The 115,343-nt window shown below is 46.1% G+C and carries 110 protein-coding genes and 2 pseudogenes (1 of these 112 running past the window's edge); 100 read left to right on the top strand and 12 right to left on the bottom strand.

The genetic code is table 11. The features are described from left to right. A protein-coding gene (locus tag J2S25_RS10430; RefSeq protein ID WP_307191830.1) for a transglycosylase domain-containing protein crosses the window boundary here: on the bottom strand, nucleotides 1-458 show its beginning. 1,603 nt of this gene lie to the left of the window's left edge; 458 of the gene's 2,061 nt are visible here — the first part of the coding sequence; its start codon is at nucleotides 456-458; its stop codon lies beyond the left edge, outside the window. A 221-nt stretch (nucleotides 459-679) separates the two neighbouring features. On the opposite strand from J2S25_RS10430, the gene speE reads away from it, so the two are divergent. The 7 genes and pseudogenes from speE to argS all read left to right on the top strand — a co-directional run bounded on the left by speE (nucleotide 680) and on the right by argS (nucleotide 7,522). Next, nucleotides 680-1,507, top strand: coding sequence for a spermidine synthase (gene speE / locus J2S25_RS10425; RefSeq protein ID WP_307191829.1), 828 nt, complete (start codon nucleotides 680-682; stop codon nucleotides 1,505-1,507). Nucleotides 1,508-1,586: 79 nt separating this feature from the next. Further along, nucleotides 1,587-2,468, top strand: a complete 882-nt coding sequence (speB, locus tag J2S25_RS10420; RefSeq protein ID WP_044392778.1) for an agmatinase — start codon at nucleotides 1,587-1,589, stop codon at nucleotides 2,466-2,468. 180 nt (nucleotides 2,469-2,648) lie between these two features. Continuing rightward, nucleotides 2,649-2,888, top strand: a complete 240-nt coding sequence (locus J2S25_RS10415) for a hypothetical protein (RefSeq protein ID WP_044392776.1) — start codon at nucleotides 2,649-2,651, stop codon at nucleotides 2,886-2,888. Between the two features lie 349 nt (nucleotides 2,889-3,237). After that, the gene (locus J2S25_RS10410; RefSeq protein ID WP_044392774.1) at nucleotides 3,238-3,516 is read left to right on the top strand and encodes a hypothetical protein; all 279 of its coding nucleotides are present in this window, start codon (nucleotides 3,238-3,240) and stop codon (nucleotides 3,514-3,516) included. Between the two features lie 718 nt (nucleotides 3,517-4,234). Continuing rightward, nucleotides 4,235-5,077: pseudogene (locus tag J2S25_RS10405) on the top strand (TIGR00366 family protein); the annotation flags it as partial. A gap of 340 nt (nucleotides 5,078-5,417) precedes the next feature. Then, on the top strand, nucleotides 5,418-5,855 hold the full coding sequence (locus J2S25_RS10400) for a YwiB family protein (protein ID WP_307191839.1): 438 nt from the start codon (nucleotides 5,418-5,420) through the stop codon (nucleotides 5,853-5,855). Continuing rightward, a complete protein-coding gene (gene argS / locus J2S25_RS10395) occupies nucleotides 5,852-7,522 on the top strand; it encodes an arginine--tRNA ligase (protein WP_307191828.1) in 1,671 nt (556 codons plus the stop codon). Before J2S25_RS10400 ends, argS begins: the two co-directional genes overlap by 4 nt. 56 nt (nucleotides 7,523-7,578) lie before the next feature. On the opposite strand, the gene cls is transcribed toward argS, so the two are convergent. Further along, nucleotides 7,579-8,766: a cardiolipin synthase gene (cls, locus tag J2S25_RS10390; protein WP_307191827.1), complete on the bottom strand. Its 1,188-nt coding sequence runs from the start codon at nucleotides 8,764-8,766 to the stop codon at nucleotides 7,579-7,581. Between the two features lie 169 nt (nucleotides 8,767-8,935). On the opposite strand from cls, the gene J2S25_RS10385 reads away from it, so the two are divergent. The 10 genes from J2S25_RS10385 to pyrG all read left to right on the top strand — a co-directional run bounded on the left by J2S25_RS10385 (nucleotide 8,936) and on the right by pyrG (nucleotide 22,719). Beyond that, entirely contained in the window at nucleotides 8,936-11,047 is a 2,112-nt protein-coding gene (locus J2S25_RS10385; protein WP_307191826.1) for a heterodisulfide reductase-related iron-sulfur binding cluster, read from the top strand. Between the two features lie 256 nt (nucleotides 11,048-11,303). Next, on the top strand, nucleotides 11,304-12,500 hold the full coding sequence (locus J2S25_RS10380; RefSeq protein ID WP_307191825.1) for an acetyl-CoA C-acetyltransferase: 1,197 nt from the start codon (nucleotides 11,304-11,306) through the stop codon (nucleotides 12,498-12,500). An 11-nt stretch (nucleotides 12,501-12,511) separates the two neighbouring features. Continuing rightward, nucleotides 12,512-13,363: a 3-hydroxybutyryl-CoA dehydrogenase gene (locus tag J2S25_RS10375; RefSeq protein ID WP_307191838.1), complete on the top strand. Its 852-nt coding sequence runs from the start codon at nucleotides 12,512-12,514 to the stop codon at nucleotides 13,361-13,363. Between the two features lie 62 nt (nucleotides 13,364-13,425). Continuing rightward, nucleotides 13,426-14,556 carry an acyl-CoA dehydrogenase gene (locus tag J2S25_RS10370; RefSeq protein WP_307191824.1) on the top strand — a complete coding sequence of 377 codons (1,131 nt, stop codon included), beginning with the start codon at nucleotides 13,426-13,428 and terminating at the stop codon, nucleotides 14,554-14,556. Nucleotides 14,557-14,698: 142 nt separating this feature from the next. Beyond that, entirely contained in the window at nucleotides 14,699-15,838 is a 1,140-nt protein-coding gene (locus tag J2S25_RS10365) for an acyl-CoA dehydrogenase (protein WP_044392762.1), read from the top strand. A gap of 16 nt (nucleotides 15,839-15,854) precedes the next feature. Further along, nucleotides 15,855-16,508: a TetR/AcrR family transcriptional regulator gene (locus tag J2S25_RS10360; protein WP_307191823.1), complete on the top strand. Its 654-nt coding sequence runs from the start codon at nucleotides 15,855-15,857 to the stop codon at nucleotides 16,506-16,508. Continuing rightward, entirely contained in the window at nucleotides 16,505-19,759 is a 3,255-nt protein-coding gene (gene icmF / locus J2S25_RS10355; RefSeq protein WP_307191822.1) for a fused isobutyryl-CoA mutase/GTPase IcmF, read from the top strand. The genes J2S25_RS10360 and icmF overlap by 4 nt, the downstream gene beginning before the upstream one ends. Nucleotides 19,760-19,947: 188 nt before the next feature. Next, entirely contained in the window at nucleotides 19,948-20,154 is a 207-nt protein-coding gene (locus J2S25_RS10350) for a hypothetical protein (RefSeq protein ID WP_044392756.1), read from the top strand. Nucleotides 20,155-20,272: 118 nt separating this feature from the next. Beyond that, nucleotides 20,273-20,842: a DNA-directed RNA polymerase subunit delta gene (gene rpoE, locus J2S25_RS10345; protein WP_044392754.1), complete on the top strand. Its 570-nt coding sequence runs from the start codon at nucleotides 20,273-20,275 to the stop codon at nucleotides 20,840-20,842. A gap of 275 nt (nucleotides 20,843-21,117) precedes the next feature. Continuing rightward, nucleotides 21,118-22,719 carry a CTP synthase gene (pyrG, locus tag J2S25_RS10340; protein WP_044392752.1) on the top strand — a complete coding sequence of 534 codons (1,602 nt, stop codon included), beginning with the start codon at nucleotides 21,118-21,120 and terminating at the stop codon, nucleotides 22,717-22,719. A gap of 426 nt (nucleotides 22,720-23,145) precedes the next feature. Here the strand turns inward: pyrG and J2S25_RS10335 are convergent, their stop codons facing one another. After that, nucleotides 23,146-23,661 carry a DUF2529 domain-containing protein gene (locus J2S25_RS10335; RefSeq protein WP_044392750.1) on the bottom strand — a complete coding sequence of 172 codons (516 nt, stop codon included), beginning with the start codon at nucleotides 23,659-23,661 and terminating at the stop codon, nucleotides 23,146-23,148. Nucleotides 23,662-23,861: 200 nt separating this feature from the next. Here J2S25_RS10335 and J2S25_RS10330 point away from each other — a divergent pair, with 200 nt between their 5' ends. The 12 genes from J2S25_RS10330 (at nucleotide 23,862) to spoIIR (ending at nucleotide 35,046) form a co-directional block, all read left to right on the top strand. Continuing rightward, nucleotides 23,862-24,236 (top strand): response regulator, encoded by a 375-nt coding sequence (locus J2S25_RS10330; protein ID WP_044392748.1) that lies wholly within the window; start codon nucleotides 23,862-23,864, stop codon nucleotides 24,234-24,236. Nucleotides 24,237-24,464: 228 nt separating this feature from the next. After that, nucleotides 24,465-25,322 carry a class II fructose-bisphosphate aldolase gene (locus tag J2S25_RS10325; RefSeq protein ID WP_044392746.1) on the top strand — a complete coding sequence of 286 codons (858 nt, stop codon included), beginning with the start codon at nucleotides 24,465-24,467 and terminating at the stop codon, nucleotides 25,320-25,322. Nucleotides 25,323-25,464: 142 nt separating this feature from the next. Continuing rightward, entirely contained in the window at nucleotides 25,465-26,112 is a 648-nt protein-coding gene (gene fsa / locus J2S25_RS10320) for a fructose-6-phosphate aldolase (RefSeq protein WP_307191821.1), read from the top strand. Between the two features lie 165 nt (nucleotides 26,113-26,277). Next, complete coding sequence (murA, locus tag J2S25_RS10315) at nucleotides 26,278-27,564, top strand: UDP-N-acetylglucosamine 1-carboxyvinyltransferase (RefSeq protein WP_044392743.1); 1,287 nt, start codon at nucleotides 26,278-26,280, stop codon at nucleotides 27,562-27,564. 182 nt (nucleotides 27,565-27,746) lie between these two features. After that, a complete protein-coding gene (gene glpX / locus J2S25_RS10310) occupies nucleotides 27,747-28,712 on the top strand; it encodes a class II fructose-bisphosphatase (RefSeq protein WP_044392742.1) in 966 nt (321 codons plus the stop codon). 297 nt (nucleotides 28,713-29,009) lie between these two features. Next, the gene (rho, locus tag J2S25_RS10305) at nucleotides 29,010-30,281 is read left to right on the top strand and encodes a transcription termination factor Rho (protein ID WP_044392791.1); all 1,272 of its coding nucleotides are present in this window, start codon (nucleotides 29,010-29,012) and stop codon (nucleotides 30,279-30,281) included. Nucleotides 30,282-30,411: 130 nt separating this feature from the next. After that, on the top strand, nucleotides 30,412-30,624 hold the full coding sequence (gene rpmE, locus J2S25_RS10300; RefSeq protein ID WP_044392741.1) for a 50S ribosomal protein L31: 213 nt from the start codon (nucleotides 30,412-30,414) through the stop codon (nucleotides 30,622-30,624). Nucleotides 30,625-30,903: 279 nt separating this feature from the next. After that, nucleotides 30,904-31,524 (top strand): thymidine kinase, encoded by a 621-nt coding sequence (locus J2S25_RS10295; protein WP_044392843.1) that lies wholly within the window; start codon nucleotides 30,904-30,906, stop codon nucleotides 31,522-31,524. A gap of 251 nt (nucleotides 31,525-31,775) precedes the next feature. Then, the gene (locus tag J2S25_RS10290) at nucleotides 31,776-32,210 is read left to right on the top strand and encodes a hypothetical protein (protein ID WP_044392841.1); all 435 of its coding nucleotides are present in this window, start codon (nucleotides 31,776-31,778) and stop codon (nucleotides 32,208-32,210) included. A gap of 130 nt (nucleotides 32,211-32,340) precedes the next feature. Continuing rightward, the gene (prfA, locus tag J2S25_RS10285; protein WP_307191820.1) at nucleotides 32,341-33,414 is read left to right on the top strand and encodes a peptide chain release factor 1; all 1,074 of its coding nucleotides are present in this window, start codon (nucleotides 32,341-32,343) and stop codon (nucleotides 33,412-33,414) included. Then, on the top strand, nucleotides 33,407-34,273 hold the full coding sequence (prmC, locus tag J2S25_RS10280) for a peptide chain release factor N(5)-glutamine methyltransferase (protein WP_307191819.1): 867 nt from the start codon (nucleotides 33,407-33,409) through the stop codon (nucleotides 34,271-34,273). Before prfA ends, prmC begins: the two co-directional genes overlap by 8 nt. Before the next feature lie 92 nt (nucleotides 34,274-34,365). Further along, nucleotides 34,366-35,046 carry a stage II sporulation protein R gene (gene spoIIR, locus J2S25_RS10275; protein WP_307191837.1) on the top strand — a complete coding sequence of 227 codons (681 nt, stop codon included), beginning with the start codon at nucleotides 34,366-34,368 and terminating at the stop codon, nucleotides 35,044-35,046. A gap of 45 nt (nucleotides 35,047-35,091) precedes the next feature. Here the strand turns inward: spoIIR and J2S25_RS10270 are convergent, their stop codons facing one another. Together J2S25_RS10270 and J2S25_RS10265 are read right to left on the bottom strand one after the other, a co-directional pair. Next, on the bottom strand, nucleotides 35,092-35,433 hold the full coding sequence (locus J2S25_RS10270; RefSeq protein ID WP_044392835.1) for a cupin domain-containing protein: 342 nt from the start codon (nucleotides 35,431-35,433) through the stop codon (nucleotides 35,092-35,094). Nucleotides 35,434-35,445: 12 nt separating this feature from the next. Further along, nucleotides 35,446-35,829 carry a globin domain-containing protein gene (locus tag J2S25_RS10265; protein ID WP_044392833.1) on the bottom strand — a complete coding sequence of 128 codons (384 nt, stop codon included), beginning with the start codon at nucleotides 35,827-35,829 and terminating at the stop codon, nucleotides 35,446-35,448. A 285-nt stretch (nucleotides 35,830-36,114) separates the two neighbouring features. Here J2S25_RS10265 and J2S25_RS10260 point away from each other — a divergent pair, with 285 nt between their 5' ends. The 37 genes from J2S25_RS10260 to spoIID all read left to right on the top strand — a co-directional run bounded on the left by J2S25_RS10260 (nucleotide 36,115) and on the right by spoIID (nucleotide 71,088). Beyond that, a complete protein-coding gene (locus J2S25_RS10260; protein WP_044392831.1) occupies nucleotides 36,115-36,507 on the top strand; it encodes a KGG domain-containing protein in 393 nt (130 codons plus the stop codon). 203 nt (nucleotides 36,508-36,710) lie between these two features. Then, on the top strand, nucleotides 36,711-37,148 hold the full coding sequence (locus J2S25_RS10255; protein ID WP_052806991.1) for a GNAT family N-acetyltransferase: 438 nt from the start codon (nucleotides 36,711-36,713) through the stop codon (nucleotides 37,146-37,148). Between the two features lie 142 nt (nucleotides 37,149-37,290). Then, complete coding sequence (locus J2S25_RS10250) at nucleotides 37,291-38,340, top strand: L-threonylcarbamoyladenylate synthase (protein WP_044392830.1); 1,050 nt, start codon at nucleotides 37,291-37,293, stop codon at nucleotides 38,338-38,340. 93 nt (nucleotides 38,341-38,433) lie between these two features. Further along, the gene (locus J2S25_RS10245) at nucleotides 38,434-38,976 is read left to right on the top strand and encodes a manganese efflux pump MntP (RefSeq protein ID WP_044392829.1); all 543 of its coding nucleotides are present in this window, start codon (nucleotides 38,434-38,436) and stop codon (nucleotides 38,974-38,976) included. A gap of 97 nt (nucleotides 38,977-39,073) precedes the next feature. After that, complete coding sequence (locus J2S25_RS10240; protein ID WP_044392828.1) at nucleotides 39,074-39,511, top strand: low molecular weight protein arginine phosphatase; 438 nt, start codon at nucleotides 39,074-39,076, stop codon at nucleotides 39,509-39,511. 56 nt (nucleotides 39,512-39,567) lie between these two features. After that, nucleotides 39,568-40,863, top strand: a complete 1,296-nt coding sequence (locus J2S25_RS10235; protein WP_307191818.1) for a methyl-accepting chemotaxis protein — start codon at nucleotides 39,568-39,570, stop codon at nucleotides 40,861-40,863. Nucleotides 40,864-40,997: 134 nt separating this feature from the next. Continuing rightward, the gene (rpiB, locus tag J2S25_RS10230; protein WP_044392827.1) at nucleotides 40,998-41,441 is read left to right on the top strand and encodes a ribose 5-phosphate isomerase B; all 444 of its coding nucleotides are present in this window, start codon (nucleotides 40,998-41,000) and stop codon (nucleotides 41,439-41,441) included. 10 nt (nucleotides 41,442-41,451) lie between these two features. Further along, complete coding sequence (locus J2S25_RS10225; RefSeq protein WP_307191817.1) at nucleotides 41,452-42,024, top strand: TIGR01440 family protein; 573 nt, start codon at nucleotides 41,452-41,454, stop codon at nucleotides 42,022-42,024. A gap of 129 nt (nucleotides 42,025-42,153) precedes the next feature. Then, nucleotides 42,154-43,395 carry a serine hydroxymethyltransferase gene (glyA, locus tag J2S25_RS10220; protein WP_044392825.1) on the top strand — a complete coding sequence of 414 codons (1,242 nt, stop codon included), beginning with the start codon at nucleotides 42,154-42,156 and terminating at the stop codon, nucleotides 43,393-43,395. A 151-nt stretch (nucleotides 43,396-43,546) separates the two neighbouring features. Further along, a complete protein-coding gene (gene upp, locus J2S25_RS10215) occupies nucleotides 43,547-44,176 on the top strand; it encodes a uracil phosphoribosyltransferase (protein ID WP_044392824.1) in 630 nt (209 codons plus the stop codon). A 33-nt stretch (nucleotides 44,177-44,209) separates the two neighbouring features. Further along, nucleotides 44,210-45,331, top strand: coding sequence for a non-hydrolyzing UDP-N-acetylglucosamine 2-epimerase (gene wecB, locus J2S25_RS10210; RefSeq protein ID WP_198528179.1), 1,122 nt, complete (start codon nucleotides 44,210-44,212; stop codon nucleotides 45,329-45,331). 411 nt (nucleotides 45,332-45,742) lie between these two features. After that, nucleotides 45,743-48,031: a S8 family serine peptidase gene (locus J2S25_RS10205; RefSeq protein WP_307191816.1), complete on the top strand. Its 2,289-nt coding sequence runs from the start codon at nucleotides 45,743-45,745 to the stop codon at nucleotides 48,029-48,031. 250 nt (nucleotides 48,032-48,281) lie between these two features. Then, entirely contained in the window at nucleotides 48,282-48,491 is a 210-nt protein-coding gene (locus J2S25_RS10200) for an AtpZ/AtpI family protein (RefSeq protein ID WP_044392821.1), read from the top strand. Nucleotides 48,492-48,497: 6 nt separating this feature from the next. Beyond that, nucleotides 48,498-48,869: an ATP synthase subunit I gene (locus tag J2S25_RS10195; RefSeq protein WP_044392819.1), complete on the top strand. Its 372-nt coding sequence runs from the start codon at nucleotides 48,498-48,500 to the stop codon at nucleotides 48,867-48,869. Nucleotides 48,870-48,892: 23 nt separating this feature from the next. After that, nucleotides 48,893-49,603, top strand: a complete 711-nt coding sequence (gene atpB, locus J2S25_RS10190) for a F0F1 ATP synthase subunit A (protein WP_044392817.1) — start codon at nucleotides 48,893-48,895, stop codon at nucleotides 49,601-49,603. A 69-nt stretch (nucleotides 49,604-49,672) separates the two neighbouring features. Further along, the gene (atpE, locus tag J2S25_RS10185) at nucleotides 49,673-49,885 is read left to right on the top strand and encodes a F0F1 ATP synthase subunit C (RefSeq protein ID WP_019153961.1); all 213 of its coding nucleotides are present in this window, start codon (nucleotides 49,673-49,675) and stop codon (nucleotides 49,883-49,885) included. A 239-nt stretch (nucleotides 49,886-50,124) separates the two neighbouring features. Next, nucleotides 50,125-50,634, top strand: coding sequence for a F0F1 ATP synthase subunit B (locus J2S25_RS10180; protein ID WP_198528177.1), 510 nt, complete (start codon nucleotides 50,125-50,127; stop codon nucleotides 50,632-50,634). Beyond that, on the top strand, nucleotides 50,631-51,167 hold the full coding sequence (locus J2S25_RS10175; RefSeq protein ID WP_044392811.1) for a F0F1 ATP synthase subunit delta: 537 nt from the start codon (nucleotides 50,631-50,633) through the stop codon (nucleotides 51,165-51,167). Before J2S25_RS10180 ends, J2S25_RS10175 begins: the two co-directional genes overlap by 4 nt. Nucleotides 51,168-51,191: 24 nt before the next feature. Continuing rightward, nucleotides 51,192-52,700: a F0F1 ATP synthase subunit alpha gene (gene atpA, locus J2S25_RS10170; protein WP_044392810.1), complete on the top strand. Its 1,509-nt coding sequence runs from the start codon at nucleotides 51,192-51,194 to the stop codon at nucleotides 52,698-52,700. Between the two features lie 162 nt (nucleotides 52,701-52,862). After that, complete coding sequence (locus tag J2S25_RS10165) at nucleotides 52,863-53,723, top strand: F0F1 ATP synthase subunit gamma (protein ID WP_307191815.1); 861 nt, start codon at nucleotides 52,863-52,865, stop codon at nucleotides 53,721-53,723. An 87-nt stretch (nucleotides 53,724-53,810) separates the two neighbouring features. Continuing rightward, on the top strand, nucleotides 53,811-55,223 hold the full coding sequence (gene atpD / locus J2S25_RS10160) for a F0F1 ATP synthase subunit beta (RefSeq protein WP_044392807.1): 1,413 nt from the start codon (nucleotides 53,811-53,813) through the stop codon (nucleotides 55,221-55,223). Between the two features lie 22 nt (nucleotides 55,224-55,245). Continuing rightward, nucleotides 55,246-55,653 carry a F0F1 ATP synthase subunit epsilon gene (locus J2S25_RS10155; protein ID WP_044392805.1) on the top strand — a complete coding sequence of 136 codons (408 nt, stop codon included), beginning with the start codon at nucleotides 55,246-55,248 and terminating at the stop codon, nucleotides 55,651-55,653. An 832-nt stretch (nucleotides 55,654-56,485) separates the two neighbouring features. Further along, nucleotides 56,486-56,863 carry an NADH-quinone oxidoreductase subunit A gene (locus J2S25_RS10150; RefSeq protein WP_044392802.1) on the top strand — a complete coding sequence of 126 codons (378 nt, stop codon included), beginning with the start codon at nucleotides 56,486-56,488 and terminating at the stop codon, nucleotides 56,861-56,863. Beyond that, complete coding sequence (locus J2S25_RS10145; protein ID WP_044392800.1) at nucleotides 56,854-57,366, top strand: NuoB/complex I 20 kDa subunit family protein; 513 nt, start codon at nucleotides 56,854-56,856, stop codon at nucleotides 57,364-57,366. Before J2S25_RS10150 ends, J2S25_RS10145 begins: the two co-directional genes overlap by 10 nt. 3 nt (nucleotides 57,367-57,369) lie before the next feature. After that, nucleotides 57,370-58,659 (top strand): NADH-quinone oxidoreductase subunit C, encoded by a 1,290-nt coding sequence (locus tag J2S25_RS10140; RefSeq protein ID WP_307191814.1) that lies wholly within the window; start codon nucleotides 57,370-57,372, stop codon nucleotides 58,657-58,659. Between the two features lie 3 nt (nucleotides 58,660-58,662). Continuing rightward, complete coding sequence (locus J2S25_RS10135) at nucleotides 58,663-59,763, top strand: NADH-quinone oxidoreductase subunit D (RefSeq protein ID WP_307191813.1); 1,101 nt, start codon at nucleotides 58,663-58,665, stop codon at nucleotides 59,761-59,763. Beyond that, entirely contained in the window at nucleotides 59,763-60,770 is a 1,008-nt protein-coding gene (nuoH, locus tag J2S25_RS10130; protein WP_044396252.1) for an NADH-quinone oxidoreductase subunit NuoH, read from the top strand. Before J2S25_RS10135 ends, nuoH begins: the two co-directional genes overlap by 1 nt. Nucleotides 60,771-60,813: 43 nt before the next feature. After that, nucleotides 60,814-61,233 (top strand): NADH-quinone oxidoreductase subunit NuoI, encoded by a 420-nt coding sequence (gene nuoI / locus J2S25_RS10125; RefSeq protein WP_044396254.1) that lies wholly within the window; start codon nucleotides 60,814-60,816, stop codon nucleotides 61,231-61,233. Next, on the top strand, nucleotides 61,230-61,754 hold the full coding sequence (locus J2S25_RS10120; RefSeq protein ID WP_044396256.1) for an NADH-quinone oxidoreductase subunit J: 525 nt from the start codon (nucleotides 61,230-61,232) through the stop codon (nucleotides 61,752-61,754). Before nuoI ends, J2S25_RS10120 begins: the two co-directional genes overlap by 4 nt. Continuing rightward, nucleotides 61,751-62,065: an NADH-quinone oxidoreductase subunit NuoK gene (gene nuoK / locus J2S25_RS10115; RefSeq protein WP_044396258.1), complete on the top strand. Its 315-nt coding sequence runs from the start codon at nucleotides 61,751-61,753 to the stop codon at nucleotides 62,063-62,065. Before J2S25_RS10120 ends, nuoK begins: the two co-directional genes overlap by 4 nt. 139 nt (nucleotides 62,066-62,204) lie before the next feature. Next, on the top strand, nucleotides 62,205-64,067 hold the full coding sequence (gene nuoL, locus J2S25_RS10110; protein ID WP_044396260.1) for an NADH-quinone oxidoreductase subunit L: 1,863 nt from the start codon (nucleotides 62,205-62,207) through the stop codon (nucleotides 64,065-64,067). Beyond that, nucleotides 64,067-65,587 carry an NADH-quinone oxidoreductase subunit M gene (locus tag J2S25_RS10105; RefSeq protein WP_307191812.1) on the top strand — a complete coding sequence of 507 codons (1,521 nt, stop codon included), beginning with the start codon at nucleotides 64,067-64,069 and terminating at the stop codon, nucleotides 65,585-65,587. The genes nuoL and J2S25_RS10105 overlap by 1 nt, the downstream gene beginning before the upstream one ends. A gap of 6 nt (nucleotides 65,588-65,593) precedes the next feature. Further along, nucleotides 65,594-67,114 carry an NADH-quinone oxidoreductase subunit NuoN gene (nuoN, locus tag J2S25_RS10100; protein ID WP_307191811.1) on the top strand — a complete coding sequence of 507 codons (1,521 nt, stop codon included), beginning with the start codon at nucleotides 65,594-65,596 and terminating at the stop codon, nucleotides 67,112-67,114. A 199-nt stretch (nucleotides 67,115-67,313) separates the two neighbouring features. Beyond that, nucleotides 67,314-67,550, top strand: coding sequence for a DUF1146 family protein (locus J2S25_RS10095; protein ID WP_044396266.1), 237 nt, complete (start codon nucleotides 67,314-67,316; stop codon nucleotides 67,548-67,550). A gap of 239 nt (nucleotides 67,551-67,789) precedes the next feature. Beyond that, nucleotides 67,790-68,509: a YwmB family TATA-box binding protein gene (locus J2S25_RS10090; protein WP_307191810.1), complete on the top strand. Its 720-nt coding sequence runs from the start codon at nucleotides 67,790-67,792 to the stop codon at nucleotides 68,507-68,509. A 32-nt stretch (nucleotides 68,510-68,541) separates the two neighbouring features. Then, entirely contained in the window at nucleotides 68,542-69,849 is a 1,308-nt protein-coding gene (gene murA, locus J2S25_RS10085) for a UDP-N-acetylglucosamine 1-carboxyvinyltransferase (protein WP_044396271.1), read from the top strand. Between the two features lie 213 nt (nucleotides 69,850-70,062). Next, complete coding sequence (spoIID, locus tag J2S25_RS10080) at nucleotides 70,063-71,088, top strand: stage II sporulation protein D (RefSeq protein WP_044396273.1); 1,026 nt, start codon at nucleotides 70,063-70,065, stop codon at nucleotides 71,086-71,088. 51 nt (nucleotides 71,089-71,139) lie between these two features. Here the strand turns inward: spoIID and J2S25_RS10075 are convergent, their stop codons facing one another. Together J2S25_RS10075 and J2S25_RS10070 are read right to left on the bottom strand one after the other, a co-directional pair. Next, the gene (locus J2S25_RS10075; protein WP_052807101.1) at nucleotides 71,140-72,189 is read right to left on the bottom strand and encodes a nuclease-related domain-containing protein; all 1,050 of its coding nucleotides are present in this window, start codon (nucleotides 72,187-72,189) and stop codon (nucleotides 71,140-71,142) included. Nucleotides 72,190-72,377: 188 nt separating this feature from the next. After that, nucleotides 72,378-72,869, bottom strand: a complete 492-nt coding sequence (locus J2S25_RS10070) for a VanZ family protein (RefSeq protein ID WP_307191809.1) — start codon at nucleotides 72,867-72,869, stop codon at nucleotides 72,378-72,380. A gap of 99 nt (nucleotides 72,870-72,968) precedes the next feature. Here J2S25_RS10070 and spoIIQ point away from each other — a divergent pair, with 99 nt between their 5' ends. The 12 genes and pseudogenes from spoIIQ (at nucleotide 72,969) to J2S25_RS10010 (ending at nucleotide 87,566) form a co-directional block, all read left to right on the top strand. Next, on the top strand, nucleotides 72,969-73,859 hold the full coding sequence (gene spoIIQ, locus J2S25_RS10065) for a stage II sporulation protein SpoIIQ (RefSeq protein WP_044396275.1): 891 nt from the start codon (nucleotides 72,969-72,971) through the stop codon (nucleotides 73,857-73,859). 109 nt (nucleotides 73,860-73,968) lie between these two features. After that, a complete protein-coding gene (locus tag J2S25_RS10060; RefSeq protein WP_307191808.1) occupies nucleotides 73,969-75,969 on the top strand; it encodes a penicillin-binding transpeptidase domain-containing protein in 2,001 nt (666 codons plus the stop codon). A 361-nt stretch (nucleotides 75,970-76,330) separates the two neighbouring features. After that, nucleotides 76,331-77,935 (top strand): annotated as a pseudogene (locus tag J2S25_RS10055) (gamma-glutamyltransferase family protein). Between the two features lie 384 nt (nucleotides 77,936-78,319). Continuing rightward, nucleotides 78,320-78,592, top strand: a complete 273-nt coding sequence (gene spoIIID, locus J2S25_RS10050; RefSeq protein WP_044396282.1) for a sporulation transcriptional regulator SpoIIID — start codon at nucleotides 78,320-78,322, stop codon at nucleotides 78,590-78,592. Nucleotides 78,593-78,998: 406 nt separating this feature from the next. Then, on the top strand, nucleotides 78,999-80,003 hold the full coding sequence (locus J2S25_RS10045; protein WP_044396286.1) for a rod shape-determining protein: 1,005 nt from the start codon (nucleotides 78,999-79,001) through the stop codon (nucleotides 80,001-80,003). Nucleotides 80,004-80,178: 175 nt separating this feature from the next. Beyond that, nucleotides 80,179-80,997, top strand: a complete 819-nt coding sequence (locus J2S25_RS10040; RefSeq protein WP_044396289.1) for a flagellar hook-basal body protein — start codon at nucleotides 80,179-80,181, stop codon at nucleotides 80,995-80,997. A 61-nt stretch (nucleotides 80,998-81,058) separates the two neighbouring features. Next, nucleotides 81,059-81,907, top strand: a complete 849-nt coding sequence (locus J2S25_RS10035; protein ID WP_044396291.1) for a flagellar hook-basal body protein — start codon at nucleotides 81,059-81,061, stop codon at nucleotides 81,905-81,907. Nucleotides 81,908-81,926: 19 nt separating this feature from the next. Next, on the top strand, nucleotides 81,927-82,184 hold the full coding sequence (locus J2S25_RS10030) for a DNA-directed RNA polymerase subunit beta (RefSeq protein ID WP_044396292.1): 258 nt from the start codon (nucleotides 81,927-81,929) through the stop codon (nucleotides 82,182-82,184). Nucleotides 82,185-82,750: 566 nt separating this feature from the next. Next, nucleotides 82,751-84,289: a UDP-glucose--hexose-1-phosphate uridylyltransferase gene (gene galT / locus J2S25_RS10025; protein WP_307191807.1), complete on the top strand. Its 1,539-nt coding sequence runs from the start codon at nucleotides 82,751-82,753 to the stop codon at nucleotides 84,287-84,289. Continuing rightward, nucleotides 84,273-85,445: a galactokinase gene (locus tag J2S25_RS10020; protein WP_307191806.1), complete on the top strand. Its 1,173-nt coding sequence runs from the start codon at nucleotides 84,273-84,275 to the stop codon at nucleotides 85,443-85,445. The genes galT and J2S25_RS10020 overlap by 17 nt, the downstream gene beginning before the upstream one ends. A 15-nt stretch (nucleotides 85,446-85,460) precedes the next feature. Beyond that, nucleotides 85,461-86,453, top strand: coding sequence for a UDP-glucose 4-epimerase GalE (gene galE, locus J2S25_RS10015; RefSeq protein WP_307191805.1), 993 nt, complete (start codon nucleotides 85,461-85,463; stop codon nucleotides 86,451-86,453). A 12-nt stretch (nucleotides 86,454-86,465) separates the two neighbouring features. Next, entirely contained in the window at nucleotides 86,466-87,566 is a 1,101-nt protein-coding gene (locus J2S25_RS10010) for a M24 family metallopeptidase (RefSeq protein ID WP_307191804.1), read from the top strand. Nucleotides 87,567-87,614: 48 nt separating this feature from the next. Here J2S25_RS10010 and J2S25_RS10005 read toward each other — a convergent pair whose 3' ends face one another. Continuing rightward, nucleotides 87,615-88,826, bottom strand: coding sequence for an ROK family transcriptional regulator (locus J2S25_RS10005; RefSeq protein WP_307191803.1), 1,212 nt, complete (start codon nucleotides 88,824-88,826; stop codon nucleotides 87,615-87,617). 130 nt (nucleotides 88,827-88,956) lie between these two features. Here J2S25_RS10005 and fabZ point away from each other — a divergent pair, with 130 nt between their 5' ends. From fabZ to J2S25_RS09990, 3 genes are all read left to right on the top strand, one after another. Then, the gene (gene fabZ / locus J2S25_RS10000) at nucleotides 88,957-89,379 is read left to right on the top strand and encodes a 3-hydroxyacyl-ACP dehydratase FabZ (protein ID WP_307191802.1); all 423 of its coding nucleotides are present in this window, start codon (nucleotides 88,957-88,959) and stop codon (nucleotides 89,377-89,379) included. Nucleotides 89,380-89,539: 160 nt separating this feature from the next. Further along, a complete protein-coding gene (locus J2S25_RS09995) occupies nucleotides 89,540-89,962 on the top strand; it encodes a RelB antitoxin-like protein (protein WP_307191836.1) in 423 nt (140 codons plus the stop codon). 374 nt (nucleotides 89,963-90,336) lie between these two features. Continuing rightward, on the top strand, nucleotides 90,337-90,645 hold the full coding sequence (locus tag J2S25_RS09990; RefSeq protein ID WP_307191801.1) for a hypothetical protein: 309 nt from the start codon (nucleotides 90,337-90,339) through the stop codon (nucleotides 90,643-90,645). 502 nt (nucleotides 90,646-91,147) lie between these two features. On the opposite strand, the gene J2S25_RS09985 is transcribed toward J2S25_RS09990, so the two are convergent. Then, entirely contained in the window at nucleotides 91,148-91,579 is a 432-nt protein-coding gene (locus tag J2S25_RS09985; RefSeq protein WP_307191800.1) for a YwpF-like family protein, read from the bottom strand. A 250-nt stretch (nucleotides 91,580-91,829) separates the two neighbouring features. Here J2S25_RS09985 and ssb point away from each other — a divergent pair, with 250 nt between their 5' ends. Continuing rightward, on the top strand, nucleotides 91,830-92,201 hold the full coding sequence (gene ssb, locus J2S25_RS09980; RefSeq protein WP_307191799.1) for a single-stranded DNA-binding protein: 372 nt from the start codon (nucleotides 91,830-91,832) through the stop codon (nucleotides 92,199-92,201). Then, nucleotides 92,194-92,400, top strand: coding sequence for a hypothetical protein (locus J2S25_RS09975; RefSeq protein ID WP_307191798.1), 207 nt, complete (start codon nucleotides 92,194-92,196; stop codon nucleotides 92,398-92,400). Before ssb ends, J2S25_RS09975 begins: the two co-directional genes overlap by 8 nt. A gap of 400 nt (nucleotides 92,401-92,800) precedes the next feature. On the opposite strand, the gene J2S25_RS09970 is transcribed toward J2S25_RS09975, so the two are convergent. Together J2S25_RS09970 and J2S25_RS09965 are read right to left on the bottom strand one after the other, a co-directional pair. Then, entirely contained in the window at nucleotides 92,801-95,623 is a 2,823-nt protein-coding gene (locus J2S25_RS09970) for a DEAD/DEAH box helicase (protein ID WP_307191797.1), read from the bottom strand. A 55-nt stretch (nucleotides 95,624-95,678) separates the two neighbouring features. Further along, nucleotides 95,679-97,304 (bottom strand): SWIM zinc finger family protein, encoded by a 1,626-nt coding sequence (locus tag J2S25_RS09965; protein ID WP_307191796.1) that lies wholly within the window; start codon nucleotides 97,302-97,304, stop codon nucleotides 95,679-95,681. A 267-nt stretch (nucleotides 97,305-97,571) separates the two neighbouring features. Between J2S25_RS09965 and J2S25_RS09960 the strand changes: the two genes are divergently transcribed. The 3 genes from J2S25_RS09960 (at nucleotide 97,572) to J2S25_RS09950 (ending at nucleotide 99,889) form a co-directional block, all read left to right on the top strand. After that, nucleotides 97,572-98,234 (top strand): hypothetical protein, encoded by a 663-nt coding sequence (locus tag J2S25_RS09960; protein ID WP_307191795.1) that lies wholly within the window; start codon nucleotides 97,572-97,574, stop codon nucleotides 98,232-98,234. A gap of 12 nt (nucleotides 98,235-98,246) precedes the next feature. Beyond that, complete coding sequence (locus J2S25_RS09955) at nucleotides 98,247-99,464, top strand: efflux RND transporter periplasmic adaptor subunit (protein WP_307191794.1); 1,218 nt, start codon at nucleotides 98,247-98,249, stop codon at nucleotides 99,462-99,464. A gap of 272 nt (nucleotides 99,465-99,736) precedes the next feature. Beyond that, complete coding sequence (locus J2S25_RS09950; RefSeq protein ID WP_307191793.1) at nucleotides 99,737-99,889, top strand: YwzD family small protein; 153 nt, start codon at nucleotides 99,737-99,739, stop codon at nucleotides 99,887-99,889. A gap of 52 nt (nucleotides 99,890-99,941) precedes the next feature. Here the strand turns inward: J2S25_RS09950 and J2S25_RS09945 are convergent, their stop codons facing one another. Next, nucleotides 99,942-100,883 carry an SGNH/GDSL hydrolase family protein gene (locus J2S25_RS09945; RefSeq protein ID WP_307191792.1) on the bottom strand — a complete coding sequence of 314 codons (942 nt, stop codon included), beginning with the start codon at nucleotides 100,881-100,883 and terminating at the stop codon, nucleotides 99,942-99,944. A gap of 60 nt (nucleotides 100,884-100,943) precedes the next feature. On the opposite strand from J2S25_RS09945, the gene J2S25_RS09940 reads away from it, so the two are divergent. The 14 genes from J2S25_RS09940 to J2S25_RS09875 all read left to right on the top strand — a co-directional run bounded on the left by J2S25_RS09940 (nucleotide 100,944) and on the right by J2S25_RS09875 (nucleotide 115,067). Further along, nucleotides 100,944-101,693 (top strand): YveK family protein, encoded by a 750-nt coding sequence (locus J2S25_RS09940; RefSeq protein ID WP_307191791.1) that lies wholly within the window; start codon nucleotides 100,944-100,946, stop codon nucleotides 101,691-101,693. After that, complete coding sequence (locus J2S25_RS09935) at nucleotides 101,683-102,387, top strand: CpsD/CapB family tyrosine-protein kinase (RefSeq protein WP_439117495.1); 705 nt, start codon at nucleotides 101,683-101,685, stop codon at nucleotides 102,385-102,387. Before J2S25_RS09940 ends, J2S25_RS09935 begins: the two co-directional genes overlap by 11 nt. Nucleotides 102,388-102,498: 111 nt before the next feature. Further along, nucleotides 102,499-103,263, top strand: a complete 765-nt coding sequence (locus J2S25_RS09930; protein ID WP_307191790.1) for a tyrosine-protein phosphatase — start codon at nucleotides 102,499-102,501, stop codon at nucleotides 103,261-103,263. 311 nt (nucleotides 103,264-103,574) lie between these two features. Next, nucleotides 103,575-105,395, top strand: coding sequence for a nucleoside-diphosphate sugar epimerase/dehydratase (locus tag J2S25_RS09925; protein WP_307191789.1), 1,821 nt, complete (start codon nucleotides 103,575-103,577; stop codon nucleotides 105,393-105,395). Nucleotides 105,396-105,795: 400 nt separating this feature from the next. Then, entirely contained in the window at nucleotides 105,796-106,683 is an 888-nt protein-coding gene (gene galU, locus J2S25_RS09920) for a UTP--glucose-1-phosphate uridylyltransferase GalU (RefSeq protein ID WP_307191788.1), read from the top strand. 277 nt (nucleotides 106,684-106,960) lie between these two features. Continuing rightward, nucleotides 106,961-107,311, top strand: a complete 351-nt coding sequence (locus J2S25_RS20120) for a pilus assembly FimT family protein (RefSeq protein ID WP_439117494.1) — start codon at nucleotides 106,961-106,963, stop codon at nucleotides 107,309-107,311. Nucleotides 107,312-107,737: 426 nt separating this feature from the next. Then, entirely contained in the window at nucleotides 107,738-108,955 is a 1,218-nt protein-coding gene (locus J2S25_RS09910) for a DegT/DnrJ/EryC1/StrS family aminotransferase (RefSeq protein ID WP_307191787.1), read from the top strand. Between the two features lie 13 nt (nucleotides 108,956-108,968). Then, the gene (locus J2S25_RS09905; RefSeq protein ID WP_307191786.1) at nucleotides 108,969-109,598 is read left to right on the top strand and encodes a sugar transferase; all 630 of its coding nucleotides are present in this window, start codon (nucleotides 108,969-108,971) and stop codon (nucleotides 109,596-109,598) included. Between the two features lie 14 nt (nucleotides 109,599-109,612). Further along, nucleotides 109,613-110,338, top strand: coding sequence for a GNAT family N-acetyltransferase (locus tag J2S25_RS09900; RefSeq protein WP_307191785.1), 726 nt, complete (start codon nucleotides 109,613-109,615; stop codon nucleotides 110,336-110,338). A 38-nt stretch (nucleotides 110,339-110,376) separates the two neighbouring features. Then, entirely contained in the window at nucleotides 110,377-111,609 is a 1,233-nt protein-coding gene (locus J2S25_RS09895) for a glycosyltransferase family 4 protein (RefSeq protein ID WP_307191784.1), read from the top strand. 152 nt (nucleotides 111,610-111,761) lie between these two features. Next, nucleotides 111,762-111,968 carry a hypothetical protein gene (locus tag J2S25_RS09890; RefSeq protein WP_307191783.1) on the top strand — a complete coding sequence of 69 codons (207 nt, stop codon included), beginning with the start codon at nucleotides 111,762-111,764 and terminating at the stop codon, nucleotides 111,966-111,968. A 369-nt stretch (nucleotides 111,969-112,337) separates the two neighbouring features. Further along, entirely contained in the window at nucleotides 112,338-112,886 is a 549-nt protein-coding gene (locus J2S25_RS09885) for a glycosyltransferase (protein ID WP_307191782.1), read from the top strand. 26 nt (nucleotides 112,887-112,912) lie between these two features. After that, complete coding sequence (locus J2S25_RS09880; RefSeq protein ID WP_307191834.1) at nucleotides 112,913-114,097, top strand: O-antigen ligase family protein; 1,185 nt, start codon at nucleotides 112,913-112,915, stop codon at nucleotides 114,095-114,097. 22 nt (nucleotides 114,098-114,119) lie between these two features. Beyond that, nucleotides 114,120-115,067 carry a glycosyltransferase family 2 protein gene (locus J2S25_RS09875; RefSeq protein WP_307191781.1) on the top strand — a complete coding sequence of 316 codons (948 nt, stop codon included), beginning with the start codon at nucleotides 114,120-114,122 and terminating at the stop codon, nucleotides 115,065-115,067. Nucleotides 115,068-115,343 lie beyond the last annotated feature (276 nt).

Raw genomic sequence — 115,343 nt, 5'->3', positions numbered from 1 at the left:
AGCGCCTCGGTCGCTTTCCGGGACCAAGTCTTATCGTGCTCAAGGAACAGGTTCCGGGCATATTGCTGGGTGATCGTGCTCGCCCCCTGCACTTTTGCCATTGCTTTCATATCCGCAAGCGCGGCACCGGCGATTCGTTTATAATCAAACCCATTATGCTGAAAAAAAGTCTTATCCTCAATGGAAACGGTCGCATTGATCAAATGGGGCGAAATATCCTTGAGCGCCACCCAATAGCGTTTCTGACCCGAATGACTTTCCCCGATTATCGTTCCGTCATTTGAAAATAACAAGGTCGATTGCGGCACGGCAAGCGGAGGCGGTCCCTGGATTTTCGCATAGGCAATCAGCGAGAAATAGACGATTGTTGCCAAAGCTAGGCCAAAAAGTCCGAAAAAGATCATAGCGCGCATATATTTGATTGTTTTGCGAACCCGCTCGTCTAACTTCAGCTCCATACTGCTTCCCCCTAAAAAAGATCGTTACAACCAGTATGAAAAAAAACGGTCGATTTTAAACATAGAATCAAATTTTACTTGCAATTTTGCTAGATTCAACTATACTTTTTCTGATGTTTGTATTCGTGATGTTGGGGAAGTATAAAAAAGAAATGCAGTGGACAAAACACATTTGGAAGTCACATGACGGGAAATTTTTTTTGCCGAAAGGAAGGATAAGAATGAGTCTTTGGTTTACAGAAAAGCAGACAAAAAACTTTGGAATCACGATGAAAGTGAACAAGACGTTACATACAGAACAGACAGAATTCCAAAAGCTTGATATGGTGGAAACAGAAGAGTGGGGCAATATGCTGTTGCTTGACGATATGGTCATGACCTCGATAAGAGATGAATTTGTATACCATGAAATGGTTGCTCATATTCCGCTGTTCACTCACCCGAATCCGGAACAGGTGCTCGTGGTAGGCGGCGGTGACGGCGGCGTCATCCGCGAAGTGCTAAAGCACCCAAGCGTGAAAAAAGCGACCCTGGTTGATATCGATGGAAAAGTGATCGAGTATTCCAAGAAATACCTGCCTGAAATCGCTGGCAAACTCGACGATCCGCGTGTCGATGTTCAGGTTGGCGACGGCTTCATGCACATCGCGGAAAGTGAAAATCAGTATGATGTCATCATGGTGGACTCGACGGAACCGGTTGGCCCTGCGGTGAATCTGTTTACGAAGGGCTTTTACGCGGGAATTTCCAAAGCGTTGAAAGAAGACGGTATCTTTGTTGCTCAATCTGACAACCCATGGTTCAAAGCGGACCTAATCCGCAATGTCCAAAGGGATGTTAAGGAAATTTTCCCGATCACTCGCCTTTATGTAGCTAACATCCCGACGTACCCAAGCGGATTGTGGGCGTTTACTCTTGGATCGAAGAAATATGATCCACTTGAAGTCAGCGAGGATCGTTTCCACGACATCGAAACGAAGTACTACACGAAAGAGCTACACAAAGCCGCTTTCGTGCTGCCGAAGTTCGTTGGCGATCTAGTAAAATAATTGGTATAACCATTCGGTTTCCCGGTCTCTCCGGGAGCCGTTTTCCTGTCCATACACTTTTAAAAAAGAGGGGTAAAACATGCGTTTTGATGAAGCCTATTCAGGCAATGTGTTTATCGGCAGCCAGCCCAACTATCAGGAAAGCAAGGCGGTCCTTTACGGGATGCCAATGGACTGGACTGTCAGCTACCGTCCCGGTTCCCGTTTCGGCCCGACCCGCATCCGCGAGGTTTCGATCGGCCTAGAAGAATATAGTCCATATCTTGACCGTGAAATGGCGGATCTTACCTATTTCGATGCTGGAGACATCCCACTTCCGTTTGGCAATGCGCAGAAGAGTCTTGATTTGATTGAGGAATTCGTTGACAAACTTTTAGCGGAAGAAAAATTCCCGCTTGGAATGGGCGGCGAGCATCTTGTGTCGTGGCCGGTCATGAAGGCGTTCGCGAAAAAGTATGAAAACCTTGCGATCATTCATTTTGATGCGCATACGGACTTGCGCGAACACTATGAGGGAGAGCCACTGTCCCATTCTACACCCATTCGCAAAATTGCCGAGCATATTGGTCCGAAAAATGTTTTCTCCTTCGGCATCCGTTCCGGCATGAAGGAAGAATTCGAGTGGGCAAAAAACGCGGGCATGCATATTTCCAAATTTGAAGTGCTCGAACCTTTGAAGGAAGTATTGCCTAAGCTTGCCGGCCGTCCGGTGTATGTGACAATCGATATTGATGTTCTTGACCCGGCGCACGCACCAGGAACAGGAACAGTCGATGCTGGCGGAATCACCTCTAAGGAACTGCTGGCATCCATCCATGCAATCGCGAACGCAGATGTCGATGTCGTAGGGGCCGATCTGGTAGAAGTAGCACCAATCTACGATACATCTGAAATGACCGCAAACACAGCAAGCAAAATCATCCGGGAAATGCTGCTTGGGTTTGTGAAGGAACCAAAATAAAAAATGCTCCCTTCCTTGAGGGAGCATTTTTTTATGATATCTAATAATAAGAAGGAATATTCTGAAACATATGGAAAGTATATTAGTTAGGAGAGAAATGTTAAACACTATTGAAAGAAAAGAAAAAATAGGAAAAGCCGAAAGGCAGTTACAAGGGTATGAAAAGCAATTCTCCAAGTAATGTTAACGAAAAGGTTCATGTTTACAGATTATCAAGTGAATTGCATTGAAGAAGAGACAGACGAGGACAACAAAAACATTATCATTATGTACATTGATTGCAAGTTCCAGAATGAAGAATACGAACTAAAGGTTTCAGAGGTTGAAAGGGGATATTGGTCCACGTTCACAGTCGAAAAGAAAAACCCAGGCACTTCAGATTTTTATTATCTGTCTGAATGGGAGCATTGCTTCAGGTAAGCCGGGCCATCGGTTCCAGGACAACCCCCTGGAACCGATGGCAACAGGATTAATCCCGACCGTGGCCAGTCGGAATTATATGATCAAGAATCATAAAACCCATAAAAGAAGGAGCGAACTTAAATGATTCAAATAATAAATGCCGAAAAGGTCCATTTTTGGTGCGATTAAAATTATGTTGGTACAGTAATATTCTAGAAGCGGGTAATTAGTAAAGTAAATTGACAGTATAGAATGATTAACCCTATTCTTACAAGTTGGGAACAACTTGGAATAAATAGGAAAGGGAGTTTTTGTATATTTCATGCTAAGATATCTAAGTGGAAATTAATAACCATGGAGGTATATTATGAAGAAATATTTAATATTTTTTGTATTAATCTTTACTGTGATTTTGATTGGATTCAATATTAGTAACTACACCGAGGCCGATTCATTAACTTTCCACTTCAATGGAAAAGTTAATGAATTCGCAATGGAAAAATTACCTGAAGTGATAAAGGATTCAACAAAAGAAAAATTTAATAATAATTATGATGTAATAAAAGATGGTTCAAAATCACAAGTTCAAATGAGATCAAAAAAAACTATAATTTACAAATTTATGCAAAAGCAGCGTATACTCTAACAGATGGTTACTATTTTACATTTCCTGTTCAATCAAATACTGCTGTTGTAAACCATGTGGTAAATACACAATAAGAGGTAATTAAATGAAAAAACTGACTTATATAATTATATTTACATTTTTGATTCCAGTAATCTCTTATTTTTTTGTAGCAAAAGAATATTTAATGTATTTACTTGTAATGGTTGGAATAATCGTTGCATTAATTTATTCAATTAGTAGAATTAAGAAGAATTAGTCCATCTACTAATATTTTAATTTTGTTTCCATTTAAACCATGATTTTCTCTATAAATTCAGAGGATTCATGTTTTTTTTACCTTAGCCAATAATCGCTGAGTTTTGTTGGGTGGTCCCTTTCATTATTATGAAATTTACTTAACTTATTTTTGCGTTTTGTTGAAGGTAACCCAAAAGGAAGAAAATAAATTTGTTCAATAAGTACCAGTTAGTTTACAGAAATAGATATGATAAGCCAAATTCCTTAAAGTAAAAGTATTTGGCTCTATTTATATCGAAAATTGCTTAGCGTACAAGGAGGCCATCGAAGCCCTGGATCGAGGAGAAAAAGTAAATGGGCTTGAATATGCAAGAGAGCTGATTGAACAAGTAATGGAGCCTGAAGTCTTATGCAAAGTAGAACATGTTACGATTTATTTCACCTACGAGGCTGGTAACTATAACGATAGGTTGGCGTTTTGGTATACGGCAGTGAAGGTACCATCGCCACAGAAGGCCATTTTACTGAAAAGATGATCGGGGTCATCCCGACTGACCAGACTATTTTCTCCAGCTTTAACTTATTTATCGTAATTGCGATGCTGGTCATTTTGCCAATCGTCACGAGAATGATGATGCCCTCCAAGGAAGAAACGGTCGTAGTCGACCCATTCATTTTAGAAAATGATATACAGGCAGCGGCGGTTGAGCAGGGAGCAATGACTCCGGCAGAAAAGCTTGAAAACAGCAAGATTGCTTCATTATTGATTGGGCTATTTGGACTTGTATTCTTATATTCTTATTTTGCGAATAATGGGTTCAAACTGAATCTCGATATTGTGAATTTCCTGTTTTTATTCCTAGGTATCCTCTTCCATCGTACTCCTAAACAATTTCTAGATGCTGTGATGAATGCGGTAAAAGGTGCAAGCGGGATTATCATCCAATTTCCGTTTTACGCAGGAATCATGGGAATGATGACAGCATCGGGACTTGCAGCGGTTATTTCCGAAGGCTTCGTTTCCATATCAAATGAATTTACATTCCCGTTATTCACCTTTTGGAGTGCTGGATTAATTAACATTTTTGTCCCTTCTGGCGGGGGACAGTGGGCCGTACAAGCGCCGATCATGCTTGAGGCAGCTCAAACGATGGGTGTCTCGATTCCGAAAACCGCAATGGCCGTTGCGTGGGGTGATGCATGGACGAACATGATTCAGCCATTTTGGGCTTTGCCTGCGCTGGCAATTGCCGGGTTGAAGGCGAAAGATATCATGGGTTATTGCGTAATCACGCTTATTGTCAGTGGAGTCATTATTTCAACAGGAATGCTATTTTTTTAATTACTGGATAAAATCTTCTGTTTTTTCCAGTTCGCGGAATTATGTTAGAAATTCGCGGAATTAATATGGTTTTTCGCGGAATTCTATTCTGTTTTCGCGGAATAGACTGGAAGTTTCGCGGAATTCCCTGTCCATGAAAAATCGGCTGGCATATCACCAGCCGGTTTTTCGCGTTTCTATTACAAATTATAGGACAATGATCCGCTTCCTTGCGAACCTTGCACTTTTACAGGAGAATATTTATACTTATAAAGTTATAATAGAGGAAAAATAGCGAAGTTCAGCCTTTGCAGTCCCATTTTAAGCGCTAGTGAAGATAAAGGATGTGTTATCGGTGTCAATGAGACCCGCTGAACAAACTCCTGTAAGGGTGACAGTGAAAACGGCAATCTACAGTGGCAGTGATCGGGATACTTTTGAATGGACCACTTTTGGCCGATATTATAAAAAGGCGAACAGTTCGTACCTCCAATATGATGAAGTGACGGAGGAAGGGGACGTTCATACGACGGTGAAAATGACAGGGAATGAAGTGCTGATCCTGCGCAGCGGTGCGATTAAGATGAGGCTTCCTTTTCTGCTGAATAAAAAAACCCCGGGCAATTACAAGACGGCATATGGGCTGATCGAGACATCTGCGCTAACGAAGCGTCTTTCGCTTGATTTTAGCGAGGACAAGCAGGAAGGCCAAGTGGATTTGCTGTATGAAATGGCGATCCAGGGCGCGAGTGCAGGTACCTATCATCTGACAATTAATTATAGGGAGGAAAGCAAATGAATAAAGTGGAGCAGGTTCAATCGAAGCTGAAGGAAGAAATCAAGCAGGCGATCATCAAGGCAAATCTGGCAGAAGAAGCGCAAATTCCGGCTGTCATTCTTGAAACGCCGAAGGAAAAAGCACATGGGGATTACTCTACTAATATGGCGATGCAACTGACTCGCATAGCGAAAAAGGCTCCGCGCCAAATTGCGGAACAGCTGATCGAAAACATGGATAAAAGCAAGGCATCCATCGAGAAAATTGAAATTGCCGGACCGGGCTTCATCAATTTTTACATGGACAATAGCTATTTAATCGATTTAATTCCGGAAATTCTCGAAGCAGGCGACCATTATGGGGAATCAAAGGTTGGCAATGGTCAGAAGGTTCAAGTGGAGTTCGTATCGGCAAACCCAACTGGCGACCTGCACCTTGGACATGCCCGCGGCGCGGCTGTCGGCGATTCTTTAAGCAATGTGCTGGCAAAAGCAGGCTACGATGTTTCCCGTGAGTACTATATCAATGATGCCGGAAACCAGATCAATAACCTGGCGCTTTCGGTCGAGGCCCGCTATTTCCAGGCGCTGGGCATTGATAAGCCGATGCCCGAAGATGGCTACCAAGGCGCTGATATCATCGGCATTGGACAGACATTGGCGGAAGAATTCGGTGATAAATATGTAAATAGTTCTGACCAGGAGCGTTTTCAAGCTTTCCGTGCATATGGCCTGAAATACGAAATGGGAAAACTGAAGCAGGACCTGGAGAACTTCCGTGTTCGATTCGATGTTTGGTACTCTGAAACATCTCTGTATCAAAACGGCAAAATTGAAGCCGCACTTGAGACATTGCGCGATAATGGCCATGTTTATGAGGAGGAAGGGGCAACCTGGTTCCGTTCATCGGAGCTTGGCGACGATAAGGACCGTGTGCTGATCAAGCAGGATGGCTCCTTCACGTACTTGCTGCCGGATATTGCCTACCATAAAGACAAGCTGGAGCGGGGCTTTGAAAAGCTGATCAACATCTGGGGCGCAGACCATCACGGTTACATCCCGCGCATGAAGGCGGCAATTGAGGCCCTCGGCTATGATCGCGAGGCACTTGAAGTCGAAATTATTCAACTCGTCCATTTGTATAAAAACGGCGAAAAGATGAAGATGAGCAAGCGGACTGGAAAAGCAGTGACGATGCGTGACTTGATTGATGAAGTGGGCCTGGATGCAGTCCGTTATTTCTTCGCGATGAGAAGTGCAGATACGCACATGGACTTCGACCTTGATCTGGCGGTATCTCAGTCCAATGAAAACCCGGTCTTCTACGCACAATATGCCCACGCTCGGATTAATAGCATCCTCCGTTCAGCTGCAGAGCAAGGGTTGATTTTTGACAGGGAGGCAGATTTCAAGCTAATTCAGTCCGAGAAGGAAATCGAGCTGCTGAAAAAGCTGGGCGAATTTCCGCTTGTCGTCGCCGAAGCAGCCCAAAAGCGGATGCCGCATCGAATTTCTAATTACATTTTCGAATTGGCTTCCGTATTCCACAGCTTCTACAATGCTGAAAAAGTACTGGATCTGGCAAATAAAGAAAAAACAGTGGCGCGTCTTTCCCTGATTAAAACAGCGCAAATTACCTTGAAAAATGCACTTGAGCTGATTGGAGTATCTGCACCGGAAAAAATGTAAACTGCTTTACGAAGAGACCCGCGAAAGGGGGTCTCTTCTGTAATGATAATATTGTATTATAAAAAGTATGATATCATGCTTGCAGTTTTTTCCTTAAGCGCCCCCCGGCTAAAGTCAGCGAGCGTTGCCTTCCTTGAGTTCATGAGGTCTTCTGCCAGGATGTTTTTAACTTTTTTTATAAATGCATCATCATAAATCAGGCAGTTCAATTCATAATTCAAGAACATGCTTCTTTTATCAAAATTGGCAGTGCCCATATCACAAACCTCCTCATCTACAAGCAAAACTTTCGCATGGTAAAAGCCTTTTACATATTGGTATACGTCGGCGCCGTCGCGGATAAGCGTTCGTAAATAAGGATAGGACGCTTCTTTCACAAGCATATGGTCGGGCACAAATGGGACGAGAACTGTGACGGAAACCCCTCTGTTGATCGCTTCACGCACTAGCTGGAACACCTTTTTGCTTGGAATGAAGTATGGGGTTCCGATAAAAATGGACGTTTTTGCTTGGCTGATTAGTTTTGCCATCATTTCCTCTAGTAAGATTCCCTCGGTTGGAACAAATCGCTGCTGGATCTCTCCCTTTGCAAGCGAGGGAAAATACGCTTTATTTTGCAATAAATGAACCTTCGCTGCTGCTCGCCAATCCTCAAGAAATTCCGTTTGCAGATCAAAGACGCCCTCCCCGGTGACTTTCAAGTGGTAATCGCGCCATGGCGACAGCTTTGGATCCTGATTGATGTATTCCTTGCCGATATTAAAGCCGCCGAGATAGGCAGTTTTTCCATCAATAACGGTAATCTTTCTGTGGTTCCGCACCTGTGAAGAATAAAACAGGAAAGGAAGCTTAGGCATTTGGGAATAGGCAAATTCAACTCCGACATCCTTCAGAGATTGAATGGTCTTGCGCTTCAAACCGTTGCCGACCCAGTCGACCATAAGCCGCACCTCGACCCCGGCCTTCCTCCTTTCTGTTAAAATCGCGAGAAATTCCTGGCTGATTTTATCATCCCTTACGATGTAAAACAAAATATGAATGTGCTGTTTCGCATTTTTTAATTCATAAAAAAGGTCATCAAATAATTTAGGACCTTCTGCAAAAATGGTGAGACGGCTTTCCCGTACTGGCAACTGATTCGTTTGGGCGGTTTTCAGATGCTTTTTTCTGCCAAGCTGGAAATCTGCGTAGAGCCACAGGGCTAGACCTGCTAGTATTGCAATCAAAACCCATCCAAAATCCATCGCCATCTGCCCCCTAAAAGTATTTCCTATATTTTTGCCGAAAAGGCTTTACTATATGTTCCCTTCCTGTGGAAACAATTTTCTGAAATAAATGAAAATAAGTTGACTGAATGCTCATTCATTATATAATAGAGTAAAAGAGGATTTCAGTGAAAGGGGTAAATTTTTTATGAACGGTTTGCTGTGGATTAATTTCATTGCGTTCTTGATTGTAACCGCTTACGCGATCAGCTTGTTCGTATATGTGGTAAAGACGAGAATCGAATACATCAAACTCGGCAAAAAAGCAGAGTTCGATGGTCAGATCAAAGACCGCTGGAAAAGGATCCTTATTCATGTATTCGGTCAGAAAAGGCTGCTGAAGGACAAGAAGAGCGGGGCTATCCACGTGATGTTTTTCTATGGTTTCCTCCTTGTTCAGTTTGGGGCAATCGATTTTATTTGGAAGGGCATCAAACCTGGTTCGCATTTGCCGTTAGGACCGCTATATCCTGGGTTTACCTTCTTTCAGGAGCTCGTTACCCTAACCATTCTTGTAGCGGTTGTCTGGGCTTTTTACCGCCGTTATATTGAAAAGCTAGTTCGGCTGAAGCGCGGCTTCAAGAATGGGCTTGTCTTGCTGTTTATCGGCGGATTGATGCTGTCTGTTTTGCTCGGCAACGGGATGAGCATGATTTGGCATAGCGAGGGAGGAACATGGACAGAGCCGGTTGCATCCCTTGTTGCGGCAGCGTTCAGCGGCATTCCGCAGACAGCTGCGATTGCGGTTTTCTACCTCGCCTGGTGGATCCATTTGCTATTCCTGCTTGCTTTCCTAGTGTATGTGCCGCAATCAAAGCATGCCCACTTGATCGCTGGTCCGGCCAATGTATATTTATCAAAGGTTGATTCTCCTGGAAAAATCACGAAGATCGATTTTGAAGATGAAACACAGGAAACATTTGGAGCAGGTAAAATTACCGACTTTAATTATGAGCAGATGATCGATTTTTATGCCTGCGTGGAATGCGGACGCTGTACGAATATGTGCCCGGCAACAGGCACTGGAAAAATGCTGTCGCCGATGGACCTGATCGTGAAGCTTCGGGATCATTTGACACTTACTGGGGCCGCTGTCACTTCCAAACAGCCTTGGGTGCCAACTTTCGCTTTTTCCCATACGAAGGGCAATCAGATCGCATTGGCTGCTGCCGGCCATGCTGCGAATGAAGCAGCTGCCGGGCTTGCTTACAGTCCGAGCTTGATCGGCGATGTCATCACGGAAGAGGAAATCTGGGCATGCACAACTTGCCGTAACTGCGAGGACCAATGTCCGGTCATGAACGAACATGTGGATAAAATCATTGATCTGCGCCGCTATCTCGTGTTAACAGAAGGAAAAATGGACGCGGATGCACAGCGGGCAATGACGAATATTGAGCGCCAGGGCAATCCTTGGGGCTTGAACCGGAAGGAAAAAGAAAACTGGCGCGAGCTGCGCAGCGATGTGATCGTGCCTACCGTGAAAGAGCTTAACAAAGCAGAGGAAGAATTCGAGTATTTATTCTGGGTCGGCTCAATGGGTGCATTTGACAACCGCAGCCAAAAGATCGCGCTCTCCTTTGCCAAGCTGATGAATGAAGCAGGTGTCAAGTTCGCCATTCTTGGCAACAAGGAAAAAAACTCTGGGGATACCCCGCGCCGGCTTGGAAATGAGTTCCTGTTCCAGGAGCTGGCAACAAAGAATATCGAAGAATTTGAGAAAAATGACGTGAAGAAGATCGTGACAATCGATCCTCATGCATACAATATTTTTAAGAATGAATATCCAGACTTCGGCCTAAAAGCAGAGGTATACCATCATACGGAGCTTCTTGCTGAATTGGTCAAGGAAGGTAGGCTTACTCCCAAGCATGTTGTAAATGAAACGATTACCTTCCACGATTCCTGCTACCTCGGACGCTATAATGAGGTGTATGACGCGCCACGTGATATTCTCAAAGCAATTCCCGGTGTGGAGCTTAAGGAAATGGAACGAAACCGCGATACGGCAATGTGCTGTGGAGCTGGCGGCGGCTTGATGTGGATGGAGGAAGAAACAGGGCATCGAATCAATGTTTCCCGTACGGAACAGGCACTTGCGGTAAAACCATCTGTGATCAGTTCCGGATGCCCATACTGCCTGACCATGCTTTCTGATGGCACGAAGGCGAAGGAAGTGGAAGACAAGGTGGAAACGCTTGACGTTGCAGAATTGCTGGAAAAATCCGTGTTTGGCGACAGCAAGGCGTTGGTTTCGTAAGCAATTGGGAAAACCAGAATAGTAGAAATTGGCACCGAGTAAAAATTCATGTAAATGCCAGAATTTTTAGCAAAGTGTTTCAATTTCTGCTATTTTTGCAGTAAAATAAAAGAGATAATAAAGCGCTTACACGATACAGCAAGAAGTCGCTTTTTACTTGCTTCATGAATTGGCAATTTGGACCGAGCGAGCGTTCAGTCACTCACTGCAGCTGGAGGTTTTCAGTAATAACAATGATGAAAAGGGAGAGATGGAGATGGGAAGAACAGTTATTTTGGCCGGGGCAAGAACACCGTTTGGCAAGCTTGGCGGGGCTTTAAGCAGTTTTACAGCCAGTCAGTTAGGGGGAATTGTTGTTAAGGAGGCGTTGGCACGTGCTGAGTTGAAACCAGAGGAAGTCGGGGAAGTCATTCTAGGGACTGTGCTACAAGGAGGCCAGGGGCAGCTTCCGTCCCGTCAGGCAGCAAGAGAAGCAGGCATTCCATGGGAAGTGAAGACGGAAACCGTTAATAAAGTATGTGCATCTGGAATGCGAAGCCTGACACTTGGCGATCAGATCATCCGCGCCGGAGACGAGGAAGTGATCGTGGCCGGAGGGATGGAGTCAATGAGCAACGCACCGTATATCTTGCCGAAAGCTCGGTGGGGTTTGCGGATGGGAGACGGCCAAGTGAAAGACTTGATGATCCATGATGGCCTAACATGCAGCTTCCAAGGAGTCCATATGGGGACATATGGAAATGAGGTCGCGAAGGAATACGAAATCAGCCGCGAAGAGCAGGATCATTGGTCTTACCGCAGCCATCAAAGGGCAATTGCAGCAATAGAATCAGGCAAGCTTGCCGCGGAAATTGTCCCGGTTCAGGTACCCCAGCGGAAGGGGGACCCGATTGTTTTGGAGCATGATGAAGCACCGCGAAAGGACACTTCAGTTGAAAAGCTGGCAAAATTGGCGCCGGTATTCAATTCGGACGGCACGATAACCGCTGGAAACGCCCCAGGTGTCAATGACGGTGCGGCGGCCCTCGTGCTGATGAGTGAAGAACGCGCGCAGCGGGAAGGCAGGACTCCTCAGGCAGTGGTTTTGGCTCATGCTGCCGTTGCGATGGAAGCAAAGGATTTTCCGAAAACGCCAGGATTTGTCATTAACGATTTATTGAAAAAGACCGGAAAATCCCTTGAAGAGATTGATCTTTTTGAAATCAACGAAGCCTTTGCAGCGGTTGCATTAACAAGCAGCCGAATTGCGAACCTCGATCCGGAAAAAGTCAATGTCAACGGCGGTGCGGTTGCTTTTGGACATCCGATCGGAGCAAGCGGGGCGCGCATCATCCTAACCTTGATGCACGAACTGATGCGCCGCGGCGGCGGGGTCGGCATTGCGGCGATCTGTTCAGGCGGCGGCCAGGGGGATGCCGTAATGATCGAGGTTCCTAAACAATCAGCCAAGTAGGAGGAGAAATGATGGGAGTTAAAACAATTATGGTCATCGGGGCAGGCCAAATGGGCGCAGGGATTGCCCAGGTGTGCGCGCAGGCCGGATATGAAGTTTTTTTAAATGACCTGAAGCCGGAGTTTGTGGAACGCGGACTTTCCGGCATCAAGAAGAACTTAAACCGCAACGTTGAAAAAGGCAGGATGACAGCTGCGCAGATGGAGGCAGCTGTTAGCAGGATTGCAGCCTCAACCGATCTTCAAGATGCCGGTAAGGCGGATCTGGTCATCGAAGCTGCTGTCGAAAACATGGACATCAAGGCGAAGATTTTTGCTCAACTTGATGAAATTGCACCGGAACATGCCATCCTTGCTTCCAATACATCTTCCCTGCCGATTACGGAGATTGCCGCAGCAACAAAGCGTCCGGAAAAAGTGATCGGGATGCACTTCATGAACCCGGTGCCTGTTATGAAGCTAGTCGAAATTATTCGCGGCCTGGCGACAGCAGAGGAAGTGTATCAGACAATCGAGGAAATCACGAAAACATTGGATAAGGTTCCGGTGGAAGTGAACGATTTCCCTGGATTTGTTTCCAACCGTATCCTGATGCCGATGATCAACGAAGCTATTTACACTTTATATGAAGGCGTTGCAGAAAAGGAAGCGATCGACGAGGTTATGAAGCTCGGCATGAACCATCCAATGGGGCCGCTAACGCTTGCAGACTTCATCGGCCTTGACACCTGTCTCTACATCATGGAAACACTGCATGAAGGCTTTGGGGATGACAAATACCGTCCATGCCCATTGTTAAGGAAATATGTAAAGGCTGGCTGGCTCGGCAAAAAATCTGGCCGCGGGTTCTACACATACGAGTAACGAATTCAGCGACATATGCGTCCATACATACTTCCCTGTCTGGACGTTTGGAGGTTAATACGATGAACCTGAGATATACAGAAGAACAGGTGATGATGCGCAAAATGGTCCGTGATTTTGCCGAGACAGAGATTGCACCGTTCGTTGAAAAAATGGAGGAGGGCGAGTTTCCAAGCGAAATTGTAAAAAAAATGGGCAGGCTCGGCCTAATGGGAATTCCGGTGCCTGAAAAATATGGCGGTTCAGAGATGGACTTTATCTCCTATATCATTGCCATCCATGAAATTTCCAAGGTCAGCGCCACGGTTGGCGTCATCCTTTCCGTTCATACATCGGTCGGAACCAATCCAATCCTGTACTTCGGGTCGGAAGAGCAAAAGAAACAGTATGTACCTAAACTTGCTTCAGGGGAATTCCTCGGTGCATTCTGCCTGACAGAACCAAATGCCGGATCAGACGCGGGCAACTTGAAAACCCGCGCGGTCAAGAAGGATGGCCATTATGTATTGAACGGATCGAAGGTATTCATTACCAATGGCGGCGTAGCAGATATTTATATTGTTTTCGCATCGACGAATCCTGAAGCAGGGCCGAGTGGCATCTCAGCATTTATCGTGGAAAAAGACACACCCGGATTCATCGTTGGCAAGGAAGAACACAAAATGGGCCTGTACGGCTCCCGAACAGTCCAGCTGACCTTCGAGGACATGAAGGTGCCGCAGGAAAATCTGCTCGGTCTCGAGGGCGAAGGATTTACAATCGCGATGAGCAATCTGGACGCCGGCAGGATTGGCATCGCCGCACAGGCTCTAGGGATTGCCGAAGCAGCATTCGAAGCAGCGACGAATTATGCGAAGGAAAGAAACCAGTTCGGCAGGCCAATTGCCGCCCAGCAAGGCATCGGCTTCAAGCTGGCAGACATGGCCACATCTGTCGAAGCTGCAAAACTATTAGTCTATCGTGCGGCCCAATTGCGCTCCGAAGGGAAAAAATGCCGCCTGGAAGCGTCCATGGCCAAGCTCTTCACCTCAAGAACAGCCGTCGAAGTCACAACCGAAGCCATCCAAGTACTCGGCGGCTACGGCTACACAAAAGATTATCCAGTCGAACGCTATTTCCGCGACGCCAAAGTCACCGAAATATACGAGGGCACGAGTGAAATTCAGAAAATGGTAATTAGTAAGCTTATCTAACAGGTATTTTGACAGGTTTGGCGTGGGGAGCAGGGAAGTTGTCAAGAAAAGCCTGTAATTTAGACAGGTTTGGCGTGAGAAGCAGGGAAGTTGTCAAGAAATCCTCATTAAAATAGAAAAACCAGTAACGGAGGAAACAATAATGAATTTTCGATTATCGGAAGAACATGAAATGATCAGGAAAATGGTCCGGGATTTTGCGAGAAATGAAGTGGCTCCGACGGCTGCTGAGCGCGATGAGGAGGAACGTTTTGACCGCGAGATCTTTGATAAAATGGCGGAACTGGGACTAACTGGTATTCCTTGGCCGGAAGAATACGGCGGCATCGGCAGTGATTACCTGGCATACTGCATTGCGGTGGAAGAACTATCCCGTGTTTGTGCATCGACTGGGGTCATGCTGTCAGCGCATACTTCCCTTGCCGGCTGGCCGATCTTCAAGTATGGAAACGAAGAGCAGAAACAAAAATATTTGCGTCCGCTTGCTGAAGGGAAAAGCATCGGCGCATACTGCCTGACTGAGCCAGGCAGCGGATCTGATGCAGGTGCAATGAGAACAACAGCGAAGGAAGATGGAGATCATTATCTACTGAATGGCTCGAAAATTTTCACTACAAACGGCGGCGAAGCGGAAATTTACGTGGTGTTTGCGCTGACTGATCCGTCCAGCAAGCATAAAGGAACAACTGCGTTCATCGTCGAAAGCAGCTTTCCCGGATTTTCGGTCGGCAAGAAGGAAAAGAAGATGGGCATCCGGTCCTCTCCAACTACAGAAATCATTTTTGAAGACTGCCGGGTTCCAAAGGAAAACATTCTAGGTGAAGTAGGTGAAGGCTTCAAAATCGCGATGAAGACGCTTGATGGCGGCCGGAACGGGATCGCCGCCCAGGCAGTTGGTATTGCCCAAGGGGCGCTTGATGCGGCAGTTGATTATGCGAGGGAACGCCAACAATTCGGCAAGCCGATCGCTGCAAACCAGGGAATTAGTTTCAAGCTTGCGGATATGGCGACATCGATTGAGGCGGCAAGACTATTAACCTACCAGGCTGCTTGGCTTGAGTCTGAAGGTCTTCCATACGGCAAGGAATCGGCAATGTCCAAACTATTTGCCGGCGACACTGCGATGAAAGTGACAACCGAAGCCGTTCAGGTTTTCGGCGGCTACGGCTATACAAAGGACTATCCAGTGGAACGCTTCATGCGCGATGCGAAAATCACGCAAATATATGAAGGAACACAGGAAATCCAGCGTCTTGTTATTTCAAGAATGCTGACAAAATAACAGGGCGGGACAGAAGATGAAAAAGCGAGAAGTGCAGGCGTCGGTAAAAGATGAGCGACTTGTGAAAAAAAGGCGCGACCAAATGATCAAAGGGGCCGTAACCCTTTTTAAGCAGAAGGGCTTCCACCGCACGACGACTAGAGAGATTGCCCGGGCTTCAGGCTTTAGCATCGGAACCCTTTACGAATACATCCGTACGAAGGAAGATGTGCTATACCTAGTCTGCGACAGCATCTATGACGAAGTTTCTGACCGTCTTCAGGAAAATCTCGACACGAAAAAGGGAACACTCGAGAGCCTGAAGGTCGGCATCGCTAATTACTTCAAAGTCATGGATGATTTGCAGGACGAAGTGCTCGTCATGTACCAGGAGGTAAAATCGCTGACAAAGGATGCCCTTCCCTATGTGTTGGAAAAAGAAATCGAGATGGTGGAGATGTTTGAGAATGTGATCGAGCGCTGCGTCGAAAATGGTGAGCTTGATCTCGAAGAAAAACAGATCAAACTCATCGCTCATACTATTTTTGTCCAAGGGCAGATGTGGGGATTCCGCCGCTGGGCACTGCAAAAATTGTATACGCTCGACGAGTATACCCAACTGCAGACAGATTTGCTTTTTAAGGGGATCAAGGGATCGGAAATGAAACTAGGAACAGGGGGAAGAAAATGAGTTACACGCCAACGAATCATATTCGCTTTGTGACAGCTTCAAGTTTGTTTGACGGTCATGATGCCTCGATCAACATTATGCGTAGAATCATCCAGTCAATGGGGGGCGAGGTTATTCACCTTGGTCATAATCGCTCTGTCGAGGAGGTTGTCAATGCGGCGATCCAGGAGGATGTTCAAGGAATTGCGATTTCTTCCTATCAGGGCGGGCATGTTGAATATTTTACCTATATGTATGATCTCCTGAAGGAAAAGGGTGCTTCGCACATTCGAATTTACGGCGGTGGCGGCGGTGTTATCATTCCTCGGGAAATAAAAGCGCTCCAAGAATACGGGATTGCCCGTATCTTCTCGCCGGAGGATGGCAGGAAATATGGCCTTAACGGCATGATTGAGCAAATGATCAAGGAGTGTGATTTCCCGACAGTGACAACCGAAGGGGTAGAGGAAATCGAAAAACTGACAAACGGAGATCCGAATGCTGTTGCCAAGCTAATCACGCTTGCCGAGCAGCACGTTGGTTCGGAAAAAGAAACGGCCGCTGCCGTGGAAAGCTTGATGAAAAAAGTGAAGATGCTGACAAAACCCGTTCCGGTTGTCGGAATCACGGGTACAGGCGGTTCGGGGAAAAGCTCCTTGACGGACGAGTTGATCAGACGCTTTCTCAATGAGATTCCCGAAAAGCGGGTAGCAATTTTATCCGTCGATCCTACGAAGCTAAAAACAGGCGGAGCCCTTTTAGGTGACCGGATTCGCATGAACGCGATTTTTTCTCCGCGCGTTTATATGCGCAGCCTGGCGACGAGACACTCAAAGTCAGAATTATCGCTTGCGATCAAGGATGCCATTGAGGTCGTAAAAGCAGCAGGCTTTGACCTCGTGATCGTCGAAACGAGCGGTATTGGTCAGGGTGATGCAGGGATTACCGAAGTATGTGATGTTTCGATGTATGTGATGACAAGCGAATTCGGTGCACCGTCACAGCTGGAGAAGATTGACATGATTGACTATGCCGACTTGATTGTCATCAATAAGTTTGAACGAAAAGGCTCAGAGGACGCAAAGCGCCAAGTGCAAAAACAATTTCAGCGCAGCCATCTGTTATGGGACAAAGAGTTAGAGGAAATGCCGGTGTACGGCACGATTGCCAGCCAGTTCAATGATCCAGGCACGAACGCATTGTTTGCTGCTCTGGTTGATAAAATCAATGAAAAAGCGGGTACAGACTGGTCCACCTCACTCTCTACCAATGCAGTCGTCGAAAAACAAAATATCATCATTCCGAATGACCGCCGGTACTACCTCCGTGAAATCTCGGAAACGGTTCGCGGCTACCATAAACAAGCAGCTGAGCAGGCAAGCCTTGCCCGCAGACTGTTCCAAATCGACGGGGCAATCGAAGCGGCAAAAGAAAAAGATGCAAACGGGGAAGTTCTTTCTTTTCTGCAAAAGATGAAACAAGAAATAGAAAGCAAATTGACAACGGAAACGAGAAACATTCTAGAAAACTGGAAGTCTCTAAAGGAAAAGTACAGCGGAGAGAAGTTCGTGACGAAAATCCGCGACAAAGAAATCGTCACGGAGCTCAGGACAAAGAGCTTGTCAGGCTTAAGCATCCCGAAAATAGCATTGCCAAAATACAAGGATTACGGCGAAATTCTTCGCTGGGTATACCTTGAGAACGTACCTGGCAGCTTCCCATACACTGCAGGCGTTTTTCCATTTAAGCGTGAAGGGGAGGATCCGAAACGCCAGTTTGCAGGTGAGGGAACACCGGAACGGACGAACCGTCGTTTCCATTATCTGTCTAAGGACGACAATGCGAAGCGATTGAGCACAGCTTTTGACTCGGTCACTCTTTACGGTGAAGACCCTGATTACCGTCCAGATATTTACGGCAAGGTCGGCGAGAGTGGTGTTAGCGTCTGTACCCTTGATGACATGAAAAAATTGTATGCAGGATTTGACCTTTGCCATCCATCCACATCCGTATCGATGACCATCAATGGACCGGCACCGATCATTCTGGCAATGTTTATGAACACAGCGATTGATCAACAGGTTGCAAGGAAAGAACAGGAGCTTGGCTGCAAGCTGAATGAGGAAGAGTTTGCCAATGTCAGGAAAATAACACTGCAAACTGTCCGCGGTACCGTCCAGGCAGATATATTAAAAGAAGATCAAGGACAGAATACTTGTATCTTCTCCACCGAATTCGCACTGCGAATGATGGGCGATATCCAGCAATATTTTATTGACGAAAAGGTTCGAAATTATTATTCTGTATCCATTTCCGGCTACCATATTGCTGAAGCCGGTGCCAATCCGATTTCCCAGCTGGCGTTCACACTCTCAAACGGCTTCACGTATGTGGAGTACTATTTAAGCAGAGGGATGAAGATCGATGATTTTGCACCAAACTTGAGCTTCTTCTTTTCAAACGGTCTTGACCCGGAATATTCAGTAATTGGCAGAGTTGCCCGCCGCATTTGGGCGATAGTCATGAAGAACAAGTACGGGGCAAATGAGCGAAGCCAGAAGCTGAAGTATCATATCCAGACATCGGGACGTTCGCTTCACGCACAAGAAATTGACTTCAATGATATTCGCACGACGCTCCAGGCTTTGATGGCATTGCATGATAACTGCAACTCGCTTCACACAAATGCGTATGACGAAGCAATCACCACGCCCACAGAAGAATCTGTGCGCCGCGCAATGGCCATTCAGATGATCATCACGAAGGAGCACGGTTTAACAAAGAACGAAAACCCGCTGCAGGGCGCATTCATCATTGAAGAGCTGACTGATTTAGTAGAAGAAGCCGTTCTTCAGGAATTTGAACGAATCAATGACCGGGGCGGCGTGCTTGGTGCGATGGAAACCCAGTATCAGCGCGGCAAAATCCAGGATGAATCTATGTACTATGAAATGAAAAAGCATTCAGGGGAGCTGCCGATTATCGGGGTGAACACGTACTTAAATCCAAATCCCCCATCAGAGGAAGAGATCGACAAAATGGAGCTTGCCCGTGCGACAAAAGAAGAAAAAGAAACACAAATCCGCAATCTCCAAGCATTCAAAAACAAGAGTCAAGACCAGTCCGAAGCAGCGCTCGAGCGGCTGAAGGAAACAGCGGTAAGCGGCGGCAATATTTTTGCAGAACTGATGGAAACCGTCCAATTCGCAAGTCTTGGACAGATCACAAGGGCGCTGTACGAAGTAGGCGGCCAGTTCCGCAGAAATATGTAAATTTTCCCTCAAAAAAAATCGCAAATGAAGGAATGGGATGGCTTAGGGCAACTAGGAGCCATCCTGTATTTCATGCTCTAGGAAACATTCCTGGCGTTTTCATAAAATTTCCCGTCCTTTTTGGCAGAAAATCTTATATAATCTAGTTAGCTGCTTATACATATGACGTAGTTCAGGATGTGAATATTGTGAAATCGGTTTTGTTTACGGCAGGGGCAGTGGTGGCTGCTGCTACCATATATTATCTTTACCAGCGTGAGCTTGGCGCCATTCCATTTTACATTTTAGCCATCGTCTTTTTTTTACTGGCATTGAGCCAATGGAACAGTAGAAGGAAGGCTGGCAAAGGGGAAGAAGAAATCGAAAGCGAAAAAAGCCGGGGGAATGGCAGATAAAACTGGCATAAAGGTGTAATATTTGTTTATAATGTAGAATATGCATTCTGGGATATTTTCCTTATTTTCGGACGGATGGCCGGGTAAAGGCCTGGAATAGAGAAAGGAAGTGCGAAAATTGAGTTTAAGCCAATACTCAAAAGAAGAGCTTCAAGAAATGTCAATGATTGAAGTTGGATTTGAAATTTTAAAAGAAAAGAAGCAAGCAATCACATTTCAGGAGCTGATGGCTGAAGTTAAGAAGCTCCTTAAATTGGACAAGGCCGATGTTGCTGAAAAAACGGTTCAATTTTATACAGATATAAATATAGATGGACGTTTCATGTCCCAAAGCGAAGGGCGTTGGGGTCTTCGCGTCTGGTACCCAGTCGACCAGATGGAAGAAGACAATGTTACCACAGTCAAGCCGAAAAAGAAGAAGGCAAAGAAGGTTGTCGCTGAAGAGGATCTAGATCTTGAGGAATTCGATGAAATCGATGAGGAAGACCTCGACTATGATGCGATCGACGAATTCGATGACGAGGACGACGATGATGATGATGTGCTCGAGGATGACGAGGAAGACTTTGATGATGATCTAGAGGATTCCGACGATTTCGAAGACGATGAAAAGCTGCTTGAAGATGAAGACGCAGACCTCCCGCTCGAAGAAGAAGATCTCGAGGATGAAGACGAAGAAGAACGATAATTAACAGCTTGACTTTTCTATTTACCGAATGTAGAATACTTTTTGGGCTCCTTAAAAGGAGAGTAAGTAAAACAGCCACAAAACGCTCCCATCCTGTATGCGGGGCGTTTTTTTATTTTTTTTAGAGAGTAGGGAGGTCAGCGAGGCGTTCGTCGAGGCTGACCGATACTGGCTTTATCCTTGCTATCCGCTTGCCGAAACAGAAAGCTGGCGATCTAAAAATAAATCAATGAAACAGGTGCAGATTGCACAAACTGTTGATGGGGGGATTACCAATGTCAAAGTATATTTTTGTGACGGGCGGAGTAGTTTCGTCCTTAGGGAAAGGAATCACGGCAGCATCCCTTGGAAGATTGCTGAAAAACAGGGGTTTGAACGTAACAATCCAGAAGTTTGATCCATATATTAACGTGGACCCCGGAACAATGAGTCCGTACCAGCACGGAGAAGTATTCGTAACCGACGATGGCGCAGAGACTGACCTCGACCTCGGCCATTATGAGCGCTTCATCGATATCAACCTGAACAAATACTCTAACGTGACAACCGGGAAAATTTACTCAACGGTGTTGAAAAAAGAGCGCCGCGGTGATTACCTCGGAGGAACGGTACAGGTGATTCCGCATATTACCAATGAAATCAAGGAAAAGGTGTTCCGTGCTGGCAAAGAGACAGGCGCAGATGTTGTCATTACGGAAATCGGCGGTACAGTTGGGGACATCGAGTCGCTGCCGTTTCTGGAAGCAATCCGCCAGATTAAGAATGATGCCGGTCGTGACAATGTGATGTACATCCACTGTACGCTCGTTCCTTACATTAAGGCTGCCGGTGAAATGAAAACGAAGCCGACCCAGCACAGCGTAAAAGAATTGCGCAGCCTGGGAATCCAGCCAAATATTATCGTTCTTCGCACCGAAATGCCGATCTCCCAGGAGATGAAGGACAAGATCGCTCTGTTCGGAGATATCGCTAAGGAAGCGGTTATTGAGGCGGCAGATGCGGAAACACTTTATTCCATCCCTTTGGCCCTGCAGGAGCAGAAGATGGATCAGCTTGTATGCGATCACTTCAAACTGGAATGCAATGATGCAGACATGACCGAGTGGCGTGCATTGGTCGAAAAAGTAACGCATCTTACTGGCAAGACAAGAATTGCCCTTGTCGGCAAATATGTGGAACTGCAGGATGCCTATATTTCTGTCGTGGAATCTTTGAAGCACGCAGGCTATGCATTTGACAGTGATATTGAAATCAAGTGGATAAACGCAGAGGAAGTAACAACTGAAAATGTCGTTGAATTGCTGGATGACGTCAATGGCATTCTTGTTCCAGGCGGATTCGGCGATCGCGGAATCGAAGGAAAAATTCTTGCGACTCAGTATGCGCGTGAGAACAAAGTGCCTTTCTTCGGAATTTGCCTTGGCATGCAGCTGGCATCTGTTGAGTTTGCACGTCATGTTCTTGGACTGAAGGATGCTCACTCAGCGGAAATCATGCCAAACACACCTTATCCAATCATCGACCTTCTTCCAGAGCAGAAGGATATTGAAGATCTTGGCGGAACACTTCGCCTCGGGCTATATCCTTGTAAACTTGTCGAAGACTCAAAAGCCTTCGCTGCTTACGGTGATGACCTAATATATGAACGCCATCGCCATCGTTACGAGTTCAACAACGAATACCGTCAGGCAATGGAAAAGCAAGGCTTTATCTTCTCTGGGACAAGCCCAGATGGCCGTTTGGTTGAAATCATCGAACTGAAGGACCACCCTTGGTTCTTGGCATCGCAGTTCCATCCTGAATTCACATCAAGACCAACTCGACCACAGCCATTATTCAGAGACTTTATTGAAGCATCTATTAAAACGAAAAAATAACCGTAAAAAAAAGCCGGAGCATATCGAGGCCACTGAAAAAGTCCTTAAAGGTTGGCCTTGTTAAAATGGACCGGTTGATCTCCACTCCAGGTCGCGGGGCGTGCGGTGAGCCTCCTAAGCGCCTGGATCCCGCAGGAGTCTACGCACACCTTCCGTTCCAATCAACCTAGTGCTACTAGACCTATGTGGTAGACAAACTATAAGCCGTTCAAATCCTTTACTTTTTTAAGGATTCGGGCGGCTTTTATTTTATAATAGAATCAATCTAGTCGAATTGGGTGGTTTCAATGATGTCTATGCAACAAACAATCAAACTAAGTCCTTACAGAAAAAGAACCGGTTCTTTTCGTTTGGATTTTCTAGAAAATCTTAAATATCGGCAGATTTTCAGTGGCCTCAGCATATCTCTGGCTTTTTTTTACGCGGTTAATACTCTGCCAATATTTCTTCGATCGTGAATTTCAGGCCAAAATAGAGGAACAATCCGGCAATAGAAGTGGGATAGCCAACTCTGTTGCCGAGTTCATCGGGCAGCAGTCCTTTGGTGATTCGCAAGTCTATATGGACATCTGCGAGCGTATTCAATCCCTTCCCTTCAGTCCGAACAGTAGAAACTGCCACGAATGGGATCGCTTTTTCCTGTAAAATGGCTGCGATTTCGACTGCTTCTTCGTCATCAGCATAGCGGCTGACGATCAGCACGCGGTCGGCGTCATCCACTTCTATCTCATCCGATAAGATGCATGCGGACGCAAGTGGTTCTTCGCCGTAAATGGCCTCGAGTTCAACAGCCTTCATTTCCCTTGTTCCATAAATCCAGATTCTGCCTTCCCCAGCAGCCGCCTGTGCGAGCAACCTTGCTCCATCCTCAAGTGCAAATGCTTCTTTTTCCAGCAGCCGCTGAAAGTAGCCGCCAAGTTGTGTTGAAAACATTTTTAACATTCCTGTACCTCCGTTCTTTGCCTATACTAATGTAAAGTACTACAATCGCAAGAAAAAAGCATCTGTTGAAAAATATCTTTAAAAATATGGCAGGAATTTCTTGTATTATCACGAACTGTATAAATGGGGATATATCAACCGTTTCCTCGATCATACATGTATAAAATTACTACATAATTTATTAGGGGGAAAGAGGCGGCATGAAAGAAAACATACTAATAGTCGACGACCAGTTCGGCATCAGGATTCTACTGAATGAAGTGCTGCAAAAAGAAGGATATCAAACGTACCAGGCTGCAAACGGCGTTCAGGCACTGGAGCTAGTTAAGAATCATCCACCTGATCTTGTGCTTCTGGACATGAAAATTCCGGGTATGGATGGAATTGAAATTTTAAAAAGAATGAAAGTAATCGACCCAGAAATACGAGTGATCATTATGACCGCCTATGGCGAGCTGGACATGATCAAGGAAGCGATGAGCCTTGGAGCATTGACTCATTTCGCCAAGCCATTCGATATCGATGACATCCGCGCGGCGGTAAAAAAATACTTGCAAGTAGTTTCAAAAGACTGAGACCCATTGGCAGCGTTTGCATTATATCATTTTTATGACACTTGCAAAAACAAGGCTTGAACAATGGCAATTCTGATTTTCTTTTGGTATGATACATATGAATTCCACAGGATCATTTCGTTTTGATGAATGCCATCTCGGGTACATAATCAAAAGCGGGTAGGGAAACCCTTTAATAGAGTAGCATAATCAAAAAAAACGATTGATCATAACGAAGGAGGAAAAGATATGCCATTAGTTCCAATGACTGAAATGCTGAAAAAAGCCAATGCAGAGGGCTACGCTGTTGGGCAATTTAACTTAAATAACCTTGAATTCACTCAAGCGATCCTTCAAGCGGCAGAAGCCGAGAAATCACCAGTAATCCTTGGTGTTTCTGAAGGTGCAGCGCGCTACATGGGCGGATTTAAAACGGTAGTTAAAATGGTAGAAGGTTTGATGGAGGACTATCAAATTACAGTTCCTGTTGCTATTCACCTCGACCACGGTTCGAGTTTCGACAAATGCAAAGAGGCAATTGATGCTGGCTTTACATCTGTTATGATCGATGCTTCCCATAGTTCATTCGAAGAGAATATTGAAATCACTTCAAAAGTGGTAGAATACGCTCATTCAAAAGGTGTTTCAGTGGAAGCGGAACTTGGAACGGTCGGCGGCCAGGAAGATGATGTCGTTGCGGACGGCGTTACCTATGCGGACGTTCAAGAGTGCAAAACACTTGTGGAGCGCACAGGCATCGACTGCCTTGCACCGGCACTTGGCTCCGTACACGGACCATACAAGGGTGAACCTAAGCTAGGTTTTAAAGAAATGGAAGAAATCAACAAAATTGCAGGCGTGCCATTAGTATTGCACGGAGGAACTGGTATTCCGACAAAAGACATCCAGAAATCCGTCTCTTTAGGAACTGCGAAAATCAATGTAAACACAGAAAATCAAATTGCTTCAGCTAAAGCAGTGCGTCAAGTACTGGCAGAAAAGCCGAACGAATACGATCCACGTAAATATCTTGGACCAGCTCGCGACGCAATTAAGGAAACGGTAATCGGCAAAATGCGCGAATTCGGTTCTTCCAACAAGGCGTAAAAGCACGGAAAGTTTATTAGAATGAAACCGCCTTACCTAAGGCGGTTTTTATCCATTATAGAATAATTCGAATTTCGCTCCGCTTGAAGGGGTTGGCTAAGTTTTTTGTTTTGAAAATTATCTCGACTGGAGGCGTTTACAAATGAAGTTTTTTATCGATACTGCTAATATGGATGAAATCCGCGAGGCCTATGCACTTGGAATAGTATCAGGGGTGACAACGAACCCGTCCCTTGTCGCCAAAGAAAAGAATGTGAAGTTTGAAGACCGCCTGAAGGAAATCACTCAGCTTGTTTCTGGTTCTGTTAGTGCCGAAGTCATTGCGCTTGATGCAGAAGGAATGATCAAAGAAGGAAGAGAATTAGCTGGGATCGCGCCAAACATCACCGTCAAAGTTCCGATGACTCCAGAAGGGCTCAAGGCTGTTTCCGTATTTTCAAAAGAAGGAATTAAGACAAATGTAACCCTCGTCTTCAGTGCGAACCAGGCATTGCTGGCAGCTAGAGCGGGAGCTACATACGTATCGCCTTTCCTTGGTCGCCTTGATGACATCGGCCATAATGGACTCGACTTGGTTTCGACGATTGCCGAGATTTTCACGATCCACGGAATCGATACGGAAATCATCGCTGCATCAATCCGCCACCCGCAGCATGTAACAGACGCAGCACTGCGAGGCGCGCACATCGCCACCGTTCCATACAAAGTCATTCAGCAAATGTTCAGTCACCCGCTGACCGACAAAGGAATCGAAGCATTTTTGAAAGACTGGGAATCTCGCGGTCTGTAATAGGCATTTTAGAATGGGGTTTGGGAATTTCATACTCTTGTTGTAAAAAATATACCTCATAGATTTCACGCAATTCAATTTACGTAGAGCCAAAATCGGTCTTAGCTGTAACCTTGTTTGCATCTCCAGCTCGACCTTACATCACGGCTTAGAAGGGAGTCACAAATGGAAAAGCTTAAGATTGCAGGCGGCTATCCTTTAAAAGGGACTGTTCGAGTCAGCGGTGCGAAAAACAGCGCAGTAGCCTTAATTCCCGCAACCATTTTAGCAGAATCGCCTGTGACCATTGAAGGTTTGCCGGATATTTCCGATGTTCATATGCTCAAGGACTTGATGGAGGAAATTGGTGGTTCTGTTGAATACTCAAACAATGAAATGACGGTTGATCCGTCTTCCATGATTTCCATGCCTTTGCCGAATGGAAAAGTGAAAAAGCTGCGAGCTTCGTACTATTTGATGGGAGCAATGCTTGGACGTTTCAAAAAGGCTGTCATTGGACTGCCTGGCGGATGCCATTTGGGCCCGAGACCGATTGACCAGCACATAAAAGGATTTGAAGCGCTCGGTGCGAGCGTGACAAATGAACAGGGAGCCATCTATCTTCGGGCAGATGAGCTTCGCGGTGCGAGAATCTATTTGGACGTCGTAAGCGTCGGGGCAACCATCAATATTATGCTTGCTGCCGTAAGAGCGAAGGGGCGCACGATCATTGAAAATGCCGCAAAAGAACCGGAAATCATTGACGTAGCAACCTTGCTCACCAATATGGGAGCGAAAATCAAAGGCGCCGGTACCGACGTCATCCGCATTGACGGTGTCGACGAGCTTCACGGCTGCCGCCACACGATTATCCCGGACCGGATCGAGGCGGGAACATACTTAATCCTTGGCGCAGCGATTGGGCAAGGTGTCACGATTGACAACGTCATTCCACAGCATATTGAGTCCCTTGTGGCCAAGCTGAAGGAAATGGGTGTGAAGATAGAGGTAAGCGATGAACAAATCTATGTTGCCCCGGCGGACAGGTACAAAGCAATTGACATTAAAACGCTCGTCTATCCCGGATTTCCGACCGACCTGCAACAGCCGTTCACAGCCTTGCTGACAAAAGCAGAAGGATCAAGCGTCGTAACCGATACGATCTATGGCGCACGCTTCAAGCATATCGATGAATTAAGAAGAATGAATGCCAATATTAAGGTAGAAGGCAGATCTGCGATCATCAGCGGACCAATCAAGCTTCAGGGAGCCAAGGTCAGGGCAAGCGACCTCCGAGCTGGAGCGGCGCTTGTGATTGCCGGACTTATCGCTGAAGGTGTTACAGAAGTGACGGGAGTAGAACACATCGATCGCGGCTACAGCCACATCGTTGAAAAGCTAAACGGAATTGGCGCGACAATCTGGCGGGAAGATTTAACTTCGGAAGAGCAAGAAGAAGTGAAAAAATCATAAAAAGTATAGTACAATGGAGTGGTACTATACGAATAGTGGTGCTAATGTGGAGCCAAACTGCAAAATAGTATAACCTATTTTGTCATCGAGCCACTTGATTCCCAAGGTTTTTGGGAAGGAAGTTGGCAGGGGGATACGGCTGCGGTGGGCATTAGCCCCGTTCATGATTAGGGGATGATCATATGGAACGTAGCTTAACGATGGAACTTGTCCGCGTGACGGAGGCGGCGGCACTTGCATCCGCCCGCTGGATGGGCCGCGGAAAAAAAGACGAGGCGGACGATGCAGCAACGTCGGCAATGAGAGATGTGTTTGATACCATCCCGATGAAAGGTACCGTCGTGATCGGAGAGGGAGAGATGGATGAAGCGCCGATGCTGTATATCGGTGAAAAGCTTGGGACAGGCTTTGGCCCGCGGTTAGACGTAGCGGTAGACCCATTGGAAGGAACGAATATCGTAGCGTCTGGCGGCTGGAATGCACTTGCTGTTCTCGCCGTAGCGGATCATGGAAACCTGCTGCATGCTCCTGACATGTACATGGATAAGCTGGCGGTGGGACCTGAAGCGGTCGGAATGGTCGATATCAATGCTTCTGTGCTTGATAATCTAAAGGCAGTGGCGAAAGCGAAGAACAAGGATATTGAGGATGTTGTCGCAACGGTATTGTATCGCCCGCGCCATGAGCAGATCATTGCCGAGCTTCGCGATGCTGGAGCTAGGATTAAGCTCATCAACGACGGAGATGTAGCTGGCGCTATCAACACGGCGTTTGATTTTACCGGTGTAGATATTTTGTTTGGATCTGGCGGAGCACCAGAAGGAGTCATCGCAGCGGTAGCGTTGAAAAGCCTCGGCGGTGAGATCCAGGGGAAACTGCTGCCGCAAAACGACGCAGAGCTGGAGCGATGCAAAAGTATGGGCATTGATGTTAACCGGATCCTGCTTATGGATGATTTTGTCCGCGGCGACGATGCGATCTTTGCGGCCACAGGCGTAACAGACGGTGAGCTCCTCAAAGGAGTTCAGTTCAAAGGCTCCTATGGCTCCACCCACTCCATCGTCATGCGCGCTAAATCCGGTACAGTCCGGTTCATCGAAGGCCAGCACAGCCTGAAGAAAAAGCCGCACTTAGTCATGAAATCATAAAGGATTTTCAAACAGCAGGGAAGGCGGCTCCCTCCGGATCTTTGGACCCCGATTTGTGGGTGGAACTGCCTTTGTGCTCCCTTTTATAGGCAACGAAAATAAAAAGATTGATTATTTTTTGTGTTTCAGGGTAAAATGAGAATTGTTTTGATAAAAATGCATGTCAATGTTGTACCTTCATTAATTCCTTCTTACAACCTTCAAAGGAACTCATTTCTTCTTTTTCCATCCATACGCGGAAATTCTTATCCATTTTTTTATGGGGGAAATCGAAATATTTTAAGGCGTGGTGACATTATGGAAGTTAATATTTCAAGCTTGGAAAATATGAAATTAAAAGAGCTGTATGAGCTTGCAAAAGAGTATAAAATCTCTTACTACAGCAAGCTGTCGAAAAAGGAACTGATTTTTGCTATTTTAAAAGCTCGTGCGGAATTGCAGGGTTATTTTTTCATGGAAGGTGTCCTCGAAATTATCCAGTCGGAGGGCTTTGGATTCCTGCGCCCAATCAACTATTCGCCAAGCTCGGAGGATATTTATATCTCGGCTTCGCAGATCCGCCGATTTGATTTAAGAAATGGCGATAAAGTTTCGGGGAAGGTCCGTCCGCCTAAAGAAAACGAACGCTATTTTGGCTTGCTTCAAGTCGAGGCTGTCAACGGCGATGACCCGGAATCGGCGAAGGAAAGGGTTCATTTCCCTGGACTGACGCCGCTGTATCCTGATCGCCAGATGAAGCTGGAGACAGAGCAAAACAAAGTGTCAACACGAATCATGGATGTGCTTGCCCCAGTCGGCTTCGGGCAGCGCGGCCTGATTGTTGCTCCGCCAAAGGCTGGTAAGACGATGCTGATCAAAGAAATCGCGAACAGCATTACCATGAACCATCCAGAAGCAGAACTAATTGTGCTGTTGATCGACGAGCGTCCGGAAGAGGTTACCGATATCGAACGGTCCGTTGCCGCCGATGTTGTCAGCTCTACCTTTGACGAAGTGCCGGAAAACCATATTAAAGTGGCTGAGCTTGTTCTCGAGCGTGCGATGCGCCTTGTGGAGCACAAGCGCGATGTCATCATTTTGATGGACAGCATTACTCGCCTTGCCCGTGCCTATAATCTGGTTATCCCGCCAAGCGGCCGCACCTTGTCAGGCGGTATTGACCCTGCCGCATTTCACCGTCCTAAGCGCTTTTTCGGAGCTGCCCGCAATATCGAAGAAGGCGGCAGCTTAACGATTCTCGCAACTGCGCTGATTGATACAGGGTCCCGCATGGATGATGTCATCTATGAAGAGTTCAAGGGAACAGGCAATATGGAGCTGCATCTCGACCGCGCACTTGCGGAAAGAAGGATTTTCCCGGCAATCGACATTCGCCGTTCGGGAACGCGAAAAGAAGAGTTGCTCATTCCGAAAGACCAATTGGACAAGCTGTGGGCGATTCGCAAATCGATGTCGGATTCACCGGATTTCTCGGAAAAATTCCTGCGCAAGCTAAAGTTGTCCAAATCGAATGAGGATTTCTTCGCGATCTTGGGGGAAGAAATGAAAGGCAACAACAAGCGTTCCTAATTCCAAAATTTGGTTTGTAAATTGAGCTTGAAATATAAAGATAGACTTGGTATAATAGTGTCAGTGTGTTTTTTCAATAACGGCATAACTCTGTTTCGGATATGATTCAGGGCGGAAGGAGATGAAAAGAATGAAATCAGGAATTCATCCAAATTACAAAACAGCTAAGGTGACTTGCGCTTGCGGAAACGAATTCGAAACTGGTTCTGTGAAGAACGAGATTCGCGTTGAAACTTGCTCTGAATGCCACCCATTCTATACTGGACGTCAAAAGTTTGCAGAAGCCGGCGGACGTGTAGACCGCTTCAACAAAAAATACGGTCTTAAAGAAAAAATTCAGTAATATAAGAAAAACCGAAACAGGCAAGAAGCTTTGTGACTTGCCTGTTTTTTACTGCCTTTTTCCATCTGCTTTTGGGTACTAATAGAGGGAGAAATATTTTTTAGGAACTTTCTTTTTTCTGTTGTTTTTTTTGCTATAATGGAAAAAGCTGAAAAAAGTGTCGAACTATGACCAGGCTTTTTTCGTACCTTTATGACATCAAAGAGACGTAAAAATACGAAAAAAGCTTAAAAGATGATCGCAAATGCTATTTTTTCAGCGAGGAAGGAGAGGCCGACCATGTATGTTATGAAACAAAGCGGCTGGATAGAATTGATTTGCGGCAGCATGTTTTCCGGCAAGTCCGAAGAACTGATCCGCCGTGTGCGCAGGACGCAATTTGCCAAGCAAAAAATTGCCGTTTTTAAGCCTGCGATGGATAACCGCTACAGCGAAGAATCGGTTGTATCACACAACGGAACGGCAATTACTGCCAAGCCGATTGGCAAATCTACCGATATTTTTACTTTTATTAATCCTGATATCGACGTCATCGCCATCGATGAAGCGCAGTTTTTTGACAATGAAATTCTGGCGGTTGTCCAGCATCTCGCAGACAGCGGTTATCGTGTCATCGTTGCTGGTCTTGACCAGGATTTCCGCGGCGAGCCATTCGGCCAGATGCCTGCGTTGATGGCAGTCGCCGAAAATGTGACCAAGCTTCAGGCGGTATGTGCCATTTGCGGATCGCCAGCAAGCCGGACACAGCGTCTCATCAACGGGGAACCAGCTTCCTACGACGATCCGATCATTCTCGTCGGCGCAGCGGAAGCCTATGAGCCACGCTGCCGACATCACCACGAAGTGCCGAAATTCCCAAATGAGCTGAAAATCGAGAAAACGTCGGAAAGCTTATCCTAATATCCTCCTGATTTTGCAGGGGGATTTTTTATTTTTACCTAAATTATGGAAAAATGAGAGATTATCCTTTATTTTGGTGGAATTATCTCCGATTGTGGGTGAAATATCCCCGATTATGGGGGAATTATCGCGGTTATTGTCCAAATATGGAGTTAGAATAAGAGATTCATTTTTCCAGTTACCGAGTTAGCCTGAAAATGTGCATGGATATTCCTCCAAAAGGGCAGAATAACCGCGGGAGGTGTGTTATTTTGAAAAAAATCCTCATATTTTTCTTATTTTTTGCCGTTTTGGGTTCCGGTTGTGCTCAGCATAATGCCGAATCGATTTATGACAAGGATGAAGATCGTGCAGGTACGGATATTAATCGGGAAAATGACGGAGTTCGCCGCGGAAATGGAAACCAGGATAATGGCATGACAATGACCGATCAGAATCCCAATTTGCTGAATACCGATAATCAAAACCGCCACAGTTTTTCCATGGATGTCCAAAAAGCGAAGGACGTCATCTCAGATGCTGGCTATGAACCCGGTTCGATCTGGATCAACGGCGGCGAGATGAACGTGACAGCACGGCTTCAAGGGCTGGTAACCCGAAAAGATCGGGAAGATGCCCAGAAAATCTTGCAAAACAGGCTAAGTAAAGCTTTGCCGCGCTACGATGTGAAAGTCAATATTGAGTAAACGCTAGACAGCATGTCCGCACTGGGCATGCTTTTTCATATTGATTTTGACTGATAGTAGCACCTATACTATAATTAAAATGTTATGCAATTTATGATTTAAAGGTTTAGGAAAATAGAGGTGATTGTCCGTGTTTGATCGTCTTCAATCAGTTGAGGATCGTTATGAAAGATTAAATGAACTATTAAGTGATCCGGAAATAGTAAAGGATGCTAACAAGCTGCGCGAATATTCTAAAGAGCAGTCGGATATTGAGAAAACGGTGATGGCTTACCGTGAATACAAAGAAGTAAAAGAGCAATTGACTGAGGCAAAGGCAATGCTCGAAGAAAAGCTGGATGCGGAAATGCGTGAAATGGTTAAAGAAGAAATCGCGGAGCTAGAGCCGCGTTTGGAAGAGCTTGAAGCCCATATTAAGATTCTTCTCGTCCCGAAGGATCCAAACGATGACAAGAACGTGATCATGGAAATCCGCGGCGCTGCGGGCGGCGATGAAGCGGCGCTGTTTGCTGGCGACCTTTACCGCATGTACAGCCGTTTTGCCGAATCTCAGGGCTGGAAAACAGAAGTCATCGATGCCAACACGACTGGCGTAGGCGGATTCAAGGAAATCATCTTTATGATCAATGGAAAAGGCGCCTATTCCAAAATGAAGTTCGAAAATGGCGCGCACCGTGTCCAGCGAGTTCCGGAAACGGAATCAGGCGGCCGGATTCATACGTCAACAGCGACAGTTGCCTGCCTTCCAGAAGCGGAGGAAGTCGAAGTCGAGCTGCATGACAAGGACATTCGCTTTGACGCATTCGCATCCAGCGGTGCCGGCGGACAGTCCGTTAACACGACCATGTCAGCGGTTCGTCTGACTCATATTCCAACTGGAATCGTCGTATCATGCCAGGATGAAAAATCACAGCACAAAAACAAAGACAAGGCGATGAAGGTTCTTCGTGCCCGCGTCTATGACAAGTTCCAGCAGGAAGCACAGGCCGAGTACGACCAGGTTCGTAAATCTGCCGTTGGTACCGGAGACCGCTCTGAGCGCATCCGCACGTACAATTTCCCGCAAAATCGCGTGACAGACCACCGCATCGGCCTGACCATCCAAAAATTGGATCAAATTCTCCAGGGCAAGTTGGATGAGATCATCAATGCGTTAATTATGGAAGACCAATCGCAAAGGCTTGAGAGTGCGAACAATGACTAAACGCAAACTGTATGAAGCCCTCAACTGGGCTTCTTCTTTTTTAAAAGAACATCAGCGTGAAGAGTTCGCGGGGGAGCTATTGCTGCGTCATTATTCCGGCCTATCCCGCACTTCCATGCTGATGAATTGGCGGGATGAATTGGACGGGGAAGTGTGGACGGAGTTTCAGGCAGCTGTAAAAAGGCATGGAGAAGGCGAACCGATCCAGTATATTATCGGCTTCGAGGAGTTTTACGGCCGCCGGTTTGAAGTGAATGAGCATGTGCTGATTCCAAGGCCTGAGACCGAAGAGCTGGTTCAAGGCACGCTAAAGCGTCTCAACAGCCTTTTTCCGGAAAATAGAAAGATTGATCTTGTCGATGTCGGGACGGGGAGCGGAGCAATTTCCGTTACATTGAAACTGGAAAAACCAGAAATGACGGTGTCCGCTATGGACCTATCAGAGGATGCCCTCGAGGTAGCGCGGAGAAATGCGGACAAGCTTGGTGCGGACATGGAGTTTTTACATGGGGACTTGCTGCAGCCACTTATTTTACAAGGAAGAAAAGTCGATGCCGTCATCTCGAATCCGCCGTATATTCCAATTGCCGATCAGCAATGGATGTCAGACATCGTAACGGAACATGAGCCGCATCTGGCGCTGTTTGCGGGCGAAGATGGATTGGAACTGTATCGGCGCTTTATGGAGGAACTGCCGCTTGTGTTAAAAGCGAAGGCCTTGGTCGGCTTTGAAATCGGTGCTGGTCAGGGGGAAGCCGTCCGTGCGCTTCTCGAAAAAACGTTCCCACAAGCAACGGTTGAGGTTGTGCTGGATCTCAATGGCAAGGACCGCATGGTTTTTGCAGAACTGGACTCCTGAGGAAGGGGTCCGATTTTTTTTTCAAAATTACTAGTTTAAGAATCTAGCAAACTGTCCACACTGTGACTAGTGAAGGGACGGTGCTGGAAATGATGATGCAGAAATTAGCGGCTTCTATTTACATACTCTTATTATGTACAGGAACCATTTTAAGTTTATATACACCAAATACCGAGGTGACAGCCCAGGAGGCGACGGTCATTCCAAACGAAGCGATTCGGCTGAGAATCCTTGCGGAAAGTGACCTCGAAAAGGACCAGGAAATCAAGCGATTGGTTCGGGATGAAGTCAACAAGGAGATCACCAAATGGGTGGAGGACTTAACCTCCATTGATGCTGCAAGAGAAGTGATCAAATCCAAGCTGCCAGAAATCCAGAAAATCGCCGAACGGGTCGTCGCAACACAAGGTTCAACGCAAGCGGTAAAAACAGAATTTGACAAAGTTCCGTTTCCTACAAAACTTTATGGCCAGTTTCTCTATCCTGCAGGCGAATACGAGGCAATTCTCATCACCCTGGGTGAAGGCGAAGGTGCCAACTGGTGGTGCGTATTGTATCCGCCGCTATGCTTCCTTGATTTTTCAAATGGGGAAGCAACGAGCGAAGGCTTCGATGAAAGTAGCGACAAAGGCGATGTGAACGTCGATTCGGAGCAGAAGTCTGAAGAAGCAGACAACAAGAAGCGAAAAAAAGACCCAGTATATGAAGGCAACCAAGAAGAAGTAGAAGTAACCTTCTTCCTAGTAGAAATTTGGAACAGGATATTTGGATAAAATAACCCCCTGCACAAAGAATGCAGGGGGTTGGTTGTTCATCCATTAGATATTTTGCGCAAATCTGTCATCCGGGATCTTGTTGAGCATGACATATAAAGTGACGGGCACAGATCCGGTGTTTTTATAGGCTAATTCTTCGCTGCCGTTCAAATGGACGGTTTCGTTGGCAGCTGCTGTTACTTCCTCGCCGTCAATCGTAAAGCTGCCTTCCCCCTGGATAGTTAAAATAAACACTTCAGTCCCGGGATGGGTGTGCTTTGGCAGCTCCTGGCCGGGCATGAAGTTTAGCAAGAATACGGTACTGTCGCCTTTTTTAAAAACAATTCGTTTCGTAAACCGTTCTTCGCTGAATTCCTGGTATGCTTGCAATGCTTGTTTTTCCATGAATATTCCTCCTTATTGGCGATTGATCATAATCGGCGCGATTTGGCGCAAGCGCTCGAACAAGGCGATTCCGCCCTCGGTTTCCAGCAAGCCTGTCTCGGCCAAAGTTTCCTCCATCAGCTTTAGCCATGCACGTGCCCGGCGTGGCGTAATTTCAAATAGCATATGCCTGGCCCTCATGTTTGGAGGTCCAAATTCCTCGCTATATATTGGACCGCCGCCGGTCAACTGTGTCAGAAACATCCACTGCTTCCTCTTGATTTCAGCCATATCTCCTTTAAACAACGGGCTCAGCTCATCGTTTTCATAAACTTTCGGATAAAAGGTATTGACAATGCTGCGGATCGACTCGTCCCCGCCAATTCTTTCATAGATTGATTTCATTTCCATTTCCATGACGTGCCCCCTTTTGAGAAAGGTTTTCATTTGCTTAAATTTAGTATAACCATGTAGGGAGAACGACATTGTGACTTAAATCACTCATTTTAGAATTTTTCGCTTTGTAAAGCTTTCAAAGAAATACTTGGAAAGGGAGGAAAAACGGCTATGAAAATTACCAATAATATTACATTTTTCAGACAGGCATATTACATTCCCGTGATTCTAGTTTCATGCGGAGCGATTGCGGATATTCAATATAGTGTAACACCAAATCATAGATTTCAAGGAGGATGATGAAAAATGGCTAACAACAATCGTAACAATAATAGCGATGATAAGATGTCTCGTGAGGAAAGAGGCCGCATGGGCGGAGAAGCAACAGCTGAGAACCATGGCAGCGACTTCTACCAGGAAATCGGCAAAAAAGGCGGCGAGGCAACAGCGGACAGCCACGATAAAGAATTCTACCAGGAAATCGGCAAAAAAGGCGGAGAAGCAACAGCCGAGAGCCACGATAGCGATTTCTACGGGGAAATCGGCAAAAAGGGTGGCGAGGCAACAGCAGACAGCCATGATAAGGACTTTTATCAGGAAATCGGCAAAAAAGGCGGCGAAGCGACCTCCGAGAACCATGACAGGAGCTTCTATAAAGAAATCGGTGAAAAAGGCGGCAATGCCCGCAACAATAACTAAACTAATTGCATAAAGGGAAACGAATGGAAAAAACACGGCAGCATCACATCGGTGATCACTGCCGTGTTTTTTTTACTAGGCAGAAGCAATCGGGTTATATCTTTTTTTAAACGGTTGTACCTGTGCATTCTATAGAATATGTTCTATTTTTTTTCATCCTCTCATATCCATTTAGTAGAATTCTAAAGTTTGAGGTGAAGGATATGACTTGGAAAATCAGAAATGCAAATAAAGAGGATTTGGCGAAGCTGGAGAGATTTTTGACGGAGGCTGGCGTAAGTTCGGAAGGGTTAGGGGACTATATTGAAAACTTTTCCTTAATCGAGGATCAGCAAGGGGAACTGGTAGCCTGCCTTGGTGTCGAAACTGTGGACAAGGCAGGCTTGCTGCGTTCTTTCGTCGTTTCACCGCAAGCTATCAAGCCGGATTTGATGTTTCTCTTTAAACGAGCAATCTTGACTGCAAAAAGCCAGCGGTTGGAGGAACTTTATCTCGTCACTAACAAGAGGAGCGCGATCCCTCTGTTTGACAGCCTTGGTTTTGAAATCGTAAACGAGGTTCCAGATTCTCTTCATGAAAGAAATCACCTTAATCAAGTGTTAACTGTGGATAACTCGACAATTATGAAAATAATTCTGTGAATAATAAATTCATCCACAAAGTTATCCACGGTTTCGATAAAATTATCCACAATTTGTGGATAAAAACTTGAGTTCTGTGAAATCTTCTTTTATACTTTCATAGAAATGCACGAGTAGAGCAAGAAACAAAAGGTGGATGTAAATGCAAACCAAAATTTGGACAGTGGATAAGAATGTGGATAATTTAATAACATATCCACAAATTAAAGAAGCAGCACAAAAATTGAAGCAAAATGAAGTCATTGCTTTTCCGACAGAAACCGTTTATGGCCTCGGCGGCAATGCGGAAAGCGATGAAGCCGTTTTGAAGATTTTCGAGGCAAAAGGAAGACCTGTGGATAACCCATTGATCATTCATATAGCCAATCGTGAACAGATTCACTCCTTTATAAAAGAAATCCCCGAGCAGGCATCGAGGTTAATGGATGCGTTCTGGCCCGGTCCGCTGACGATTATCCTTGAACAGAAAGCTGGGTCTCTTTCTGACAAAGCAACTGCCGGTTTAGCGACAGTCGCAGTCAGGATGCCGAATCATCCAGTTGCCTTGGCGCTCATCGAGGAAGCGGGCCTCCCGCTTGCAGCACCGAGTGCGAACTTGTCAGGAAAACCAAGTCCAACGACTGCTGCGCATGTGGCGGCCGATTTGATGGGCAGAGTTTCAGGAATAGTCGACGGCGGCGCCACTGGGATTGGCGTTGAATCTACAGTAGTCGATTGCACAAGTGAAATCCCTGTAATCCTGCGTCCTGGCGGGGTTACGAAAGAGCAGCTGGAGGAAGTAATCGGAGAAGTGTCCGCCGATCCAGCGCTGACCGACGATCGTCTAGCACCGAAATCACCAGGGATGAAATACCGTCATTATGCGCCGAATGCCGCTTTTTATCTCGTAGATGGATCAAGACAAGAAATCCAGCAGCTTGTAAAGGAAAAACGGAAAGAAGGCAAGCGAGTTGGCGTAATGACGACAATCGAAAACAAGCCATTTTATGACGCCGATGTTGTGCTTGCCTGTGGCGAAAGAGCCAGGCTTGAAACCGTCGCAGAAGCGCTCTATGATACGCTTCGCACCTTCAACCAAGCAGATGTGGATTTTATTTTTGGAGAAATATTCCCTGAACAAGGCGTCGGCCAAGCGATTATGAATCGCCTAGCAAAAGCATCGGGTTTGCCGATTCTAAACCAAAAAACATGATTTTGCTTCCGTGATCCATCACCTCCCATTTCCGTTCTTCTAATTCTTTTTGGACGTGCATATGCTGAAATAGCAAGTCCGAGGGGGGAAGACATGGCAGAATTGTTTACACTGATGCTGATGGGAATCGCATTGGGAATGGATGCATTTTCCATAGGTCTCGGAATGGGCATGTACAGGATGACGAAAGGGCATATATTTAAAATTGGCGTCACGATTGGCTTGTTCCATGTGTGGATGCCGCTGCTTGGGATGGTGGCCGGCAGATTTTTATCCGAGCAATTTGGAACGATTGCGGGGTACCTTGGCGGCTTGCTGCTCATCGTGCTCGGCATCCAGATGATCGCTGCAAGCTTCAAGGAGGAAGAAACAAGCCTTATTACGCCGGTTGGCAAAGGTTTATTGATTTTTGCCCTGTCGGTCAGCCTCGATAGTTTCTCTGTCGGGCTTACGCTAGGGATTTTTGGTGCGAAGACGCTGCTAGTATTAATTTGCTTTGGGGTCGCAGCAATGGTTCTGACATGGGCAGGCCTTCATGTCGGAAAAACAGTCCAAGGTTGGCTTGGTACATATAGTGAAGTTTTAGGAGGAAGCATTTTGCTCGCGTTTGGGCTGAAATTGCTTTTGCCAATATAAATACTCTGGCCATGTTGGTTTCTTTCCATTTTGCAAAAAATGAAAATGCGTTGAGTTTGTCTTATAATGGAGGAAAATCAACACTGGAGGGAAATGTATGGCGCGCGTCTTATTTGTCTGTACCGGAAATACTTGTCGTAGCCCGATGGCAGAAGCCATTTTAAAAAGCAAGCAGCTGCCCGGCGTCGAGGTGAAGTCAGCTGGAGTGTATGCCCCGAATGGCGCCGAGCTTTCCGTCAACGCGAAAATCGTGCTGGAGGAAAACGGGATCCGCCATGATCATCATTCCACAGCACTTACAAAGGAAATAATCGATTGGGCGAATGTGGTCTTGACTATGACTGGCAGCCATAAAGAACTGATTTTGAGCCAATACCCAGACGTGGCCGAGAAAACTTTTACATTGAAAGAATTTGCGGAGGAAAGCGGTAGCCTTGATGTAGCAGACCCATTTGGCGGAAATGAGCAAATTTATCAAAAGTCGTTTGAAGAAATTCAAAAAAGCATCGAAAGAATCATCGATAAAATCCGATAATACCCTTGAGAAAAGCTTTTTAAAACGATGAAAATTATTTTTCAGGGGGTTTATCAGTGGATTCAAAACGAAGCTATAAAATGGGATTGCGAAAGAAATTGGTGATGCTGACGACGGTGTTGGCGATCATCACCTATTCGATCAGTGCATTTTTTATTTATTTTCTTTATCCATATGCCGAAAAGTTCCTCGGAATCCAGTCGGTCGTGTATACGGTGGTAGTGCTGAGCCTTGGCATTTTATGGTCCGGATTGCTTGCGTATATGGCTGCAGGAATGATCATCAAGCCATTGCAAAAACTCGAGCAATCTGCCATGAAGGCTGCACAAGGCGAGATTGGCGAGGATGCGGCAATCTCGGCATCGGATGACGAAATCCGTTCCCTGGGACTAGCTTTCAATAATATGCTCGCTAATCTAAGGGATATGGTCAGCCAAATTGATGAAAACTTTATGGAAACAAATGAAAAAGTAGTCCGGATTACCGGCCAATCCGCAGCAGCGTCTGAGCAGGCAGCGATCATTTCTACGACCATCAAGGAAATTGCTGCGGGAGCAGACTCCTCGGCGCTATCGACCCAGACTACGGCACAATCTGTTAATGAAGTCATCCAGATCGCGGAAGATGTTCAGGAAAAAGCGCGGGTCTCTGAATCGATTTCTGTGGAAATGGTCAAAGACCTCCAGCAATCTAAGGATGCCATCCATTCTCTGATTACAGGGATTGAAAGGCTGGCCAATGATAATCGTGAATCGCTTGGCACGGTCAAACGCCTGGAAGAAAACGCAATAAAAGTAGAGCAAATCATCCAGCTAGTTGGCGATATCGCCGCGCAGACGAATTTGCTTGCGCTGAATGCTTCGATTGAAGCAGCGCGCGCCGGTGAGCATGGCAAAGGCTTCGCGGTTGTTGCCGAAGAAGTGAGGAAGCTTGCTGACCAGAGTGCGGATGCAGTCCAAGGAATTTCAGGCTTGATCCAAAATATCCAGTTGGAGGTCCAGAACGTCGTCGGCCAAATCAGCAGACAGGTCGAGACGGCGGATGGGGAAGTGAAGAAAGGCGAGAAAACAAATCGGGTAATGGAGGAAATGACAGACACCATCAACGAGATGGCGGAAGCAATTCATGCAATTACCTCGCTGATCGGAACCCAAATGAAAACGATCGAGCACACTTCCACCCAGTCCCAGGAAATGGCCGCGATTGCCGAAGAAACGTCAACAGGAGCTTTGAATGTCGCCACAGCAGCACAGCAGCAGGCGGAAGTCATTGCCGAAGTAGAGCACCTGGCCGTTGAATTGCAAGCCCAGGCAGGAAAGTTGAAAAGCACCATCACGAAATTTTCATTATAATGAATGGTTGGACCACAGCTGGATGAAGCCTGTGGTTTTCTTTTTTCGATTGCCTTTATAATTGTAAGCGAATATGAGAAAATAACGGTAGAGTTCATCATCCCGCAAGTTGGGTCTATTGGAGGATTTTAAAAATGAAGATTGCAATTGCTTCAGACCATGGCGGAGTCCATATCCGCGAGGAAATTAAGAATTTGATGGATGAAATGAAGATTGAGTATGAAGATTTTGGCTGCGAGTGTGAAACTTCTGTGGACTACCCGGACTATGCGCTTCCAGTTGCGGAAAAAGTGGCAAACGGAGAATTTGATAAAGGAATTTTGATTTGTGGTACAGGCATTGGCATGAGCATCACGGCAAACAAGGTAAAGGGAATCCGCTGCGCGCTAGTGCATGATGTGTATAGCGCGAAGGCAACGCGTCAGCACAATAACAGCAATATACTGGCGATGGGGGAACGTGTCATCGGACCGGGCCTTGCGCGGGAGATTGCCGCTGTCTGGCTGACCGAGGAGTACGAAGGCGGTCGCCACGAAAACCGGATTGGCAAAATCAGCGAGTACGAAAAAAAGCAGTAGGAAGGAGGCGTTGACCCTGTCTATTCACCAGTGGGAAGCAGAATGGAACTCCATTCTTTCCGATTTTAACGAACAGGTACAGCTTAAAAAAGGCCAGATCCTGGTTGTCGGCTGCAGCACGAGTGAAATTATCGGCCAGCGGATTGGCACTGCCGGTACCGATGAAGTCGCGGCAATGGTTTTCAAGCAGCTCCGTAACTTTCAAAAACAAACCGGGGTCCAGCTGGCGTTTCAATGCTGTGAGCATTTAAACCGGGCAATTGTTGTGGAGCGGGAAACGGCGGAACAAAAGCAGCTGGACGAAGTAACGGTGATCCCGGTGAGGACTGCAGGCGGGGCAATGGCTACCTATGCCTATCAAAATCTTTCCAGCCCTGTTGTCGTCGAATTCATCAAGGCAGACGCTGGCATCGACATTGGCGATACTTTCATTGGCATGCAGCTAAAGCATGTTGCCGTGCCGATCCGAGTACAGCAGAAAAGTCTCGGCCATGCGCATGTAACGCTGGCAAAAACAAGGCCGAAGCTGATCGGCGGCGCCCGAGCTGTATACGAACGAACAAGTGAAAATGAATCATGTTGATCGGTAAAAAGGGCAGAATCAGTCTAATGGTTCTGTTTTTTTAGCGTCTTCCTTTCCATTCAGCCTAAATTCAGCTAAAATGAGAATGAATTTTCTAATAATGAACAGCTATTAAGAGGGGGAACTTAAGTGAAGCACTTGTCACAGCAGGACAACCAAGTTTACACAGCAATGCAGGATGAATTGAGGCGCCAGCGTACAAAAATCGAATTAATTGCATCCGAGAATTTTGTCAGCGAAGCAGTCATGGAAGCGCAGGGATCTGTGCTGACGAATAAATATGCGGAAGGGTATCCCGGCCGCCGCTATTATGGCGGATGCGAGCATGTCGATGTAGTCGAAAATATTGCCCGCGACCGCGCGAAGGAAATCTTCGGTGCAGAGCACGCGAACGTCCAGCCGCATTCAGGTGCACAGGCAAATATGGCCGTTTATTTTACTGTCCTTGAACAAGGTGATACCGTCCTCGGAATGAATTTGTCGCACGGCGGCCACCTGACTCACGGGAGCCCGGTCAATTTTAGCGGCGTCCAGTATCACTTCGTCGAATACGGTGTCGATCAAGAGACGCAAACGATCGATTATGATGTCGTTCTGGAAAAAGCGCGGGAGCATAAGCCTAAGATGATCGTAGCCGGTGCAAGTGCTTATCCAAGAGCAATCGATTTCAAGCGATTCCGGGAAATTGCCGATGAAGTCGGTGCGTATTTGATGGTGGACATGGCCCACATCGCCGGTTTGGTGGCAGCAGGCTTGCACCAGAATCCGGTTCCGTATGCTGATTTTGTTACCACAACTACCCACAAAACCCTTCGCGGACCGCGCGGCGGGATGATCCTTTGCAAAGAAGAATTCGCGAAAAAAATTGATAAGTCGATTTTTCCGGGAATTCAAGGTGGCCCGCTGATGCATGTCATCGCTGCCAAAGCAGTAGCGTTTGGCGAGGTGCTCCAAGATTCATTTAAGGAATACGCCGAGAATATCATTTCCAATGCGAACCGGCTGGCGGAAGGCTTGAAAAACGAAGGCGTCGACCTTGTTTCCGGCGGAACGGATAATCATTTGCTTTTGGTTGATTTGCGCTCACTCGGTTTAACAGGAAAAGTAGCAGAAAAAGTGCTCGATGAAATCGGCATCACTGTCAACAAAAACACAATTCCATTCGATCCGGAAAGCCCATTCGTCACAAGCGGTATTAGGATTGGTACCGCTGCTGTCACAAGCCGCGGCTTCGGACACGAAGAAATGGACGAGATCGCCTCCCTGATCGTGTTCACCCTGAAAAATCATCAAGATGAAGCAAAACTAGAAGAAGCACGCAAACGCGTCGAAAACCTGACAAGCAAGTTCACTCTTTACCCCGAGAGATAGATTGACACACTAGCGGCCCATCATGAAGAAGGGCCGTTTTTTTAAAAGAGTTCAAGCAGTGAATCGGTAATTGCGGTTGCTTGTATAGAGGTTTTTCTGTAAAATGAAACGAAGTGTGATTTTACATAGAATCGTTAAAGGAGCGATACCCATGGCAAAAGTATACGTATTTGACCATCCGTTGATCCAGCATAAACTTACTTATATTCGTGAAAAAAGCACAGGCACAAAGGAATTTCGCGAGCTTGTAGATGAAGTCGCTACGCTGATGGCGTTCGAAATTACCCGTGATTTGCCGCTTGAGGAAATTGAAATTGAAACACCAGTCGAAAAGACAAAATCAAAAGTTCTTTCCGGAAAGAAGCTGGGAATTATTCCAATTTTACGCGCCGGGATCGGGATGGTAGACGGCATTCTGAAATTGATCCCAGCAGCAAAAGTCGGACATATCGGCTTATACCGCGATCCGAAAACTTTGAAGCCAGTTGAATACTATGTCAAGCTTCCTAGCGATGTCGAGGAGCGCGATTTCATCGTCGTTGATCCTATGCTTGCAACAGGCGGCTCAGCGATCGAGGCGATCAACTCGCTGAAAAATCGCGGTGCCAAGCATATTAAATTTATGTGTTTGATTGCGGCTCCAGAAGGCGTAGAAGCAGTCAAAGCAGCGCATCCTGACGTGGATATTTATATCGCTTCGCTCGACGAAAAGCTGAACGACCACGGCTATATCGTTCCAGGACTTGGAGACGCCGGAGATCGTCTATTTGGAACGAAATAAGGAGTGTTTATTGTGAATCAGCCTATTAAAGTAATGACCATTTTTGGGACACGCCCAGAAGCGATCAAAATGGCACCACTCGTCCTAGAACTGCAGAAACACCCTGACCAGTTTGAATCGATTGTAACGGTGACGGCCCAGCACCGGCAAATGCTCGACCAGGTGCTGACTATTTTTCATATCACGCCAGATCATGACCTAAACATCATGAAGGACCGCCAAACTTTGATTGATGTCACGACCCGCGGACTCGAGGGCCTGGATAAAATCATGAAGGATGTAAAGCCGGATATCGTCTTAGTGCATGGTGATACGACGACTACCTTTGTGGCAAGTCTTGCCGCTTACTACAATCAGATTGTCGTTGGCCATGTCGAAGCCGGGCTGAGGACGTGGAATAAATACTCCCCGTTCCCTGAGGAAATGAATCGCCAGCTGACAGGCGTGATCGCAGACCTCCATTTTGCCCCGACTGCGAAATCAGCGGCAAACCTGCTGCAGGAAAACAAGCGGGAAGAAACTATTTTCGTCACGGGAAACACAGCCATCGATGCATTGAATACGACAGTAAAAGAAGCATATCAGCATGAAGTACTCGACAAGCTAGGCAATGACCGGCTCATTCTGATGACGGCGCACCGCCGCGAGAACCTTGGCGAGCCAATGCGCAATATGTTCCGTGCCATCAAACGAATCGTCGATGAGCAGAAGGATGTTCAGGTGGTGTATCCCGTTCACTTGAATCCGGTCGTTCGTGAGCTTGCAGATGAAGTGCTTGGCAATGACACGCGCATTCATCTGATCGAGCCGCTTGATGTTATTGATTTCCATAACTTTGCATCGCGCGCCTATCTAATCTTAACCGACTCAGGCGGTGTCCAGGAAGAAGCGCCGTCCCTCGGTGTACCCGTCCTCGTTCTCCGCGATACGACCGAGCGTCCGGAAGGAATCGAAGCAGGTACTTTGAAGCTCGCCGGGAACGAAGAACAGCCAATCTATCAGATGGCAACTGAATTGCTGACAAACCGTGAAGCCTATGAAAAAATGGCCAAAGCGTCCAATCCATATGGAGACGGACGCGCATCCGAACGAATCTGCGAAGCAATCCGTTTTTACTTTAACCAAACAGAAAAGCGCCCGAAACCATATAAATAAGCAACAAACAGAACACCTCTTTTAAAAAAGGGGTGTTTGTTTTTGGAGAATAACGACAAATGGAGATGAAAACGCCGGCATAAGGGTATCATTCCGCCAGAGAGATACCCTTATAGAGGAGAAAACGCCCGCATAAGGGTATCATTTCGCCAGAGAGATGCCCTTATAGAGAAGGAAATGCCGGCATAAGGGTATCATTCCGCCAGAGAGATGCCCTTATCGAGGAGGAAATGCCCGCATAAGGGTATCATTCCGCTTAAATTGCACCGGAAATGAAGATAATTGCCCGCTCAAATTAGATAATGGAGCAAGAAATCGGGATAATTGCATAAACCTCCTTATTTTGGAAAAATGGCGCTGCATAATAGTGGCTGTAAATTGACACGATAACGGAAAAAGGGGGGATCTGTCTTGCCAAAGCGTTCATACCTGTTACTTTTTCCAGTCTTGCTGCTCCTTGCTGCCTTCCAGCCACAAAAGCTGCAGCATCCGCCGATACCGCGTGAAGATCCCCATACTGAAAAAATCGCCATTGTGCTAACGGAGCAGCCGGTGGAGGAACAGCACGTCAAAAAGGAACTGGAAAAGTTCAAAAATACAAAACTTCGACATGTGTTCACACAGGCAATCAATGGCTATTCGGTTCAAGGGCCAGCTTCGGAGCTGAAGCAGCTGGAGGAAACGCAAGCAGTACTATTTGTGTCCGAAGTCCATACATACAAAGTGGAGAATGCGGGACATCTCCAGCCGAAGCGCTATCAGTCCAGTTCAAGCTTCATTGATAACTTTGAACTGATCGGAACAGAAGCGGTTCACGGCCTGCTTGATGAAAAAGGGAACCACCTGACGGGGAAGGGAATTACTGTTGGAGTGATTGACACGGGAATCGATTACGAGCACCAAGACTTAAGGAGAAGTTATGCCGGTGGTCACGACCTCGTGGATGGCGATAACGATCCGATGGAAACGAATGGTTTCGGATTCAAGAACACTCTTCATGGCACGCATGTGGCTGGCGTGATTGCGGCGAACGGAAGGATGAGGGGGATGGCGCCCGAGGCAAAAATAGTAGCCTACAGAGCGCTCGGACCAGGCGGAAGCGGAACGACCGAGCAGGTGCTTGCAGCGATTGATGAAGCAATCAACGATCAGGTGGACATACTGAACCTTTCGCTAGGCAATGATGTCAATGGTCCAGACTTGCCGATCAGCCTCGCCATAAACAAAGCGGTGGACTCGGGAATTGTCGCAGTCACTTCTTCGGGAAATTCAGGGCCAAATCGCTGGACAGTCGGATCGCCGGGAACCGCCTCGAAAGCAATCTCCGTTGGTGCTTCCACACCCCCGATGCAGATCCCCTACATCGACAGTCCAGGAACGATGGGAAAAATCAGACTTGAGTTGCTACAAGGTTCGGATAATTGGAGAATTACCCAGAGTGAGCACCTCGTGTTTGCCGGACTCGGCAGAAAATCAGACATGACGGACGTTCAAGGCAAACTCGTTCTAGTCGAGCGAGGCACGTTAACTTTTACCGAAAAAGCGAAGAATGCCCTCGAAGCTGGCGCGATTGGCGTGATGATCTACAACAATACAAATGGTACTTTTTTCGGCAACCTGGAAGAAACGATGCCGATCCCAGTTGCCGCAATCAGCAAAGAAGCGGGTTTGGCTTTGAAGCAGCAGCTGAAAAACAAGTCGATGCTGATCCGCATCCATTTAATAGAAGAAACAGATATCCTTGCAGACTTCAGTTCCCGCGGTCCAGTAACATCCACATGGGAAATCAAGCCGGATATCGTGGCGCCCGGGGTTGCGATCAACAGCACCATTCCCGGAGGCTATTTGTCGCTCCAGGGAACGAGCATGGCTGCGCCCCATATTGCCGGGGCAGCAGCGCTCATCAAGCAGGCGCACCCCGATTGGACTCCTGCTGAAATCAAGGCGGCAATCATGAACACTGCCAAGGACATCAAGGATCATTCTGAAAAATCATACCGGACTTTTGAACAAGGGGCAGGCCGGATCCAAACAGAAGCGGCAATTGAGACCGACAGCCTGGTCATTCCCGGCTCGCTGCAATTTGGCCAATTCCAGCTGAGCGATAACCTGCATCGCCACAGCGCTAAATTAACAGTGAAAAATACCGGATCCTCGCGAAATTCCTATGCCTTCTCCATTCCGAAAATGCAAAAAGGAATCGAATGGGAGCTGCCGCTGAGCTTTTCGCTCAAACCAGGTGAAAGCAAAGAAGTCGAGCTGGCGATGAAGGTCACTCCTGAGTTGCTGGATGACAAAGTCAAGGACGGCACCCTAGTGCTGGATGACGGTACACATCCGATCCGCATTCCATATTTGTATGTCCTCGAGGAACCAGATTACCCGCGGGTGATGGGCTTCGGTTTCGCTCCGGCCGACACAGGGAACGGTTACCGGTACGAAGTATATCTCCCCGGTGGAGCGGATGAATTTGGAATTGCCCTTTTTGATCCCGACCATTTTCGTTTTCTCGGATTTCTTGATTGGGGAAGGGAGCTAAAAAAGGGGATGGTCACGAAAGAGCTCCCGCTGGAAAAATTACCAGAGGATGGCGTGTATTTGGCAAAGGTATATGCGAAGAAAGCTGGCCGCGAAAACATGATCGAAACGATGCTCTATATTGACAAAGCTTCTTTTGAAAATCGGCCCAGAAAAAGATAAAACACTATGCTGAGCATGGTGTTTTTCTGGTATAATACTATATACTGAAATGGCGTTCTCCGTGAACACTTTGTGAATTTTTTCACCCTAATTGATTGACATTGATATATGCCTATTGTATGCTTACAAAGGGCATAAATGAGAAGGTTTTCAATGTTGATATGCAAGCTTTTTATGTTAAAAATATTGTTTACTAGTCACTAACAAATCTCCTTAAAGTTCCATTCTCAAAAGTGAGGATGCGTTTTTTATGCGCCACCCTTTTCAAGCGATGGCACTCATGTCCGCTATTCTATCGCAATTGGTAGGCTCCATTTTAATTGGCATATTTTCCGGAAGATGGCTGGACCGAACCTTTGGTACAGAACCGCTTTTTTTACTACTCGGAGTGCTGATTGGACTTTCGGCAGGGGTGTTTGCCATGCTTCGCCTCATCCAACACTTCTTTTCGGGAGACTAACAATTAATGGAAATCAAGGACTTGTTTACTCGCCAGCGCAAATACATACTTACTTTGTTGGCTGTCTATGTTCTTGGGTATGGCTTTACAAGCAATCAATCCGTTTTTGCAGGATTGATTTTCGGTACAAGTCTGAGCCTGTTTAATATATGGCTGCTTGCGAGGAAAATGAACAGCTTCGGGGATTCGGTGGTACAGGGGAAAAAGGTCCGTTCGCTCGGCTCAATGTCGAGGCTTGCGACCGGTGCGCTTGCTGTAATCGTCGCAATGGAATACCCGGATCGCATTAACCTTGTATTTACGGTTTTGGGATTAATGACAGCCTATATTGTCATTATGATAGATTTTTTTGTCCAGTCTTATCAATCACGTAACTAGCGGGGAAGAGAGGTGAATAATTGATGCATCATGAAGCTCCATTAATAGACATATTTGGGCTTACTTTTAACTTAGCAAATATGCTGATGATTACAGTAGCAAGCGCGATCGTACTCATCATTGCTGTTCTTTCCACTCGCAGGCTTGCGATGAAACCGACAGGAATCCAGAACTTCATGGAATGGATTATGGATTTCGTCAAGGGAATCATCAACAGCACGATGGACTGGAAGGACGGGGGAAGGTTCCATGTACTAGGCATTACATTGCTAATGTATGTGTTTGTTGCCAATATGCTTGGACTGCCGTTCTCTGTGTCTTACAACGGAGAGCTATGGTGGAAATCTCCGACAGCTGATCCAGTCATCACACTGACACTTGCAGTCATGGTGGTAGGTCTTTCCCATTACTATGCCGTCAAGCTGAAAGGCACTGCCGAATACGGCAAAGAATTCTTTAAGCCGTTTTGGTTCATGTTTCCGATTAAGATTATTGAAGAGTTTGCAAATACGCTCACGCTCGGTCTTCGTCTTTACGGCAACATTTACGCGGGTGAAATCCTGCTGGGACTGCTTGCAGCCAGCCTCGCAACCGGAGTTGGCGGACACTTGGCCGCAGCACTGCCGATGCTTGTATGGCAAGGTTTCTCCGTTTTCGTAGGCGCCATCCAGGCGTTTATCTTCACCATGTTAACAATGGTTTATCTCTCTCATAAAGTGAGCAATGACCATTAATATAAACTGTTCATTTAATGGACAAAACAATAAAAACATTTTTTCATATATTAAAGGAGGAAATTTATAATGGGTCTTATAGCAGCAGCAATCGCAATCGGTTTAGCAGCACTAGGTGCAGGTATTGGTAACGGTTTGATCGTATCACGTACAGTAGAAGGAATTGCCCGTCAGCCAGAAGCTCGCGGTATGCTTCAAACTACTATGTTCATCGGGGTTGCGTTAGTTGAAGCGATTCCTATCATCGCGGTCGTTATCGCGTTCATGGTTATTGGTGGTTAATACATTATAAGAATGTAAGATGGCGAAGATCATTCCGCGCGAACCTTCGCCATTCTACTATGTAGACTTTTGGCACCATTTAACCTGAAAAATCGAAATGCAAGCAATCGTATAAAAAAAAGGCAAGCCCGGAGTTTGAAACTTGGCAGCCTTATGCGTCGGCTTTTAGCTGAAATAACGCATGTTGGACCTTTAACCACGGTACAACGTTTGAAGGGAGTGAATCGAGGGTGTTAACAATGAATTTTGTATTGGGAGCGGCAACCGGCCTTAACACAGGCGATATTTTGTTCCAGCTTGTTATGTTCCTTATTTTGTTAGCATTGCTTAAGAAGTTCGCTTGGGGTCCGTTGATGGGCATCATGAAGGAACGGGAAGAGCATATTGCTGGCGAAATCGGGACTGCAGAGAAAACACGTGCGGAAGCACAGAAACTTTTGCAAGAACAGCGTGACATGCTGAAGCAGGCACGCACAGAAGCACAGGGCTTAATTGAAAATGCAAAGAAACAGGGCGATCTTCAGCGCGAGGAAATCATCACACTGGCACGCACTGAATCGGAAAGAATCAAGGTATCTGCGAAGCTTGAAATCGAGCAGCAGAAGGAGCAGGCTGTTGCGGCAATCCGCGAGCAAGTTGCTTCCCTTTCTGTCTTGATCGCTTCTAAAGTAATCGAGAAAGAAATCTCGGAAGCAGACCAGGAAAAACTCATCAATGAATACATTCAAGAGGCGGGGAATGCCCGATGAGCAACACGACTGTAGCAAAGCGTTATGCCCTGGCACTTTTTCAACTCGCTTCTGAAAAGCAGTCTCTTCCACAGGTGGAAGAAGAACTGCGCACAGTAAAAGAAGTGGCTGTGAACAATCCGCAGTTGACTGCGTTTTTAAAATCTCCGAAGCTTCCGAATGAGAAGAAGAAAGAGGTTTTAAAGACTGCTTTTGGATCAGTGAGCACCTATGTCCTAAATACTCTGATGATCTTGGTTGACCGCCACCGTGCCGACCAGATCGCAGACGTTGCTGACCAGTTTATCGCCCTTGCCAATGAGGCAAAGGGCGTCGCTGAAGCGAAGGTTTATAGTATACAGCCTTTAACGCAAGAGCAGGCGGAAGCCATTTCTGCTTCGTTTGCGCCTCAGGTTGGCAAAAGGTCCCTTCTAATTGAAAACATTGTAGATTCCAATTTGCTTGGAGGCGTCAAGCTTCGGATTGGGAATCGGATTTTTGACGGCAGCTTGCGAGGCAAGCTAGACCGGTTAGAACGTAAATTGTTAGGCTAAGATTCGTAGATAGGGGTGAAACTCATGAGCATCAAAGCGGAAGAAATCAGTGCGCTGATAAAATCGCAAATCGAAAATTATCAGTCGGAAATTCAAGTGAGTGATGTGGGTACAGTTATCAGTGTTGGTGACGGTATCGCCCGTGCTCATGGCCTCGACAATGTCATGGCTGGAGAACTTGTTGAATTTTCAAACGGCGTTATGGGTATGGCACAAAACCTGGAAGAAAATAACGTTGGTATCATTATTCTTGGACCTTACACGGAAATCCGCGAAGGGGACGAGGTACGCCGAACTGGTCGAATCATGGAGGTTCCTGTAGGGGAACAGCTAATCGGCCGCGTCGTAAATCCACTTGGACAGCCAGTCGATGGCATGGGTCCAATCAACACAACAAAAACTCGTCCAATCGAGTATGCAGCACCAGGCGTTATGGCTCGTAAATCCGTTCATGAGCCGTTGCAAACTGGGATCAAGGCGATCGACGCACTTGTACCAATCGGCCGCGGACAGCGGGAATTGATCATCGGTGACCGCCAGACTGGGAAAACATCGGTAGCGATTGATACGATCCTTAACCAAAAAGGCCAGGACATGATCTGTATTTACGTAGCAATCGGCCAGAAGGAATCAACCGTACGAAATGCAGTTGAAACTCTCCGCAAACACGGCGCGTTAGAATATTCTATCGTTGTTACAGCATCTGCATCCCAGCCGGCACCACTTCTATACTTAGCTCCTTACGCTGGTGTCACAATGGGAGAAGAATTCATGTACAATGGCAAGCATGTGCTTGTCGTATATGATGATCTTTCTAAACAAGCGGCAGCATACCGTGAACTTTCTTTGCTGCTTCGCCGTCCTCCAGGCCGTGAAGCTTACCCAGGGGATGTATTCTACTTGCACTCTCGCTTGCTAGAGCGTGCTGCTAAGTTGAGCGACGCGGAAGGCGCAGGTTCTATCACCGCACTTCCGTTCATTGAAACACAAGCGGGCGACGTTTCTGCTTACATTCCAACGAACGTTATCTCGATCACAGACGGACAGATCTTCTTGCAGTCTGACCTATTCTTCTCTGGCGTACGTCCAGCGATCAACGCAGGTCTTTCCGTATCCCGTGTCGGTGGATCCGCTCAAATCAAAGCGATGAAGAAGGTATCTGGTACACTGCGTCTGGACCTTGCATCTTACCGTGAATTGGAAGCATTTTCCCAGTTTGGTTCTGATCTTGACAAAGCAACTCAAGCAAAATTGAACCGCGGTGCCCGTACAGTAGAAGTTCTAAAACAAGATCTTAACAAGCCGCTTGCTGTTGAAAAGCAAGTTGCGATCCTATATGCACTGACTCGCGGCTTCCTTGACGATATTCCATTAGAGGATATTCGCCGCTTCGAAGCTGAACTGCTTTCCTGGTTAGACCACAACCATACAGAAGTGTTAGAACATATCCGTACGACGAAGGAACTGCCTTCAGACGACGATATGACTGCTGCACTGAACGCCTTCAAAAAGACGTTTGCAGTATCTGAGTAATAAGAAAAGCTAAAAGCGCCTCGAGGGTTAGCAGTCGCAGCTAGACAAGCGACCTCTACGGTCTAGGAGCTGTAGCTGGACATGTAGGCAGAGTCAGCATCGTTGCTGGCCCTGCCTGACCTTGGACTAACAATCTTTTGTAAAAGGGTGGTGAGAACCGAAATGGCATCTTTACGCGATATAAAAAACCGTATTACTTCGACTAAAAAGACGAGCCAGATTACCAAGGCAATGGAAATGGTATCCGCCGCTAAATGGAACCGTGGGGTCATGAACGCGAAAGCATTCGTTCCTTACATGGAAAAAATCCAGGAAGTGACTGCCTCAATCGCAATGGGCAGCAAGGATTCCAACCACCCAATGCTGACGAACCGTCCAGTCAAGAAGACGGGGTATTTAGTGATTACCTCTGATCGCGGACTAGCTGGGGCTTATAATAGCAACGTCCTGCGCCAGTTGCATCAGACAATCAAGAAACGCCATCAATCAAATGACGAGTTTGCGATCATTGCGATCGGCCGTGTTGGCCGTGACTTTTTCCAGAGCCGCGGCATGAACGTTGTCCTTGACATCGTTGGCATCGCTGACCAGCCATCCTTCGCAGAAATCCAGGGTATCGCCAGCAATACAGTTGGCATGTTCTCGGACGGAACTTTGGATGAATTGTATATTTATTATAGTCATTACCTCAGCGCAATCGCGCAAGAGGTAACCGAAAAGAAATTGCTTCCGTTAACCGACTTTGGCGCAGGCTCAACAAAGCTTACTTCTTATGAATTTGAGCCAAACGCTGAGGAGATCCTGGAAGTTCTCTTGCCGCAATACGCAGAAAGCTTGATTTACGGGGCACTGCTTGACAGCAAAGCAAGTGAACACGCTGCTCGTATGACCGCCATGAGAAACGCAACAGACAACGCGAAAGAGCTGATCAATTCGCTCAGCTTGAGCTACAACCGCGCGCGTCAAGCTGCGATTACGCAGGAAATCACCGAAATCGTCGGCGGAGCTGCAGCGCTCGAATAGTTTACCAAATGAAGTTCGGGGATGTGGCTGACTGCCGCATCCCATCATGATGTATATCTTTCAACTAGTACGATAGGAGGGAACAAGATGAACAAAGGACGAGTTCTCCAGGTTATGGGTCCGGTTGTTGACGTTAAGTTTGAAAGCGGCCATCTTCCAGAGATCTATAACGCTTTGAAAATTGTAACCAGCGATGCGGATGTGAACATGGACCTGACGCTTGAAGTAGCCCTTCACTTAGGTGATGACACAGTTCGTACCATTGCGATGTCTTCCACTGATGGCTTAAAGCGTGGCGTGGAAGCTGTAGACACAGGTACAGCAATCTCCGTTCCAGTTGGCGATGTCACACTAGGACGTGTATTCAATGTATTGGGAGAGTCAATTGACCTTGATGCTCCACTTCCTGCTGATGCCCGCCGCGATTCCATCCACAGGGAAGCTCCAACATTTGATCAGCTTTCGACAGAGGTGGAAATCCTTGAAACTGGGATTAAAGTAGTAGACTTGCTTGCTCCTTACATCAAGGGTGGCAAGATCGGATTATTCGGTGGTGCCGGAGTAGGGAAAACCGTTCTAATCCAGGAATTGATCAACAATATTGCTCAGGAACACAGCGGAATCTCTGTATTCGCAGGTGTTGGGGAGCGTACGCGTGAAGGAAATGACCTTTACCACGAAATGACCGATTCTGGCGTTATCAAGCAAACAGCAATGGTATTCGGCCAGATGAACGAGCCGCCAGGAGCACGTATGCGCGTTGCCCTGACTGGTTTGACAATGGCTGAATATTTCCGCGATGAGCAAGGACAGGACGTTCTTTTCTTCATGGATAATATCTTCCGTTTCACGCAAGCAGGTTCTGAGGTTTCCGCGCTGCTTGGCCGTATGCCATCTGCAGTAGGTTACCAGCCGACGCTTGCAACTGAAATGGGCAGATTGCAAGAACGTATTACGTCTACAAATGTTGGTTCTGTTACTTCGATCCAAGCGATCTACGTGCCAGCCGATGACTATACAGACCCGGCACCGGCGACAACTTTCGCTCACTTGGATGCAACAACAAACCTGGAGCGTAAGCTTTCTGAAATGGGTATTTACCCTGCGGTGGATCCGCTTGCTTCGACTTCCAGAGCATTGACACCTGAAATTGTTGGCGAAGAACACTACTCAGTCGCTCGTCGTGTACAGCAAACATTGCAGCGTTACAGGGAACTGCAGGACATCATTGCGATCCTTGGTATGGATGAACTCTCGGACGAAGATAAGCTGATTGTACACCGTGCTCGCCGCATCCAGTTCTTCCTGTCACAAAACTTCCACGTAGCCGAACAGTTTACAGGACAAAAAGGTTCTTACGTGCCAGTTAAAGAAACAGTTAAAGGATTCGCAGAAATCCTTGACGGCAAATATGACCACCTTCCAGAAGATGCATTCCGCCTAGTAGGCCGAATCGAAGAAGTTATCGAGAATGCAAAACGTATGGGTGTAGAGGTCTAATAACGGACCAGGAGGGTAAAAAATGAAGACGATTAAAGTCAGTGTTGTTACTCCCGATGGGCCGGTGTATGAATCAGATGTTGAAATGGTAAGCACAAAAGCAAGCACAGGCGAGCTTGGAATCTTGCCAGGACACATTCCTATGGTTGCACCGCTACAAATTGGCGCTGTCCGTTTGAAAAATGGCAGCAAGTACGAGTTTATTGCAGTCAGCGGCGGCTTCCTTGAAGTCCGCCCACAGCAGGTGAATATCCTTGCTCAATCTGCAGAAATATCATCTGAAATCGATTTGGAACGTGCCTTAAGAGCAAAAGAACGCGCCGAAAAGCGCCTGCATGAAAGAAGGCAGGAGACCCACGACTTCAAGCGCGCAGAACTTGCGCTTCAGCGTGCGATCAACCGTATTTCCGTTGCAGAACGCAAAATTTAATCACAAACACTCTCCGGCGCTGCCGGGGCCACTGAAAATCTACCGATTTTTTAGATTTTCTTAAGAACCTAAACGAAAAAAGCCGATCCGATTCCATATTTTTGGAAATAGATCGGCTTTTTTGTCCTCTTTTGCTATTGTTGCTCTGTAAGTTTTAGACTTCTTTTTAAATTGACTGTTAATAGTACTAGGTTGATTGGAACGGAAGGTGCGTAGACTCCTGCGGGATCAGCGGGACAGGTAGAGACCCCGCAGGCGCTTTAGCGCTGAGGAGGCTCACCGCACGCCCCGCGGAAAGCGAAGCATCCTGGAGTGGAAATCAACCGGCCAATTTACCAAGGCTGTCCTTGTAAGCACTTTTTCAGTGGCCTCGCGCTGCCGGGAGGGTTTTTTTTTGGTTTTTTAAATAATTACCAAATACAGGAGCGAATTCCGTTTCGCTAGAAAAAGTCCACAATTCTGCCATAAACTTCGACCCCCCAATTAGTGCCATTTGTTGATAAACGTCACTGACAACTTAATCCAAAACGTATTTAATATAGAATGTAACGATTGTTAGCAGGAACAGCGCGTGCTCAGGGAGGCTGCACCCTCCAAACTGGCAGGCGCTGGGTCAAAAGAGTACGAATATAATGCCAACAAAACAACTATGTATGAAAGGAGACCCAATGTCCGCCGGGTCACTTAAAATGCTATTTTTCTATCAAAAAAGACTTGGAAGAAGGTTGCCAGATTATTCAAACCTTTGTCGACACTCTATGGCAACAATGGTATAATTGTTATCGGTTACAAGTTAAAAAATAAGAAACTTTACAACATTGGAGGGATGGGCATGGAACAATTGAATCTATATCAAAATAACTATTTGATAGTCTTTGTGTTCCTATGTCTCGGGGTATTGCTTCCGATCGTCGCTCTGTTTGCGGCTAAGCTTTTGCGGCCAAAATACAAGCAGGACGAGCGGAAATACACCACCTACGAGAGCGGGATGGAACCGTTCAGCGACGCTCGGGTCCAGTTTAATGTCCGTTATTATGTGTTTGCCCTTATGTTCGTTATTTTTGATGTAGAGACAGTGTTTTTGTATCCATGGGCTGTCGCCTATGAAAAGCTGGGGATCTTCGCATTGATCGAAATGCTGATTTTCGTCGTCATGCTTCTGATCGGACTCATCTACGCATGGAAAAAGAAGGTGCTAAAATGGATTTAAAATTGGATGATTTCTCACCGGAAGAAGTCACAGAACTCGAAAGAAATGTATTCGTAACAACGCTTGAGCAGGTAAAAGGCTGGGCGCGCAGCAACTCCATGTGGCCGATGACATTCGGACTTGCCTGCTGTGCGATCGAAATGATGGCATCCAGCTCAGCACACTATGACTTGGATCGTTTTGGAACATTTTACCGCAATTCACCGCGTCAGTCTGATGTAATGATTGTATCTGGAACCGTAACGAAGAAGATGGCTCCGACTGTTCGCAGATTGTATGACCAGCTGGCAGAACCAAAGTGGGTGATCGCTATGGGTTCATGCGCAACAGCAGGCGGTCCCTATGTAAAATCGTACTCCGTTGTAAAGGGAGTCGATCAGATTGTACCGGTCGATGTTTACATACCGGGTTGCCCACCGAATCCAGCCGCGCTAATTTACGGAATCAATAAATTGAAAGAGAAAATCCGTTATGAGGCGAAAACCGGGAAGAGGGTGATCTAACCGATGAGCGGGGAAAAGGATTTAGAGCAGATCAAAAAAGAAGCAGCCCAAAAGGCGAAGGAGCTTGCCAAGCAGCGTCAAGCTGCCAAACAAGCGGGGGAAGGCAATGACCAAAAAGCAGCTGAACCCGAAGTCAACGATGCCCAACCAAAGAACGCTGAACCCGAAGTAAAGGAAACCGAACCAAAAGCGGAAGCACCTGCGGGTGACGAAGCCGACCTTGCGAAAAAGAAGGCAGCCGCAGCCGCGAAAGCAAAGGCAGCCGCACTGGCAAAAAAGACAGCGACTGACCAGTCAGAGAAAAGCGCTGAAGCGCCAGCAGCAACTGAACCATCACCAACTGAAGATGCTTCATCAGGAGACGATGACCTGGCGAAAAAGAAAGCCGCAGCAGTAGCGAAGGCAAAGGCTGCAGCGGCAGCGAAACGAAAGGCACAGGCAGACGCAGCTGGGGAAGCAGAAGCTCCGTCAGGAGACGAAGAGGACCTGGCGAAGAAGAAAGCCGCAGCAGTAGCGAAAGCAAAGGCTGCAGCGGCAGCGAAACGAAAGGCGCAGGCAGACGCAGCTGGGGAAGCAGAAGCTCCGTCAGGAGACGAAGAGGACCTGGCGAAGAAGAAAGCCGCAGCAGTAGCGAAGGCTAAGGCTGCAGCGGCAGCGAAAGCGAAAGCTAATGCAGCTGGAGGAGGCTCCGCTGACGACGAGAAAGCGAAAGCAATTGCTGCAGCCAAGGCAAAGGCCGCTGCTGCTGCAAAGGCGAAGTCCGCAGGCGCGGCGAACGCAGGAGCAGAAAAGGCCGCGGAAGAGCAAAAGCCATCTCCAAACCAGCCTTATCTAGATAAATATTTAAAAGCGATTACCGATAATCTTGGTGATGATATTTTGGAAGATTCGTATATAAACCCTCTTTCAAAAGATGTTCCAACACTAGTCGCTAAGAAAGAATCTTATTATCGCCTGGCTGAATTCCTGAAGTACAACGAACTATTAGGCTTCGACTACCTTTCAGAGCTTCACGGAACGGATTTCCAGACACATATGGAAGTGTATGTTCACTTGTACTCATACAAAAACAGGCAGTCAGTTGCGTTGAAGGTCAAGCTTGACCGCGATCAGCCTGTTACTCAGTCCGTCCAGCCACTATGGGCAGGAGCTGATTGGCCAGAGTGTGAAACGTATGACTTGCTTGGCATTAAATTCGAGGGCCATCCTGACCTCCATCGAATCATGCTTGGAGAAGACTGGGTCGGCCACCCATTAAGAAAAGACTATGAACCGTATGATGTGGAGGTGTAGCCCGTGATACGCACAGAAGAAATGCTCTTGAACGTGGGGCCGCAGCACCCTAGTACACACGGTGTATTCCGCCTCGTTCTGAAAATCGACGGGGAAATCATTGTAGAAGCGAAGCCGGTCATCGGCTATTTGCACCGCGGCACGGAAAAGCTGGCGGAAAATCTGCAATATACCCAGATCATTCCGTATACAGACCGCATGGACTATGTTTCAGCGATGACGAATAACTATGTCCTCGTCCACGCTGTCGAAACAATGATGGGCGTCCAGATTCCGGAACGCGCTGAGTACTTAAGGGTACTTGCAATGGAGTTGAACAGGGTTGCCAGCCACCTGCTGTGGTGGGGAACATTCATCCTCGATTTCGGAGCGACAAGCCCATTGCTTTACGCATTCCGTGACCGGGAGATGATCCTGAATTTGCTGAATGAACTGTCCGGAGCCCGTCTGACGTTCAACTATATGCGTGTAGGCGGCGTAAAATGGGATGCTCCAGAGGGCTGGATTGAAAAGGTAGCGGAGTTCGTACCATACCTGAGGGAACAGCTGAAGGGGTATCACCAGCTTGTTTCAGGCAATGAAATCTTCTTGAACCGGACAAAGAATATCGGTACATATACAAAGGAAGAGGCAATCCAATATTCCTTGAGCGGCCCGAACCTGCGTTCAGCCGGTGTCAAGTGGGATTTGCGCAAAGATGAACCGTATTCCATTTATGACCGCTTCGACTTCAATATTGTCACTCGTGACGAAGGCGACGTGCTGGCCCGCTATCATGTAAGGATGGGCGAAATCGTAGAATCACTGAAAATTATTGAACAGGCTGTGCTGCAATTCCCGAAACAGGGAGAAATCATGGCCAAGGTTCCAAAGATTATCAAGGCTCCAAAAGGGGAAGCGTTTGTTCGAATCGAAGGCTCCCGAGGCGAAATTGGCTGCTATATTTCCAGCGATGGCAAAAAAGAGCCGTACCGCCTTAAATTCAGAAGGCCTAGTTTCTATAATTTGCAAATCCTCCCTAAGCTGCTCGAAGGCGAAAGCATCTCAAATCTGATTGCAATTTTAGGAGCGGTTGATATCGTTCTTGGGGAGGTAGACGGATAATGGTTCAGGACCTACTCGAATCCAGTGCGGGCCTTATGAATTTCAGCATTTTCTTCGTCCTGGCAGTCGTTCTTTTGTTCGTAATCCTTGGATTCGTAACAATGGCGATTTTGGCAGAGAGGAAAGTGCTCGGTTTTATGCAGGGCCGTTATGGTCCAGCCCATGTCGGCGGGAAATGGGGGCTGCTGCAATCCGTTGCCGACGTCGTAAAGCTGCTTGTAAAAGAAGACTTAATCCCAAAAGCAGCGGATAAGCCGCTGTTCATCCTCGCACCGGTTATTGCGTTCGCCCCGTCCTTCATGGTCATGGCAACGATTCCGCTGACGGATAAACTGCAATTTGCCGATCTAAATGTCGGCTTCCTGTATTATATTGCTATTTCAGGCTTGACGATCGTCGGGATGCTGATGGCAGGCTGGGCTTCCAACAACAAATACTCCTTGCTTGGCGGTATGCGTGCCGCGGCCCAGATGATTTCCTACGAAATCCCGCTGGTCATGAGCGTGTTGGGGATTGTCCTGTTATCAGGCAGCCTTAATCTGAATGATATCGTGGAAACACAGCAAAATAGCGGCTGGTTTATTCTTTGGCAGCCGATCGCGTTCATCGTGTTCTTTATTGCCGCAACCGCTGAACTGAACCGGGTGCCATTCGACCTTGCCGAAGCAGAGAACGAGCTTGTTGCCGGTTTCCACACAGAGTATTCCGGATTCCGCTGGGCGATGTTTATGCTGGCTGAATATGTGTATATGTTTGCAATGTCTGCTTTGATCACTTTATTATTTCTTGGAGGCTGGCTGCCGCTGCCGTTCCTTGGCTTCATTCCAGGAGCTGTCTGGTTCGCGCTTAAATTCAGCGTGGTCGTCTACATCCTCATCTGGTTCCGGGCTACGTTCCCTCGTATCCGCGCCGACCAATTGATGGAGTTCGCCTGGAAAGTGCTTCTGCCGGTAGCGCTGGGAAACATTTTCCTTACTGCATTGATAAAAGAATTTTTTCTAAAATAGGAATGGAAGCAGCGTCGCTTCCTGCATTAAAGGGGTGAATTACGTGCTAGGATGGACAAAAGGATTAGCTTATACCCTAAAACAGTTGACTCGTGATAAGGTGACATACGATTATCCAAACGAACCGATTCCGCTTCCGGACCGATTCCGCGGGATCCAGAAGTTTTATCCTGAAAAATGCATTGTTTGCAACCAGTGTGTCAATATTTGCCCAACCGATTGCATTAACTTGACTGGTAAAAAGCATCCTGATCCAACGAAAAAAGGCAAGATCATTGATACGTATGATATCAACTTTGAGCTATGCATCCTTTGTGACCTGTGCACAGAAGTGTGCCCGACTGAAGCGATCATCATGACAAATAACTTTGAACTTGCCGAATACAGCCGGGATAATTTATTCAAGAACCTGGAATGGCTTGACGAAAATGATGAGAATATACGGAAGGTGAATAAACCATGACGTTAACAGGCGAATTTTTTGCGTTTATGTCCCTTGCGTTAGTGGCGGTAATCGGCGGCGTGCTGTTATTGAACCTTACCAATGTGATCCACATGGTCGTAGCACTCGTTTTTACCTTTGTTAGTATTGCAGGCATTTATGTGCTCTTGTCCGCTGAATTTCTGGCGGTCATCCAAGTGATGATCTATTCCGGCGCCATCACCATCATGATGCTGTTTGGAATCATGCTCACCCGCCATCATGGCGACGAGGAAGAGCCAAAGGGCGGGAGGCTGCGCAAGCTCGTGCTGCTGCTCGGAGTCCTTGGATTTGGCGCAGCAGTCTATTTTGGAATCTATAATCTGGATTTCCAAGCATTGCCGAATACCCTGCATGAAAACAACACAGAACAAATTGGGGTTGCACTATACTCGCAATACATTATCCCATTTGAACTGACATCCGTGATCCTGCTCGCTGCGCTTGTCGGCGCAATCGTCCTCGCGCGCAAGGATGACGAAAAGGAGGGGGATCAGGAATGAGTTCTGTCCCGGTTTCAGCCTTTTTGGCACTAGCACTTATTCTTTTCTGCATCGGACTGTACGGTGCCCTGACGAAAAAGAACACCGTGATTGTGTTGATTTCCATCGAACTGATGCTGAATGCGGTCAATATTAACCTCGTCACCTTCAGCAAATACGGAGCCGCTCCCTCGATCACCGGCCAGGTGTTCGCGCTGTTCTCCATCGCAGTGGCAGCCGCTGAGGTAGCGGTGGGACTGGCAATCTTGATTTCGCTTTACCGCAACCGCAGGAGTGTCCTGATCGATGAAATGACGGAATTGAAAAACTAATGGAATCTATCATAAGCGGCATTGGCCGTATGAAAAAGTTGTTTACTAGCTGGACTGCCCCGCATGATGCGGGCCTCAATCTGACGGGCGCACAAAAGAAAGCTTATGCGCACGTTCAAAAAAGGGGATTGTGATATTAATGGAGAATGCTTGGCTCATTCCGCTATTCCCGCTTGTATCCTTTCTATTCCTTCTGCTGTTCGGAAAAAAGCTTAAAGAAGCGAGCGCATTCGTCGGAATCCTTGCGACGCTTGCCTCCCTTGTCTACTCCATCCTCGTGCTCCTGGAGCGACTGGATGGACCGACACATAAAGCTGAAGCCGTTTGGCTGACAATAGGGAATTTGGAACTTACTGCGGGCTTTGAAGTAAATCAATTAAACGCATTGATGCTGGTAATCGTATCTCTTGTCAGCTTCCTTGTTCATACTTATTCAAAAGGGTATATGCATGGGGATGAGCGAATCCCAGTTTTCTATGCTTATCTGGGACTTTTTACTTTTGCGATGCTTGGTCTCGTCCTGTCGCCGAACCTTTTGCAGACTTATATTTTCTGGGAATTGGTCGGAGTTGGCTCATTCCTGTTGATCGGATTTTACTTTTACAAGGAAAGCGCCAAAGCGGCTGCAAAGAAAGCCTTCATCATGACCCGTATCGGGGATGTTGGGCTTTTCATCGGGATGATTCTGTTATTCTGGCAAACTGGCAGCTTCGAATACGACGAAATTTTCGCAGCAGTGGAAGAAGGCGCGATTTCCGGAACGATGATTACCGTAACTGCGATCCTGATATTTATCGGGGCGGTCGGAAAATCAGGTCAGTTCCCGCTGCACACATGGCTTCCGGACGCGATGGAAGGTCCTACGCCGGTGTCTGCATTGATCCACGCAGCGACAATGGTTGCGGCTGGTGTCTATTTGGTCGCTTCACTGTTTCCGCTGTTTAACGCGAGCGAGACAGCGATGCTGACAGTAGCAATCGTCGGCGCGTTCACCGCGATTTTTGCGGCAACGATCGGCCTCGTCCAGACGGACATCAAGCGGGTGCTAGCGTACTCGACTGTCAGCCAGCTTGGCTACATGATGCTCGCGCTCGGGTCAGCCGGATATGTAGCTGGTGTCTTCCACTTAATGACACACGCTTTCTTTAAAGCATTGCTATTTCTTGCAGCAGGTAGCGTCATCCATGCTGTACATACTCAGGATATTGAAAAAATGGGCGGGCTATGGAAAAAGCTGTCGTTCACTGGACCTTTGTTCTTGATCGGAACGCTGTCCATCAGCGGTGTTCCGTTGTTTTCAGGTTTTTTCAGTAAAGATGAAATTTTAATCGCCGCATGGGCGCATGGCAATTACGTTTTGTTCTGGCTAGCAGTAATCGCAGCATTTTTTACAGCATTCTACATGTTCCGGCTATTCTTTATGGTGTTCACCGGAGAAGCGCGCAGCGAAATGAAGAATGTTCACGAATCGCCATCCACCATGACAATGCCAATGGTCGTCCTTGCTGTCCTAGCAATTATTGCTGGTTATGTGAACACACCTTGGTTCGGCACTTTCCTTGGCGACTGGCTTGTCGAAGGAAACGAAGCACTTGGACACAGTCATATCGAGGGCCCTGGGTGGATCATGATTGTCGCCACGCTTGTCTCCTTGCTAGGCATTTGGCTTGCGTGGATGATGTACAGCAAGAAGTCTCTTTCACGCAACTGGCTGTCGAACAGGGCGCCGATCGCCTATAACATTGTGAAAAACAAGTATTATATGGATGAAATATACGAGCAAAGCATCGTGTTTGGCGTGAAGGCAGTCAGCCTGTTTCTCCGGTTCATTGAGCTCTTCGTTGTTGAGGGACTCGTGAAGCTGACCACGGCAACGGTTCAAGGCCTTGGAAAAGCCGGTGCGAAAATCCAGAACGGCCAGATGCAGACTTACGGCACAATTGCATTCGTCGGCCTTGCAGTTCTGATTGTCATCTATGCGGTAACAGGGGGGTATTTATAATGGATTTCACCTATTTTCTTACCTTGCTGGTATTCGCCCCTTTGCTAGGAATCTTGCTTTTGACTTTCATGCCAAAAACGAATGAATCAGGCATTAAAATGCTTGGAGTATTGGCCACGCTGCCATCGTTGCTGCTTGCGCTGATCGCCTATTTTTCCTATCGTGGCGGCAGCAATCTCGCTGGTTTTTCCGAAAAAGTTCGCTGGATCCAATTCGGCGGCCAGAATGCCGAGCAACAAGGCATATTCTCGGTGAACTACGAGCTTGGCATCGATGGATTCGGTTTGATTATGGTCTTACTTACGGCAGTGATCGCCACACTTGCGGCAATAGCATCCTTCCATATCAAAAAAGAGTGGAAAGGCTACTACATGCTGTTCCTGCTTCTTGAAATTGGGATGCTCGGCGTATTCACGGCCCAAAATTTGATTTTGTTCTTCCTGTTTTTTGAAATCACCTTGATCCCAATGTTTTTCCTGATTGGGAAATGGGGCTATTACGAAAAAGAAAAGGCTGCCTACAGTTTCTTGATTTATAATGGCCTTGGCTCAGCGATCCTGCTGATTGTCATCATGGTGCTGTTCTCAAGAACGGGCACGTCGAATATCGAAATGCTGAAGGTCATCATGAACACAGACAATGCGACGCTGTTCGCGCCTGTGTCGGATTCTTTGAAGATGGGACTATTAATTGCCTTGCTTGTCGCTTTCGGCGTCAAGCTGCCAATCTTCCCGCTCCATAGCTGGATGCTGAAGGTCCACGTAGAGGCGCCGCCATCGATCGTGATGATTCACTCAGGAATCCTGCTAAAGATCGGGGCTTTCGGTTTGATCCGCTTTGGAATCGGGATTTTCCCGGAACAATTCGCACAAATAGCCGGGCTAATTGCAGTACTGGGTGTGATAAACCTGCTATACGGAGCGTTCCTTGCTTTTATCCAGACAGATTTCAAAATGGTGCTTGCCTATTCTTCTATTTCCCATATGGGGATCGTTTTAATCGGACTTGGAGCATTAAATGAAGCAGGAATTCAGGGAGCGATCTTCCAGGTCGTGTCACACGGTCTCATTTCAGCACTATTGTTCTTCCTTGTCGGTGTGTTTTATGAACGAACACACACAACCACGCTTGCCAATCTTGGCGGCATGGCAAAAGGAATGCCGCTTGCATCAGGCTTCCTGCTAACAGGGGCGCTTGCTTCGCTTGGACTGCCTGGGATGTCAGGCTTCGTCAGCGAATTCATGGCATTCCTCGGCTTGTTTGAAGAAAGCCCTGTCCTTGCAGCGGTCGGTACACTGGGCATTATTATGACAGCTGTTTACCTGCTGCGCGCGGTGCTTGCGATCACGTATGGCCAAGCAGAGCGGGAGTTTGCCGGGCTAAGTGACCTTCGTTCCTTCGAATGGGCACCGGTGCTGGTGCTTGTCGGGTTGATCGTTCTAATCGGTGTATTTCCGGCCGTTCTTAGTGAACCACTTCAGGCAACATTAGAAACTATCTTGATGGGAATAGGGGGGTGATGAAGGATGGATCTCGATACACTACTATCATTTGATTGGGGGACGATGACTCCGGAATTCATCCTCCTCGGTTTTATAGCCGTTTTGTCAGTCGCTGATTTATTCATGCCAAAGCATATCGACCGCAAAATCCTTGGCTGGGTCGGGTTTGCTGGGGTGGTGCTCGCACTCGTTTCCCTAGTAACTTTGATCGGTACCGATACTACATCGATTTTATCCGATACGTTCAGACTCGATTCATTCGCGATCGCCTTTAAGCTGATTCTTCTGCTTGGAGCAGCGCTTGTCATGCTGTTGGCAATTGACTTCCACGCGAATGAAGGGCTGGAGGATTACAAAGGGGAGTTCTACTATCTGTTCCTATCCGCCCTGCTTGGGACGATGTTCATGGCCTCAAGCGGCGACTTGATCACTTTGTTCGTTGGGCTTGAATTGCTGTCGATTCCGTCTTACATCCTTGCAGGTATGCGCAAACGCAACCTGAAATCGAACGAATCTGCAATGAAATACGTTCTTAACGGCGGCATTTCCTCTGCGATCACTTTGTTCGGAATGAGCTATGTATTCGGGATTGCCGGAACGACTAATTTAAAAGGAATTGCGCAAGTCTTTAGCAGCGTGAATGACCCTCAGCTTATTTACTTGCTTGGACTGGCGTTTTTGATGATTTTTGTCGGTCTGTCCTTTAAGCTGGCATCTGCTCCATTCCATATGTGGGCACCTGATGTGTACGAAGGAGCACCAACACCAGTGACGGCATTTCTGAGCGTCGTCTCCAAAACAGCAGGCTTTGTGATCATCCTGCGCATCCTGCTATCGATCTTTGGATACGTACCAGTCGCACAAGGAGATGGCCAACCGATTCCGCTGCTGTTCGCGATGCAAGATTATATTGCCTTCCTCGCCGGAGCAACGATGATCATCGGGAACGTCGTCGCGTTAAGACAGCGCAACATCAAGCGCATGTTCGCGTACTCAAGCATCGCGCATGCCGGTTACATCCTTGTCGCACTGACAGCGATGTCCTTTGTGACCTTCGATGCCATCTGGTTCTATTTGCTGGCATACGTGTTGATGAATCTTGGCGCATTCGCGGTTATCCAGACGATCACCGCAAAAACCGGTTCAGAAGATATTAGCCATTTTGCCGGGCTATACCGCCGTTCGCCATTATTGGCAGTCGGAATGGGAATCTTCATCCTGTCACTCGCAGGAATCCCAGGTACAGCAGGCTTCATCGGGAAGCTGAATATTTTCATGGGAGCACTGTTAGTCGATGAAGCACATTACGTGCTCGTATCGATCATGATCGCAGCAACCGTCGTCTCCTATTTCTACTACTTCGGAGTCATGACGCAAATGTTCTTCCGCCCGGCAGCAACCGATGAAAAAATCAAGCTGCCAGCAGCAACAATTGTCGTGCTCCTAGTAGCAGCAATCGGCACGATCCTGTTCGGAGTCATGCCAAACATAGCCATCGACTTCATGCACAGCAATTTCCATCAATTCGTCGATTTTATGAGATAAGCTGTGTTGCACCACTCTGTTGATAACTCAACTCCCGCGGGATTAGCGATCAAGGGGAGACTCGGACGAGTGAAGTGAAAATCAACAGCAACGTATCAGCCAAACCAAATAAGAACCGGGCGCAGTTTGCCCGGTTTTTCTTTTTCGACAAGCTGAGTAAAATTTATGATAAAATAAATAAGAAAAGGGGGAATTGGGAATGCTAACAAGTTTTGGCGCCTTTGCGCTGACGAGCATTTTGACGCATTTGGTTTTTATCGCGCTTTCGTGGTGGGCTCTTCAAGCACTCCATTTTGACAAACTGCTAAGAGGAAATCATATTCTTCAAGCCCGCATGCTGTATATCCTGCTTTCGATAGCGCTCGGATCGTTAGTCAGCAATTTCTTTCTAGATTACCTTCAATGGTCCCAGCAGCTCCCGCTCGTTTTTCAGTAGTATGTCAGACATACCCTAATTGGTAAAAAATTAGGTCTTCATACATCTTTTCAAATCAAAGATTATCAAGTAAAATTCTCTTTGTGTTTGTTTTTTCGCACAGGCATGTTTGTTTTTTCACAATCGATAAACACCCGGGCAAGTTGGTACATAAAATAATGTCAAAAAGTGACGACAATTCCCAAGTATGCGATTCGCTCTCCTGGTAAGAATGGTAGTAAGGGGAGAGTGAGCTGTATATGAAGAAGATTCCATATATTTTATCAATTTTTGGCATTATTGGTTTTATTGTATTCCAGGCTGGGAATAAGACGACTGTAGCTGACGCTGATTATGAAATAAAAACCTTGGCCACGGTTTTGCAGGACGAAGATATTTTGATCACTGGTTGGTCTTTATATGCAAGGGAAACATTGGAACAAGAAAATGTCGAAACTTTGGAAAAGAACCTGAAGCTTCAGCTGCCAGATTGGACATGGACTCGAAACAACGGAGAACGTACTGCTGTGCGGACCTCCTCTGGAATTCTTGAAAAAATAAAACTTGTTTCGACCGACACAAAGGGCCCTCTACAGACGTATGTCTTGTATGAGGTCAGAGGTCAGAGCTGGAATGACAATACGGAAAACTTTCTCAACGAAAACCTGCCAGGCAGGATAGTTGACATTTTTCGAGGAAAGGCAACAATTTTCTCTTGTGTAAAAGGCGAAATCAATGATAAGATAAAATCGGCTTTACCTGTCTACAAAAACAAATTGCTAAAGGCATTTAACGCTCGTGAAGTGGAAGGGTTAGCAGAAGAAGCATTTATTTCCTCTTCCGCCGTTTCGCCTTTGTTCGACAAAAAGCTGAGCAATGAACATGACATGAATATGCAGCTTGGATTACGAAAAACTGAACGATTGGGCGCAAAGACTACCGTCGTAGTTGGCACACCCATCATAACGATTGAATATTAATATAGAGAAATTGGACGCGGAGGGGAATACACTTGGAAAAAATCATCGTCCGCGGCGGACAAAGGCTAAGCGGTTCTGTAAAGGTTGAAGGAGCTAAGAATGCCGTCTTGCCTGTTATCGCTGCATCATTATTAGCAAGTGACGGAAAAAGCGTAATTCGTGATGTGCCAACTCTCTCCGATGTATATACCATCAACGAAGTATTACGTTCTTTAAACGCCGTAGTGGAGTTTAAAAATAACACAATTACAGTAGATGCATCCAGAGAGTTAAAAATAGAAGCACCTTTTGAGTATGTTCGAAAAATGCGTGCTTCTGTATTAGTTATGGGATCCTTGCTTGCCAGAAACGGCCGTGCTCGCGTAGCGCTGCCTGGAGGATGTGCAATCGGTTCCCGCCCTATTGACCAGCACCTGAAAGGCTTTGAAGCCATGGGTGCGACCGTCAAGGTAGGCAACGGCTTTATCGAAGCGGAAACAGTCAATGGTCTGCATGGAGCAAAAATATACCTTGATTTTCCGAGCGTCGGCGCTACGGAAAATATCATGATGGCGGCTGTCCTTGCAAAAGGAACAACAATCATTGAAAACGTGGCGAAAGAACCAGAAATCGTCGATCTTGCCAACTTCCTGAACAAAATGGGAGCGAAGGTAAAAGGCGCAGGCACGGGTACGATCAAAATTGAAGGTGTCGAAATATTATTTGGTGCTGACCACAGCATCATTCCTGACCGCATCGAAGCCGGAACTTTCATGGTTGCCGCTGCTATCACTGCCGGCAATGTGCTTGTAAAAGGCGCCGTTCCAGAGCATCTTTCTTCTTTAGTTGCGAAGATGGAGGAAATGGGCGTTACGGTCATAGAGGAAGAGGATGGCCTTCGGGTCATCGGACCGGAAAAATTGAAAGCAGTGGACATTAAGACAATGCCGCACCCTGGATTTCCAACGGATATGCAGTCACAGATGATGGCAATGCTATTGCGTGCCCAGGGAACAAGCATGATTACCGAAACGGTTTTTGAAAATCGCTTCATGCATGTGGAGGAATTCCGCCGCATGAATGCAAACATCAAAATTGATGGCCGTTCTGTCATCGTGAATGGACCATCTGACCTCCAGGGAGCAGAAGTAGCCGCAACGGATCTGCGGGCAGCAGCGTCGCTGGTCCTGACTGGTCTAGTAGCAGAAGGAGTAACACGCGTAACAGAATTGTATCACCTGGATCGCGGCTATGTGAACTTCCATCAAAAGCTCGCAGCTCTCGGCGCCGATATCGAACGCGTCCGCGAAGTGGAAGAGCAGCCAATTACGGAAACTTTTGTCTCTGACATGAAGGCATAAATCATCGTGCTCATAAAACCGGAGAACAGTGCTTGACAGTATCGTTCTGCGGTTTTTTGATTCATTGATTGGATTTTTCCAAAAAATATTGTCCAATTTCGACTGAACTTTTTAGGAGAGCGCAAAACCTGTCATAAAAGCTTGTCCGCCTCCATATGAATGGAATGAGACGGTTACCGACCGTGAAATTTCATTCATATGGAGGCTTTTTCTATGTTAAAAATCAAACCATTCTTCGTACTAGCTGCCATCCTATTTTTTGTTACGCTCCTGATTCCATCTTTGCTCGTCCTCCCTTTTATGGAAGAAAAGGCAGGCGGGAAACTAGGGTCAGAGCTGCAAAGTGAAACGACGGTGGCGGCTGCTCCAACCGCAGATTCCGCGGTGGAAGTGGCTGTTTACCGGACAGCTTTGTCTAAAACGGAAAAGCTTCCGCTTGATGAGTACTTAATCGGTGTCGTAGCTGCTGAAATGCCAGCTGAGTTTGAGCTAGAGGCATTGAAGGCGCAGGCACTGTCGGCCAGGACATATTATGTCAGGCAAATGCTTCTGCCGAATAAAGTGGGCGTCCCTGAGGGTGCGCAATTGAATGATACGGAAATCCACCAGGTTTTTAAAAATAAACAAGAATTGAAAAAGCAGTGGGGCGTCGATTATCAATGGAAGATCAAGAAAATCACGGAGGCTGTAAAAGCCACTGATGGCCAAGTGCTGACATTTGACGGAGAGCCTATTGATGCGACCTTTTTTTCGACCTCGAACGGTTTCACTGAAAACTCAGAGGAATATTGGTCCAATTCGGTGCCATACTTGCGGAGTGTGGAAAGCCCTTGGGACCGGAACTCACCGAAGTTCCGCAGGCAGATCGTCATGCCTGTAGCGGAAGTGGAAGCGAAGCTAGGGGTCAAACTGCCTGCTTCCGACACCATCGGCAAGGTCCTCTCGAGGACAACGGGAGACCGAGTCGCAAAAATGGAGATCGGAGGCAAAATCCTGACTGGAAAAGAAATCCGCGATCAGCTCGACCTGTACTCAAGCGACTTCAGCTGGGAACTCAAAGGCGATAATGTCGTCATCACAACCGAAGGCTTCGGCCACGGCGTCGGCATGAGCCAGTATGGCGCCAACGGCATGGCTACCGAAGGAAAAAACTATCAAGACATCGTCAAGCATTATTATAAAGGCGTCGAAATTCTCGAAGCTGATCGCATGCTGACGAAGGCAACAGCTAAGAAATAAGAACGTAGCCACAGTGATCACCAGGCCAGGGCGAAAAGCAGCCCTGGCTTTTTAGCGCGGATTGGTGTGGTGGTTTGCCTTAGTATTTGTTCGCGAGTTCCGTGTGGCATGCGACTCTTTCACAGAATCAAAAAAGATTTCGATGTCTGGTGGCATGTGGTAGATTCGGCCTTTATTGGTGCCAGTGTGCGGAAGGCTCAAAGATAGTAAAAGGTCTTTGATCGTCTTGGAGGATACACCAGGGCAAAACTCTCTGCACGTTTGATTTTTAATAGTAGGACTAATCAGGAGGAAAAATTCCTTGACAGTTTTATGGTGAGCTGTTTTGGATTTGTGTTCACAAACGGGACAACGCCAAATCCACTTTTCGCGATTCATCCCATATGATAAACAAGCCGGGCATTGAACACCTTTTTGTAGATCGTCTGCTGAGAGGGAATATTGTTTCAAAATGTCAGGGTGGTGAGGAGAATGATTCTTTAAAAGGGACTTTGCTAACTTTCTTGCTTCTTTATCCGTAAAAATGGGGGTTGTAGTCCTTTCATCGAACGGATGAACACGACTTAATAATACATCTCCTTTTACTATCAAGTTATTCAGGGAATGGTCACTAACCTTGATAATAGTAGAAGCATTGCTGATCGCAACTAGTTGGTAAATCGGCGGAACACGGAACTTATGATTCTGCAGCCACCTCTTCAAATGCCAGGCTTGCATGCGAACCTGGTTAATGGGATTATCATATGATTTTTCTTGGTCATTCTTTGTTTGAATCATTTGTTCGGAATGTTTGTCGAAGAAAAGGGTACCGGAATGGGCTTTCGTTTCAATTAGAAGGATATATTGAAGTGTTAAAAGGAGGGTATCAATCTGAAAATGCCATTTTTCATCTTGCAGCCGCAAATCCCTGAAAATATGGAAACCTTTTTCAGGGAGAAAACTCAAACGGTAATCCGTTTGCAGCTCCCCTCTGTAACCAGCACGCCTGGCTCTATAATCTTGTTCGATAAATGCGGTTTTAGGGTGATTGGGTATGATTCTCTCCAATAAAGCCTCGTACATGAGAAGACGGATGGGATATGTCCTTTCTTTTTCAATCAAATTGGTCACTCCTTCTTTGTTTTAGTATGCATTCTTTATTTACGAGAAAAATTCCTGCTGATATTATAGGAAATTTTTGTGTCCGATTTTATGATATCAACGGTTGAAGCGAATATATGAACGGTTGCCGAGATTTTATCGACGGTTGGGAGCTTTTTATCGACGGTTAGCCCCAATATATCGACGGTTCATCCCCGAACTCTCTCCTCGAACCCGCGCATAACCTTCCCAAGCCGCACAAACTTGCCGCTGAAGTAGGCGTGGTGCAGGAAATGCGATGCCGCTAACACCCCAATTACATCTTTTATAAAATCAATCACCGTAGCGGAACGGACTGGAACAAAACTTTGATGAACCTCATCAAGCAAGCCGTAGCCGATCGCCATCGCCATAAAGGCAAAGCTTAATGCCGCTGTAAAGCGCCCGGTCGTCAGCGCAGCCAGGACAAGCAGCACATACAGAATGCCAAACTCAACGAGATGAAGCGATTCTTTTACAAAGCGATCGATGCCGCGGTCCGGCAGCTCGATGACTGCCGTATCAGGCAGACTCGACATCACCCAGATCGCCGCCATATAGGCAACAGGAAGCAAACGGAAAATCCACACAACGAACTTTTTCATCATAAAACCCCACTTTAATGTAGTAAACAACCAAGCTTTTCCAAAACTTTTTTGCATAAAATCTTTCCCTTTGTCGAAAAATAAGCAGTAAAAAATTTTCCGCTCTATGTATATATTGTTTCGCTTCTGTTCAAACTGATTGCTGAGGTGATGAAAATGAGAGAGGAAGAAAATAAATCTTCTCAAAACAAAAGCAAGAACAGCTTTTTCAAAAAGCGGTGGGTGTATCCAACAGTTTATATTGCTAGTGCCGCAATCATTCTAACTGGTGTCCTTTGGTATCAAAACAGCGCGACCGATCAGCTGGATCAGTCGGAATACAGAGCGACTGACATGCCTGGCAAAAAAATGAATGATCAGCCAGCAGTCGAAGTAAATCGCGCGATGGAGAACTTCGTAATGCCAGTAGTGAGTGAAGACGATGCTGTCATTCAAATGGGATTCTACAATAATGACAGCGACCCAGCGGAGCAAGAAGCAGCTCTAGTGTTCTATGATAATACGTACCATCCAAACACTGGACTGGACATTGCCGAAAAAGACGGCAAGGAATTTGATGTAATCGCGTCGCTAAGCGGTACGGTCAAAAATGTCATGGAAGATGCTGTCCTTGGAAATGTCATTGAAATTGAACATGACAAAGGTATTGTAACACAATATCAGTCAGTAAAAGACTATGAAATTCAAGTTGGCGACGAGGTGGAGCAAGGACAAGTAATTGCGAAGTCCGGAACAAGCCTGATCAATGAAAAGGCAGGCAACCACGTCCACTTCGAAATCCGCAAGGACAATGTACCTGTCGATCCGCATGAGTACTTCAACAAGCCACTGAGCGCGTTGCAGGAAGCCAATGTGACAGAAGAGAAAGCTTCCTCTGGCGCAGACGCAGGAAAGTCTGAAGATGATACTCCAGCGGATGAAGGATCAGACGGCACAGCACCATCAGAAGATAGCATGAAAGACGTAACCCCAGCTGAAGACAAGCCAGCAGAAGATGGCTCCGAAAAGGATTCTTCAACAAACGCTGGTACAACAAGCAACTCTTAAAAAAACAAACATTTTGAAACCCGCCTGAACGAAGGGCGGGTTTTTTTTAATCTTCACACTTATCGAATCAAGATGAGTATGGTAAAATCAGTCAGGAGGAGGGGTGCAGATGAAACGAATCATTTTCATTATTTTGTCGGTGCTAATGGCCGCAATTATTTCTGGCTGCAGCAAGGAGCCGACTCCCGAAGAACGATTTTCCCAGTACGTGAAGCTTTGGAACGACCAAAAATTCAATGAGATGTATCCATTTTTATCAGCTGACGCGAAGGCATCCATTACAAAGGAGGAATTCGTCTCTCGCTATAATAAAGTCTATCAGGATTTGGAGATAGACAAGCTTGCAATCGACTACCAACAGCCTCAAGAGGAAAAGAAACACGAAGACAATGCCGAACTGCCTTTTTCGGCAAAAATGGAGAGTGCTGCTGGTCCGATTGAATTTGACCATAATGCGACACTGCTAAAAGAAAAGCAGGGAGAAGATTCAAACTGGTATGTCGCCTGGAACACGACCTATATTTTCCCCGAGCTCGGGGCAGGCGATAAAATCAGCTACAAGAATGTTCAGGCGATGCGCGGCAACATCCTTGACCGAGCAGGCAATGGATTAGCCATCAACGGCACCGCTGTGCAGGTAGGAGTCGTTCCGGGTGAGCTTGGCGTCCAGAAAGTGCAGACGATTGCCAAGGTGGCGCAACTGCTCGATCTGTCTGTGGAGCAAATCAACAAGGCGATGAGCGCCAGCTGGGTAAAAGACGACTTGTTTGTGCCATTGAAGAAAATTTCAAAAGAAGACAAAGGACTGCAAGAAAAACTGTTTGCGATGGAAGGCGTCAAAAGCCAGACAGTTGGGGCTCGTGAATATCCATACGGAGCAGCATTGTCCCACTTAATCGGCTATATTGGCCCGATCACAGCCGATGACCTTAAACAGCTGGATGGCAAAGGCTATACAGCAACCGACCTAATTGGCCGCCGCGGACTGGAGCAGGTTCTCGAAGACCAATTAAAAGGCACAAACGGCATCAAAATTTCGATTGTAAAGGAAAACGGCACGGTTAAGACGCTCGCAGAAAAGCAAGCGAAAAACGGCAAGGATGTCAAGCTGACCATTGATGTCGTCACCCAGCAGCAATTATATGATCAGCTAAAAGGAAAAGCAGGGACGGCATCGGCCATCAATCCGGTGACGGGAGAAACGCTCGCCCTTGTAAGCGCACCAGGCTTCGACCCAAATGAAATGACACTTGGAATCTCGCAAACGAAACAAAAAATACTAGAGGAAGATCCGCTTAAGCCATTCCTCAATCGATTCAAACTAACCTATGTGCCTGGGTCCGTCATGAAGCCGATCACCACAGCAGTCGGGCTCGAGAGCGGCAAACTTCAGGCAGATACTGCATTTGAAATAACCGAGAAACAATGGAGCAAGGACGCTTCATGGGGCGGGTACAAAGTGACGAGGTACTCGAATGTAATCGGAAATATCAATCTGGAAAAAGCGCTGATCTACTCAGATAATATTTACTTCGCACGTGCTGCGCTCGGAATGGGACAGGAAATTTTTACAGATGGCCTGAAAAAATTCGGCTTTGAAGATCAGCCAGAATACTTATACCCAATCGAGCCTTCGCAAATCGGCAAAATCGACAGCGAAATCAGCCTCGCCGACTCAGCGTATGGCCAAGGACAGATCCAAATGAATATCCTCCATCTTGCAGCCGCCTACTCACCATTTGTGAACAAAGGCAGCCTGATCAAACCGATTCTGAATGACGAGGAGGAACAAGGACAGCTGTGGAAACAAGGCATAGTCAGCCCAGAAAATGCCCAGCTGATCAACAACATGCTGACGAAGGTCGTTACCGATCCAAACGGAACCGCACACCGCGCCCAAATCGCCAACTACCCATTGGCGGGCAAAACAGGCACAGCAGAAATCAAACAAACCCAAGGTGAAAAAGGCAAAGAGCTAGGATGGTTCGTCGCCTACAATCCAGAAGAAGCCAATATGATCGTCGCAATGATGATCGAAGACTCCGGATCCACCGACGTCGTATCCCGGGTAAAAGCATTTTACGAATTAAAAATCGCAAGTGGACAATAGAAAGTCCGGCCATTAATGGCCGGACTTCTGTGCGTTTAAGACAGATTGGTGCTCATACCCGAAAGATTACCGATGGATTCTTGACAGATTAACGCCCATGCTTCGCAAAGGGTATCTCTCCGCCCGAAAGATGCCCATATAGAGATGAAACTGCCCGCATAAGGGTATCTCTCCCCTCGAAAGATGCCCTTATGGAGGAGAAAATGTTTGCATAAGGGTATCTCTCCACCCGAAAGATGCCCTTATAGAGGTGGAACTGCCCGCATAAGGGTATCTTTCCCCCCATGCGAGTAGTTAATTTTGAATTTTCGCTATTTTTGGTATACTATTTCGTAAGACGAATATTAATGGGGGAATTTGAATGTCTTTGCATACTTATCCATATCCATCTCAGCGTATGGCTGCGGTGGCGCGCAATGGAATGGTCGCTACCTCACAGCCGCTCGCTGCACAGGCGGGGCTTGAGATGTTAAAAAAGGGCGGCAACGCGATTGATGCGGCAATTGCGACGGCAGCATGCCTGACGGTTGTGGAACCGACTTCGAATGGAATTGGCGGCGATGCGTTCGCGCTTGTCTGGGTGAAAGACAAATTGTATGGCTTGAATGCGAGCGGTCCAGCACCGCAATCGATCTCGATTGAAAAGGTGAAAGAGCTTGGTCATGAAAAAATGCCGTCGCATGGTTGGATTCCGGTCACGGTTCCGGGGGCACCGTCTGCCTGGGCGGAGCTATCGAAAAAGTTCGGCCGCCTGCCGCTTACGGAAGTTTTGCAGCCGGCCATCGACTATGCCCGCAATGGCTATCCGCTGACGCCGATTCTCGCCAAATATTGGAAGGGTGCTTACAATGCTTATAAGAGTCGCTTCCAGGGCAAGGAATTCGCAGAATGGTTTCGCGTCTTTGCTCCTGAAGGCAGAGCACCTGAAGCCGGCGAGATGTGGAAATCAGCGGACCATGCAGATACACTCCAGGAAATTGCCGAAACGAATGGCGAGAGTTTTTACAGAGGAGCACTTGCGGAAAAAATTGCAACTGCTGCAACCACTGCCGGCGCATTCTTAAGCAAGTCTGATCTGGAAAACTATTATCCGCAATGGGTTGAGCCTATTTCCGTAGCCTACCGCGGCCACGAAATTTGGGAGATTCCTCCAAATGGATAGGGAATCGTTGCTTTGATGGCATTGAATATTTTAAAAGGGTACGAGTTTTCCCACCGGGAGGATGTCATCGGTGTCCACCGCCAGCTCGAAGCGATGAAGCAGGCGTTCACAGATGGCAAGGAATATGTCACCGACCCGAGGGCGATGCAGGCCAAAATAGCGGACTTATTATCAGAGCGGTATGGCATGGAAGCGCGGGCAAAAATCTCCGATGAAGCAAGAATGCCTGAACCAGGTTCCCTTCCGAAAGGCGGAACCGTTTACTTAGCGACTGCCGACGGCGAAGGCAATATGGTATCGTTCATCCAAAGCAATTATATGGGCTTCGGCTCTGGTATCGTCGTTCCGGGAACAGGGATCGGCCTGCAAAACCGCGGGCATGATTTCTCGCTCGACCCGCATCATGCGAATGCGCTTGCTCCAGGCAAGAAGACATATCATACCATCATTCCCGGCTTCCTCACGAAGGGCGGTCAGGCAGTCGGCCCATTCGGCGTGATGGGCGGCTATATGCAGCCGCAAGGGCATGTCCAGGTAGCGATGAATATGATCGACTTCGGCATGAACCCGCAGGCGGCACTGGATGCGCCACGCTGGCAGTGGATCAGCGGCAAGCAGATAGAAGTGGAGCATCATTTCCCGAATCATATCGTCAAGGAGCTCGCCCGCCGTGGCCATCAGCTGAAAGTAGCGTATGATAGCGGAGGCTTCGGGCGAGGGCAGATCATTGTCCGCGACCCGAACACAGGCGTGCTAACCGGCGGAACCGAAATGAGAACCGACGGCGCCATTGCCTGCTGGTAATTTTCTCAGAAAAGGAAGTATAAATTCCACTTCGAGAATTGTCCAGCTCCAGCGCTTGTCGGGGCTGACCAAGGCGCTTGCGCTTTTCAAAATAAAAGTTCCATTTTTCAAAAAACTTTCCTGTACCTTGTCCCTATTGCGTTTTTCGTGCATATATCCTCACCCAAGCTAATAAAATGTTATAAACCTGACAAAGAGAGTGTTTGAGGTGAGGAGTCGTTTGAACAATATTCGGATTCAGCCGGGGACATGATTATTCTTCGTATTATCCAGAAGGATCCTTCTTCTGCCGCAATGATACCTTTTTTGCGGAATATAGTATTAGCCGATAAAAGCGAGTCTCATTTCACACTTCTCACATCCAATTTAGGGAGGGCGAGTGGTGTGCACGATTACATCAAAGAGAGAACAATCAAGATTGGAAAGTATATCGTGGAGACGAGAAAAACAGTTCGCGTCATTGCGAAGGAGTTTGGCGTATCCAAAAGTACCGTCCATAAAGACCTGACAGAAAGATTGCCTGAAATCAACCCTGACCTTGCCGATGAAGTAAAAGAAATCCTTGATTACCATAAATCAATTCGCCACCTAAGGGGCGGAGAAGCCACGAAAATGAAATACCGTAAAGAGGAAAGGGAAGAAGAAGCTGTGAAATGAAAAAATCCGCAACGAAGCGAAAGGAGGGAACGTAATTAAACGGAATCGCCATTGACGACAGATTGCTAAAAAATGCCCAGCTTCGATGGAGAAAAGCCGGGCATCGCCACAAAAGGTGTGTATGATTCTGCTTTTATCCATAGCGGAGACTGCCGCCTTTTTATTGTGGTCGAAATTTTGACAAAATCGCACAAAATACCGCCATTTTCCCCCACTCCCTGTTACTTATTTCATGGCGTTGTGGTAGAATAAACAATTAGGGTAGTATATGGTTCGCCGATTGCGGCAACGTCTGAAGATTCTCGGAAATCGTGGTCTATTTTACATAGAAAAGGAAATTCGACAGCTGAGATAACGAGGCGAAAGTCAGCCGTAGCCAGCGCATTTGTCAAGGAGGAAAAGTAGTATGTTTGCTAGGGATATCGGGATTGACCTTGGGACGGCCAATGTGTTGATCCATGTTAAGGGCCGTGGAATCGTCTTGAATGAACCGTCTGTTGTGGCGATCGATAAGAATACGAATAAGGTTTTGGCTGTCGGGGAAGAGGCTCGCAAAATGGTCGGGAGAACACCGGGCAATATCGTCGCAATCCGGCCGTTAAAAGATGGGGTAATCGCGGATTTCGATGTAACGGAATCCATGCTCAAGCATTTCATCAATAAATTGAATGTAAAAGGGTTCTTGTCGAAGCCGCGGATTCTGATCTGCTGTCCGACGAATATTACCAGCGTTGAGCAAAAGGCGATCAAGGAAGCTGCAGAAAAAAGCGGCGGCAAGAAGATTTATTTGGAAGAAGAGCCAAAGGTTGCCGCCATTGGCGCTGGCATGGACATCTTCCAGCCAAGCGGGAATATGGTCGTTGATATCGGTGGAGGAACGACGGATGTTGCCGTCCTTTCCATGGGTGACATCGTTACCTCACAGTCGATTAAAATGGCTGGGGATAAATTTGACGCCGAAATTTTACATTACATCAAACGCGAATACAAGCTGTTGATCGGGGAGCGTACCGCTGAAAATATTAAGATCCAAATTGGAACGGTTTTCCCTGGAAGCCGCAATGAGGAAATGGAAATCCGCGGCCGGGACATGGTATCCGGACTTCCGCGCACGATTACTGTCCGTTCAGAAGAGATTGAAAAAGCATTGAGGGAATCGGTTGCCGTCATCGTTCAGGCAGCAAAGACCGTGCTTGAAAAGACTCCGCCAGAACTGTCCGCTGACATCATTGACCGCGGCGTGATCCTGACAGGCGGCGGCGCCCTGCTTCACGGCATCGACCAGCTGATGCAGGAGGAATTGAAGGTACCTGTATTGATTGCCGAAAACCCAATGGATTGCGTGGCAATTGGGACGGGCATCATGCTCGATAATATCGATCGGATCGCAGGCCGGCGCAGCATCATCTAACATAAAAAATCTGGAATTTTGCCGGTGTACATACCAAGGATTCCGGATTTTTTTCTTTTTTCCTCAATTATTTTCGAATAAAACCCAAAATCCAACAAATTTCTACTGCTTCTTGCCGAACTATTTCTTATAATAGGGGTAGAGCGATTTTTTTTTAAAAAAAGGGTGTGAGTGTATGTTCAGAGGCTTTTACACAGCTGCTTCCGGGATGCTAGCGCAACAGCGCAGGACGGAAATGCTGACAAATAATATGTCGAATGCCAATACACCTGGCTATAAAGCGGATCAGGCAGCGATGCGGGCGTTCCCGGAAATGCTGCTCGAGCGCTTTGACAAGGTGCAAATCCCGACAGAGAATGGCCTGAATTTGCCGTTCAACCGGGAGATCGGCACCCTTCAAACCGGTGTATACATGCAAGAAGCGATTCCAAAGTTTATCCAGGGGGATGTACGCGAAACAGGGCGGAAGACGGATTTGGCGCTGCTCGATGTCAATATGCCTGAAAATGGTTCGGTGTTTTTTACTGTGCAGAACGGAGATGGCACAGTTCGCTACACTCGAAACGGAAATTTCACGGTAGATGCCAAAGGGAATTTGACGACTGGCAGCGGCCAATATGTGCTTGATGCAGCCGGCCAGCCGATCCAGCTGTCAAGCGACCGTTATACCGTGTCAGAAGGCGGGAACCTGACAGGGGAAAATGGCGAGAAAGCCATGCTTGGCGTGGCCTATGCAAACAATCCGCTGCGGATGGTAAAAGAAGGCGACGGATTGTTTCGGACAGAAAATGGAGCGGAATTGCCGCTTGCTGCAGGGACCCGTGGCGTTCAGTTCAGGACACAGCAAGGCTTCCTGGAGCAATCCAATGTCGACGTCAGCAGGACGATGACCGATATGATGACCGCCTACCGTGCCTTTGAAGCAAACCAAAAGATTCTTCAGGCTTATGATAAAAGCATGGAGAAAGCTGCCAACGAGATTGGAAGGCTATAAGCGAAAAGAATTTTAACAAACGGATAGCGCTCTGATACTCGGTGCGCAAAAAGGGGAAAATATGAATAGAACCATGTTTACCGCAACCAATACATTATCCCAGCTGCAAAAGCAGATGGACTTGATTAGCAATAATCTTGCCAATATCGATACGGCTGGGTACAAGCGCCGCGAAGCGTCCTTTACCGACTTGCTTGTTCAGGAATTCCGGAATCAGCCGAATGATGCGCTCGAACCGGCGAACCGGCTGACTCCGTTTCAGATTCGCCAGGGAAATGGAGCAAGATTAGGCCAAATCCAGCTGAATCTTACGCAAGGGAATCTGAAGACGACAGATCGGCCATTGGATACCGCTTTTACGGCAGAAGGGCAATTTTACCGAACGATGGTCGAGAATGAAGATGGCAGCGCGGACATGGTATTGACCCGCAATGGCGCACTTTATTTGACGCCGCTTTCCGATACCGAGACAATGCTAGTCAATAGCGATGGCCATGCGATCCTTGACGACAACAACCAGGCGATCACGATCGCAGGGAATGTGAAGAGCTTTACTATTAATCAAACAGGCCTATTGACAGCCGAACGGTATGATGGGACAAGCCAGCAAGTCAATCTTGGAGTAGCGATCGTGAATAAGCCGCAATTTTTAGAGCAAAAAGGGGCGAATCTACTTGGGCTGCCGGAAAATCTTGCTGCGCTTGGCGTCACCGAGGGAGAAGTAATCACGGACCTGACTGGGCCCCTGCGCAATCAAATCGCCATCCAGCAAGGAGTGCTCGAGCAATCGAATGTAGACATGAGCAAAGAAATGACGGATCTGATCAATGTACAACGCAGCTTTCAGTTCCACTCCAAAACAATTACCCTGGCCGATCAAATGCTCGGGCTAGTGAATGGAATCCGTTAAGAGGGGAAGAACCATCAATATGGCTTTGAACAAGAGTAATTCAGAAGCAAAAACGCGTGAAGAAGCAAAAAAGACGAAAAAAACACGCGAGAAAAGGAAAAGAATCCGGGTTCGCCTTATTCCGATCTGGCTTCGGATTATCATTGTCATCGTCCTGTTAGCTGCAAGCGTCGTTCTCGGCGCAATATTCGGTTACGCAGTGATCGGCAGCGGCGACGCAAAGGATGTTTGGAAAAAGTCAACTTGGACTCATATTATCGATTTGGTTAATAAATAATAAGGAAGGGAGCATTCCCTTTCTTATTAAAAGATATGAATGCATAAAATTCACTTCGAGAATGGTCTAGCTCCAGCGCCTAGCCCCTCGAGTCGCTTGTCTAGCTGCGGCTCCTAACTCCTCGAGACGCTTCGGTCCTGCCAATGAAGTCAAAGAACGACTTCACTGGCAGGCCCTCCAGCGCTTGTCGGAGTTGAACAGTCGCCTTCGCATTTCGAATTGTCTAGTGACGCCTCCTAGAAACTCCGAAACTTCAACTCCACCAGCAGAAGCAAAAAGCGCTTCTTCTGGTGGAGTCTCCAGTTTCTGCGTTTCTGTGCAGTCGGCTATACTTTTCGGTTTCGGTCCTCCCAATGAAGTCAAAGACCGACTTCACCGTGCGGCCCTCCGAGGCACAGGATGTGCTAGACCCGCCAGCCACAGGACGTGGCGTTATCGGCGGGCAGCGCTTGTCGGGGCTGAACAAGGCGCTTACGCTTTTCATATTGTATTTTTTCCGGGAAAGGGCTATGATGTGTATAGATAGTTAATTAAATTAATTAAGTTAAAAAGACGAGGTGAAGTCATTGCCATCCATTTATCGTGAAATCGAGCAGCTTGTGGCTTATGGCATTCAGGCGGGATTATTGGAAGAGGCGGATAAGGTTTTTGTCCGAAATAGAATCCTTGCTGTGTTAAAGCTAGATGACTGGGAAGACGATGCCGGCGAATCAAAGGAAAACGCAGATTTGCCGTCTATTTTAAAAAACATCCTTGATTGGGCTGCGGACCACGGCTTGCTTGCAGCCAATACAGTGACAGAACGAGACATCCTCGATACGGAAATAATGAACTGTTTGCTTCCAAGACCTTCGGAGGTAATCAGGAACTTTGAGCAGAAGTATCATACGAATCCCCAGGCAGCGACTGAGTACTTTTACCATTTGTCCAGCGCCTCCCACTATATCCGCGAGGACAGAATCAAAAAGAATAAGCAATGGAAAACGATGACACCGTATGGAGAAATTGATATTACGATCAATCTTTCGAAGCCGGAAAAAGACCCGAAGGAAATTGCGCTGTTGAAGGATCTTCCTTCTTCCAATTACCCGGAATGCCTGCTTTGCAAGGAAAATGAAGGCTACAAAGGAACGCTGCGGCATCCTGCAAGAGCGACGCACCGGATTATTCCCTTGACGTTGAACGAGGAAGGCTGGTATCTGCAGTATTCCCCATATGTTTACTATAATGAGCATTGCATCGTGTTTCGCGATCAGCATATTCCGATGAAAATATCGGCGGACACATTCAGCAGGCTGCTTGATTTTACCGAGCAGTTCCCGCACTATTTTCTCGGTTCCAATGCCGATATCCCGATTGTAGGCGGGTCGATTCTTTCCCATGATCATTTTCAGGGAGGCAATTACCGCTTCGCCCTTGAAAAGGCCGAGGAAGGAGAGGAAGTCCAACTAGATGGCTTCCCTTCGGTGATTGTTGCCCCGGTAAAATGGCCGATGTCCGTCATCCGTGTTAGGGGGAAGAAAGCGGAAGTAGCCGCTGTGTCCACTCTTATCTATCAAAAATGGCAGAAATACAGCGACCCATCAGTCGGGATTTTTTCCGAGACGGACGGAGTGCCGCATAACACGGTCACGCCAATTGCCCGCCGCCGAGGCGATTTATTTGAAGTCGATGTAGTGCTCAGGAACAATCGAACTTCAGCGGAACATCCAGATGGAATCTTCCACCCGCATCAACAGCTGCATCATATTAAGAAAGAAAATATCGGCTTGATTGAGGTAATGGGGCTGGCCGTCTTGCCGGGAAGGCTGGAATCGGAGCTGTCCAGGCTGGCAGCGTATTTACTGGCTCCTCCTGACGGCAAAGAAAACTGGCAGGAAGATCTGCTCAAACACTGGGACTGGTATCATTCGATCCTGAAAAAATATCCCGACATCGATGCAGACAATGTCGGAAAAATCCTCGAAGACGAAGTAGGCAAAATTTTTCTGGCAGTTTTGGAGGATGCAGGAGTATTCAAGCAGGATGAGCAGGGATTGGCTGCATTCACAAACTTTATCCAATTGGTAACGGAAAGCAGGGACGACGATGAACAATACGAATGAAGTAAAGAAACTTTTTAAAGAAAAATTTGGCTACACAGAAGGCGTGCGCGTGTTCTTCGCACCTGGCAGAGTAAACTTGATCGGCGAACATACCGATTATAATGGCGGCTATGTGTTTCCAGCAGCACTGACTTTCGGGACTTGGGCTGCCGCAGCTGCCAGGGAAGATGGTGTTTACCGTTTCCGGTCCGCAAACTTTGAGACGAGTGCGGATGTGACGATCACAGAGCTGGTGTACCGGGAAGAAGACGACTGGGCCAATTATCCGAAGGGTGTGCTGAATGAGCTGGTCAAACAAGCTGGCCAAGAGCCGTTCAAAGGCGCCGACATTCTCTACTACGGCAACATTCCAAACGGGGCTGGACTTTCTTCGTCGGCATCGATTGAACTGGCTACCGCTGTGGCGCTGACCAAGCTTGCAGGAGTGGACAGGAATATGCTCGACCTCGTTAAAATTGGCCAGGACGCGGAAAATCAATTTGTTGGCGTAAACTGCGGGATCATGGATCAATTTGCAGTCGGCATGGGCAAGGAAGACCATGCGATTGCCTTGAAATGTGACACGCTTGATTATCATTATGTTCCGGTGAAAATCGATGGCTACAAAATTGTCATCACCAATACGAATAAACGCCGCGGCCTCGCTGACTCCAAGTATAACGAGCGCAGAAACGAGTGCGAGCAAGGGCTGGCACTGATTCAAACGGAGCTGCCTGAACTGGATTCCCTAGGTAATCTTAGTGTCGAACAATGGGAAAAAGTAAAGCATGTCATCAAAGAGGAAGTAATTGCCAAACGAGTGGAGCATGTTGTAACAGAGGATGATCGCGTTCTTTCAGCAATGAAGGCACTTGAAGCAAATGATCTGAAGAAATTCGGGGAGTTAATGAAGGAATCCCATGTGTCGCTGCGAGATTTGTATGAGGTAACCGGTTTCGAGCTTGATACCCTTTTTGAAGAAGCGTCCAAGGTGGAAGGCTGCATCGGCACTAGAATGACCGGGGCAGGCTTTGGCGGCTGCAATGTCAGCATTGTCCGTGAAGAGGCAGTAGACGAATTCAAGATGGTTGTCTCGGAAAACTATCATGCCAAAACAGGGCTTCAACCAAACTTTTATGTCTGTGATCTTGGCGATGGCGCAAAAGAAGTTTTTTAAAAGGAGGAAGAGAAAATGGCGATTTTAGTGACTGGCGGTGCTGGCTATATAGGCAGCCACACAGTAGTGGAATTAGTGAACCAAGGGGAAGAGGTAGTTGTCATTGACAACCTCGTGACAGGCCACGAACAATCCGTAACAGGGGGGACCTTTTATAAAGGAGACATTCGCGACCGCAGTTTTCTTGATCAAGTTTTTTCAAAGCATGAGATTGAAGCGGTCATCCACTTTGCGGCAAGTTCGCTTGTCGGAGAGAGTGTATTTAAGCCGCTCGATTATTATGAAAATAACCTGATCGCCTCGCACACGCTTGTTTCGGCGATGCTTGCTCATCAAGTGAAGAAAATTGTGTTCTCATCCACAGCCGCCACTTACGGCGAGCCCAAATCGGTGCCGATCCTCGAAAAGGATGAAACGAGTCCGACAAGCCCTTATGGCGAGACGAAGCTGGCGATGGAAAAAATGTTTCGCTGGAGCGACGATGCGTACGGGCTAAAATCGATCTCCCTGCGCTACTTCAATGCCGCCGGGGCACACCCGGATGGAGAAATCGGCGAGGATCACACTCCGGAAAGCCATTTGATTCCGATCATCCTCCAAGTAGCTCTTGGACAGCGAGAACAGATCAGCATTTTTGGTGACGATTATCCGACGGCGGATGGCACGTGCATCCGTGACTATATTCATGTCATGGATCTCGCGAACGCCCATTGGCTGGCGCTCGAGCACCTCCGCAAAAAGGAAACAAGTGATGTTTTCAATCTAGGCAATGGCACAGGCTTCTCTGTTAAAGAGGTAATTGAAACAGCGAGAAAAGTAACCGGTCACGAGATTCCCGAAGTTGTCAGCCCACGCCGGGCAGGAGATCCAGCTGTTTTGATCGCGTCTTCGGAAAAAGCCCAGACGGCCCTTGGCTGGAACCCAAAATATAATAATTTAGAAACCATCATCGAAACAGCCTGGAATTGGCACAATAACCATCCGGCAGGCTATGGAGACAGGAAATAAGGGGGAGATAGTATGGGGGAAATCGTAAGCAGCCCATTAGCGAAAATTGCCGCTTTTTTAACTGAACATCACTATGACGGAGTGCTGTTCCGCAAGCGCAGCAATTTTGCCTGGATAACCGGCGGCAAGGATAACCATATCGTTAACACGACAGAAAATGGTGTCGCCGACTTAGTAATTTTTTCCGATAAAAAATATTGCATCACCTCGAAAATGGAATCTGCCCGTATTCATGACGAGGAGCTCGCAGGATTAGGCTATGAATTCGTGACTCCTGAGTGGTATGAGGACCAGGATGCAGCCGTTCGTGCGCTATGCGTCGGCAAAAAAATCGCCAGCGATACAGCACTCGAACCGTTCGATCAGCTGACAGCGGAACTGGCACAGCTTCGGTTCACCTTAACCGAAACCGAACAGGAACGCTATCGCTGGCTTGGGCAGAAAGCAGCCAATGCAGTCGAAGAAACGGCGCGGGAAATCAAGCCTGGAATGACCGAATTTGAAATTCAGGCCCATTTGGCTGCCAAGGTGATGAAGGAAGGGATCAATCCGCATGTCCTCCTAGTGTCAACTGATGAACGAGTGTTTCGCTACCGCCACCCGATCCCGACAGCCAAAAAACTCGAAAACTATGCAATGATCGTCATTTGCGCCGAAAAATGGGGCCTGATCGCAAACGCAACTCGATTTGTCCATTTTGGCCCGCTCCCACAAGAGCTCGCGGAAAATAAACAAAAACTCGTACAAATTGATATCGCGATGAACGTGGCGACAAGACCGGGAACACCGATAAAAGAAGTGCTGGAAAAAGGCTTTGACATGTACCGCGAAGTTGGCTATGGAGAGGACTGGCGCTTCCTGCACCAAGGAGGACCAACCGGATACGCATCCCGTGAATTCCTCGCAACCCCAGACGGCCCAGGCATCGTACACGAAAACCAAGCCTTCGCCTGGAACCCCGCCATCCGCGGAATAAAATCAGAAGATACCATCCTAGTCGGAAAAGAAGAAAACGAAATAATCACCCACACAGGAAACTGGGTCTACATCGAAGTAGAAAAACACGGCAAAAAATTCCTCCGCCCAGACATATTAGTGCGGGATGGAGCATAGCAAGAAAAGCGCTTCTCCTTTTGGGAAAGCGCCTTTTTTTTGCCAAAATTAATTGCTGCGTGTCGAGAATAATTCTGCCAGAATCAGCGCCACTGCGCCCATGACGGATGCGTCTTCGCCGAATTTGGAGAGGACAATTTCCGTTTCCTTTGCCGGTGTCGTCAGCGCTCTTTGCTTGATGGTTTCTTTCAGGCTGTCTAGCAGGAAGCTGCCGGCAGCGGAAACACCGCCGCCAATGATGATCCGCTTTGGATTGACGATATGAATCAAGTTGGTGACGCCGATTCCTAAATACCTCCCGGCCTGAGCGAGGATATTTCGGCTGAAAGCGTCCCCTGCGACTGCCGCTTCGTAAATCAACTCGCCAGATATTTTAGCTAAATCACCTTCAGCCAGCAAACTTTGCTGACCTAGTTTCAGTTCTGATATTGCTTTTTCAGCGATTGCCGGTCCGGAAGTGAAGGTTTGCAGGCAGCCGTAATTGCCGCATGTGCATTTCGGACCATTGATATCGATGACCATATGGCCGATTTCTCCGCTGATAAAATTTTGACCATGAAACAGCTTGCCATTTATGATCATTCCTGCGCCGACGCCGCGGCCGACATTGATGCAAACGAGGCTGTCCACTCCTGCGCCATTCCCAAACCATTGCTCCCCGAGACTCATCGCCCGAGCATCATTCTCGATTTTAACGAGCATTTGAAAATGATCTTCGAGGTATTCCTTGATAGGAATGTCCTGAAGCTGGAGGTTGGGAGCGAAGACAGACCGGCCTTTGTCTACATCGACAATCCCGTGCATTGCAACGCCGATTCCAATAATATGTTCCTCGATGACGCCAGTTTCCTGCTTGATTTGGTTAACTGAATTGGTCATTAGCGTTAGTAAAGCTTCCTTTGTAACGCCAGCAGGAATCGGGATGATTTCTTTTCTGATTATTTTTCCGTTGATATTTGTCAGCGCAGCCTTTAGGTGATGGGAACCGACATCGAGACCGATGACATGAAACATCGAACTATTTAATGTTAGCATCGTCGGTTTCCGGCCGCCGCTCGATTCTCCCAAAGACTGTTCGATGACGATGCCAGTCTGCAATAATTCCTTAACAAGATTGCTGACAGTAGGCGGGGTAAGCCTGGTAACTTTGGCGATTTCCGCCCGTGAAATAGGCCCTTTTTCGCGAATGATCGTTAAGATGACGGATCTATTTAAGGATTTCATTAACTGGAAGCTGCCAGTTAAAAGCTTTTTGCTCATTTTTGTCCTCCAGTCACTTTGTTAAATAATATTATAAACTAGTATGGGGCCTTAATGAAGTTTTCCCTTCTTTTTCCGTAAGGTTTTTAGTACAATGGTTAGTAAGTATTAGTAGGAGGTACTAGCAAACATGCTTGATATCAGCCAAATTAAAGAAATCATCCCGCACCGCTATCCGTTTTTATTAGTCGATAAAATTCTGGAAATCGAAGAAGGCAAAAGGGTAGTCGGCATTAAAAACGTAACAGCAAATGAAGAATTCTTCAACGGCCATTTTCCTGATTACCCTGTGATGCCAGGCGTGCTAATCGTCGAAGCGCTGGCGCAGGTCGGTGCAGTTGCCGTATTGAAGCTGCCGGAAAACCGCGGCAAGCTCGGCTTCTTCGCCGGAATCGACAATTGCCGGTTTAAAAGACAAGTAAAACCAGGCGACCAGCTGCGGCTGGAAGTGGAAATGGTCAAGCTACGCGGACCAATCGGCAAAGGAAAAGCAGTAGCCACCGTCGATGGCGAAATAGCATGCGAAGCAGAGATAACATTTGCAATAAAATAAGCATTCAACGGACCCAATGGAGAATTGGGTTCTTTTTTTACAAAAAATTAGAAAATAAAACCTCCTTAGGAATAAAGTATTACAAATATGTATATTATGTACATAGTGTACACTATGTACATTCTGCTTCCATTTGCTATAATGAGGAGGAAAGGGAGTGATGATCATGCAAGATTTGTTATCCGCTACTGAAGTTCGCGCTGACTTTAGCCGGTTTATTGATAATGTCGTTCATGTAAAGCCACTTGCTGTAAAGCGCAATCGCGATGTATTTTGGTCCATTTCACAGCAGATTACATTAGAACTATTATCCGGCTATACTATCGCAGTCGAGTATGAGCAAGAAGAAGATGGAAGTTTCTCCGGATCTTTATTGCCATTGAATGATATCGTGTGTTATGGCGATACATTTGAACAGATGATGGAAGATGCAGCACTACAATTAATCGAGTACGCTCAAGATTACTACAAAGATTTTCCCAAATACTATAACTCCCCTAATCGAAAAGGACATTTACCATATATCCTTCACGTTCTGGCACAAGAGAATCTTGAAGGAGTAAAAGCTCTTATACGTGGCTAGTTGGAAGGAGCTACGCAAGTCCGTAGTAGGCTTCAGTTCGGACAGGTTTCCGTCATTTCCCGTAAAAGTAGTCCGAAGTAGGCCCAAGTTCGGACAGGTTTCCTCCTTTTCCCCCAAAAGTAGTCCGAAGTAGACCCAAGTTCGGACAGGTTTTCGTCCTTTTCCGTAAAAGCTGTCCGAAGTAGACCCAAGTTCGGACAGGTTTGCGCCTTTTCCGGCAAAAGTAGTCCGAAGTAGGCCCAAGTTCGGACCGATTTCCGTCTTTTCCCCCAAAAGTAGTCTGAAGTAAATAATTTTTTTTTAAGTGGGCAAGCTAACGGCAGACTTGTGCAACAGGTCTCCAAAATACCTACTCATGAAAGGGGCTTTTACTGATGAAGAAAAAGCTTTTAATGTTAATTGGTGGAACTTTGCTGTCGGCTATGTTTCTTGCTGGATGTGCGACTAATGGGGATCAAAACCCTCCACCGGATAGGAACGTCGACAATCCTGCAGACAATAATGGCAATATGAACGACAATAACGGGGTCAATAATAATGGTGTGAACGATCCGAATGTGCCCGACACTCCGGATGTCAACACGAACAATGATGGCGATATGATGAGGGACAACAATTCGCCTGGTGAAGATGCTGTAGAGGACAAAATCGATCGAAATGATAAGAACAATACGGATCAATAACAAAAAACGGGCAGGAGTGAATTCCTGTCCGTTTTATTTTTTATTTAGGAATTATTTAGGTTTAGATAACTACTTTTGGTTTTCTTAATCCAGCTTCAGCGCCTAGCCCCTCGAGTCGCTTGTCTAGCTGCGGCTCCTAACTCCTCGAGACGCTTCGTCCTGCCAATGAAGTCAAAGAACGACTTCACTGTCAGGCCCTCCAGCGCTTGTCGGAGTTGAACAGTCGCCTTCGCATTTCGAATTGTCTAGTGTCGCCTCCTAGAAACTTCAAAACTTCAACTCCACCGGAAGAAGCAAAAAACGCTTCTTCTGGTGGAGTCTCCAGTTTCTGCGTTTCTGGGCAGTCGGCTATACTTTTCGGTTTCGGTCCGCCCAATGAAGTCAAAGAACGACTTCACCGGTCGGCCCTCCGAGGCACAGGATGTGTTAGTCCCGCCAGCCACAGGACGTGGCGTTTTAGGCGGGCAGCGCTTGTCGGGGCTGTTCGAGGCGCTTACGCTTTTTATTTTTTCGTCTGTAATATCTTTGGTCTTTGAATGATTTTTTCTTTGAATTCCGTTAGCAGCTGTTCGCCGGTATATCCTTTTTCGAGCAGGTATTCGAGCAGCTTTTCTGGGTAATCGCTTTTTGGTTTTGTTAGCTTTCCTGATAAAAGGATGCTGGCATGGGTCTTTAGCTGTTTCACACTGCTCACTTTTGTCAGGAATGCGGCTGGGTCGTTTTCCCGTTTGGTGATGACGACTTGGACGATGATTTCTTTTTCCTTGTCGAGTGCATCCTGAAAATACGGGATATACTTATGGTCGGTAAAAGCCTCAACAAGCCAGGTGCCTTTGTCATCCTCTTTGTTGATGATCAGGCCGTCCTTCATTTCGATATCTACTAAAGAATCCCCATCAGCCAGCTGCATAGAAATCAGTTTGAACGTCTTCATGTCAACCACCTCCCGTAATACTTGTTCAAATTATAACACAGAGCAATTTGAAAACGAATTTGTCGAATGAAAAATTTGAAATAAAGGGAAATGAATTTTTCGTAGGGCGAGGCAAAAGCAAAACTAATAAATTCCATAAAATTCAAGGCAGTTACCGCGCATTTTTCAGAAGAAAGGACTATTTTCGACATTTTACACGCGGCTAAATAAGGAATAGTATCAGGCTATAACAAAGAAAGGAGATGAAAACGTGATCAATCAAGTTACGCTAGTAGGCAGACTGACGCGGGACCCGGACTTGAGATACACAGCTGAAGGCAAGGCGGTGTCGAATATTACGCTCGCAGTCAACCGGCATTATAAAAATGCCAGCGGCGAAATCGAAGCAGACTTCGTCCATTGTATTCTTTGGGGCAAGACGGCCGAGAACACGACAAACTACTGCAAAAAAGGCACGATTCTTGGGGTGACTGGCCGCATCCAGACAAGGCAATATGATAATCAGGACGGGAAGCGTGTCTATGTGACCGAGGTCGTGGCCGATGGAGTAAGATTTTTAAGTTCAAAACCAGCGCAGCCCGCCCAATCTGTGGCGCAAAGAGAGGAGCTTCCCTTTGCCTAATGAAACTGGCACGATCGAAGGGCTGCTGGTCAGCCTGATTAAAATGGTTGGGAAAAACAATGAGACGATCGACGAACTCAAAAGGCGTGTCCGCCAGCTCGAAGCAGCCTCCAAAGAGCAGCAGATCCATCGCGTCTACTCCTTCATTGCCGAGCCGCCGCGCCCTAATTCCAGCCGAAGAGAGTACGTCCCAAAATAATATTCCAAGGCCAAATCGAACATGATCCGCCAAGAGGACATCCAGTTGATTTCATCAAAAAGAAACCGCCGAAAATGCCCTCCAGACGAATCCATCCAGCACATCCAGAATGATCCGCCAGAACTACCCATCTAGATCCATCCAGACCCATCATCCAGAACTACCCATCCAGATTACACCAACCATAACCATCACCCAGAACTCCCAACCGAGAAAGACCGCCAAAAACAGAACGACAAAATACACAAGAAGAATTTCCTCGGTACACTTCACTAAGGATCTTCGAGAGAGAAATTCAAGAACAGAATCTCCAATCCCCCTCAAAGTAGACGCCGGCAGAGCAATAGCCGGTTTTTTTGTTGCTTAGCAGGAAATTATAAAATTATTTAGTTGTGGAGCACTATGACAAAAACACCAATTCTTGCAAGTCGTCGGTGGAGAGTTCGGTGATCCAGCTGTCGCTTTGGATGATCTGGTCGTTTAGGGTTTGCTTTTTTTCGAGCATTTCGTCGATTTTTTCTTCGAGTGTGCCGGTGCTGATTAGCTTGTGCACGTGGACGAAGCGGCTTTGGCCGATGCGGTAGGCGCGGTCGGTTGCCTGGTTTTCGACGGCTGGGTTCCACCAGCGATCATAATGGACGACGTGGTTCGCTGCGGTTAGATTGAGCCCGGTGCCGCCGGCTTTCAGCGACAGCAGGAACACAGGGAACTGGCGGTCCTGGAACTTCGTGATCAGCTCATCCCGCTTTGCTTTCGGCAGGCTGCCGTTCAGGAACGGAACGTCGATGGCGAATTTCTTTTTCAGCGCGGCCTGGATCATCTCGCCCATGTGAATATACTGGGTGAAAATGATGCAGCTTTCTTCCTGTTCGAGGACGGCGCTGACGAGATCGATCAACTTTTCCATCTTCGCCGACCGGTCGATCAGCTGCAGCGGATTTTCTTCCTTCAAATACAGGGCAGGGTGGTTGCACAGCTGCTTTAGCCTGCTTAGCATTTGCAAAATCAGCCCTTTGCGCTCGAAGCCAGACAATGTCTCGATTTTCAAGAAAGTGTCTTTGACGAGCTGCTCGTATAAGGAAGCCTGCTCAGCCGACAGCGGGCAGTATTCCTTCTGCTCTACCTTATCCGGAAGATTGAGCGCCACCTCTTCGTCCTTCTTCGTCCGCCGCAAAAGGAACGGCTTGATCAACGACTGCAGCTTGGCGATTTTTTCGGTTTGCTCTTCCTTTTCAATCGGCAAAATGAATTCTTTCTGGAATTGCCCCGAGCTGCCTAGGTAGCCGCGATTCGTAAAGTCGAAGATCGACCATAGCTCGGACAGCCGGTTTTCCATCGGCGTGCCGGTCAGGGCGATATGATGCCTGCCCTTCAGCTTGCGCACGGCACGCGACTGCTTCGTATCCGCGTTTTTAATATTCTGGGCCTCATCAATCGCAATCGCACTCCATTCGACGCTTTCGAGCACTTCAAAGTCCAAATGCGTCAGGCCAAAGGAAGTCAGCACCACATCCGCTGCCATCGCTTCTTTGGTAAAATCAGGCCCCTTCAGGCGGTTCGGCCCGTAATGCAAATGAACGCGCAAATCAGGTGAGAAGCGTTCGAGTTCCTTCTGCCAGTTGCCAAGCACCGACGTCGGGCAAATAATCAACGACGGATGTCCGTCGGTTTCCTGTTCCTTTACCGCTAAAATATAGGAGATCAGCTGAACCGTTTTTCCGAGTCCCATATCGTCGGCGAGCAAGGCGCCAAATCCGTATGTCCGCAGGAACAGCAGCCAGTTCATTCCGAGCTTTTGGTACGGGCGCAGCTCGCCGTGCAAGCCCGCAGGCACCGGGACATCCGGGATTTCCTTCGTTTCCGACAGCTGCTTGATCATCTGCTTCCAGTGGCGGTTCAGCTCAATCTGGATTTTTGCAAATGCCCGCGGATCATCCGTCTCTTCGTCCGCTTCCTCCTCGGCTGCCAGCTCCTGCTGCAGCAGATCGCGGATATGCAAGCCCTCTTTATCGGCCTTCTTCATCATTTCCTGAATCTGGTGGATGAAGCCATGATCCAGCTTAATCCAGCGGCCTCTCAAATAGACGAGCCGGCGCTTTTCATTCACCAGCCGCTGAAAATCGTCCTCGCTTAAGTCGACGCCGTTCATCGAAAAACGCCAGTCATACTCCAGCATCGCATTCAAGCCGACAAACGAACGGCGGTAGCCAGTCTGGCCCTTCATCCGTGCCTTCACCTTCAGGTTCGCGTTTTTGATCGCTTCCCACCAGGAAGGGAGGAGAATTTCAATCCCGAGCGCAATCAGCGTCTCGCTCGCTTCCGTTAAAAACATCCACGCTTCCTCTTCGGTAAGGAGCGACTTCAAACGGCCGTCTACTTCAAGCTGTGGAAAAATGGCCGCCAGCCGCTTTTCTTCCTCGTCCACGCGATCGCTAAACGCTTCCCAGCCTGCAGGATAGCTTGCGTAGTCATCAGCTGCGATCAGCATCGGCTCGTCTTTTCCACGCAAAAATAACGTAAGACTCCAAGCGCCAAAATCATCGGGTGGCTCCTCGAGCCGCAGCCCGATCGCAAACGGCGCCGGATTTTCCTTGAGGCCAATCCACTCCAGCCAGCGGTCCTCGGTAAAAAACGCTGCCAGTTGCGTTGCCGTCAGCTGCTGGTTCCGCAGCACATCGAGCTTGTCGCCAAGCAAGTATTTCATCGTTTCATTTTCATGAAAATAAGACTCGAGCCCATGATGAAACAGCTCGGCGACGAACTCGCGCACGAGCAGCTGTCGATCGTTGATCACCAGCTGCTCTTCCCAGAACGGCTGATGAAACTCATCGAGCACGCTCTCGGGCAGCTTCCAGTGAAACTTCTCGCCATCCAGCTCGCTGAAATCGGGATGCCATTCCTTCGCCAAGATCGCATCGTAAATCGCATGGGCCGTCGACAGGCAAATATCGCCAGCGGCATCCCACTCCCACTCCACAAGCCGGTTGAAGCTCTCCTTGCCGAACAGCGTCACCAGCTCCCAGGCGCTTACGATCACTCCTTGAGAAACGCCCCATTTGTCTTCGTCCAGCATCGTCCCGTAGTAACTTTCCTTATGCCGGAAAAACAGCAGCTTTTTCCATTTATATGTCTCCAGCTCTACGCCATTGAGATCCTCGCCAGTTAAAAAATAACGCCCATCTGCAATCGGGATCACATCGATATGAATCTGCTTGATTTCCATCGTAAACTCCACCTCCCGGAACATCCCCTGCCGTTCCGCTATCGTACTATTTCCGTCATTCCTGTATCAGCTTGCTCCGCTTACACTCCTCGTGAAAGGCACGAAGTCGTTTCGTCTTCACGAGCAGCTTCGCGAAAAATGCTTCCCATTCCGGTGTCCGCTTCAGCTTTTTATAAACAGTCCGCAGTTTTTTCAGGATTCGTACCGCCTGCTTGTAGCTAGTGCGGTTTTTCATCTCGATTAAATCGGCGGCCATTTGGTGGTAGAGCGGAAGCAACACTTCTGGAGCTTCTTTTTGCAAAATCTTCAGCTGTTCACTGGAAATCCCATAATCTTCAAAGCCAAAATAGGACTGCAATTCGCTCCACTGCTGAAAGTGTTTTTTTTCAAATAAGGTTTGTTCGTATTGGTAAAAGCTATAAGGCATCGACTGAGCCAGCGCCCGGTCATACAGCTCGCCGCGGCCTAGTTCGCGGGTAAATGTCCGAATCAGATTCAACGCATACTGCGTGAATTTTTTACAGGAATAATAATCGCCCAAGTGCAGTAAATAATTCCGCAGCTGCTGGACGAGGTATTCAATGAACGGCGCCATTCGGTTCCACTCGCGCTGGGCATGAAAGCCATCCAGCCAGTAAAACAAATAAGGAAGGGAGCGGACCGGAAGCGCAGTGAACCGCTTCAAGGCATCTCCGTCCTGCTTGGATAATAGCAGCTGGTGGATCAAGGCAACTTCCTCGATTTCATCGCGCTTGCCATCGCCAAACGCTTCCAGCCGTGCTAACTCCGCCTTGCGCCAGGCATTGTCGCGAAAAAGTTTATCCCACAGCAGCCGGTATAAATCAATGCGCTCATAGCTCAATGGAATCGCCGGCACCGTCAAGTGGACCGAATCGTCCTTCAGACGCTCGAGAACAGCATCAAAAGAAAACGGCATCGTCCCGCTGGCGATTCGTTCGATTAGTTTCTCGGCATCATGGTACAAATCCTCAAACAGCGGCCAGTAATACCGTTTTATCGTCGCTTCCTGATCGTGGCCCGCATCAACAGCGAGATCGGTGAGCAAACGGAAGGAATGCAATGTCGCTGCAAGCAGATAGAGAGGTCTCCAGCCAGCCTCCACCGGGGCATAAGTCTCCATGCGCATGGCATAGGGGCGAAACAACCCGGAGACAAAATGGGCGTGCGGCTTCCCTTGGGCAAGGACGATTTTCGCGAAATTTTCCTGGAAAAAATCAACCCAGCGATCATAATCAAGCCCTGGATGCTGGTTGTTTTTCACGAGATCCTTCGCGCGCTTCAGCCCCCATTTTTCGGCATTGATCTGTTCGATCGCCGGCTGGCGCCAGTTCGCCACCCAATCGGAGACGCTCGCGACGTCGCTGTAAGCCTGGAAAAAAGCCGCGAGCCGATGGCGGCAAAACGATCCAGAAGGGCAGGTGCAGCTGCTTTCCTGCGGATCATCCACATTTAGAAACACACGAACCGGTGTCACGTCCTGGACCGTTGCCCAGATCGAGTTCACCATGTATTTTAAGTGGTGGACCGCCCCTTGATGGTAGAGCATCAGCCCTTTCTGCACAAGGCGCACATCCTCCTGCTCCTCTGGCTTTAGGATCGTATTCAGTTTTGCACCAGCTTCTTTAAAAATCAGTGCCTGGTTTTCCGGTATGACAGCCACAGCATTTCCCCCGTTCCCCCAACAATTTTGCAAATAACCGATGATTCGACAAAAAGCACGGATACTCTTTTATATACTAGTAAGAAAAAAACATATTCTCTTATTATACCCAAAAAATAGTGATTCGAGGAGGGGGGAATGGAGATGAAACGAAATTCCGGGACTTATCGTCTAACTTTTGTAGCGGAAATGGTTTTTCGTTTCCTATTGGCAGCGATTCCGCTAATATAGAAGGCAGACAAGCTACGACAATCTGGGGGCATAGAGATGGAGAATCGAATCGAAGTATTTCGCGGACTGTTACACTACCGCTACTATACGTATAAACTAAGAGATGCAGAACGGTTTCCGGGTGTGTGGAAAAAAACGATTGTATGGATATTGCTGAGCGGGCTGATCTTCGGGTTTAGCGCTTATTACGGGGTCGACTCCGAGTATCTTTCCAGAAAGCTTGCGGCGATTCCGCGGGCAGAATATGAAATGACGAAATTATTATTCCTGGCAGGGCAAATTCTTCAGGGACTGTTTTTCGGTGCGACGATGCTGTTTTTGCCTGCGCTGTTTTTCTGGGCGGTGACCGATTTGGAGTACAAGCGACTGCTGGTGATCCAGCTGTTCACGATGCCAATCCTGCTTTTGGAAAAGCTGTTGCTCGTGCCGCTGGCGATCTATCTAGGGCTGACAAAGATCAGCTCCCCGTTCTCATTAGGGATCATCACACAATACATAACCGAAAATGGCTGGCTCATCTATTTTTTTGCCAATCTATCGATCTTTAAAATCTGGACTATTTTTCTAGAATACAAATATGTAACGGCAATGACCGACAAAAATCCGAAGCTGATCCTGCTGATGGTGATTGCGATTCAGCTTGTTATCTGGCTTTTTGTGGCGCTTCTTTCATTCATTCGAATGGAAAATATCCTTTAAGGGGGAATACGGATGAAAAAGCAGACAGCCATCCTGGTGACCGCCGGAATGCTAGTTGGAGCGGGCAATCTCTATCTTGCCCTCAAGGAGGACAGCAAAGCGGTGCGCTCCTCCTATATCGAGAACTGGGCGGAAATCGGCAAGCAGACGTTGACGGAAACGCTCCATGCCGAAGGGGTCGTCACACCCGAGACGGAGCATCACGTCTATTATGATCCTAAATCAACTGAGTTCAAAGGCTTCCTCGTAAAAGAAGGCGACGAGGTACAGGCAGGAACGCCGCTTTTTGACTATTCCTCCGCTGCGATCGACGACGAGCTGGCGAGGCTCGAGGCGGAGACGGACAAGCTCGAAACAGAGGCGAGATTGCTGGAGGAGCAAATTCAACAGCTTGCCTATCTGCAATCCGTTTCGGATGCGACGACGGACGATTCACTGCCGGTTGCCGGCGACGGAATCACAGTCGATACGACCAATGATTTGCTCGCCGTCTCGATCGAGAAGGAAATGTATGACAAACAATTGGAAAAAAGCCGCGTCGAAGCAGAAATCGACCAGTACAAGCAGCAGATCGCTGCCTATGATAGCAGTGGCAAGCTTGAAGCAAGCAGCGAGGTTGCCGGCTCGGTAAAAGACATTCACTATGACTTGAATAATCCAATCATGACGATTATATCCGCGACGCCAAAGGTCGAAGGAATGTTTTCCGAAAGAGATTTGAATAAGGTTGAGGAAGGGATGGACGCCTATGTGAAAGCGGATTTGCTCAAAGGCGCAATCGGCGGCACCGTTACGAAAATTGCCACCCATCCTGAATCTGACCCTGCGGTATACAAGGAAAGCCAGTTTCCGTTTGAAATTCAGCTTGAGCTGAAAGACGAAACAATCGTCCACGGCACCCATGTCGATGTCTCCGTCGTCACCAACCAGGTCGTTAATGCGGCAGTCGTTCCGCAGACGGCGATCTCAAAAGGCAAGATCTATGTATTGAACGAAAACGGGAAGGTCGAACCACGCAGCATTACCAAGGGATTAGCAGTTGGCGGGATGACGGAAGTGAAGCAGGGAGCCAAGCCGGGGGAACTGTTTGTTCGCGAACCGGAAGATGTTCAGCAAGCAAATAGTCCATTTTTCAGCAAGCTGAAGCTCAGTTCCTTGCGCAAAAACACATTCGAGGAAGCAGGAAATCGCCAGCTGTTCAAGCAAATCCTCGTCGGATTTTTCAAATAAGGCTAGCGAAAATTGCCTGCAGGGGTTTTGCCTGGTTGGGACGGTGGTAGATAGAAGACAGATTGGCCGTTTTCCGTAGGCGAACGGAATCACCGACCGCGTCCGGTTTGCATAAAGTAAATTGAAAGCTAGCAAAAGGAATCGCGGCAGCCAGCATAGAGGGACTCATCCAAGCAAACAAGGCGAGCGATCATAGCGATTTTAGTTGGGAAACTATTTACAATTTTTTGCTAGAATGGTAAAATCATTGTAGAAGCAATGGAGGCTTAATAATGGATACTCAAGAAAGACCGGCAGAATGGAATCAAGAGCTTTTTTACGATGTCATGAAAAGGGCGTTTGAAAAAGGCACGAATAGCAAGGAAATAACAATTCAAAAGTTAATCGAGGATTTAATTTTTGATTTAAAGGCGATTCATGAATAACAAAAGGGTGACTCGGAAAGCCGAGTCACCCTTTTGTTGTTTAGGTAGATTGCTAGTTGGCGATGAAATAGTCGATCAGGTAATCCGCCCAAAGCTTATGGCCGGCTTCGTTTGGAAAGCTTGGATCCCCGCCTGCAAGAAGCTGCAGCCGCTCTGCTTCTGATTCCGGCCATGCCTGCCAGTGGTCCAAATAGTCCAGCCCGTTCGCGTCCGCATACGCTTTAAGTGCCTCGACTTGTAGCGGGTAAAACCGGGCATTCGATAGCGGATTCGCCGGCTGAAGCAGCACGACTGCATCGGGCTTCGCTGTATGGATCGCGGCGATGATCAGCGAATAATGCTCCGCTGCCTGGTCATTGTCGACTTCGCCGTTATTCATCAAGATGAACGGCTCGAGCAACACGAGGTCCGCTTGTTCGGCAGCCAATTCGGCTTGCTTGTTTGCCTGGATGAATTCCAGCGAGGTACTATCATAGCTTTTGACGCTAACGTCGACGGCATCGCCATACGTTTGATCCAGTTCCGTTGCCAACAAGTTGGCCCAGCCGGTGTCGTTCTCCCCTAACGCTTTTGAGCCAGCAAGGAGGATTTTAAAGCTGCGTTCTTCGGCAACCGTGCGTTTAAAAAGCGTTTGCGCCGCTTCCGGCCAATTTCTTGTATAGGCAGACAGATCCTGCTCGTGATCCGGCAGCTGCTCTGTCGTTCCCGCAGTCGACACAGTCGCCCTTGTCGCCCCTGTCGCCGGATCGCTTTTTACTAGCACCTTCTCTTTCCATTGTTGATTTCCTAGCCACAAAACTGCCGCACAGGCGATCGCAAGAATAACAATGCTCCACTGTTTCATTTCGCCGCTTCGTCCCCCTTCAAAGGTAATGTGTAATATATCCCATTTTAAAAAATCCCAAAAAAAATACAGCTTAAAAATTGCAAAGATGATAGAATGAGGAAAGATTACAATTTCATTAAGATTATGACAAGAATCGCCAGTGAACACAAGAGTTTATGCTATAATAACAGAGGATTTTCACTTTTTTGACAGGTTCAGGAGGGCAAAATGGAAGAGACGATTAGTTTGAAAGAGTTATTTGAAACGCTGAGGAAACGAATCCTCCTCATTCTGGCAATTACTTTCACCGCAGTAACGGTAAGCGGGATTGTCAGTTTTTTCTTTTTAACCCCGATTTATCAAGCATCAACGCAAATTCTCATTAATAAATCAAATATGGACCAGGGGAATTACAGCTACAACCCTCAAGAGCTTCAGGCAAGCCTGCAGCTGATTAACACATACAATGTCATCATCAAAAGCCCGGCGATTTTGGATCTCGTTATTGACGAAATGAATTTGGACATGACGTCTGCGCAATTAAGCTCCAAGATCACCGTCGGCAGCGAAAACGACTCGCAGGTGATGAATGTTTCCGTCCAAGATGAAGATGCAAACCGGGCGGCAGCGATTGCCAACACGATTGCGAAAGTTTTCAAATCCGAAAACATCATGAAGGCCGATAATATTAATATTTTGGCAAAAGCAGAAGTAGCCGAGGGCCAGGCTCCGATCAAGCCGCAGCCGACGCTCAATATTGCGATCGCGATGGTAGTCGGCCTGATGGTTGGTGTTGGACTCGCCTTCCTGCTGGAATACTTGGATAATACCGTCAAAAATGAACAAGATGTCGAAAAGAATCTCGGACTGCCGATCCTTGGGGTCATCTCCGTCATTGAGGAATCCAAGCTCGAAGAAATAACGAGACGGCGTACCGACCGAAAAACAAGAACAAGAGGTGAGTCAATTGGCTCTTAACAACAAGATGAAAAAAGCAATGGCTAGCACGAAGCGAATGCTCGTCACCTTTTTGGATCCGAAGTCGCCGATTTCGGAGCAGTATCGGACGATCCGAACGAATATTGAATTTTCGTCAATCGATGAAGACATGCAGGCGATCATGGTGACCTCTTCTGGCCCTGCTGAGGGAAAGTCGACGACAGCAGCGAACCTCGCAGTCGTGTTCGCCCAGCAGGAAAAGCAAGTGCTGCTCGTCGACGCCGACTTAAGAAAACCAACCGTTCACTATACATTCAATCTCACGAATACATTTGGGCTGACTTCGGTATTGTCGAAGCAAATGCAATTGGTCGAGGCAGTCGACGATTCGGAAATTGACAATCTCGGCATCTTGACAAGCGGGCCGATTCCGCCGAATCCAGCCGAGCTGCTCGGCTCAAAGGCGATGAACCAATTCCTCGTAGAGGCGAGAGAGCATTTCGACGTGATTATTTTTGATACACCGCCTGTGCTTGCGGTAACCGATGCACAAGTGCTGGCCAATAAATGCGATGGCTCGATTCTGGTTGTCTACAGCAGAAGGACAGAGATGGACGGAGCCATAAAAGGAAAAGAGCTTTTGGAAAATACGAAAAGCAAATTGCTCGGCGTCGTCTTAAATCACAAAAAGCTGCAAAGCTCCGACTACTATTACTATTATGGAAACAAATAACAAGGATTCGACAAAAACCGGCAAAATACACCCGTTTCTTATTCGTTTTTTCCGTGGTACTATTAGAAAAGTACTAGAAATGTGACAAAATTATGGAAATGAGGGGACGCAATGGTTGATTTGCATTGTCATATACTAGCAGGAATCGACGATGGGGCGCAAACGATGGCAGACAGCGTCGACATGGCCCGCGCTGCGGTGGATGAAGGAATCGACACAATCATTGCGACACCCCATCATAAAAATGGCCGCTACGAAAATAGCAAACAAGCAATCATCGAAAAGACGGATGAACTGAATGCCGTTTTAAAAACCGAGGGAATTCCGCTCCACATCCTCCCCGGCCAGGAGCCAGCGATCCATGGAGAGCTGGTAACTGGGATGACGCTCGGGGAAGTCAGCACGCTGAACTTTAGCCGCTATCTTTTCATCGAGCTGCCGGCCGGCCATGTGCCGAGGTACACCGATCAGCTTCTCTATGATGTCCAGGTCAACGGAAAGATCCCGGTCATCGTCCATCCGGAACGAAACCAGGAAATCATCGAGCGACCCGACATCCTTTATCAGCTGATTAAGAATGGAGCGCTATCGCAATTAACGGCGGCGAGTGTGTGCGGCCGGTTCGGAAAAAGGGTGAAAACCTTCTCCGAGCAGCTGATCGAAGCAAACCTGGCTCATTTTATTGCCTCTGATGCCCACAACACAAACAAACGCGCCTTTTATATGACGGAGGCCTATCACGATATCGATACCCGCTACGGCGTGGATATGGTTTATTTTTTCAGAGAAAATGCCGAGCTGCTCGTAATGGACAAAAATGTCTACAAGGAAGTGCCACAGCACATCAAAAAGAAAAAATTCCTTGGACTCTTCTGATGCCAACATGACTTTAGCCTATTACTTTGTCAGTTAGACCTGACCGGCGATGCCTCCTGCCCGTTACACATGGAGGCACTCGATCATGCTGTGGGATGCTTCTATAAGCAGTCCTTAGACACGGGAGTTGTCGATAGCATGATGTGAGGACGGGTTGGATGCCCGATTTATTTTATTTTTTCTTAAGCTAACTATCTAATGAAAGCCCATGGTCTTTGGTACGTGGGTTTTCATTAGGTAGTTATTTTTTTAAGCCCAAAATTATTATCTGAAAATAATTCGGGTTAGTTTACTTTACTAGGGGGAATTCAATGAGCTACCACAAACGCTTGCTGTTGCTTGCCGGAATTGATTCACTGATCGTGTTTGCCGCAGTCTACTTAAGTTACATACCACTGCATCCATCCCTTCAAACAGTACAATACGAAAAGATTGTTACGAGTACGCTCGTGCTGTTGTTTTGCCATCATCTATTCGCGTCGATGTTCTTGCTGTACAATAAAGCATGGGAATACGCCAGCGTCGGCGAGCTGATCGGCATCACGAAATCAGTGACGCTGTCGGTGTTAATGCTGACCTTATTCCAATACATCATGAGCTACGAAGTATACGGGCGCGTGCTCTTCAGCATCTGGACATTGCTTGTGTTGCTGATCGGCGGCAGCCGCTTCTGGTGGCGAATTACCCGCGACCGGTTCATAAAAGCGAAGAAAAACATGACGAATGTTTTGATCATCGGTGCTGGACAAGCCGGCACGGTGGTGGCAAGGCAGCTGAAGAACAACCGCGATTTAGGGCTGCTGCCAGCAGCGTTCATTGATGACGATCCGAAAAAATACAAACTGCAAATCCTCGGCATCCCGGTAGCTGGTACGAGCAAGGATATTGCCACAGTGATCGAGAAATATGCAATTGATAAAATGGTGATTGCGATTCCGTCGCTGCAAAAGCAAGAACTTGCGGCGATCATCGCAGAGTGTTCCAAGACGAAGATCAAGCCGCAGATTATGCCGAAGCTCGAAGACATCATGATGGGCAAAGTAGCAGTCAGCAGCTTCCGCGATGTCGAAGTCGAGGATTTATTAGGCCGCGATCCGATCAAGCTCGATATCGAGGGGATATCGGAATATGTCTCTGGAAAAACGGTGCTCGTAACAGGAGCAGGCGGGTCAATTGGCTCGGAGATTTGCCGGCAAATTTGCAAGTTTGATCCGGAAAAATTGGTGCTCGTTGGCCACGGAGAGAACAGCATTTATACGATTGACATGGAATTAAGAAACCAGTACGGCAAACAGATAGAAATTGTCCCGGTTATTGGGGATGTACAAGACCGGGAGCGGATGTTTGAGGTAATCGAAGAACATGCACCGGATGTAGTGTATCACGCAGCCGCTCACAAGCATGTTCCTTTAATGGAATACAATCCGCGTGAAGCAGTGAAAAATAATGTGTTTGGAACAAAGAACGTCGCCGAAGCAGCAGACACATTTGGCGTCGGAACTTTCGTGCTAGTATCGACTGATAAAGCGGTGAACCCAACGAATGTAATGGGCTCGACAAAACGAATTGCCGAGATGATTATCCAGAAGCTAGATCAAGCCAGTGAAACAAAGTTTGTCGCCGTACGATTTGGCAATGTACTCGGCAGCAGAGGCAGTGTCATCCCGCTGTTTAAAAAGCAAATCCAAGCCGGCGGACCGCTGACAGTGACACATCCAGATATGACAAGGTATTTTATGACGATACCAGAAGCTTCCAGGCTTGTGATTCAAGCCGGGTCATTGGCACGCGGCGGAGAAATCTTTGTGCTTGATATGGGCGAGCCAGTGAAAATCGTCGATCTAGCCAGGAATCTTATCACTCTTTCAGGATATACGACAGACGAAATTGGGATTCGTTTTTCGGGGCTGCGTCCTGGGGAGAAGATGTTTGAGGAGCTGCTGAATGAGAAGGAGATTCATCCTGAGCCGATTTATCCGAAGATCTTTATTGGCAGGGCTGTTTTGGAGCAGGAGCAAGAAGTAGAGTTCCTGTTGCAACAATTTGAACACTTCAGTACAACCCAGCTGAAAGAGTATGTGATCAACCTCGCCAATCGGAAGAAGAATCGGGTGTTTTTGGTGGCGAAGTAGTGGGGGGGTTGGCTGTTTTATTTGGGGATTGATTTTTTATAACAAAACCTTCGGTTTTTTATTGGATAGTTCTTTAGCGAAAACCTTTCGGTTTTCTGTGGTGAGGAACAGTTTGTATGTATATGTATAAATACGAAAACCTTTCGGTTTTCAGGGAACTGTTTTTTTGAGTAAAACCTTCGGTTTTTTTAATTTGATAGATTTTTTTAGGGAAACCTTGCGGTTTTCAAGGAACTATTTTTTAGAGCAAAACCTTCGGTTTTAAAGGTGAGGAACAGTGTGTATGAATAGTAATGAAAACCTTTCGGTTTTCAGGGAACAATTGATTTTTTGGAGCTGATTTTTAAAACAAAACCTTCGGTTTTGAAGTTCAAGCTTAATGAAGAAAGGGGAGTTTTTAGTGAAGAAGGTGCGGAAAGCAATTATTCCGGCAGCGGGATTAGGTACTAGGTTCTTGCCGGCTACTAAGGCGATGCCAAAGGAAATGTTGCCAATTGTTGATAAGCCGACGATCCAATACATAGTGGAAGAGGCGATTGCTTCTGGGATTGAGGATATTATCATTGTGACTGGTAAAGGGAAGCGGGCGATTGAGGATCACTTTGATATTGCGCATGAGCTTGAGCAGAATTTGATGGATAGGGGTAAATTGGATTTGCTGGAGAAGGTGCGGTATTCTACGAATCTTGCTGATATTCATTATATTCGTCAGAAGGAACCGAAGGGTTTGGGGCATGCTGTTTGGGCTGCGCGTAATTTTATTGGGGATGAGCCGTTTGCGGTTTTGCTTGGTGATGATATTGTGCAAAGTGAAACACCGTGTCTGCGTCAGCTTATGGATCAGTTTGACCAGACTCATTCTTCGATAATCGGAGTGCAGCCGGTTCCGGATGATGAAACTTATCGGTATGGGATTGTGGAGCCTTCGGTTCAGAGTGGGAGGAGGTATCAGGTTGAGAATTTTGTGGAAAAGCCTGCTCCTGGGACGGCGCCGTCGAATTTAGCGATTATGGGTAGGTATATTCTTACGCCGGAGATTTTTATGTTTTTGGATGAGATGGAGACGGGTGCTGGTGGTGAGATTCAGTTGACGGATGCGATTCAGAAGTTGAATCAGATTCAAAGGGTGTTTGCGTATGATTTTGAGGGTAAGCGGTATGATGTTGGGGAGAAGTTTGGGTTTGTGACGACGACGATTGAGTTTGCTTTGCAGAATGAGGAGTTAAGAGGGGATTTGCTTGAGTATCTTGTTGAGGTTGTTGGGAGGGAGAAGAGGAAGGGGGAGTGATTGTGATTGTGGGGGTTTTTTTAGCTTAGGCCTTGCGGCCTTTTCTTGTAATATCAGAATTTATATGTTGACCCTTTTTTTGGGGGTTGTGAGGGGGATATGGGTGGGGGTTTTTGGCCCAGGCCTTGCGGCCTCTTTTTTTGGTTTGGATGGATGATTGATGTGGATGGAGATATTTTTTCAGGCCTTTCGGCCTTTTTTGTTGAATGATGAGTTAAGGGAAACTTCTGGGATTTGCTTCGTAGAGATTATTGAGATTCTATGAAGGGGTGTTTTTATGGGGGATTCGGAAGGTTATACTTTGGTTGAATTGTTGGCTGTTATTGTTATTCTTGGTATTTTGGCTGGGATTGCTGTTCCAGTTTATGGTCATTTGATTGATGGGTATAAAGAGGATTTGTGTGAGGTTAATCGGGTGGAGATGGCTAGGGTGTATGGTGATTATTTGGATATTGAGCAGGTTGATCATAGTGCAGCGGTTTTTGTCGAGTTTGCTAACACGCGGATAGATGGTGAGGTTTGTCCGGTTGGTGGGGAGCTTTCTTTTGTTGATGGGGTTGTTGAGTGTAGTGTGCATGGGGATGAGAAGGGTGGAGCTAATGATGGTGGTGGGGTTCCGTTTCTTTGAGGGTTTGTAGGGAGCTGGTTTTGTGTTTTTGGGTGGGGGAGGGAGGAGATTGAGTTATTTGTCGGGTGGGCCTTTCGGCCCTTTTTTGGAGGATTGGATTGAATGATTAGGGGGAACTGACTATCGTGCTTAGATAACCTGCTGAAAACCTTGCAGGATAAGGGTTTGGGACGTTTTTAGTGAGATTTATAGATTGATTGAATGGTATATATAATAGAAAGAAACTCGGTTTAGAGTGGTTGAACAGTGAATATCTATTTCGTATTTGCTTGGTAGATTGAATAGATATTACGAGGTGAGTATTAATTATAGATGGATTTAGTAGGTTAGTAGTTGGTTGGAAGAACTTATTCCAATTAAGTCCTAACAAACTAAATAACTATTAAATGCTTTAAACAAAACTTAAATAAAGCGAGGAATATTATAATGATTGATACTGAATTAAGAAATATACCATTCTCTCCGCCGGATATTACAGATGCTGAGATTGAAGAAGTAATAAAAGCTATGAGATCTGGTTGGATTACAACTGGACCTAGAACTAAAGAGTTGGAACAAAGAATTGCTGAATATATAGGTGTAAACAAAGCTGTCTGCTTAAATTCTGCAACTGCAGCTATGGAGCTTACCCTTCGTATTTTAGGTATTGGACCTGGCGATGAAGTCATCACTTCCGCATACACTTATACAGCATCTGCCTCTGTTATAGAGCATGTTGGAGCAAAAATAGTATTGGTTGATACTGCACCAAACTCTTTTGAAATGGATTACTCTAAACTAGCGGGTGCAGTAACAGAAAAGACTAAAGCGATCATACCTGTAGATATCGCAGGAAAGATGTGTGACTACGATACTATCTTTGAAATAGTAGAAAGTAAAAAAGATCTATTCAAGCCTAACAATGAACTTCAGTGGTTATTTAATAGAGTAATTGTTATGACGGATGCCGCTCATGCTTTTGGTGCTGAGAGAAAAGGAATGAAATGTGGGCAAGTTGCTGATTTTACTTGCTACTCTTTCCATGCCGTTAAGAATTTTACAACGGCTGAAGGTGGAGCTGTTGTGTGGAGTAATGATCATGGTTTAGATGATGAATGGCTTTATAAGCAGTTCATGCTGTATAGCCTTCATGGTCAATCAAAAGATGCACTTGCCAAAACTCAAAAAGGTGCATGGGAATATGACATTGTCTACCCAGCCTATAAGTGTAATATGACTGATATTATGGCCAGCATTGGCTTGGTTCAGTTAGATAGGTATGAAGGACTGTTGGAAAGACGCAGGGAAATTATTGAGATGTATGATAAAGCGCTCATACCTTTGAGAGTTCAAAGTTTACAGCATTATGGAGAAAGTTTTGCTTCTTCAGGCCACCTATATTTAGCAAGGATACCTGGAATTAATGAAGAACAAAGAAATGAAATAATTGTAAAGATGGCTGAAGCCGGAGTTGCATGTAACGTTCACTATAAGCCTTTGCCTATGTTTACGGCTTATAAAAATTTAGGGTTTGATATCAAGGATTATCCGAATGCTTATAAACAGTATGCTAATGAAATTACGCTTCCACTTCATACTTTGTTGAGTGATGAAGATGTAAACTTCGTGGTTGGTAATTTGAAAAAAGTAATAAATGAAGTTTAAGGTGGGTTACAAGATGTATAAGAATTTTTTAAAAAGAGTATTTGATTTAATACTAGCTTTAGTAGCTCTACCATTTTGGTTTATTATTTTAGTGATTATAGGGACGATTATTTACTTTCAGGATAAAGGGTCAATTTTTTACAATGCACCCCGCCTTGGTAAGGATGGAAAAGTATTTAAAATGTATAAGTTTCGCTCTATGAAAATGAATGCTCCCGATCTTAGAAATGAAGATGGATCAACTTTTAATGCGGAAGATGATCCTAGATTAACTAAGATTGGAAAGTTTATACGTAAAACAAGCCTTGATGAAACACCACAGCTTTTAAATATTATCAAGGGTGATATGAGTATTATTGGTCCTAGACCTGACCTACCAGAACATCATCAATTATATGAGGGTAAAGAGGAAAGAAAGGTTGAAATTAGACCGGGTGTTACAGGATATAATCAAGCATACTTTAGAAACACTGTTCCTTGGAAAGAAAGAATTCAAAATGACATTTACTACATCGATCACCTTTCTTGGTGGCTTGATATTAAGATATTTATCAAAACAGCTATGTCGGTGTTGAAACGTGAAGATGTATTTGTAACCGAAAAGAGTACTAATTCAAACAAAAATACAGGTGTAGGAATGTAAGGGGTGAATTTTTTATGGGAAATCTCGAACATGCAGTGACCTTTAATGAATTAAAGTGGGATACAGACTATTTTGGTGTTAATAGTGCCAAAGCTATATTGAATAGATCTCTTACATTGAATGAATGGGATGAACTAAAGAATAGATTTAAAGGTTATCAGTTTATATCAATCATGAATCAAAACTCTGAACCTGTTAATGCACGGTTGATTGGAGAGGATACTTCAGCGTTTTTAGTAGATGTGAATATTCAGTTTGTAAAGAAACTAATAGAACCATATTTGATGCCTAATAATGTCACAATTCATCAGTCGTTAGAGAGAAATGATAGAATCATTGAAATGGCGGATTTTCAAATTTCAAAGTTTACAGAGGATCTTGAATTAGCTAAACGTGGTGGCAATCATGTTTATCATCAATGGCTTATTAATGCTTTTGGAAAGCCAGATAAGTTTTATGCGTTATCTAAAAATGTAATGGGCGATATAAATGGTTTTCTATTGTTCTCCTATTCAGATAATGCATGTGTAATTGAGCTAATTGCTGTGTCACAAAATGAAACAAAGGGTGGCATTGGTACTAGCTTATTTAAAGCAGTAGAATATGCAGCACATCAAGATGGTTTTAACGAAATTAAAGTTGGTACTCAGGTTCGTAACTCGGGTGCAATTAACTATTATCATAAAGTTGGTTGTAAACAGGTAGAGTGTCATCAAGTTTATCATTTGTGGAATTTGTAGGTAAATTTTATTCAGTAAAATTGAGAAGTGGTGAAAATATGAAAAAAGTTCTTGTTATAGCGCAGTTCACACAATTACCGGGAGAAACAGGTAATAATAGAAGTAGGTTTAAATTGATTTGTGAGATGCTTGCAAAAGAAGGCTATGATGTAACAATAATAACAAGTAAATTTAGAGAATTGGATAGAACCTTTAGAAAAGAAAATGAGTTATATAATAGTGCCCCATATAAGATAGTAACCCTAGATGAAGTTGGGTATTATAAAAATATAAGTTTTAAACGTATTTATAGTATGTGGTCGTTTACTTGGAGTTTGAAGAACTTCTTGAAAAATACTAATGAAGATTATAATTTAGTTTATGCATGTGTCCCTGGGTTAGATAGTGCGTTGATTGCTGGTAAATACGCTAACAGGAAGAATATCCCATTTGTAATAGATGTTCAGGATGTCTGGCCAGAAGTTATGTATGATCTAGTTTTAGATGTACCAATAATAAGTAATATATTATTTTCGCCTTTACAATTAATGGCTAATAAGGTGTATGCAATGGCGGACGGAATTATGGCAGTGTCTAAAACTTATTTAGAAATTGCTGAGAGAAAAAATAGGAAAAGCGGAATAAAAGATTATGTATTTATTGGTACAGATATAGAGGAGTTCGAACTAAGTGTTAATGAGAATATAAACGTTGTCGATAAACCGTCTGATGAGTTTTGGATTGCGTATATTGGATCCCTAGGACATAGTTATGACATATATACGTTCATAGAGGGAGCTAAGAAGGCAAGTGAAAAAGGAATAAATGTTAGGCCGATTATACTAGGAAGTGGGCCCTTAGAGAAGAATTTTAAGGAGTTTGCAAAGAGAATTGGAAGCAATGCCTATTTCACAGGTTGGGTTGATCATGCAATGATGGGGAGTTATTTGAAAAAGTCAGATGCTGTAATCAATGCAATTAAAAGAAAAGCACCTCAAAGTATAACTAACAAAGTAGGAGATTATCTATCTTCAGGTAGACCGATGTTAAATGGTAGTTTGAATTTAGAGTTTTTAGAGTTGCTAAATGACTATAAATTTGGGTTCAATTACGAACCAGAAAGTTCCGAAAGTTTATATCTGGCTATTGAAAAAATCTATAGATTAAGTAAAAAGGAAAGAGAACAGATGGGGAGTAATGCTAGAAGGCTTGCAGAGGAGAAGTTTGACCGTAAAAAAACTTATCCTAAGATAATTAAAATGACAGAAAAGCTAGTAGAAAAGTCGTATTAATGATTTGAATAAATTTATTTATTATGTTTTGTTATCAAAAGATGGAAACTCTGCATAAAAAGTAACCTAATAATGCAAGTCGTGTTTAGCAAATTGTACCGTTGAATTCAATCCAGAAAATACTTAAATATATTTAGGGAAGGTTAGTTATATTGAGTAAAATAATTAGAGTACTACAATTACCTAATACGCTATCAAAAAAAAGTGGAATAATGAGTTTTATTATGAATTATTATAGATTTATTGATAAAGAGAAAATACAATTTGATTTTTTGTGTTTTGATTCAAATGAGGAAACCTATGAACAAGAAATAATTAGTTTAGGGGGAAGAGTTTATAAATTCGATAAGAATTTATAATATAATCCTTATAAATTAATAAAAGAACTAAAAAGATTTTTCAATGATCATCATGAAGAATATAAAATTATTCATTATCATGCAATATCAATTTGGTATTTAGTTCTTGGGATTTCCGAGCAATTTGGAATTAAGTTCAGAATTGCTCATAGTCATGCAACTAAATATTCTGATAAAAATTTTAATGCATTACGAAATAGGATATTATGCTTACCGCTGAAAAAAAATACTAACGTATATTTTGCATGTTCTAAAGCAGCGGGGGAATTTCTTTTTGGAAGAAAATATGTTCAACAAGGAAAAGTTAAAATAATTAATAATGCTATAGATGCCAATAAATATAGCTTTAACGAACAAATAAGAATTAGATTGCGAAAATCTCTAAATATTGAAGATATGTTTGTTATGGGGCATATCGGTCGGTTTAATGCCCAAAAGAATCATGGATTCTTAATTGATATTTTTATGGAAGTTCTAAAAGAAAAACCTAATAGCGTGCTTTTGTTAATTGGAACCGGACCATTAGAAGATGATATTAAAAAGAAAATAGAAATAAAAAATATTAAGGAGAAGGTCTTTATTCTAGGTCAAAGAGATGATGTAAATGATCTTTTACAGGTTATGGATATTTTTGTATTACCTTCGCTGTTTGAGGGACTAGGAATAGTTTTGATAGAGGCTCAAGCAACTGGATTATACTGTGTTACTTCGGATGTTGTTCCAATTGAAGCAAAAGTAACAACCAATATTAAGTTTCTAAGTTTGAATTCAAGCGCTAAAGATTGGGCAAAATTCATTATAGAAGGCCATGTAAAACCTATAAGAAATAATCTAGCTATGCTTACAAAAAAATCTGGATTTGATATCAACGAAGAAGCTATAAGACTAGAAAATGTATATTTAGACTTAGATATTTAGTGTGGGGATGAATATTAGTGGATTTTATGAGTAAATCGTTATCCAATACTTTATTGGGTGTTGCATTAGTAATTATGTTCACAAGTAATGATAAATATTTCTTAATTGCGAATACGTATATTTTATTTTTATTGACAATAATAAGTGCTATTGTGGGAATTCTGTTAAAAAAGAAGAAAGTAGTATTTACGTATGAAAATATATACATGATATGTATATTATATTTTGTTTTGGTCTCTTGCCTAGTAGCGTGGCCTAATGTTGATCGAGGTTATGCGTTAAGTTATATTCTATTGTGCTTACTGTATATATCTATCAATATTCGGTTTATTTCAGCTAAAGAGATATATTCTTTGATAAGTTATTATATCATTTCTGCTATTATAATTTCTCTCATGATTTTAATATTTAGAGTTGATTATTTTGGTGGAGGAGGTTACCGATATACAATACAATTTAGGGATAATATGAAAATTGATCCAAACTATTTAGCTGCATATTTAAGCATCCCAACAATTTTTTCACTTAAAAGACTTATCCTGCCGAAAAGAGGAGAGAATAAGTTTTTTTATGTATTTTGTACAATAATACTTTGTAGCGGAGTGTTTTTAACTGGTTCAAGGGCAGCGATGATTGCTACAATAGTTGGGTGTGCATTCGTTTATATAGATTATCTTATTATTGTAAGAAAAAAAGATAGATATTTCATTCTTAAAATAGCTTTTAGTGTCATATTGATTTTTATAATTGCCAATATTATTTTATATAATTTACCTGATACTATTTATCAGAGGTTTTTTGTTAACTCATACGTGGATGGTAGTAACGATAGTCGGATTGAACTATGGTACAATGGGCTTCAAACTATTAAAGATCATCCTTTGTTTGGAAGTGGAATGATGACTCTAACTGATGCAATTAGTGAAACAACGGGGCATTATGCTACAGCCCACAATACTTACATCTCGTTGTGGATACAACTTGGGGCAGGGGGATTTGCTCTGTTCGTACTATTACTAGGGAGACTTATTATTAAAAATATACAAAATAGGAATTTCACTTTAGTAGGAGTAATGTTCAGTTTATTATTTACTTCTATGATAATCGGAGCGGAGGTTTCTATTTCCTTTTGGATAACTATTATTATAATAACTATGATTAATAATTATCTAGATCGAGACAAGGAAAAAACATTACAAGAATTAATATAACTAATCTTCAAGGGAGTTTGCTATGGAGAAAATTAGTGTAATTATACCAGTTTATAAGGTTGAAAAATATTTGCATCAATGTATAGAGAGTATTATAAAACAAACATACAATAATTTGGAGATTATATTGGTAGATGATGGCTCACCAGATAATTGTGGTGAGCTTTGTGATGAGTATATGAAAAAAGATAATCGGATTAAAGTTATTCATAAGGAAAATGGAGGGCTTTCTGATGCAAGAAATGCCGGTATAAATATTGCTACAGGAGATTATATTGGCTTTGTAGACAGTGATGATTTTATTGAAACTGATATGTACGAATTTTTATATAGATTAATTAAGAAACATAATGCAGATATTTCGATATGTGGAATTTCCAGATTTCAAAATGAAGTCTCTATAAATAAAGAAACATATGAGGAAATATGCTTTACATCGGAATTGGCTATTAAAGAAATATTAAATGATTACAAATTTCATTCGCACGCGTGCGATAAATTATTTAAAGCTGAGCTCTTTAAAACCATAAGATTTCCTAAAGGGAAGCTTTATGAGGATGTATATACGGCGTATAAACTTTTTTATAATGCAAATAAAATAGCATTTAACTCTACTCCTAAATATTATTACAGAATAACGGATGGAAGTATTAGTAATAGTATATTTAGTACTAGAGATTTAGATTTAATAGAGGCTTCAGAACAGTTATTAGAATTTGTTGAAGATAAGTATCCTCATATGTTAAACATACAAATTAATACTTATGTTAGACACAATGTTGCCTTGTTAAGGAAGATAGTGGATGCCGACTATTATGATGACCTAGTTATAGGGAAATTAAGAAAAAATGTGCAGGAAAACTTATGCCAATATATGTTCAGTAGATATAAGGTAAGTAGTAAATGCTTTGCTTTAATGGTGTCAATTAATTATAGATTGGCAAGTATTATTTATAAAAAATTAAGATGAGAAATCCAATATTGTTTTAGAAGATGTAATTTAACAAGCAAATTCTATGAGGAGGTGGAGTAATTATGATCGCATTTTTTTGTAGTAGACCATATCATATTTTTAATGCCATTAATTACATGAAGAGTGTTAACACAACAAAAGAAAAAGCCACTATATTTATTGGCCACGACTTCTATGATGTTAATGACGTTTTATAATGTCCAAAACTTGACGATATTAATTGTCCTAAAACTGACGGATATACTGTCCAAAAATAAAAAGGAAGCATTTTCC

It is taken from the genome of Mesobacillus stamsii (assembly GCF_030814065.1).
Taxonomy (GTDB): domain Bacteria; phylum Bacillota; class Bacilli; order Bacillales; family Cytobacillaceae; genus Mesobacillus; species Mesobacillus stamsii.
Note: the sequence above shows the minus strand (reverse complement) of the source record. Positions and strands in the feature narration are given on the sequence as shown.

Bases quoted from the DNA above. Each gene is read 5' to 3' on its own strand.
- galE (WP_307191805.1), top strand. From the start codon at position 85,461: ATGGCGATTTTAGTGACTGGCGGTGCTGGCTATATAGGCAGCCACACA.
- J2S25_RS10325 (WP_044392746.1), top strand. From the start codon at position 24,465: ATGCCATTAGTTCCAATGACTGAAATGCTGAAAAAAGCCAATGCAGAG.
- murA (WP_044392743.1), top strand. From the start codon at position 26,278: ATGGAAAAGCTTAAGATTGCAGGCGGCTATCCTTTAAAAGGGACTGTT.
- J2S25_RS10140 (WP_307191814.1), top strand. From the start codon at position 57,370: ATGAGCGGGGAAAAGGATTTAGAGCAGATCAAAAAAGAAGCAGCCCAA.
- J2S25_RS10165 (WP_307191815.1), top strand. From the start codon at position 52,863: ATGGCATCTTTACGCGATATAAAAAACCGTATTACTTCGACTAAAAAG.
- nuoK (WP_044396258.1), top strand. From the start codon at position 61,751: ATGAGTTCTGTCCCGGTTTCAGCCTTTTTGGCACTAGCACTTATTCTT.
- J2S25_RS09960 (WP_307191795.1), top strand. From the start codon at position 97,572: ATGGAGAATCGAATCGAAGTATTTCGCGGACTGTTACACTACCGCTAC.
- J2S25_RS10060 (WP_307191808.1), top strand. From the start codon at position 73,969: ATGAAACGAATCATTTTCATTATTTTGTCGGTGCTAATGGCCGCAATT.
- J2S25_RS10330 (WP_044392748.1), top strand. From the start codon at position 23,862: ATGAAAGAAAACATACTAATAGTCGACGACCAGTTCGGCATCAGGATT.
- J2S25_RS10335 (WP_044392750.1), bottom strand. From the start codon at position 23,661: ATGTTAAAAATGTTTTCAACACAACTTGGCGGCTACTTTCAGCGGCTG.
- J2S25_RS09950 (WP_307191793.1), top strand. From the start codon at position 99,737: ATGGATACTCAAGAAAGACCGGCAGAATGGAATCAAGAGCTTTTTTAC.
- atpA (WP_044392810.1), top strand. From the start codon at position 51,192: ATGAGCATCAAAGCGGAAGAAATCAGTGCGCTGATAAAATCGCAAATC.
- J2S25_RS10260 (WP_044392831.1), top strand. From the start codon at position 36,115: ATGGCTAACAACAATCGTAACAATAATAGCGATGATAAGATGTCTCGT.
- icmF (WP_307191822.1), top strand. From the start codon at position 16,505: ATGAGTTACACGCCAACGAATCATATTCGCTTTGTGACAGCTTCAAGT.
- J2S25_RS10175 (WP_044392811.1), top strand. From the start codon at position 50,631: ATGAGCAACACGACTGTAGCAAAGCGTTATGCCCTGGCACTTTTTCAA.
- J2S25_RS10360 (WP_307191823.1), top strand. From the start codon at position 15,855: ATGAAAAAGCGAGAAGTGCAGGCGTCGGTAAAAGATGAGCGACTTGTG.
- J2S25_RS09905 (WP_307191786.1), top strand. From the start codon at position 108,969: ATGTATAAGAATTTTTTAAAAAGAGTATTTGATTTAATACTAGCTTTA.
- J2S25_RS10040 (WP_044396289.1), top strand. From the start codon at position 80,179: ATGTTCAGAGGCTTTTACACAGCTGCTTCCGGGATGCTAGCGCAACAG.
- J2S25_RS09875 (WP_307191781.1), top strand. From the start codon at position 114,120: ATGGAGAAAATTAGTGTAATTATACCAGTTTATAAGGTTGAAAAATAT.
- J2S25_RS09925 (WP_307191789.1), top strand. From the start codon at position 103,575: ATGAGCTACCACAAACGCTTGCTGTTGCTTGCCGGAATTGATTCACTG.
- speB (WP_044392778.1), top strand. From the start codon at position 1,587: ATGCGTTTTGATGAAGCCTATTCAGGCAATGTGTTTATCGGCAGCCAG.
- upp (WP_044392824.1), top strand. From the start codon at position 43,547: ATGGCAAAAGTATACGTATTTGACCATCCGTTGATCCAGCATAAACTT.
- J2S25_RS10105 (WP_307191812.1), top strand. From the start codon at position 64,067: ATGGATTTCACCTATTTTCTTACCTTGCTGGTATTCGCCCCTTTGCTA.
- J2S25_RS10245 (WP_044392829.1), top strand. From the start codon at position 38,434: ATGGCAGAATTGTTTACACTGATGCTGATGGGAATCGCATTGGGAATG.
- glpX (WP_044392742.1), top strand. From the start codon at position 27,747: ATGGAACGTAGCTTAACGATGGAACTTGTCCGCGTGACGGAGGCGGCG.
- J2S25_RS09910 (WP_307191787.1), top strand. From the start codon at position 107,738: ATGATTGATACTGAATTAAGAAATATACCATTCTCTCCGCCGGATATT.
- J2S25_RS10030 (WP_044396292.1), top strand. From the start codon at position 81,927: ATGGCTTTGAACAAGAGTAATTCAGAAGCAAAAACGCGTGAAGAAGCA.
- J2S25_RS09990 (WP_307191801.1), top strand. From the start codon at position 90,337: ATGAAGAAAAAGCTTTTAATGTTAATTGGTGGAACTTTGCTGTCGGCT.
- J2S25_RS10200 (WP_044392821.1), top strand. From the start codon at position 48,282: ATGCGCCACCCTTTTCAAGCGATGGCACTCATGTCCGCTATTCTATCG.
- J2S25_RS10035 (WP_044396291.1), top strand. From the start codon at position 81,059: ATGAATAGAACCATGTTTACCGCAACCAATACATTATCCCAGCTGCAA.
- J2S25_RS09895 (WP_307191784.1), top strand. From the start codon at position 110,377: ATGAAAAAAGTTCTTGTTATAGCGCAGTTCACACAATTACCGGGAGAA.
- pyrG (WP_044392752.1), top strand. From the start codon at position 21,118: ATGTCAAAGTATATTTTTGTGACGGGCGGAGTAGTTTCGTCCTTAGGG.
- J2S25_RS10145 (WP_044392800.1), top strand. From the start codon at position 56,854: ATGGATTTAAAATTGGATGATTTCTCACCGGAAGAAGTCACAGAACTC.
- J2S25_RS10370 (WP_307191824.1), top strand. From the start codon at position 13,426: ATGAACCTGAGATATACAGAAGAACAGGTGATGATGCGCAAAATGGTC.
- argS (WP_307191828.1), top strand. From the start codon at position 5,852: ATGAATAAAGTGGAGCAGGTTCAATCGAAGCTGAAGGAAGAAATCAAG.
- J2S25_RS10150 (WP_044392802.1), top strand. From the start codon at position 56,486: ATGGAACAATTGAATCTATATCAAAATAACTATTTGATAGTCTTTGTG.
- J2S25_RS10045 (WP_044396286.1), top strand. From the start codon at position 78,999: ATGTTTGCTAGGGATATCGGGATTGACCTTGGGACGGCCAATGTGTTG.
- J2S25_RS09880 (WP_307191834.1), top strand. From the start codon at position 112,913: ATGAGTAAATCGTTATCCAATACTTTATTGGGTGTTGCATTAGTAATT.
- J2S25_RS09955 (WP_307191794.1), top strand. From the start codon at position 98,247: ATGAAAAAGCAGACAGCCATCCTGGTGACCGCCGGAATGCTAGTTGGA.
- J2S25_RS09940 (WP_307191791.1), top strand. From the start codon at position 100,944: ATGGAAGAGACGATTAGTTTGAAAGAGTTATTTGAAACGCTGAGGAAA.
- wecB (WP_198528179.1), top strand. From the start codon at position 44,210: ATGACCATTTTTGGGACACGCCCAGAAGCGATCAAAATGGCACCACTC.
- J2S25_RS10250 (WP_044392830.1), top strand. From the start codon at position 37,291: ATGCAAACCAAAATTTGGACAGTGGATAAGAATGTGGATAATTTAATA.
- atpB (WP_044392817.1), top strand. From the start codon at position 48,893: ATGCATCATGAAGCTCCATTAATAGACATATTTGGGCTTACTTTTAAC.
- prmC (WP_307191819.1), top strand. From the start codon at position 33,407: ATGACTAAACGCAAACTGTATGAAGCCCTCAACTGGGCTTCTTCTTTT.
- cls (WP_307191827.1), bottom strand. From the start codon at position 8,766: ATGGATTTTGGATGGGTTTTGATTGCAATACTAGCAGGTCTAGCCCTG.
- spoIID (WP_044396273.1), top strand. From the start codon at position 70,063: ATGTTAAAAATCAAACCATTCTTCGTACTAGCTGCCATCCTATTTTTT.
- J2S25_RS10385 (WP_307191826.1), top strand. From the start codon at position 8,936: ATGAACGGTTTGCTGTGGATTAATTTCATTGCGTTCTTGATTGTAACC.
- J2S25_RS10095 (WP_044396266.1), top strand. From the start codon at position 67,314: ATGCTAACAAGTTTTGGCGCCTTTGCGCTGACGAGCATTTTGACGCAT.
- J2S25_RS09985 (WP_307191800.1), bottom strand. From the start codon at position 91,579: ATGAAGACGTTCAAACTGATTTCTATGCAGCTGGCTGATGGGGATTCT.
- speE (WP_307191829.1), top strand. From the start codon at position 680: ATGAGTCTTTGGTTTACAGAAAAGCAGACAAAAAACTTTGGAATCACG.
- J2S25_RS10020 (WP_307191806.1), top strand. From the start codon at position 84,273: ATGAACAATACGAATGAAGTAAAGAAACTTTTTAAAGAAAAATTTGGC.
- J2S25_RS10410 (WP_044392774.1), top strand. From the start codon at position 3,238: ATGAAGAAATATTTAATATTTTTTGTATTAATCTTTACTGTGATTTTG.
- J2S25_RS09970 (WP_307191797.1), bottom strand. From the start codon at position 95,623: ATGGAAATCAAGCAGATTCATATCGATGTGATCCCGATTGCAGATGGG.
- J2S25_RS10400 (WP_307191839.1), top strand. From the start codon at position 5,418: ATGAGACCCGCTGAACAAACTCCTGTAAGGGTGACAGTGAAAACGGCA.
- J2S25_RS10295 (WP_044392843.1), top strand. From the start codon at position 30,904: ATGTATGTTATGAAACAAAGCGGCTGGATAGAATTGATTTGCGGCAGC.
- fsa (WP_307191821.1), top strand. From the start codon at position 25,465: ATGAAGTTTTTTATCGATACTGCTAATATGGATGAAATCCGCGAGGCC.
- J2S25_RS10255 (WP_052806991.1), top strand. From the start codon at position 36,711: ATGACTTGGAAAATCAGAAATGCAAATAAAGAGGATTTGGCGAAGCTG.
- J2S25_RS09930 (WP_307191790.1), top strand. From the start codon at position 102,499: ATGGTTGATTTGCATTGTCATATACTAGCAGGAATCGACGATGGGGCG.
- atpD (WP_044392807.1), top strand. From the start codon at position 53,811: ATGAACAAAGGACGAGTTCTCCAGGTTATGGGTCCGGTTGTTGACGTT.
- J2S25_RS10380 (WP_307191825.1), top strand. From the start codon at position 11,304: ATGGGAAGAACAGTTATTTTGGCCGGGGCAAGAACACCGTTTGGCAAG.
- J2S25_RS10375 (WP_307191838.1), top strand. From the start codon at position 12,512: ATGGGAGTTAAAACAATTATGGTCATCGGGGCAGGCCAAATGGGCGCA.
- rpiB (WP_044392827.1), top strand. From the start codon at position 40,998: ATGAAGATTGCAATTGCTTCAGACCATGGCGGAGTCCATATCCGCGAG.
- fabZ (WP_307191802.1), top strand. From the start codon at position 88,957: ATGCTTGATATCAGCCAAATTAAAGAAATCATCCCGCACCGCTATCCG.
- J2S25_RS10365 (WP_044392762.1), top strand. From the start codon at position 14,699: ATGAATTTTCGATTATCGGAAGAACATGAAATGATCAGGAAAATGGTC.
- J2S25_RS09995 (WP_307191836.1), top strand. From the start codon at position 89,540: ATGATCATGCAAGATTTGTTATCCGCTACTGAAGTTCGCGCTGACTTT.
- J2S25_RS10010 (WP_307191804.1), top strand. From the start codon at position 86,466: ATGGGGGAAATCGTAAGCAGCCCATTAGCGAAAATTGCCGCTTTTTTA.
- J2S25_RS20120 (WP_439117494.1), top strand. From the start codon at position 106,961: ATGGGGGATTCGGAAGGTTATACTTTGGTTGAATTGTTGGCTGTTATT.
- J2S25_RS10005 (WP_307191803.1), bottom strand. From the start codon at position 88,826: ATGAGCAAAAAGCTTTTAACTGGCAGCTTCCAGTTAATGAAATCCTTA.
- J2S25_RS10195 (WP_044392819.1), top strand. From the start codon at position 48,498: ATGGAAATCAAGGACTTGTTTACTCGCCAGCGCAAATACATACTTACT.
- spoIIR (WP_307191837.1), top strand. From the start codon at position 34,366: ATGATGCAGAAATTAGCGGCTTCTATTTACATACTCTTATTATGTACA.
- atpE (WP_019153961.1), top strand. From the start codon at position 49,673: ATGGGTCTTATAGCAGCAGCAATCGCAATCGGTTTAGCAGCACTAGGT.
- J2S25_RS10270 (WP_044392835.1), bottom strand. From the start codon at position 35,433: ATGGAAAAACAAGCATTGCAAGCATACCAGGAATTCAGCGAAGAACGG.
- spoIIQ (WP_044396275.1), top strand. From the start codon at position 72,969: ATGAGAGAGGAAGAAAATAAATCTTCTCAAAACAAAAGCAAGAACAGC.
- J2S25_RS10240 (WP_044392828.1), top strand. From the start codon at position 39,074: ATGGCGCGCGTCTTATTTGTCTGTACCGGAAATACTTGTCGTAGCCCG.
- nuoH (WP_044396252.1), top strand. From the start codon at position 59,763: ATGGTTCAGGACCTACTCGAATCCAGTGCGGGCCTTATGAATTTCAGC.
- J2S25_RS10415 (WP_044392776.1), top strand. From the start codon at position 2,649: ATGTTAACGAAAAGGTTCATGTTTACAGATTATCAAGTGAATTGCATT.
- J2S25_RS09900 (WP_307191785.1), top strand. From the start codon at position 109,613: ATGGGAAATCTCGAACATGCAGTGACCTTTAATGAATTAAAGTGGGAT.
- J2S25_RS10155 (WP_044392805.1), top strand. From the start codon at position 55,246: ATGAAGACGATTAAAGTCAGTGTTGTTACTCCCGATGGGCCGGTGTAT.
- J2S25_RS10120 (WP_044396256.1), top strand. From the start codon at position 61,230: ATGACGTTAACAGGCGAATTTTTTGCGTTTATGTCCCTTGCGTTAGTG.
- rpmE (WP_044392741.1), top strand. From the start codon at position 30,412: ATGAAATCAGGAATTCATCCAAATTACAAAACAGCTAAGGTGACTTGC.
- J2S25_RS10090 (WP_307191810.1), top strand. From the start codon at position 67,790: ATGAAGAAGATTCCATATATTTTATCAATTTTTGGCATTATTGGTTTT.
- J2S25_RS10070 (WP_307191809.1), bottom strand. From the start codon at position 72,869: ATGCAAAAAAGTTTTGGAAAAGCTTGGTTGTTTACTACATTAAAGTGG.
- J2S25_RS10265 (WP_044392833.1), bottom strand. From the start codon at position 35,829: ATGGAAATGGAAATGAAATCAATCTATGAAAGAATTGGCGGGGACGAG.
- rho (WP_044392791.1), top strand. From the start codon at position 29,010: ATGGAAGTTAATATTTCAAGCTTGGAAAATATGAAATTAAAAGAGCTG.
- J2S25_RS10180 (WP_198528177.1), top strand. From the start codon at position 50,125: ATGAATTTTGTATTGGGAGCGGCAACCGGCCTTAACACAGGCGATATT.
- nuoN (WP_307191811.1), top strand. From the start codon at position 65,594: ATGGATCTCGATACACTACTATCATTTGATTGGGGGACGATGACTCCG.
- nuoL (WP_044396260.1), top strand. From the start codon at position 62,205: ATGGAGAATGCTTGGCTCATTCCGCTATTCCCGCTTGTATCCTTTCTA.